This is a genomic window from Actinobaculum suis, assembly GCF_900618115.1.
Taxonomy (GTDB): Bacteria; Actinomycetota; Actinomycetes; order Actinomycetales; family Actinomycetaceae; genus Actinobaculum; species Actinobaculum suis.
Window position 1 is genome coordinate 230,686 of record NZ_UYIO01000001.1, and the last position, 115,343, is coordinate 346,028.

At 58.1% G+C, this 115,343-nt stretch carries 86 protein-coding genes, 3 tRNA genes, 4 pseudogenes and 1 riboswitch (2 of these 94 only partly in view); of the genes and pseudogenes, 69 read left to right on the forward strand and 24 right to left on the reverse strand.

Annotated features, from left to right (window positions below):
* The 3 genes from hemQ to H8274_RS00940 all read right to left on the reverse strand — a co-directional run.
* Positions 1 to 847, reverse strand: the 5' portion of a protein-coding gene (gene hemQ / locus H8274_RS00930) for a hydrogen peroxide-dependent heme synthase (RefSeq protein ID WP_185933588.1). It extends 89 nt beyond the left edge of the window; the window shows 847 of its 936 coding nt (coding positions 1–847); its start codon is at positions 845 to 847; its stop codon lies off the left edge, out of view.
* 163 nt (positions 848 to 1,010) lie between these two features.
* Positions 1,011 to 2,054, reverse strand: coding sequence for a ferrochelatase (gene hemH, locus H8274_RS00935; protein WP_185933589.1), 1,044 nt, complete (start codon positions 2,052 to 2,054; stop codon positions 1,011 to 1,013).
* Positions 2,047 to 3,459: a glutamyl-tRNA reductase gene (locus tag H8274_RS00940; protein WP_185933590.1), complete on the reverse strand. Its 1,413-nt coding sequence runs from the start codon at positions 3,457 to 3,459 to the stop codon at positions 2,047 to 2,049. Before H8274_RS00940 ends, hemH begins: the two co-directional genes overlap by 8 nt.
* A 64-nt stretch (positions 3,460 to 3,523) precedes the next feature.
* Here H8274_RS00940 and hemE point away from each other — a divergent pair, with 64 nt between their 5' ends.
* The 6 genes from hemE to hemL all read left to right on the forward strand — a co-directional run bounded on the left by hemE (position 3,524) and on the right by hemL (position 10,995).
* A complete protein-coding gene (gene hemE, locus H8274_RS00945; protein ID WP_420807966.1) occupies positions 3,524 to 4,543 on the forward strand; it encodes a uroporphyrinogen decarboxylase in 1,020 nt (339 codons plus the stop codon).
* A gap of 187 nt (positions 4,544 to 4,730) precedes the next feature.
* The gene (locus H8274_RS00950; RefSeq protein WP_185933592.1) at positions 4,731 to 6,314 is read left to right on the forward strand and encodes a protoporphyrinogen/coproporphyrinogen oxidase; all 1,584 of its coding nucleotides are present in this window, start codon (positions 4,731 to 4,733) and stop codon (positions 6,312 to 6,314) included.
* Positions 6,311 to 7,255, forward strand: a complete 945-nt coding sequence (hemC, locus tag H8274_RS00955) for a hydroxymethylbilane synthase (RefSeq protein WP_185933593.1) — start codon at positions 6,311 to 6,313, stop codon at positions 7,253 to 7,255. The genes H8274_RS00950 and hemC overlap by 4 nt, the downstream gene beginning before the upstream one ends.
* Positions 7,255 to 8,406 carry a uroporphyrinogen-III synthase gene (locus H8274_RS00960; protein WP_185933594.1) on the forward strand — a complete coding sequence of 384 codons (1,152 nt, stop codon included), beginning with the start codon at positions 7,255 to 7,257 and terminating at the stop codon, positions 8,404 to 8,406. Before hemC ends, H8274_RS00960 begins: the two co-directional genes overlap by 1 nt.
* Before the next feature lie 97 nt (positions 8,407 to 8,503).
* Positions 8,504 to 9,481: a porphobilinogen synthase gene (hemB, locus tag H8274_RS00965; RefSeq protein ID WP_276330068.1), complete on the forward strand. Its 978-nt coding sequence runs from the start codon at positions 8,504 to 8,506 to the stop codon at positions 9,479 to 9,481.
* 194 nt (positions 9,482 to 9,675) lie between these two features.
* On the forward strand, positions 9,676 to 10,995 hold the full coding sequence (gene hemL, locus H8274_RS00970; RefSeq protein WP_185933595.1) for a glutamate-1-semialdehyde 2,1-aminomutase: 1,320 nt from the start codon (positions 9,676 to 9,678) through the stop codon (positions 10,993 to 10,995).
* A gap of 341 nt (positions 10,996 to 11,336) precedes the next feature.
* Here the strand turns inward: hemL and H8274_RS00975 are convergent.
* A tRNA-Lys gene (locus tag H8274_RS00975) sits at positions 11,337 to 11,414 on the reverse strand.
* 369 nt (positions 11,415 to 11,783) lie between these two features.
* Here H8274_RS00975 and H8274_RS00980 point away from each other — a divergent pair.
* From H8274_RS00980 to pstB, 8 genes and pseudogenes are all read left to right on the forward strand, one after another.
* The gene (locus H8274_RS00980) at positions 11,784 to 12,413 is read left to right on the forward strand and encodes a hypothetical protein (protein WP_065415192.1); all 630 of its coding nucleotides are present in this window, start codon (positions 11,784 to 11,786) and stop codon (positions 12,411 to 12,413) included.
* A 597-nt stretch (positions 12,414 to 13,010) separates the two neighbouring features.
* A pseudogene (locus tag H8274_RS09660) lies at positions 13,011 to 13,409 on the forward strand (GNAT family N-acetyltransferase); the annotation flags it as partial.
* Between the two features lie 90 nt (positions 13,410 to 13,499).
* Positions 13,500 to 15,929 carry an RNA degradosome polyphosphate kinase gene (locus tag H8274_RS00990; RefSeq protein WP_420807974.1) on the forward strand — a complete coding sequence of 810 codons (2,430 nt, stop codon included), beginning with the start codon at positions 13,500 to 13,502 and terminating at the stop codon, positions 15,927 to 15,929.
* A gap of 198 nt (positions 15,930 to 16,127) precedes the next feature.
* The gene (locus H8274_RS00995) at positions 16,128 to 17,210 is read left to right on the forward strand and encodes a SixA phosphatase family protein (protein ID WP_185933596.1); all 1,083 of its coding nucleotides are present in this window, start codon (positions 16,128 to 16,130) and stop codon (positions 17,208 to 17,210) included.
* A 165-nt stretch (positions 17,211 to 17,375) separates the two neighbouring features.
* A complete protein-coding gene (gene pstS, locus H8274_RS01000) occupies positions 17,376 to 18,509 on the forward strand; it encodes a phosphate ABC transporter substrate-binding protein PstS (RefSeq protein WP_049620283.1) in 1,134 nt (377 codons plus the stop codon).
* Between the two features lie 44 nt (positions 18,510 to 18,553).
* Positions 18,554 to 19,666, forward strand: coding sequence for a phosphate ABC transporter permease subunit PstC (gene pstC, locus H8274_RS01005; RefSeq protein WP_082160161.1), 1,113 nt, complete (start codon positions 18,554 to 18,556; stop codon positions 19,664 to 19,666).
* Positions 19,667 to 19,676: 10 nt separating this feature from the next.
* The gene (gene pstA / locus H8274_RS01010; RefSeq protein ID WP_185933597.1) at positions 19,677 to 20,849 is read left to right on the forward strand and encodes a phosphate ABC transporter permease PstA; all 1,173 of its coding nucleotides are present in this window, start codon (positions 19,677 to 19,679) and stop codon (positions 20,847 to 20,849) included.
* 109 nt (positions 20,850 to 20,958) lie between these two features.
* Complete coding sequence (pstB, locus tag H8274_RS01015; RefSeq protein ID WP_049620284.1) at positions 20,959 to 21,738, forward strand: phosphate ABC transporter ATP-binding protein PstB; 780 nt, start codon at positions 20,959 to 20,961, stop codon at positions 21,736 to 21,738.
* Between the two features lie 457 nt (positions 21,739 to 22,195).
* Here pstB and H8274_RS01020 read toward each other — a convergent pair whose 3' ends face one another.
* The 3 genes from H8274_RS01020 to H8274_RS01030 all read right to left on the reverse strand — a co-directional run bounded on the left by H8274_RS01020 (position 22,196) and on the right by H8274_RS01030 (position 24,141).
* Complete coding sequence (locus H8274_RS01020; protein WP_185933598.1) at positions 22,196 to 23,212, reverse strand: inorganic phosphate transporter; 1,017 nt, start codon at positions 23,210 to 23,212, stop codon at positions 22,196 to 22,198.
* A gap of 2 nt (positions 23,213 to 23,214) precedes the next feature.
* Entirely contained in the window at positions 23,215 to 23,841 is a 627-nt protein-coding gene (locus tag H8274_RS01025; protein WP_049620286.1) for a DUF47 domain-containing protein, read from the reverse strand.
* A 105-nt stretch (positions 23,842 to 23,946) separates the two neighbouring features.
* Positions 23,947 to 24,141, reverse strand: coding sequence for a hypothetical protein (locus tag H8274_RS01030; RefSeq protein ID WP_185933599.1), 195 nt, complete (start codon positions 24,139 to 24,141; stop codon positions 23,947 to 23,949).
* A 1,096-nt stretch (positions 24,142 to 25,237) separates the two neighbouring features.
* Here H8274_RS01030 and H8274_RS01035 point away from each other — a divergent pair.
* The 6 genes from H8274_RS01035 to H8274_RS01060 all read left to right on the forward strand — a co-directional run bounded on the left by H8274_RS01035 (position 25,238) and on the right by H8274_RS01060 (position 32,174).
* The gene (locus tag H8274_RS01035) at positions 25,238 to 26,191 is read left to right on the forward strand and encodes a hypothetical protein (protein ID WP_185933600.1); all 954 of its coding nucleotides are present in this window, start codon (positions 25,238 to 25,240) and stop codon (positions 26,189 to 26,191) included.
* A gap of 9 nt (positions 26,192 to 26,200) precedes the next feature.
* Positions 26,201 to 26,842 carry a heme-binding beta-barrel domain-containing protein gene (locus H8274_RS01040; protein WP_082160163.1) on the forward strand — a complete coding sequence of 214 codons (642 nt, stop codon included), beginning with the start codon at positions 26,201 to 26,203 and terminating at the stop codon, positions 26,840 to 26,842.
* Complete coding sequence (locus H8274_RS01045) at positions 26,820 to 28,613, forward strand: hypothetical protein (protein WP_185933601.1); 1,794 nt, start codon at positions 26,820 to 26,822, stop codon at positions 28,611 to 28,613. Before H8274_RS01040 ends, H8274_RS01045 begins: the two co-directional genes overlap by 23 nt.
* 32 nt (positions 28,614 to 28,645) lie before the next feature.
* Positions 28,646 to 28,999 (forward strand): DUF2516 family protein, encoded by a 354-nt coding sequence (locus H8274_RS01050; protein ID WP_185933602.1) that lies wholly within the window; start codon positions 28,646 to 28,648, stop codon positions 28,997 to 28,999.
* Positions 29,000 to 29,461: a D-aminoacyl-tRNA deacylase gene (gene dtd / locus H8274_RS01055; RefSeq protein WP_049620290.1), complete on the forward strand. Its 462-nt coding sequence runs from the start codon at positions 29,000 to 29,002 to the stop codon at positions 29,459 to 29,461.
* A gap of 112 nt (positions 29,462 to 29,573) precedes the next feature.
* Positions 29,574 to 32,174: an ATP-dependent Clp protease ATP-binding subunit gene (locus tag H8274_RS01060; RefSeq protein WP_185933603.1), complete on the forward strand. Its 2,601-nt coding sequence runs from the start codon at positions 29,574 to 29,576 to the stop codon at positions 32,172 to 32,174.
* Between the two features lie 432 nt (positions 32,175 to 32,606).
* Here H8274_RS01060 and H8274_RS01065 read toward each other — a convergent pair whose 3' ends face one another.
* Positions 32,607 to 32,945: a carboxymuconolactone decarboxylase family protein gene (locus H8274_RS01065; RefSeq protein ID WP_221884750.1), complete on the reverse strand. Its 339-nt coding sequence runs from the start codon at positions 32,943 to 32,945 to the stop codon at positions 32,607 to 32,609.
* Between the two features lie 188 nt (positions 32,946 to 33,133).
* Here H8274_RS01065 and H8274_RS01070 point away from each other — a divergent pair, with 188 nt between their 5' ends.
* Complete coding sequence (locus H8274_RS01070; protein ID WP_185933604.1) at positions 33,134 to 34,747, forward strand: SulP family inorganic anion transporter; 1,614 nt, start codon at positions 33,134 to 33,136, stop codon at positions 34,745 to 34,747.
* On the opposite strand, the gene H8274_RS01075 is transcribed toward H8274_RS01070, so the two are convergent.
* From H8274_RS01075 to H8274_RS01085, 3 genes are all read right to left on the reverse strand, one after another.
* On the reverse strand, positions 34,713 to 35,369 hold the full coding sequence (locus H8274_RS01075) for a hypothetical protein (protein WP_185933605.1): 657 nt from the start codon (positions 35,367 to 35,369) through the stop codon (positions 34,713 to 34,715). The genes H8274_RS01070 and H8274_RS01075 overlap by 35 nt on opposite strands.
* Positions 35,350 to 36,210, reverse strand: a complete 861-nt coding sequence (locus tag H8274_RS01080) for a hypothetical protein (protein ID WP_185933606.1) — start codon at positions 36,208 to 36,210, stop codon at positions 35,350 to 35,352. Before H8274_RS01080 ends, H8274_RS01075 begins: the two co-directional genes overlap by 20 nt.
* 508 nt (positions 36,211 to 36,718) lie before the next feature.
* Entirely contained in the window at positions 36,719 to 37,624 is a 906-nt protein-coding gene (locus H8274_RS01085) for an ABC transporter ATP-binding protein (RefSeq protein WP_185933607.1), read from the reverse strand.
* 277 nt (positions 37,625 to 37,901) lie between these two features.
* Here H8274_RS01085 and H8274_RS01090 point away from each other — a divergent pair, with 277 nt between their 5' ends.
* Positions 37,902 to 38,324: a YccF domain-containing protein gene (locus H8274_RS01090; RefSeq protein ID WP_185933608.1), complete on the forward strand. Its 423-nt coding sequence runs from the start codon at positions 37,902 to 37,904 to the stop codon at positions 38,322 to 38,324.
* 200 nt (positions 38,325 to 38,524) lie between these two features.
* On the opposite strand, the gene H8274_RS01095 is transcribed toward H8274_RS01090, so the two are convergent.
* Entirely contained in the window at positions 38,525 to 39,367 is an 843-nt protein-coding gene (locus tag H8274_RS01095) for a DUF1684 domain-containing protein (protein ID WP_185933609.1), read from the reverse strand.
* A 121-nt stretch (positions 39,368 to 39,488) separates the two neighbouring features.
* On the opposite strand from H8274_RS01095, the gene H8274_RS01100 reads away from it, so the two are divergent.
* Positions 39,489 to 39,564, forward strand: a tRNA-Arg gene (locus tag H8274_RS01100).
* 233 nt (positions 39,565 to 39,797) lie between these two features.
* Here the strand turns inward: H8274_RS01100 and H8274_RS01105 are convergent.
* A complete protein-coding gene (locus H8274_RS01105) occupies positions 39,798 to 40,985 on the reverse strand; it encodes a YeiH family protein (protein WP_185933610.1) in 1,188 nt (395 codons plus the stop codon).
* Between the two features lie 1,110 nt (positions 40,986 to 42,095).
* Between H8274_RS01105 and H8274_RS01110 the strand changes: the two genes are divergently transcribed.
* The 8 genes from H8274_RS01110 to H8274_RS01145 all read left to right on the forward strand — a co-directional run bounded on the left by H8274_RS01110 (position 42,096) and on the right by H8274_RS01145 (position 59,645).
* A complete protein-coding gene (locus H8274_RS01110; RefSeq protein WP_049618844.1) occupies positions 42,096 to 44,498 on the forward strand; it encodes a carbon starvation CstA family protein in 2,403 nt (800 codons plus the stop codon).
* 140 nt (positions 44,499 to 44,638) lie between these two features.
* A complete protein-coding gene (locus H8274_RS01115; RefSeq protein ID WP_185933611.1) occupies positions 44,639 to 44,875 on the forward strand; it encodes a YbdD/YjiX family protein in 237 nt (78 codons plus the stop codon).
* Positions 44,876 to 45,318: 443 nt separating this feature from the next.
* On the forward strand, positions 45,319 to 46,518 hold the full coding sequence (locus H8274_RS01120; protein ID WP_185933612.1) for an ABC transporter substrate-binding protein: 1,200 nt from the start codon (positions 45,319 to 45,321) through the stop codon (positions 46,516 to 46,518).
* Positions 46,511 to 47,518, forward strand: a complete 1,008-nt coding sequence (locus H8274_RS01125; protein WP_065415206.1) for a FecCD family ABC transporter permease — start codon at positions 46,511 to 46,513, stop codon at positions 47,516 to 47,518. The genes H8274_RS01120 and H8274_RS01125 overlap by 8 nt, the downstream gene beginning before the upstream one ends.
* A gap of 193 nt (positions 47,519 to 47,711) precedes the next feature.
* Entirely contained in the window at positions 47,712 to 48,473 is a 762-nt protein-coding gene (locus H8274_RS01130; protein ID WP_065415208.1) for an ABC transporter ATP-binding protein, read from the forward strand.
* A 588-nt stretch (positions 48,474 to 49,061) separates the two neighbouring features.
* Complete coding sequence (locus tag H8274_RS10075; protein ID WP_185933613.1) at positions 49,062 to 56,234, forward strand: DUF5979 domain-containing protein; 7,173 nt, start codon at positions 49,062 to 49,064, stop codon at positions 56,232 to 56,234.
* 107 nt (positions 56,235 to 56,341) lie between these two features.
* The gene (locus tag H8274_RS01140; RefSeq protein ID WP_185933614.1) at positions 56,342 to 58,243 is read left to right on the forward strand and encodes a SpaH/EbpB family LPXTG-anchored major pilin; all 1,902 of its coding nucleotides are present in this window, start codon (positions 56,342 to 56,344) and stop codon (positions 58,241 to 58,243) included.
* A gap of 178 nt (positions 58,244 to 58,421) precedes the next feature.
* Positions 58,422 to 59,645 (forward strand): class C sortase, encoded by a 1,224-nt coding sequence (locus tag H8274_RS01145; RefSeq protein WP_185933615.1) that lies wholly within the window; start codon positions 58,422 to 58,424, stop codon positions 59,643 to 59,645.
* A 310-nt stretch (positions 59,646 to 59,955) separates the two neighbouring features.
* Here the strand turns inward: H8274_RS01145 and H8274_RS01150 are convergent, their stop codons facing one another.
* Positions 59,956 to 61,377 carry a hypothetical protein gene (locus H8274_RS01150; RefSeq protein WP_185933616.1) on the reverse strand — a complete coding sequence of 474 codons (1,422 nt, stop codon included), beginning with the start codon at positions 61,375 to 61,377 and terminating at the stop codon, positions 59,956 to 59,958.
* Positions 61,378 to 62,277: 900 nt separating this feature from the next.
* Positions 62,278 to 63,435, reverse strand: a pseudogene (locus tag H8274_RS01155) (IS3 family transposase).
* Between the two features lie 113 nt (positions 63,436 to 63,548).
* Here H8274_RS01155 and H8274_RS01160 point away from each other — a divergent pair.
* The 4 genes and pseudogenes from H8274_RS01160 to H8274_RS01175 all read left to right on the forward strand — a co-directional run bounded on the left by H8274_RS01160 (position 63,549) and on the right by H8274_RS01175 (position 68,234).
* The gene (locus H8274_RS01160; protein WP_185933617.1) at positions 63,549 to 64,577 is read left to right on the forward strand and encodes an amidase domain-containing protein; all 1,029 of its coding nucleotides are present in this window, start codon (positions 63,549 to 63,551) and stop codon (positions 64,575 to 64,577) included.
* Positions 64,578 to 64,794: 217 nt separating this feature from the next.
* Positions 64,795 to 65,990 (forward strand): IS3 family transposase gene (locus tag H8274_RS01165; RefSeq protein WP_185933549.1). Its coding sequence is split into 2 segments (ribosomal slippage): positions 64,795 to 65,077 and positions 65,077 to 65,990, totalling 1,197 coding nucleotides; the frame shifts between segments, so codons are not numbered across the junction.
* A 285-nt stretch (positions 65,991 to 66,275) separates the two neighbouring features.
* Complete coding sequence (locus tag H8274_RS01170) at positions 66,276 to 66,821, forward strand: hypothetical protein (protein ID WP_185933618.1); 546 nt, start codon at positions 66,276 to 66,278, stop codon at positions 66,819 to 66,821.
* 177 nt (positions 66,822 to 66,998) lie between these two features.
* Positions 66,999 to 68,234: pseudogene (locus H8274_RS01175) on the forward strand (IS3 family transposase).
* Positions 68,235 to 68,455: 221 nt separating this feature from the next.
* Here H8274_RS01175 and H8274_RS01180 read toward each other — a convergent pair.
* Entirely contained in the window at positions 68,456 to 68,869 is a 414-nt protein-coding gene (locus H8274_RS01180) for a hypothetical protein (RefSeq protein WP_049620045.1), read from the reverse strand.
* A 233-nt stretch (positions 68,870 to 69,102) separates the two neighbouring features.
* Here H8274_RS01180 and H8274_RS09670 point away from each other — a divergent pair, with 233 nt between their 5' ends.
* The 3 genes from H8274_RS09670 to H8274_RS01195 all read left to right on the forward strand — a co-directional run bounded on the left by H8274_RS09670 (position 69,103) and on the right by H8274_RS01195 (position 70,378).
* The gene (locus tag H8274_RS09670; protein WP_049620044.1) at positions 69,103 to 69,342 is read left to right on the forward strand and encodes a hypothetical protein; all 240 of its coding nucleotides are present in this window, start codon (positions 69,103 to 69,105) and stop codon (positions 69,340 to 69,342) included.
* A 353-nt stretch (positions 69,343 to 69,695) separates the two neighbouring features.
* Positions 69,696 to 70,181, forward strand: a complete 486-nt coding sequence (locus tag H8274_RS01190; RefSeq protein WP_082160133.1) for an Abi family protein — start codon at positions 69,696 to 69,698, stop codon at positions 70,179 to 70,181.
* The gene (locus H8274_RS01195) at positions 70,178 to 70,378 is read left to right on the forward strand and encodes a hypothetical protein (protein WP_049620043.1); all 201 of its coding nucleotides are present in this window, start codon (positions 70,178 to 70,180) and stop codon (positions 70,376 to 70,378) included. The genes H8274_RS01190 and H8274_RS01195 overlap by 4 nt, the downstream gene beginning before the upstream one ends.
* A gap of 187 nt (positions 70,379 to 70,565) precedes the next feature.
* Here the strand turns inward: H8274_RS01195 and H8274_RS01200 are convergent.
* Positions 70,566 to 70,639: transfer RNA gene (locus H8274_RS01200), tRNA-Gly, on the reverse strand.
* A gap of 308 nt (positions 70,640 to 70,947) precedes the next feature.
* Here H8274_RS01200 and dcd point away from each other — a divergent pair.
* From dcd to H8274_RS01270, 14 genes are all read left to right on the forward strand, one after another.
* Positions 70,948 to 71,547, forward strand: a complete 600-nt coding sequence (gene dcd / locus H8274_RS01205) for a dCTP deaminase (RefSeq protein WP_049620042.1) — start codon at positions 70,948 to 70,950, stop codon at positions 71,545 to 71,547.
* A gap of 367 nt (positions 71,548 to 71,914) precedes the next feature.
* Positions 71,915 to 75,163, forward strand: a complete 3,249-nt coding sequence (locus tag H8274_RS01210) for a Na+/H+ antiporter subunit A (RefSeq protein WP_185933619.1) — start codon at positions 71,915 to 71,917, stop codon at positions 75,161 to 75,163.
* Entirely contained in the window at positions 75,156 to 75,704 is a 549-nt protein-coding gene (locus tag H8274_RS01215) for a Na(+)/H(+) antiporter subunit C (RefSeq protein WP_065415078.1), read from the forward strand. Before H8274_RS01210 ends, H8274_RS01215 begins: the two co-directional genes overlap by 8 nt.
* Complete coding sequence (locus tag H8274_RS01220; protein WP_082160131.1) at positions 75,701 to 77,395, forward strand: Na+/H+ antiporter subunit D; 1,695 nt, start codon at positions 75,701 to 75,703, stop codon at positions 77,393 to 77,395. The genes H8274_RS01215 and H8274_RS01220 overlap by 4 nt, the downstream gene beginning before the upstream one ends.
* Complete coding sequence (locus tag H8274_RS01225) at positions 77,392 to 78,027, forward strand: Na+/H+ antiporter subunit E (protein ID WP_185933620.1); 636 nt, start codon at positions 77,392 to 77,394, stop codon at positions 78,025 to 78,027. The genes H8274_RS01220 and H8274_RS01225 overlap by 4 nt, the downstream gene beginning before the upstream one ends.
* On the forward strand, positions 78,024 to 78,644 hold the full coding sequence (locus tag H8274_RS01230; RefSeq protein ID WP_185933621.1) for a monovalent cation/H+ antiporter complex subunit F: 621 nt from the start codon (positions 78,024 to 78,026) through the stop codon (positions 78,642 to 78,644). Before H8274_RS01225 ends, H8274_RS01230 begins: the two co-directional genes overlap by 4 nt.
* Positions 78,641 to 79,018: a monovalent cation/H(+) antiporter subunit G gene (mnhG, locus tag H8274_RS01235; RefSeq protein ID WP_185933622.1), complete on the forward strand. Its 378-nt coding sequence runs from the start codon at positions 78,641 to 78,643 to the stop codon at positions 79,016 to 79,018. Before H8274_RS01230 ends, mnhG begins: the two co-directional genes overlap by 4 nt.
* 381 nt (positions 79,019 to 79,399) lie before the next feature.
* The gene (locus tag H8274_RS01240; protein ID WP_185933623.1) at positions 79,400 to 80,785 is read left to right on the forward strand and encodes a hypothetical protein; all 1,386 of its coding nucleotides are present in this window, start codon (positions 79,400 to 79,402) and stop codon (positions 80,783 to 80,785) included.
* A gap of 175 nt (positions 80,786 to 80,960) precedes the next feature.
* Positions 80,961 to 81,578: a hypothetical protein gene (locus H8274_RS01245; protein ID WP_185933624.1), complete on the forward strand. Its 618-nt coding sequence runs from the start codon at positions 80,961 to 80,963 to the stop codon at positions 81,576 to 81,578.
* A 325-nt stretch (positions 81,579 to 81,903) separates the two neighbouring features.
* A complete protein-coding gene (locus H8274_RS01250; RefSeq protein ID WP_074662486.1) occupies positions 81,904 to 82,158 on the forward strand; it encodes a DUF4235 domain-containing protein in 255 nt (84 codons plus the stop codon).
* A 48-nt stretch (positions 82,159 to 82,206) separates the two neighbouring features.
* Positions 82,207 to 82,313: riboswitch (TPP riboswitch) on the forward strand.
* A 348-nt stretch (positions 82,314 to 82,661) separates the two neighbouring features.
* Complete coding sequence (locus tag H8274_RS01255) at positions 82,662 to 83,834, forward strand: thiamine ABC transporter substrate-binding protein (protein WP_244924486.1); 1,173 nt, start codon at positions 82,662 to 82,664, stop codon at positions 83,832 to 83,834.
* Positions 83,831 to 85,978, forward strand: a complete 2,148-nt coding sequence (locus tag H8274_RS01260) for an ABC transporter permease (RefSeq protein WP_244924487.1) — start codon at positions 83,831 to 83,833, stop codon at positions 85,976 to 85,978. Before H8274_RS01255 ends, H8274_RS01260 begins: the two co-directional genes overlap by 4 nt.
* On the forward strand, positions 85,971 to 86,627 hold the full coding sequence (locus H8274_RS01265; protein ID WP_185933625.1) for an ABC transporter ATP-binding protein: 657 nt from the start codon (positions 85,971 to 85,973) through the stop codon (positions 86,625 to 86,627). The genes H8274_RS01260 and H8274_RS01265 overlap by 8 nt, the downstream gene beginning before the upstream one ends.
* Positions 86,628 to 86,632: 5 nt before the next feature.
* Positions 86,633 to 87,526, forward strand: coding sequence for a GNAT family N-acetyltransferase (locus H8274_RS01270; RefSeq protein WP_185933626.1), 894 nt, complete (start codon positions 86,633 to 86,635; stop codon positions 87,524 to 87,526).
* 107 nt (positions 87,527 to 87,633) lie between these two features.
* Here H8274_RS01270 and H8274_RS01275 read toward each other — a convergent pair.
* From H8274_RS01275 to H8274_RS01285, 3 genes and pseudogenes are all read right to left on the reverse strand, one after another.
* A pseudogene (locus H8274_RS01275) lies at positions 87,634 to 88,557 on the reverse strand (aldo/keto reductase).
* A gap of 9 nt (positions 88,558 to 88,566) precedes the next feature.
* Positions 88,567 to 89,889: a DUF4921 family protein gene (locus H8274_RS01280; RefSeq protein WP_185933627.1), complete on the reverse strand. Its 1,323-nt coding sequence runs from the start codon at positions 89,887 to 89,889 to the stop codon at positions 88,567 to 88,569.
* Positions 89,890 to 90,031: 142 nt separating this feature from the next.
* Positions 90,032 to 90,523, reverse strand: coding sequence for a general stress protein (locus H8274_RS01285; RefSeq protein WP_049620031.1), 492 nt, complete (start codon positions 90,521 to 90,523; stop codon positions 90,032 to 90,034).
* Positions 90,524 to 90,566: 43 nt separating this feature from the next.
* On the opposite strand from H8274_RS01285, the gene H8274_RS01290 reads away from it, so the two are divergent.
* Positions 90,567 to 91,877, forward strand: coding sequence for an MFS transporter (locus H8274_RS01290; RefSeq protein WP_185933628.1), 1,311 nt, complete (start codon positions 90,567 to 90,569; stop codon positions 91,875 to 91,877).
* Here H8274_RS01290 and H8274_RS01295 read toward each other — a convergent pair.
* Positions 91,874 to 92,809, reverse strand: a complete 936-nt coding sequence (locus tag H8274_RS01295; protein ID WP_074662505.1) for an ROK family glucokinase — start codon at positions 92,807 to 92,809, stop codon at positions 91,874 to 91,876. The genes H8274_RS01290 and H8274_RS01295 overlap by 4 nt on opposite strands.
* 217 nt (positions 92,810 to 93,026) lie before the next feature.
* Between H8274_RS01295 and H8274_RS01300 the strand changes: the two genes are divergently transcribed.
* The 8 genes from H8274_RS01300 (at position 93,027) to H8274_RS01330 (ending at position 103,182) form a co-directional block, all read left to right on the forward strand.
* On the forward strand, positions 93,027 to 93,563 hold the full coding sequence (locus H8274_RS01300) for a hypothetical protein (protein ID WP_141670134.1): 537 nt from the start codon (positions 93,027 to 93,029) through the stop codon (positions 93,561 to 93,563).
* Complete coding sequence (locus tag H8274_RS01305; protein ID WP_049620027.1) at positions 93,560 to 94,132, forward strand: DUF6036 family nucleotidyltransferase; 573 nt, start codon at positions 93,560 to 93,562, stop codon at positions 94,130 to 94,132. Before H8274_RS01300 ends, H8274_RS01305 begins: the two co-directional genes overlap by 4 nt.
* Before the next feature lie 288 nt (positions 94,133 to 94,420).
* Positions 94,421 to 96,292: a molecular chaperone DnaK gene (dnaK, locus tag H8274_RS01310; RefSeq protein ID WP_049620026.1), complete on the forward strand. Its 1,872-nt coding sequence runs from the start codon at positions 94,421 to 94,423 to the stop codon at positions 96,290 to 96,292.
* A complete protein-coding gene (locus H8274_RS01315) occupies positions 96,289 to 97,104 on the forward strand; it encodes a nucleotide exchange factor GrpE (RefSeq protein ID WP_231583146.1) in 816 nt (271 codons plus the stop codon). Before dnaK ends, H8274_RS01315 begins: the two co-directional genes overlap by 4 nt.
* A 143-nt stretch (positions 97,105 to 97,247) precedes the next feature.
* Positions 97,248 to 98,267, forward strand: coding sequence for a DnaJ C-terminal domain-containing protein (locus H8274_RS01320; protein WP_185933629.1), 1,020 nt, complete (start codon positions 97,248 to 97,250; stop codon positions 98,265 to 98,267).
* 297 nt (positions 98,268 to 98,564) lie between these two features.
* Positions 98,565 to 99,068, forward strand: coding sequence for a heat shock protein transcriptional repressor HspR (locus tag H8274_RS01325; protein WP_049620025.1), 504 nt, complete (start codon positions 98,565 to 98,567; stop codon positions 99,066 to 99,068).
* A gap of 82 nt (positions 99,069 to 99,150) precedes the next feature.
* Positions 99,151 to 99,396, forward strand: a complete 246-nt coding sequence (locus tag H8274_RS09955) for a hypothetical protein (protein ID WP_221884753.1) — start codon at positions 99,151 to 99,153, stop codon at positions 99,394 to 99,396.
* 189 nt (positions 99,397 to 99,585) lie between these two features.
* Entirely contained in the window at positions 99,586 to 103,182 is a 3,597-nt protein-coding gene (locus H8274_RS01330) for an ExeM/NucH family extracellular endonuclease (RefSeq protein ID WP_185933630.1), read from the forward strand.
* A gap of 132 nt (positions 103,183 to 103,314) precedes the next feature.
* On the opposite strand, the gene H8274_RS01335 is transcribed toward H8274_RS01330, so the two are convergent.
* Positions 103,315 to 103,524 (reverse strand): hypothetical protein, encoded by a 210-nt coding sequence (locus H8274_RS01335; protein ID WP_185933631.1) that lies wholly within the window; start codon positions 103,522 to 103,524, stop codon positions 103,315 to 103,317.
* A 92-nt stretch (positions 103,525 to 103,616) separates the two neighbouring features.
* The gene (locus H8274_RS01340) at positions 103,617 to 104,522 is read right to left on the reverse strand and encodes an HNH endonuclease family protein (RefSeq protein WP_185933632.1); all 906 of its coding nucleotides are present in this window, start codon (positions 104,520 to 104,522) and stop codon (positions 103,617 to 103,619) included.
* Positions 104,523 to 104,830: 308 nt separating this feature from the next.
* Here H8274_RS01340 and H8274_RS01345 point away from each other — a divergent pair, with 308 nt between their 5' ends.
* From H8274_RS01345 to gluQRS, 3 genes are all read left to right on the forward strand, one after another.
* Positions 104,831 to 106,150, forward strand: a complete 1,320-nt coding sequence (locus tag H8274_RS01345; protein WP_074662520.1) for a C1 family peptidase — start codon at positions 104,831 to 104,833, stop codon at positions 106,148 to 106,150.
* A 261-nt stretch (positions 106,151 to 106,411) separates the two neighbouring features.
* Positions 106,412 to 107,773 carry a C1 family peptidase gene (locus H8274_RS01350; RefSeq protein ID WP_244924600.1) on the forward strand — a complete coding sequence of 454 codons (1,362 nt, stop codon included), beginning with the start codon at positions 106,412 to 106,414 and terminating at the stop codon, positions 107,771 to 107,773.
* A 19-nt stretch (positions 107,774 to 107,792) separates the two neighbouring features.
* The gene (gene gluQRS / locus H8274_RS01355) at positions 107,793 to 108,782 is read left to right on the forward strand and encodes a tRNA glutamyl-Q(34) synthetase GluQRS (RefSeq protein ID WP_074662527.1); all 990 of its coding nucleotides are present in this window, start codon (positions 107,793 to 107,795) and stop codon (positions 108,780 to 108,782) included.
* Positions 108,783 to 108,966: 184 nt separating this feature from the next.
* On the opposite strand, the gene H8274_RS01360 is transcribed toward gluQRS, so the two are convergent.
* Positions 108,967 to 109,221: a hypothetical protein gene (locus H8274_RS01360; RefSeq protein ID WP_074662530.1), complete on the reverse strand. Its 255-nt coding sequence runs from the start codon at positions 109,219 to 109,221 to the stop codon at positions 108,967 to 108,969.
* A 1,004-nt stretch (positions 109,222 to 110,225) separates the two neighbouring features.
* Here H8274_RS01360 and H8274_RS01365 point away from each other — a divergent pair.
* The 5 genes from H8274_RS01365 to H8274_RS01385 form a co-directional block, all read left to right on the forward strand.
* A complete protein-coding gene (locus tag H8274_RS01365) occupies positions 110,226 to 111,422 on the forward strand; it encodes a hypothetical protein (protein WP_185933633.1) in 1,197 nt (398 codons plus the stop codon).
* Positions 111,412 to 112,164, forward strand: coding sequence for an ABC transporter ATP-binding protein (locus tag H8274_RS01370; protein ID WP_065415065.1), 753 nt, complete (start codon positions 111,412 to 111,414; stop codon positions 112,162 to 112,164). The genes H8274_RS01365 and H8274_RS01370 overlap by 11 nt, the downstream gene beginning before the upstream one ends.
* Positions 112,165 to 112,327: 163 nt before the next feature.
* Positions 112,328 to 112,825 (forward strand): hypothetical protein, encoded by a 498-nt coding sequence (locus H8274_RS01375; protein WP_221884754.1) that lies wholly within the window; start codon positions 112,328 to 112,330, stop codon positions 112,823 to 112,825.
* 296 nt (positions 112,826 to 113,121) lie between these two features.
* Positions 113,122 to 113,889, forward strand: coding sequence for an SDR family NAD(P)-dependent oxidoreductase (locus H8274_RS01380; protein ID WP_083330093.1), 768 nt, complete (start codon positions 113,122 to 113,124; stop codon positions 113,887 to 113,889).
* A gap of 545 nt (positions 113,890 to 114,434) precedes the next feature.
* Positions 114,435 to 115,343, forward strand: the 5' portion of a protein-coding gene (locus H8274_RS01385) for an ATP-binding protein (protein WP_185933634.1). Its footprint extends 531 nt past the window's final position; 909 of the gene's 1,440 nt are visible here — the first part of the coding sequence; the start codon lies at positions 114,435 to 114,437; its stop codon lies beyond the right edge, outside the window.

Here is a 115,343-nt window from a genome sequence, read left to right on the forward strand (position 1 = left end):
CGTAGCGGCGTGCTTCCGTGTACCGGAAAGCGCGCAGTAGGTCTACGAGCCGGGCAAGGTCATCGGCTTCCAAGGAGACGATCCATTCCCAATCGCCAAGGCCGAAGGCTGCGACCGTGGAGGTCACACAATCGGAAAATTCTTGGCCGGCGGCGCCGTGGTCGCGCATCATCAGCCCGCGCGAACGCGCGTCGATCAAGTACCAGTCCTTGCTGCGAATGAAGGGGTAGACCGTTATGAACTTCGGCGCTGCGTGGTCCATGAAACCAGGGTAGTGGGCCTTGTTGAATTCCATCATCCGGTGCAGGCCGGTAGCAACCCAAGCGGTTGTTACCGCGAGCTGCGAATTGAGCACTTCGTGGTAGGAAGCCTGGATTTCTTCCGGACTATCTGTCATTACCCACACGAGCAGGTCTGCATCGGCGCGGAACCCGCCCAAATCATAGAACCCGCGCACCCGGCCGCCGGCCTGCGCAATCCGTTCCTCCACTTCGCTGGCCACCGTTTCCGGATCGGCCTGCGTGGCATCAAAATCGCAGGTCAGGGCAAGCCACATGGTGTACAAGGTGACATCTGCACCCAGCGGCGCGGCTCCGTTTTCATGGCGCTGTACAGCCGTGGGATCAGCGTGATCACTCACGTGCGTATTCACACCGCTAGGGTGGCCGGCGCCTGGGTGGCTGGTTCCGGGGTGGCCGGCTCCTGGATGCCCGCCGCCCGGATGCCCGCCGGGATGCCCGGCTCCCGGATGCCCAGCTCCGGGGTGGCCGGTTCCTGGATGCCCGCCGCCCGGATGCCCGCCGGGATGCCCGGTGGGAGTGTGGTTTCCATGCGTTGCTTCAGCCATGATTTTCCTCTTTCGCTTCCTTGCTTAGTGTTATTGTGCTGAGACTTTTGGTTTGACCTATTACGTTTCCCTATCGCGATCTGTTTACCGCGATCTGTTCGCCGCGATCTGTTCGCCGCGATTTGTTCGCCGCGATTTGTTCGCCGCGATTTGTTCACCGCGATTAGGCGGTGGGTGCCTCGCGAGCCGAATCGGCAGAATCGGCACGGGCGGCGTCGTCGGCCTCCTCCCCGATAGCGGGCAACAATTCCCCGGTACCGGGCAAGCAATCATCGGGGCGATACCGCATATCACCCGGATTGGTGAGCAAATCAGCCAAACCGGATATGAAACCGGGTTGGTCACCTACCGTGGCGGCCCGCAAATACCGCACGCCGTGCTCCGCGGCCGCTTCCTTCGCTTCCGTATCGAGGTCGTAAACCACTTCCATGTGGTCGTAAATAAACCCGAAAGGTACCGCGATAACATCCCGGATGCCGCGGGCGGCAAGATCAGCAATATGGTCGCAAATATCAGGTTCGAGCCAGGGGGTGTGCGGGCTGCCAGAACGCGAGCAATACACCAAATCCCACTCCTGTACGCCTAGCTCTGCGGTGAGGCGGCGGGCCAGCTGCAGGTGCTGTTCGTTATAGGAATAGGGTTGGGCAGTGGCCGATGCTTCCTCCATTGCGGTGGGAATTGAATGCGTAACGAAAACTAGGCGGCCTTCCGGCAACTCGGCCAGCGCCTGCCGGGTGACGGCTAGCTGTGCCTGATAGAAAAACTCTTGATCCCAGAACGGCTTGATCTTCCGGATATGCATCCCCGGCGCGGAGATTTCTCCGAGCCAGCGGGCAGCATCTTCCCGGTATTGGCGGCACGAAGAATAGGAAGCGTAGGCCGAAGTGGCCAGCGCTAATACTTCGCGGATCCCTTGGGTGTACATTTCTTGCAAAACCGTATTGCCGAATGGTTTCCAGTTCCGGTTACCAATAAAAATCGGAGTGTGATCGCCGCGCGAAGCAAGTTCGGCACGCAAATCCGCCGCGAGCTTTTCATTCAGCTCATTGATGGGCGATTTTCCCCCAAACAGTTCGTAGTGTTTTCCCACCATCGCGAGCCGCGCATCGGGGATATTCCGCCCCTTCGTGGCATTGCGCAGAAAGGGGATCACATCCTCGGTTTTATCGGGTCCGCCATAACTGAGAATCATGTAGGCATCAGCCATTGAGTCCATCCGTTTCTCTAGGGGTATTGCTTGTGGGAGCTGTTGTGGGAGCTGGTGAAACCGTTTCCGATTTGCGCGGCGGCGGGAACCCAGCTCCAAAAACAAGTTCGGCGGCCCGGTGATATTCCGCGGCCCGGCCGGCGCGGGCGGCGCGATGTGCGGCTTGCATCGGTTGATGCAAGATACTGTTAGCCAACCGCCGCAGGTAGTAATTCGTATCCTCCGCGGAAAGCCAGGCAGTGCGCGGAATCTTTTGCAATTCCCTTTCCACCGTGCTCGCTACTTTTTCCCGCAAAGAGACGATCACCGGGTCAATATCGCGGCCGCGCATATCCGCCACATAATCTTCCAAACCGGTTTCTACCAGTTCCTTGGCACGCGTTAAAGCTTCGCGCTGCACGGCAGGCGTGTGCCGGGAAATAGTTTCCAGATCGATCAGGTAGGTACCTTTGACGTCCCGCACGGCCGGATCCACATCGCGGGAAATAGTTAGATCAATTAGATTGGCCTCGCCGCGGGCAGTCACGATCTGGGCGGCATCAGTGGGCCCGAAAACATGCCCGCCCCGGCCGCGGCAGAAAATAATTGCATCCGCGTCCGTAAAATCGCGCTTTTCTAAAGCCTGCAAACCGTGCTTAGTCGCGAAATCTGCCGCCCGGTTGGAAGCTGACCACACCGCAATATCCTGGCAGCCGCGCTCGCGCAAAGCCGCCACCGTAACCCGGGCATATGATCCGGTGCCGGCTACAATCACGCGCCGCCCGCGCCAGTTCTCTGCGCGCGTGCTGGCAGGAGCCGGTGTGGAGGCAGGAGCGGGTGTGCTGGCGGGAGCGGGTGTGGAGGCGGGGATGGTAGCTGCGGTGAGCTTTGCGAGCTGGTCGGGCTCGCCATGCTGGCGAAGAAGGGCGCGGTCCAGTAAATCTAGCGCGATGCTGACCACCGAGCGGCCGCTTCGGGCCAGTTCGGTACGGGTAGCCACTTGCCGAGAAGTGTGTAAAGCCCTTTGGAAGAGACGCTCGAGGTTAGCGGTGGCCGTGCCGTTTTCCCGCGCGGTGGAAAGCGCGCGGCGGATTTGACCCACGATTTCCCGTTCCCCTACCACCAAGGAATCAAGGCCGCTAGCTACTGCGAATAAATGTTGCGCGGCGGCGGTGCCGCGATAGAACTCTGCCGTGGAAGGCCACAAAGCCCGATACTGAGACGGGATGTCGCTAAGAAAATCGAGTGCGTCGCTATCCGCGTCGATGTAAATTTCGAAGCGGTTGCACGTGGAGACGGTGACGAAGCCGTGAACCCCAGCCAATCGTGAAAGTAGATCAGTAAAGGCGCTATGCAGTTCCGCCGTTCTCGCTACTTCGTCGAGGGGAGTCCTCCTGTGGTTCGCCGACGTTGCGAAAATTGGCATAGTTCCATTTTTGCACTAAATTTCATCTATAGGAAGTCAGATGGGCGCAAGGAAGCGAGAAGGTGTGAACAAAAGCGTTTTAACTGCCGCAAATGGCGAAAAACCGGGGAAGTATCCCGTGTGGTTTATGCGTCAAGCGGGGAGGTCCCTCCCTGAATATCGAAAAGCGCGGGAAGGGATCCCCATGATTGAGGCTTGCTTGACTCCAGATTTGGTGGCTGAGATCACGGCGCAGCCGGTGCGCCGGCACAAAGTGGACGCCGCCATATTTTTCTCAGACATTGTGGTGCCGCTGCGCTTGGCAGGCATTGCGGTGGAAATTGTGCCCGGGGTGGGGCCGGTGATTGCGGAACCGGTCCGCACCCGTAGCGACGTCGCTAAAATTGCAGACAGGTGTCTCGAAGATGAGGACTTGATTTCGCGCGGGCTGGCCGCCGCTGCGCGGGAAGTGGAGGTGCCCGTAATTGGGTTTGCGGGTGCGCCTTTCACGGTTGCCGCCTACCTGGTAGAAGGCAAGGGCACGCGCGATCACTTGGCTGCCCGTGCCATGATGTACGCCGATCCGCAGGCCTGGAATGCCTTGCTGAGCTGGGTGGCGCGCATTACTCGCCGCTTCTTGGAGGTGCAGATCGAGGCGGGCGCGCAGTTGGTACAGCTCTTCGATTCGTGGGCCGGTTCGCTTTCCCGCGCGGATTACGAGGCACGCGTGTTGCCGTATTCGCGGCGCGTGCTTGCCGACCTGCCGGTTCCGGCGATCCATTTTGGCACCGGGACGGGCGCCTTCTTGGATTTGATGGCCGAGCCGGCCGAGGTTATCGGCGTCGACTACCGCACCCCACTGGATGAGGCGGCGCGCCGCGCCCCGGGCAAACCGGTGCAGGGGAACATCAACCCGGCGATGCTTACGGCTCCGTGGGAGGTTTTGCGGGAGCATATCGACGCCGTTTTGCGGGCGGGGGCGGCGGCACCGGCCCATATTGTGAACTTGGGCCACGGGGTACCGCCCACCACGGATCCGGCGGTGCTCACGCGAGTGGTGGAATATGTGCATTCGCGTTCCCCGCAAGAAATGGCAGCGGGCTGAGCCGGTAAGAGCTAGAAAGCAACACCGCGCATGGGAGCAGTGCCACGCTGGGAAGCAGTACCACGCGGGGAAGCGATGCTGCGCAGCCAGCGGCACCGCACATTACGCAGGGAAGCGACACCGCAGAAAACAGTAGAAGAGCAGCAGAAGAAGAAAAACCAATCACCAGAATGATAGGGGCACATCGATGAAGACCGTAATTGTGGGCGGCGGCTTGGCCGGGCTCATACTGGCACGTGAACTAACGCACGCGGAAACAGCAGCCGCGCCAGAAACAGCAGCCTTGCCGGAAACAACAACCACGCTGGAAACTGCAGCCGCGCCGGAATCTACCAGCACGCCGGAATCTAGCGCCCAGCACGCCCAGCACGCCCACCACGCCCACCACGCCCGCGGTACCCATTCCGCCCACGAAGTGGAAGTTTTTGAAGCCGATGCCGAGCTGGGCGGGTTGATTCATGGTTTGGAATTGGCGGGCCGCACGGTTGAAGGCGGGGCGGAGAGTTTTGCGCAGCAGGACCACGCCCGGGCTTACATCGAATCTTTAGGTTTGCAGGTGCAAGAGCCGCGCGGTAGGTCGTGGATTGTTTCCGAGCACGCGGCTTTCCCAATGCCGGCAGGTTCGGTTATGGGGATTCCCGCGCATCCCGAATCGGAAGAGGTGCGCCAAGTTTTGCGCGATCCCGCCCGCGCCGCCGCCGACGCCACGCTTGGCCCGGAGGTAGGCCGCACGGCAAACAGCGTGGGCGAGCTGGTGGAAGCACGGATGGGTGCGGAGGTGGTGCACACGCTGGTCGCGCCGATTACCACCTCGATCTATTCTGCCGACCCGTACGAGCTGGCCATTCCCGCATATTTGCAGGAAGCTTTCGAACGGGAAGGCACGCTGGCCGGGGCGGTACGTTCCATTCCGTCCGGCGCGCGCACGGCAAGCATCGTCGGGGGCATGTACCGGTTGCCACTCGTTTTGGCCGCGCAAGCCCGCCAAGCCGGTGCCGTTATCCACACCGGGCGGAAAGTTACCGCGATCCGCGCGGTCGAAGGCGGTTACGAACTCGTTATCGAAACCAGTGCCGACGCCGCCGCGCCCGGTAGCGCCGCAGGTTCTGTAGCTGCCGCGCCAAGTAAGCCACACGTGGTGCATGCCGACCGGGTTATTTTGGCGGCAGGTTTGGATCCTTCCGCACATTTGCTAGCCATGATTTCGGATAATCCACTCCCGGAGGTACCGCGCGGTAATCCGATCACGCACGTTTCTTTAGCTTTGGATAATCCGGAATTGGATAATGGCCCGCGCGGTTCGGGTTTGCTCACGGCGCCCGGGTTTAGCCGGGTTAAGGGCATGACCCATTTGAGTTACAAGTGGCGGCTTCCCGCCCCGCACGTGGTGCGGCTGTCTTATAACCCGGAAGCACATATTACGGAGGCGAACGCTGCGGAAATAGCGACCGCAGATTTCACCCGGATCACCGGGATCGAAAACCCGCGCATCCTCGACTGGCATTTCGAAGCCTGGGGGCCTGCTCTCACCCCGCGCAGCCCGCAACTGGCACAGTGGCAAGATGCTTTGGTCTTCCCGCCCGGCGTTTACGGGGCCGGCAGCTGGCTGGCCGGAGCCGGTATCTCCTCGATCATCGAACACTCCCTGGGCCTGGCCCGCCAAATCACGGGCGTGGCACCGGCTCCGCACCCCGAAGCAACTTCGAACCCGGCCGTAGAAGAAACCGCCGAAGAAACCGCAGAACCGAATTCCACAAAGGACGCGCAGTGACGGTACTTCGCATTGGTGCTCGCACTTCGCAACTGGCCGTCACGCAAGCGGAAGCGGTGGGCCGGCAGATTTGCGCGGCTGGTTTATATGACGCTTTCGAACTGGTGGGGATCACTACGCGCGGGGATACGGACCGCCGCCAGCTTTCGCAAATCGGTGGCACCGGGCTGTTTACGAACGCGGTGCGCCAAGCGTTACTGGCCGGCGAATGCGATCTGGTGGTCCATTCGGCCAAGGATTTGCCGGCGGCGGATAGCCCCGATTTCGCCATGTTCTTTTCCGCGCGGGAAGCGCCGTGCGATGTGCTGTACGGCAAGTATCCGAGTATTGCGGAACTGCCGGCGGGAGCGCGGGTGGGAACCGGTTCTCCGCGCCGCATCGGCCAATTGTTGCGCTTGCGTCCTGATGTGGAAGCGGTGCCGATTCGCGGTAACGTGCCTACCCGGATCGCGCGGGCGGGGGCGGATCTCGACGCCGTGATCGTGGCTCGTGCTGGTCTGGCCCGCTTGGGGATAACTGGCGGGCACGATATTCCCGTGGCGGAAATGGTGCCGGCACCCACGCAGGGCATCCTCGCCCTGGAAACCTTGCCCGGTACGCGCGCGGCGGCCGCTGCCGCACAGGTGGAGAGTGCGGAAGGCCGGGCGGTAGCACTGGCTGAACGCAGTTTTATGGTGGGGATCGAAGCTGGTTGTTCGACGCCGGTTGGCGCTCTGGCTACCGTGGCCTCGGGCACGGATGAATTACATCTTTTCGCCCGTTGGACCAGCCCGGATGGCACTGCCAGCGCCGAAGACGAAGCAACCATCCGCCTCGAACTGGCCGCGCCGGCCGCCGCTCACGCAGATCCGCGCGAGCTTGGCTTCCGCTTGGCCGCCAAGCTATTGGAAGCACTCGGGCCAGCCGCGCAAAGCGTCGGCCGGGAAACCGAGGGCAAGTAATGGCGGCGACGAAGCGTGCTTCTAATTCCGGTGCCTTCCGAACTACCGGACCGGTGGTAATCACGCGCGTGCTTCCCCCGCACTGGCAAGTGCCAGCTAACTGGCTGGGGATTCCCGTAACGCGGCGGATCCCTGTGGATAGCGAAAAAGAGCGCGCTCGCGATTACCTGGCCCGTTATGCCGGTTATGCAGGTTATGGGAATTCTGCGAGTTATGGAAATCATGCGAGTTCTGCGAGTTGTGCCCGAAACGGCGGATATACCCGCGCAGGCATTTGCCAGCCGACCAGCCAGCCTGCCCGCGATCTTGCCGGCGAGTTCAGCAGTCAGTCCGCCGGTGCCTATGCCCTTGGCCGCCAATCCACAGCCTCGATATGGTTAGCGGTCACTTCGGGCTATGTGTTTGATGTTTTCCGGGCTTGGGAATTAGAAATCCCGCCGGAGTTGCAAATTGCTTGTATCGGTAAGGGCACGGCACACCATAGCCCCCGGCCGCCGGATTTCATTGGCCCCCAGCCAGCTACCGGCCGCGTTTTCGGGGAAGCTTTCCCGCTAGCCGCGCAGTACCAAACCCAGCAGTACCAAACCAGCCTGGGCCAAACCGGGCAAAAACCGGGTGTTCAGGGGTCAGGTTATAGAGGTCAAGATGTCCCGAAGCCCGCTGCCCAGGGGCCGGGTGCTCAAAACCCGGCTTCTCAAGTGCCAGAGGTCTCGCCGTCAAACATTCCCGGGCGTATCTATTTTCCATGTTCGAGCCTGGCTTCTACGGATTTCGCGGAAGCAGTTGCCGCCCGCGGTTACCAGGTAGAACGCCACGAGGTGTATCGCACGGAGCCGGATGTGGACGGCGTCGAAAAGGTATTGAGCCTACGCCCGGCCGCTATCGTTTTGACCGCGGGAAGTGCCGCTCGCGCGGTACTTGCGGCCATGCGAAAGGCATTGCCACCGGAAGGTAACGCGCCGCCGGAAAATAACAGGCCACCGGAAGATAACGCGCCACCGGAAAATATCGGGTTGCGGGAAGGTGCCCCGGCGCTCGTCGCCCTGGGGGAGCCGACCGCGCGCGCCTGCCGGCAAGCTGGGTACCGCGGGCCGGTGCGAGTAGCGCCCACCCCGGACCCGGCAGGAATCGCCCGGGCGCTACGTAACTAGCCGCCAAGTAACCAAGCAGCCAAGAAACCAAAAAAACCAAGAAACCAAGAAACCAAAAACCGAAGAAACAAAGAATCCAGGAAAGAAGGAACGGAAAGTGGAACTTATTGAGCGGCCGCGCCGGTTGCGGACCAATGCGGCAATGCGCGGAATGGTGCGGGAAACGCAGCTGGCCGCGGCGAACCTTGTGCTTCCCATGTTTGTGCGCGAGGGGATAAGCGCACCGGAGCCGATCGCTTCCATGCCCGGCGTCTACCAGCACACGTTGGAGTCTTTGCCCCGCGCGGCACGCCAGGCAGTGGATGCCGGAGTGGGCGGGATTATGTTGTTCGGAGTGCCGGCGCAGCGCGATGCGCGGGGGAGCGCGGCTACCGATCCGGAGGGGATCCTCAACCGCGGGTTGCGGGCTTTGCGTACCGAACTAGGTGACGACGCCGTTATTATTGCCGACCTTTGCCTGGACGAATTTACCGACCACGGCCATTGCGGGGTGCTCGATGCGCAGGGAAACGTGGACAATGACGCCACTTTGGAGATCTACCAGGAGATGGCGCTCGCGCAGGCCCGGGCCGGCGCGCACATGCTCGGCCTATCCGGGATGATGGACGGCCAGGTGGCGGCCGTGCGGGAAGTTTTGGATGGGGAAGGTTTCACCGCGGTTTCCATCCTTGCCTATTCGGCAAAATACGCCTCCGCTTTCTTCGGGCCGTTCCGCGAAGCAGTAGATTCTCAGTTGCGCGGAGATCGTGCTACTTATCAGCTCGATCCGGCTAACCGTACGGAAGGTTTGCGGGAAGCTTTGTTGGATGAGGCAGAAGGGGCCGACGTCGTAATGGTCAAGCCGGGTAGTTCTTACCTGGACGTGACGGCGGACGTAGCCGCAAATGTGACCGTTCCGGTGGCTGTTTACCAGGTTTCTGGCGAATACGCGATGGTGGAAGCGGCCGCTGAACGCGGCTGGGTAGACCGCAAGCGCATCATTATGGAAAGTGTGCTGAGCATTCGCCGCGCCGGAGCCACCATGATCTGCACCTATTGGGCCGCCGAAATTGCCGGCTGGCTCCGCGAAAACTAGCGGGCCGCTGGGGCCGGGCATGAACCGGGCGTGAAGTGGACTAGCGGGCCGCTGGCCGGCGCAAAACGGCCCGCGGCGAATAGCAGAGCGTAAAACGGCCCGCGGCGAAAACACCGCATTACAACCGCATTGCAAACGCAAACCAAACAGATACAAAAACACAGCATAGAACTGCAAAGGAAGTAGAAGGAAAGATGAGCCTTTTTGAACGTGCCCAGTCAGTGATCCCGGGCGGCGTGGATTCGCCGGTGCGGGCTTTCGGTTCGGTAGGGGGAGACCCGATTTTTGTGGACCGCGCCCAAGGCCCTTACCTGTACGGGCGGGCTAGCGATACCGCTACGGCGGCGGAAAAAGAATATGTTGACCTGGTTGGTTCGTGGGGGCCAATGCTTTTGGGCCATTCCCATCCGCAGGTGGTGCAGGCCGTGCAGGAAGCGGCGGCGCGGGGCCTTTCCTTCGGGGCGCCCACGGAAGCGGAGGTGCAACTCGCGGAATTGGTAGCGGCCCGCGTGGCCCCGGTAGAAAAGTTGCGTTTTGTTTCCACGGGTACGGAAGCCACCATGACGGCGATTCGTTTGGCGCGAGGTTTTACCGGCCGGGATCTCGTGGTCAAATTCGCTGGCTGCTATCACGGCCACGAAGACTGCATGTTAGTAGCCGCCGGTTCGGGCGTGGCCACCTTCGGGCTTTCTTCTTCCGCGGGTGTACCGGCCGGTACCGTGCAAGACACAGTGGTTTTGCCCTATAACGACCGGGAGGCCGTGACCGAACTTTTCACCACGCACGGGGAGAAAATCGCGGCCGTAATTACGGAAGGGGCACCGGCAAATATGGGTGTGGTTCCACCCGCGCCAGGTTTCAATGCGTTCCTTGCCGAAACTTGCCACCAGCATGGCGCGCTGCTCATTTTCGACGAAGTTCTCACCGGTTTCCGGGTCCACCCGGCCGGCATGTGGGGCTTACAGCGCGACGCTGGAGAAAATTTCACCCCAGACCTCTTCACCTTCGGCAAGGTGATCGGTGGCGGTATGCCCATCGCGGCCCTGGGCGGGCGGGCAGACGTTATGGACTATCTCGCGCCTACCGGCCCGGTATACCAGGCCGGCACGCTTTCTGGGAACCCGCTCGCCACCGCGGCCGGAATCGCCACCCTCCAGCTTGCCGACGCCGAGGTCTACGCGAAGGTGAACGCGGCTTCCGCACAAATCCAGGAGATCATTACTCAGGCTTTGCAGGAGGCCGGCGTGGCGCACACTATGCAACGCGTCGGCTCCCTGTTCTCGGTACTGTTCGCCCCCACCCCCGCGCACAACTATGCGGAAGTGGCAGCCCAAGAGCAGTTCCGTTTCGCGCCCTTCTTCCACGTCTTCTTGGAGGGCGGGGTGCACCTGCCGCCTTCCGTGTTTGAGGCTTACTTCGTTTCTGCCACGCACGACGCCGCCGCGATTGAACGGATCGCCCAGGCCGCTGCGCAAGCCGCCCGCGCCGCAGCTGCCGCTCGCCCGGAGGCGTAAATGCTCGGAGGCATAAAGGTCCAGGTCTAGCTTTATACAAAACCTGATTGTCTGCTTCGCAGATGGGCTGCCCCTCATAGCGGGTTTAGCTCCGAAAAGTGTTTCTAGGGAGCTTTCGCCTAGCTACAGGTTAGCGACACCTTTGCGTACGCTAAGTAACTCTGAAGCGCTAGACGTTTTTCGGTGTTACTCAGGTGTTACTCGCGGGCCGAAAAAGTTTTCCCCCGAAATTATTTTCGTTGTGATTTCGGGGGGGGGGCTTGTCCCCTTTTTGTTCCCTTTTTGCGTGGTAATAGTTTTCCCCCGAAATCACTTTTCGTTGTGATTCCGGGGGAAAGTAGTGGTAGGCCCCGTGGGATTCGAACCCACAACCCATGGATTAAAAGTCCAGTGCTCTAACCATTTGGAGCTAGAGGCCCGCCTAGTAGTTTAGCGCCTGTTTACCCAGATGTGGAAAATGTGAGAGGGAGAACGTTTCATACGGTCGCTTTCGGCCTTCCATACGTAAGCCCAGGTAGGTCGCGTCGTGCCGGAAAGTACCGCGCAGGGCTGTAAAGGTACGCGCGGTGCCGTAAAGCTACGCGCGCGGTGCCGGCGGCGGCGTCGGGAAACGGAAGGCGCCGCAGTGGAATACGAAGCGACCGGTACGGCAGTTCCAGGCGAGTGTGGGGTGCCGGCTGTGGCGAAAAGTGGCCGGTAGTACGCGCGGTGCCCCGCTTCCGGGTGAGATGAGAGACAATAGAGGAGGACCGGAAAAGTAGATATAACCACAGATCTAGGAGGAAACAATGGCTAAGTTCCGTAGGCCGGCACAAATTAAGCCGGAACAGCTCGAAGCGATCCAGGGCGATGGTGATGTTGCTTACAACTCTGAGCTTGCTCATACCTCTGCGCAGGCATTGCTATTCCCCAGAGACGCGGAAGAAGATCCGGAAGAAGCCGCGATTCGGGGGCGGGTATTGGAACTCGTCCGCGCGGAAGGCGTGGACGTGATTGCCGAATCCTGGGTGCGTTCACCGGAAGACTCTTTGCCGGGGGCATTGTGGCGCGGCTTCCTATTGCGCGAATGGATTCGCCGCTATCCGCAAGAAGTGGAACGCCGGTGGGATTTGGCGGCCGCGGAACTGGAATCCCAGGGTGCGGACGGCAAACAAAAGCTCGATATGACGCCGCGGCCGAGCGAAGTAAAAGATGCTTGGGATAGCGTGCTTGGAGGCGAGTTCACTGGCGAGTTGGAGGAAGTGCTCGCCAAGTCGGCCCGGTTGACCAACACTTTGGGAGAAGTTGATCCGCACTGGATCAGCAATGACGAACATCCGCTGGCCACACCTGTTACCCGCCGCGATACGGCGCTTATTCAAACCAGCCTGGAGTTCCGTGAGGCTGGCCAGCAGGCCGCGCGCGGGCTCTTGCACTAAAACTTTGCACTCAAACTGAAAACTATGAAAAATTAGAACGAGGAAGCACTTATGGAAGTTGTATCCGGTCCGCTAACCGCACAATCTGCGGAAACCCTGCAACGCATCGCTCACGCCGCAGAAGCGGCAGACGGCACGGCGCCCTTCGATGAACAGACCCTGCTAGACGTGGCCGCCGGGGCCAGTTCTTCCAAAGTGTGGCAGGTAGGGGAACCGGCGGTGGGTATCGCCCATCGCGGCCGCAATAACACCGTGGAATTGGCGGTATTACCGCAAGCTCGCGGCACCGGCGTGGGGACGGCCCTGTTGCGGGCCGCCGCCCGGGATGGGGAAACAGATTTTTGGGCGCACGGCGATTTGCCGGCCGCCCAGTACCTGGCCGAAAAAGAAGGCCTGCTTCCCGGCCGCGAGCTGCTGGTGTTGGAACGTAGCGTGGGAGAAGAAAATCCGGCGCCCGAACCCGGCGAGATCCCCGGCGTCGTTATTTCCACTTTCGATCCAGACGTTGATTTTGCGGACTTGGTACAACTCAACGCCACCGCTTTTGCTACCCACCCCGAACAGGGGGCTTTGCAGGCCGCGGATTTCCGGGCGCGCATGCGCGAACCGTGGTTCTCCCCGGAATTGTTGCTCGTGGCTAAAACCGAGGGCACCATGATCGGTTTCCTCTGGCTCAAACCACAGGAAGTGGCGACGCCGCAAAGGGTTGCCACGTCGCAAGAAGTGGCGACGCCGCAAGGGGCTGGCACCGGCGCTGGCCCCGAGGGCGAAACCGTAACCAGCGCCAATAGCAGCATCGAAACCGGAACCGCGCGGGATAGCTCTCTGGAGATTTATGTGCTCGGCGTGGATCCGGAATATGCGGGCCGCGGTTTGGGTACCGAGCTCACGCACCGGGCGCTACTAGTGGCACAAAACCGCGGTTTTGAAAAAGTCATCTTGTATGTGGATGGGGAAAACGAGGCGGCCGTCCGCGTGTACGAAAAGGCCGGCTTCCACCAGGCACAGCGGCATGTGCTGTATCACGTGCCGCTAACGGCATCTTTGAGTGCCGCACGCGGCGCCAGCCCCGCCACGGCAGCAGATGTGGCCAAAATGGCGGAAGTTAGGGCGCCGGAAACAGCAGAGCCGGAAGCATCGGTGCCAGATAGCGTCTCGTCAGAAGGTGCAGCTCAGCAAACCGCGTCGGAAACCGCGTCGGAAACCGCGCCGGAAAATACCGCGGAAACCGTTGCGGAAGCAGTAGCGGCCGCAGCCGCGCAGGCGGCCGCGGCGCAGCCGGAAGATAGTTTCCATGTGGCGGCCCGGCTCGGTTCACCGGTTTCCACCAAATCGCTCACGCAAATGGCGAAAGAAGCGCGCGCGGAAGCCAAGCGCGCGGCCAAAGCCCCGGAAGAATCCAAACTTCCGCAGGGCCGGTTTGCGGACCGTGAACTTTCCTGGTTGGCCTTCAATGAGCGCGTGCTCGAACAGAGCGAGGATCAAAGCTTGCCGCTTTTGGAACGCGCCTGGTTCCTCTCCATTTTCTCTTCCAACTTGGACGAATTCTTCATGGTGCGAGTGGCCGGCCTGAAGCGCCGCATTCGCTCCGGCATCGCCGTCACCGCCGCTTCCGGGCTTACCCCGCGGCAAGTGATGAACGGGATCGAAGAACGCACGCACGAACTCACAGCCCGGCATGCCCGCGTCTTTCTAGACGACGTCGCCCCCAAACTTGCCGACCAAGGCATTCGTATCACGCGGTGGCACGAGCTCGGAAAAACCGAAAAGAAACAGTTCTCGCGGTTCTTCAAATCCAATATTTTCCCGGTGCTCACCCCACTCGCCGTCGACCCTTCCCACCCGTTCCCGTACATTTCCGGGCTTTCGCTCAACCTGGCGGTACGCGTGGAAGACGGTTCCGGCGCCACTATGTTCGCGCGCGTGAAAGTACCCGATATTCTCCCGCGGTTCATTGCGTTAGACCCGCAAGGTAACGTTTACCGCGCCGAAACGATCCCCGCAGAACCGGAAGAAGAACTCCGTTTCTTGCCGCTCGAGGAACTCATCGGGGAACATTTAGGCGAACTTTTCCCGGGTATGCAGGTGAAGGATTACTCTACTTTCCGGGTCACCCGTAACGAAGATCTAGAGGTAGAGGAAGACGACGCCGAAAACCTGCTTACCGCACTCGAAAAAGAGCTCATGAAACGCCGTTTTGGGCCCGTAGTGCGCCTGGAGGTAGACGAAAATATGGCACCGGAAGTACTCCAGTTCCTCATGTCCGAAATGGATATTGGGGAAAGTGATGTTTACCGGTTGCCCGCCCCGCTCGATCTGACCAGCTTGGATTTGTTTCACAGCTTGGATCGGCCAGCCCTCAAATACCCGAAATACGTACCGGTCACGCCAGTGGGGCTCACCGATGCGGAATCGGCGCAATCGGCGAATCTTTTCAAAAAGATCCGGCAAGGGGAAGTGCTCGTCCAACACCCCTACGAATCATTTTCCACCTCGGTGCAAGCCTTCATCGCGCAAGCCGCCGCCGATCCGAAAGTGCTCGCCATCAAACAAACCCTGTACCGTACTTCGGGGGATTCTCCGATCATTGATTCGCTTATTCAAGCGGCACAGGCCGGCAAACAGGTTTTGGCGATCGTAGAAATCAAGGCTCGGTTTGATGAAGAACGCAATATTGGGTGGGCGCGCAAACTCGAACGTGCCGGCGTCCACGTGGTCTACGGGATGGTGGGCCTGAAAACCCATTGCAAACTGTGCCTCGTGGTACGCCAAGAAGGAGCCGTATTGCGCAGGTACTGCCACGTGGGAACCGGGAACTATAACCCGAAAACTGCGCGTGGCTACGAAGATCTGGGGCTTTTCACTTGCGACCGCAACGTGGGCCAAGATCTCACCCGCCTCTTCAATCAGCTCTCCGGCTATGCCCCCGCCGCCACTTTCCACAGACTGCTCGTGGCTCCCACCGGGATCCGCGCCGGCCTGGTGGAAAGAATCGAAAAGGAAATTGCGAACAAAAACGCTGGCAAACCCGCCTGGATCAAAATCAAATGCAATTCGATCATCGATGAAACCATGATCGACGCCCTCTACCGAGCCTCCCAAGCCGGCGTACCGGTATGGATCCAAGTGCGCGGCATTTGCGGGGTGCGGGCCGGCATTCCCGGCCTTTCCGAAAACATTCGGGTCCGTTCCATCCTGGGCCGGTACCTGGAACACTCGCGTATCTATGCGTTCTGCAACGACGGCGATACGGACGTATGGATCGGTTCGGCCGACCTCATGCACCGCAACCTGGACCGCCGCGTAGAAGCTCTCATAAAAATCGTGGTGCCCGAACAAATCGAACGGGTCGTTGAACTTATCGACGTGGCCATGGCCGATTCCACCAGTTCCTGGCGGCTCGGCCCAGACGGGTGGGTGCGGCACAACCGCACCGCAAAAGGCCGGCCGCTCGTAGATATCCAAGATCTCCTCATGCGGCAGGCCCGCTCCAAAGTAGCGGGGTCGCAAAACTAAGTGGCAGGGTTGCGGGACTGCCGGGAGCTAACAGGCCGGTTGCGGGACCACCGGAACTACCGAAACCCAGCGGTTGGTTGCGGAGCCGGTAGCCGGCGCGGTGCAAAACTAGAGGCCGGCTACCGGAACCGCTAGTTGGTTTTTGAAAGCAAACGTAGCGAACAGTAGGTTTTCGAAGCAGCGTAGCGAAAGGCAATGATGAGCAAAGAGAAGCGGGCCGGCGGGTGCGTTATATGGCGCCTGCGCCCGAACAAGGCAGACGCTAGTGACGCTATGAAACCGCGCGATACCGGTAGCGCCGGGAAAGTGCGGGCGGACGACGTCGAAATACTCCTCGTTGACCTGGGCAAACCGTGGGGGTGGATGCTCCCGGTAGCGGTGCGCGGCAAACGCGAAGGCGCTCGCGACGCCGCGGTGCGTGCCGCCGCCGAATTTGCCGGTTTCGACGCCGCCCTCGCCCAGCCGCTGCAAAGCTCCTACCTGAAGGGGCCGGGCGGAAAACCGGGAATGCGGATCTCGTTCTGGCTGGCACAAGAACTGCAACCCGGCCATCCGGCCCTGGCTTTACGCAAAGGCCAAAAACGCTACCGCAAACACAGCAAAGCTCGCCCGCATCGCTGGGTGGGGCTGGCGGAAGCCGCAGAAATTCTCGGTGCCGGCCCGCACACTAAACCACTCGCCAAATTGGCCGCCAAGGTAGCCAAAATCCAAAAACACGGGGAGTTGAACACGCGCGCCGTGCTTTTTGTGCGCCACGCGCGGGCCCGGAAACGATCCGTGTGGAAAGGTCCGGAAGATACGCGCCCGCTCACCCCGCAAGGGGCGGAAAGAGCCGCAGAGATCGCCTATGACCTGTCAAACTATGGGATTACCTGGTTGGTTTCTTCCCCGTGGAAACGGTGTGTGGATACGCTCTATCCGTATGCGCGGTGGACGGGGTTGAAGATCGAAACCGCGCCGGAACTTACCGAAGCTGCCTATGCCAAAGATCCCAAACGGGCCGCGCAAACCATTCACGATTTCCTTGTCTCTTCGCAATCCCCCGCCGCCGTTTCTTTGCACCGGCCCACGCTGCCGGGCGTACTGGAAGAAGCTGGCCTGCATGCGCGGGGGAGCGTCAAAAAGCGCATCCCCAAAAAAGATCCCTACCTGAAAACCGGAGAAATTCTGGCCTTACACATGATGGGTTCCACCGCGGTAGCAGCAGAAAAATTCCGGCCGATCTCCCTGGAATACCGCACGGCCGCGGACTTGCGGCCCGCTGCCGCGCTCAAACGGTAGCGCGGGCGCAGGAACCCGCCGCGGAAACTGAAAACTACCTGTGATCGACCAGACAGGCTAGTTAACCTCCCGTTTACCTTAAATGTCTGGAGCCGTTACCCGAGCTTTTTAGCCTGAACGCAGTGAGCGCGAAACGGGCGCTCCCTGGCATACAAGGACACAACTGTGAAGATTAAGAAGTTTACGGCACTTGCTGCCGCCTCTGCCCTCGCTTTTACCCTGACCGCTTGCGGAGGGGACGCAAATAGCGGAAATAAGACCACGGAATCGGCCACCACGGAGGCCGCTACCAATAATGCTGGCAGCTCCGATTCGGGCATTTCCGGAACCATTAACGGTTCGGGTGCTTCCTCGCAGGTAAATGCCCAGCAGGCCTGGCGGGATGCTTTCGTGCAGAAGAACAGCGGCGCTACCGTCAACTACGAACCGACGGGTTCCGGTACCGGGCGCGAACAGTTCCTCACCGGAAAGGTGGCCTATGCCGGCACCGATTCCATTTTTGATGAAGAAGAGCTCGCCAAGGTGGGCCAGGGTAGCCAGTGCGCCAGCGATGTGCTGATCGAACTGCCGGTTTACATTTCCCCGATCGCCGTGGCTTACAATCTGCCCGGCGTAGATAACCTGAACCTCACTGGGGAAACCGTTGCCAAGATTTTCAAGGGCGAGATCAAGAAGTGGAATGACGCGGCTATTGCCGAAACGAACCAGGGTGTAAACCTGCCCGATCTCGATATCATTCCCGTCAACCGTTCCGACGATTCCGGTACTTCCAAGAACTTCCAGGGCTACCTGCAGGAAGCCGCTCCCGATGTGTGGACGGACAAGCCTTCTGACACCTGGCCCATCACCGGTACCCAGTCCGCGCAGCAAACGTCCGGCGTCGTCAACCTGGTGAAGACCACCGAAGGTGCCATCACGTACGCCGACTATTCGCAGATCGGTGATCTCAAGGCTGCCAAGCTGCAGGTCGGCTCTGATTTCGTAGGCCCCACTCCGGAAGCTGCCGCCGCGATTGTGGACGGTTCCCCGGCAACTGAAGACGCTACCGATACGCGCCTGACCGTGGACCTCAAGCGTGACGGTTCCATCGAAGATGCCTACCCGGCCGTTATGATTTCCTACCTGGTGGCATGCCAGGATTACAAGGACGCATCGGTGGGCTCCTTGGTGAAGGAATTCTTCACTTACGTGGTTTCTGCGGAAGGGCAGGAACGTGCCGCCTCCGCGAAGGGTGGTAACGCTCCGATTTCGGACGCACTGCGTAAGGAAGCCGAAGCCGCAATCGCCAAGATCAAGTAACACGTGCGAAACTAGGCGAAACAACGAGCGAGTAGCGCAAGTTGATGGCAAAAGTTGATAAAACTACCGGGGAGGTTCCGGCGGCATCGCCTGTAGCCTCCCCGCAGGCCGAAAATACAGCAGTGGAAACGCCGAAAACCTCCGCGCTTACTTTTGGCTCTCGGCGCGCGCGTGGCCGCGCTGATGCTTCCTTCAAAGGACTGGCTTACGGAGCCGGCGTCCTGATTATTTTGATCCTGGGTGCCGTTTTCGTATTCCTCCTCGCCCAGTCTTACCCGGCTTACCTGGCCTCTGCCGAAGAAATTACAGACGCCGCTTCCTTCACGAAGGGCCTGAATTTCTGGCAGTATGCCGGCGCCTCCCTGTTCGGAACGATCCTCGCATCCGTTATCGCCCTGGCGATCGCGGTGCCACTTTCCATCGGGATCGCGCTGTTCATTTCCCACTATGCTTCCCGGCGTTTTGCGGCCGGGCTCGGATACGTGATCGACCTGTTGGCGGCGATCCCTTCCGTAGTTTTCGGGCTGTGGGGTATGCAAACGCTAGAGCCAGCCTTGCGGCCAATTTTCAAGTGGATCGACGGCGCACTTGGGCCAATCCTGCAATGGTGGGTGGACTATGTGCCGCTTATGGGAGAAGAAAACGGGCTCGCCCAGTTTGACTGGTGGCCCTTGCAACCCGACCTCGTACACTTCGTACCTCCGGCCCGTAACGTACTCATGGGCGGGCTGGTACTCGCAATCATGGTGATCCCGATTATCACCTCGCTGTGCCGGGAAGTTTTCTTGCAAACGCCCACGCTGCTCGAAGAAGCTGCTTTGGGCCTCGGCGCTACCCGCTGGGAAATGATCAAGATGACGGTACTGCCCATGGGTCGTTCCGGAATTACTTCCGCATCGATGCTCGGTTTGGGCCGCGCACTAGGAGAAACCATGGCTTTGCTCATGGTGCTCTCCCCGGGGCTCAACGTGAACTTCAACCTCATGGCACCCGGGCAACATTCCACGATCGCTTCCCAGATTGCCTTGAACTTCCCGGAAGCCGGCCCCGGCCTGCCCAGCCAGGTACTAGTGGGTATCGGTTTCATCCTGTTTATTTTGACCTTCGTGGTCAACTGGGCCGCGCGGCGCATCGTTGCCGCCAGCGCCGTGAAATAAGGAGGCAGGCATGGCAACAAACATTAACGAAAAAATCTCCGCACCGGGCAACGGCAGCGGCAATGGCACCGGCAATGGCAATGGCAATGGCACCGGCAACGGCAATGGCGGCACCGGCGCCGAAACTGCGGTAAAAGAACGCGTGCAGGTGGATCTCACCGCGGGAGGCAACAAGAAACTTCCCAAGGGTTTCACCTTCGGCGCGCTCATCGTGTGCTGGTTGCTCACCTACGGCCTGTTCCGTTTCGGCTTCAAAGCTGAATCGGCGGTCGGGGCCCTAGTAGTGGGCTACCTGATCTTCCTCGTGGTGATGCGGTTTGTTTCCCACAGCGTGGAAGGCCGGCGGGCAGGCAAAGACCGCATGGCCGGAATTATTATTACTTCCGCTTTCGTGATCGCGGTGGTACCGCTGATCTCGCTGCTGTGGGCGGTAGTACAAAATGCGGTCCCGGTACTCAACTATTCCTTCCTCAACAATTCGATGGTGGGAATGTCTGAAGCTGGTTCGCGGCCCGGGCTCGGCCACGCCATCGTAGGTACTTTGACGATTACCGGTACCACGGCGATTATTGCAATCCCGCTCGGCATTATGACCGCTATTTACCTGGTGGAATACTACCGGGGTGGCTGGTTCGGAAAGATCGTTACCTTCCTGGTAGACATCATGACCGGTATTCCTTCGATCGTGGCCGGCTTGTTCGCCGCCGCTTTCGTGGGCATGGTGGCGCCCTGGACGGGCCACCGCAACGGTCTGATGGGTGCGATTGCGCTCGTGGTTCTAATGACGCCGATCGTGGTACGAAATACCGAGGAAATGTTGCGGATTGTGCCCGATGAACTGCGGGAAGCTTCCTATGCTTTGGGTGTCACGAAATCTCGGACCATTATCAAAGTGGTTTTGCGTACCGCTTTGCCGGGCATTGTTTCGGGGTGCGTGATCGCCCTGGCCCGCGTGATCGGTGAATCCGCGCCGCTTATGATTACCGCTTCCTCGCCCGATGGGTTCAACTATTCGCTCATCAACGGCCCGGTAATGACCTTGCCCGTATTCGTCTATTCGATGTTCCAACGCGGCATGATGGATTACGCCTGGGGTGGCGCCTTCGTGCTGGTAATCATCGTCTTGATCCTCAACCTCATTGCGCGCTTTATCGCCAAGGTATTCGCGCCGAAGACCCGCTAGCTTGCCGGCACGTAGCCGCAGCCAAAACTTTTTAGCTCGGTGGTGCGTAGCCGGAGCTAAGACTCTCTAGTTAGCCGGCACGTAGCCGCAGCTCTGAAAGGACAGAGAAGTGACTGAAGGAATCGTCGTACGCGACGAAAACATCTACTACGGCAAGTTCCTAGCCGTAGAGGGCGTGAACGTACATATCCGCCCGAACTCGATTACCGCCCTGATTGGCCCTTCCGGGTGTGGAAAATCCACTTTCTTGCGTTCCCTCAACCGGATGCACGAAGTACAGCCGGGGGCCTACGTAACCGGATCAGTAGAAATCGACGGGCAAGATATTTATGCCCCGGGTGTGGATCCGGTAACCGTGCGCGGGCACGTGGGCATGGTGTTCCAGCGGCCCAACCCGTTCCCCACCATGTCGATTCGCGATAACGTTTTGGCGGGCTACCGGCTCAATAACCAGAAGGTGAACAAGGCCGACGCCGAAGAAATCGTTGAAACTTCCCTGCGTGGCGCCAACTTGTGGGAGGAAGTAAAAGACCGGCTGGACCGGCCGGGCGCTTCCCTTTCCGGTGGCCAGCAGCAGCGTCTATGCATTGCCCGGGCAATCGCGGTAAAACCGCAAGTGCTCCTCATGGACGAACCGTGCTCCGCCCTGGACCCGATCTCCACCCTGGCAATCGAAGACCTGATGACGGACCTGAAAGACGACTTCACGATCGTGATCGTCACGCACAATATGCAGCAGGCCGCCCGCGTTTCCGAAATGACCGGTTTCTTCAATATTGAAGGCACCGGCAAGCCCGGGCACCTCGTGGAATTTGACTCGACGGAGAAAATCTTCTCCAACCCCGCAAATTCCGAAACCGAAGATTACGTCTCCGGCCGCTTCGGGTAAGCAAGTCTCCGGCCGCTTCGGATAGGCAGCGGGCGGAGGCCGGCCTGGCCGCTCCAGCTCGCGGACAGGCGCCCACCAGTGGCCACCGGTGCGGTTTATTACCGGCACCGGTTGGTTAGTACTGGTTGTGCGGCGCCGGTTTGGTTTGGTTGGGATACAAGCACCGTTGCTTTACTCAACCAGCGCGGTTCCGTTTGCCGCGTGGAAGCGGGCTTGCCCACCCGCTCCAGCGAGACCCGTGAAAACTGTGGTTCGTGTCCCCCACAGTTTTCACGGGTCTCTTGGTCATAAAAGCCGGTTTTACGACGCCGGCGGTGGACAGCCGGCGGCCAACCGAAAGCGCGGCCGCCGCCAGCGTGCGCGAACACAGCAGCAGGCTCGCCGGTTAGCGCAGTAGCCTGGATAGCGCAGTCGTGCAGCCGCGCACCTGTGCAGTCGTGCAGCCGCGCAGTCGTGCTTAAATAAGTACGAGGCGTAGCAAGAAGGTAGCCAAAGCGCCGAAAGCCGCGGCGCAGGGCAAGGTGAATATCCAGGCCAGGGCAATATTGCCGGCCGTACCCCAACGCACCGCCGCCTTGGATTTGGTGGCACCCACGCCCATAATCGCGCAGGTAATGGTTTGCGTCGTCGAAATTGGTGCGGCCCACAAAAACGCCGTCGTATAGAGCACCCCGGCAGCCACCGTTTCCGCCACGAAACCGTGCGGCGGATCTAGGTCAATCAGTTTCGAGCCGAGCGTGCGCATAATCCGGAAACCTCCGGTGGCGGTGCCAGCCGAAATCGCGCCGGCAGCCAAAAGTTTCACCCACAGGGGGATCACCGCGACGTCGTCGTGAAAACCACCCGCGACCAGCGCCAACACCATCACACCCATAGTTTTCTGGGCGTCCTGCAAACCGTGCCCCAAAGCTACCGCGGCAGCGGAAATTGTTTGCGCATACCGGAAACCATCCATCGTGCGCCGATAAGAAGCGGCACGCCAGTCAAGCAAAGCGAGGAGCAGTTTCATTGCCACGTAGGCGAGGGTGAAACCAACGATCGGCGAAATCACCATGGGGAGCACGACTTTATCCACAATCGCGGCCCAGTGGACGGTAACCGCGGTGACCAGCCCGGCGCCCGCCAGCCCGCCAATAAGGGCGTGCGAACTTGAGGAAGGTAGGCCGAACCACCAGGTAATCAGGTTCCAGACGACGGCGCCTATCAGCGCTCCGAGCACCAGTACCAAACCGTCGAGGGCCGGGGCGTCGGTAATATTCACGATCCCGGACCCGATGGTTTCCGCAACTTTCGTGCCGAGTAGGGCCCCCACAAAATTCATACAGGCCGCCATGGCCAAGGCCACCGGCGGGGTGAGAGCACGCGTGGCAACAGAAGTAGCGATCGCATTCGCGGCGTCGTGGAAACCGTTAGTGAAATCAAAAATGACGCTAAAGGCAATCACCACGAATACGAGGAACAGTAATTCGGACACGCTTATGACTCCTTGAGCGCGATCTGCTCAACCACATTCGCCAAGTTTTCGAAGGAATCCAAAGCGTTTTCCAAAGCGGTGGCGATCATGTGGAGCCGCATCACTTCCAAAGCGTCAGTGCTGCCGTTGAAAAGCTTGACGATAGTGTTGCCGTAGAGCCGGTCGCCCTGATTTTCGAGCTGATTCATGTGGATCCAATAGTCGCGCGTTTCGGGCGAAGTGGGCGAGAAATGCGAAAGGATCCGCGCCGATTCTGAAGCGCACTGCTGTAGCAACCCCACCACTTCCAAACATTCATCGGGCAAATGGGAAGGCGAAAGCATAACAATCCCGGAACCGGCTTCATCGATTAGGTCTACACAATCATCGATCGTGGAACTTAAATCGTAAAGATCAGTGCGATCGAAGGGGAGAACAAAAGACTTATTGACGAAAGTCAGCAGCGTATGCGAGGCATCATCGGCCTGGTTTTCTATTTTGTGGAGCGCTTGGGCGCGCTCGGCCTGTTGTGAAACATCGAGGCTAACGATCTGCTGAAGCTCGTTCGCCGCACTTTCCAAGTGCTGCGCCTGATCTTTAATTAGCGTCAACACCTGGTGAGACTTTGAGAACCTACTAAAAAACTTCAAGTTAACGCTCCGTTTCGACGTGAAGAACAGTCGGCGAACTTTCCGAAAACAGCTTAGATGAGTAAAACGAAAATGAAGGTGACTTTCGATGCTCGGTGTGGTGTTTTACTCGCTAAGCCGCGGGGTGGGCGCAACGGTAGCGGCCAAAGACGTGGTAGGACGCGGAAGATACTGGGCAAGCTCCAACCACAAATAGGCAAAAAGTGAGTGCCGTAACATAAAAATGTGGGCAAGTGTGAGGGAAGGTTTGGCCGGGCGCGTGTGGTTGGGGCGCAGGGCCAGGGTGCGTGGCCGGGACACACAAGGGCAAGGCAAAAATTGCATGGCCAAAAAAGGAAAGTAAATGCGCGGCAAAAAAGGAAAGTAAAGGCATCGGACCAGAGAGCGCCTGACGGCGCGAATGCCGCTCGAAGCGGCTGTAGTTGGAGCCCGGGGCTTTCGTGGTCCGATGCCGTACCAATACTCTAACAGGAACTACGGCAGAGTAAAAATACTGCGCGCGCCGGCCTTGAGCTGGGGAAGCCTAAGTATTACGCGGGTTTGGAGCATCTGCTTTGGAACGTCGGCTTTGGAGTTCCGGGTTTGGAGCACCGGCCTTGGGGCGCCGGCTTTGGAACGTCGGCTTTGGAGTTCCGGGTTTGGAGCACCGGCCTTGGGGCGCCGGCTTTGGAACGTCGGGTTTGGGCTAATGGACAATAATCGTTGTTTATGGTGGGGGTTTCGTTGATTTTATGGGGAAAAGTCGGTGTTATTAAGGTTTTGGAGCGCGAGCTTTAGAACGTCGGTGTTAGAGCGCACGGCATTTAAGTCTCCGAGTTGCGGTTAGGAGGCCCGTGGCGAGCTTACGGTTTACGGTCTGTGGGGTACGACGCCGTACGCAACCTGGCTTCCAGTGGCATGGCAGCGAAATATTTTTGCGGATGCTATTTCTCCTCCGCGAGGCTATTTGAAAGTCCTGCTAGGGGAGAGCGATATTTGACAGAATGGCGGTATGGACAGGCAGGAGCAGGAAAACCATCCCACCGGCGCCAGCGGCAGCCACGCTTCCGGCAGAAGGGCTTCGGGTAGAAGAGCCGCCGGTAGACGTGCGGCCGGTAGGCGCGCTTCGGGCCGGCGGGCATCGGGCCGGCGGGCATCTGGCCTACGGGCAGAAACTCCGCACAGCCACCACGCCGAGCCGCAGGAGCAGGACCTGCCTGCAACGCGGCCGTACCGCGCAGAGGGGCGATCGATCTGGTCAGAAGAGCGATCGTATCGATCTGAGTTGCGCCCGGCTGATTCGCATTTGCCCGAACCACGTTCGTCTGAACCGCCTTTGCCCGAGTCGCGCCCGTCGGAACCGCGCTCTTCTGAGTCGCGCTCGTCGGAAACTCCGCAGGTCAGCAAGTCGATTCCGGTGCGAGTCACGCTGCTAGCCGATTTCGTGGCACTCCTGGTCTGTGTTGCTTTCACCGCGGTATTTATTTTGACTTCCGGTTTTCCGATCAGTTTCCCACCCACGGGAACAGCGGCCTGGGTAACGGCCGGCCTCGCCTTCCTATCCGGGGCGCTCGCCGTTTACGCAATCACGGCTCGCGCGAAAATCCCCAATCCGCATCTAGCGCGCGGCCTGGCCTGGGCGATGCTCGCCATAGCCACTATTGCCGGTGCCTTGGGCAAAATTTCGGCCATGCCAGTACTGGCCGGAATAGGTGTGGTTATTGTGTTCCTCGCCCAGATGGCACGCCCGGTACCGGCCGGTACTTTGGTTTCCCAACTCGCGGTGAGTTACCTGGCGATTGCGGTGGCTATTAGCGCTGGCTTATGGCCGGCAAGCCTGCACCTGGTAGGCGGGGAAATGGCCGGCACGATTATGGCGGAATCCCTGCTGTGCATGGCGGTCGTCCGCATCATTTTGGGGCGCATCGCTTCCTGGTGGCCATATCTGCTCGTAGCCTTTGCGGGCGGGCTCGGTGCCGGCTGGGCCTATAGCACCATCACCGGCGCCACCGCGTGGGCCACGCTCACCGCCGGCCCGGTCTGGCTCGCCATCGTCCCGGCCCTGCTCTACCCGCTCTCCGATTACTACTCCGGGGTGCTAGCCGAAAAGCTCAGCCTCGCCTCGCCGCAAACCACGGCCGAAGAAAAAACGGCCGGGGAAGACGGCGTCGGCGCCCCCGCTGTGGAAAACTCGGAAACCACAAAAACTGTGCGTGCGCGTGAGACCGTGCGTGCGCGTGAAAACGAAGCTTCCGAAAACAACGCTACCGGCCGCGCACCCATTGGTTGGCTCACCCAAGCTGGAGTGGAATTAGCCGTGGTCAGCGTGTGTGGATGGCTCGCTTTCGGCATAGCGGCAATTATCGCTTAGTCTAGAACCATGGTGTTCACAATCCCCACAAATCTTGCTCCGGAAACGTACCCGATGGCCTGGCTGGTTGACGACTGGCGCGGCGCAGGCATCCTCGCCTATGAGGGCGTGGAAGCGGCGGCGTTCCTGCACGAACTGCGGATCGATAACGATAATGGCGGCCCATATTTGCGGGTAGTTTCCGATATTTGGTTGGCGCAGGAACCGGTTGCGGCTATTGACCAGGAACGGCCTGGCGGCGTGCAATACCGGATGCTCACGAAAGGGCAGCTGTGGTCTTCGCTCGTCGGTTACCTGCGGGTTTCGCCCGAACATGCAGAGGGGAAGAACGGCCAATACATTTTGGAAGGGACGGTTGCGCAACCGACCGGGCACGCGATGACTTTGGCGGGCGCGATCCAAGGGCCGCGGTTCCAATTCGTGGCCGATGCTATTGCTGCCACGCCGACGGCGCAGCGCTACGAAGCGGGGCGGATCACCGGTGGATATGTAGAGTCCGAACTTTTCTTCGCCTATGAAATGGCCGCTTTCGGCCAGGAATTACGCGACTATATGTCTGCCCGCTTGCAAAGAGTGGGCGATATCCCCGGGTTTACGGCAAAAACTGGGGAAGCGGTAGAAACCGAAGATGGTAACGGGACCGAAAAATAACCGGGCAGATACGGGAGCAGGCCCGCACGCGGCAGCAGTGCCAAGCCCTTTGCTGGCACGCGCGGGCGCCGTGGAAGCTACCGCAGACCCGCGCGGGAAGGGCGCCGCGTTTGGCGTGCCCTCGCATTTTGGCAATCCCTACCGCGAACAGCGCATGCTTCTTGCCGGCCGCGCCTTTACTGACTTAGGCCACGTACCCGTGCAAGCGCTCGCGGATACGCCGCTCTCTGCAGTGCCAGCGGAAGCGCCGGCGTTTTCGGCGCCCGATCATTTTTGGCGAGACGTACTCAAGCTCAACAGTGCGGGGCAGATTGTTGGCGGGTATGCGCTCGCGGTGGCTGGCGGTCAAGTTTTTCGTATTGAAACAGCACAAATGCGCCGGCTGGGCCAGGGCAGCAAGAAAGTTCGAGCAGCTGAACACCTGCCGGATGTTGAGCCGGCTTTACCAGCCGCGCAAAAACCGGATGCCAAACAGCGGAAAGCCAGCGTGGAATTGCCAGCGCCCGGGAAGGAAACATTAGCCACCGTGGACGGCTCGGCTACCGCGGAAGGTACGGGCAGCGCAAGTTTTTCGCGCCTGCGTTTGCTTGGCGCGTCTAGCACAGGCCCGGCCTGCGAAGCGCTCATGCAGGTGGCGGCCCGGAGCTCGCAGGGCGAACCTTTGCTCTGGCGCGACCCGTGGGAAGGTGCCGAATATGCAGAACGCATTGGCAGTGAACCGAATGAAGCTTGGCAAGCCGTGTATGCGCTGGTTCCCGGTAGAGAGCCGCAGCTAAGCCAGATTTTCGCTAAATTAGCTGCGGCCGGGGTGGAAGCAGCCGGGCTTACTGCCTGGGAATCGCAACTTGCCGCCACTTTCCGGCCCGCTAGCTATGCCGCCGCGGCAGTAGGCGCCCGGCCCGCCGAAGTGGGTTACGCGCCGCTCAATCCGCCCGCTGCTTCGCCAACTGATTCGCCCGCTGCTTCTCCGGCAGCTTCGCGAGAAGATCCGCCTACAGCTTCGCTTGCTGCTGCAGCCGCGTTTACCGCTTCAGCTTCGCCCACGCCACCAGCATCGGTGCGCGTTCCCGCCTTGCTCTATCTGGAAGGCCCCGACCTGGCCGATCTGCCCACTCCCGGAGATGTTTTGCTCATTTCCGAAGCATCCGGCGTCGGCCCCGAAAGTTCGCCGGAAACCCACCTCGAAACTTCGCCGGAAACCTACCCGGAAACTGCTCCGAAAAATAATCCGGAAACTGGCCCCGCATCTCGCGCGGAACCCGGCCCAGAATCTTGCCCGGGGCCTCACCCGGAACCTCACCCGGAACCCGGCCCGGAAACAGGTACCGCGCCTCGCACAGCAGTGCGGGCGTGCGGGGAAGTAGTGTTGGCGGCGCGCGATTATGAGGAGGGGCCGCTCGCCCTTGCTTTGCTGGACCGCGCCTCGCTTGCCGCCACGCGCACGACGCCGGTGCTGGTTGCGCCTCGCGCTACCGAAACCAACGCCATCGAAGCCAGTGCCATCGAAACCAGTGCCACCGAAACCGCGGAATTGGAGGAAACCACTTCCGTCACCAAAACCGCGGAATTAGTACCGCCTGCTGAAATGACACAAACCGCGGAATTGGTGCCGGGCGGCGAAGAAACACAAACCGCGGAATTAGCCGCACTGGCGGGGCAGGCACAGTTTTCGGCCTGGGCGGAACCGGTGGTCTGGGCACGCCCTCTGCCCTGGTTGCTAAGCTGGCAGGGCAGGAAAACGGGCGCGGAAGATTCGAGCTCGCGCAAGTAAACCCGGCGACGGTAAACGGTAAAGGGAGTCACGTGACAGGCACGGTAGCGACCATAATCATGATCCACCACATCTACGGTTTGACGGTGGGCGTTTTACTCACCGCTTTCGTGGTCTGGGCACTCCTTTCGTGCTTGCGGCAAAGCTCCCACAAATTCACCTTTGCCCGCAAAACCAAAGAATTTTGGACGCCGGTTTTAGTGCTCGCGCTCCTGGTAGTGGTCATCCAGTATTTGGTGGGATGGCGGTTACCGATGGGCGGGCTATTCACCTGCGTTTCCCTGTACGCGGCCCTTTATTATTTGGGGCCGGAAAGGCAAAGAATGGGTATCGGCCGCGCCGGCGAAGATTGGGGCCGGCGCGATTCTTGGCGAGGAGGATGGTAAATGCGTGCGGTGATCCAGCGCGTCAAACGTGCTTCGGTAACGGTAGATAACGAGGTCGTGGGGGAGATCGGGCCCGGATTGTGCGTCCTGGTTGGGGTTACCCAAGACGACGACGCCGCCCGCGCCGCCACGGTGGCAAGAAAAATTGCGCAGCTCAAGCTGTTGCGAGCCGCAGATGGCACAGATGATGAAAAACACCGACTTTCGGCCCAGGAAGCAGAAGCGCCGGTGCTCGTCGTCTCCCAGTTCACGCTGTACGCGGATGTGCGTAAAGGCCGCAAACCTTCGTGGTCGCGGGCCGCGCGCGGTGATATTGCCGAACCGCTATATGAAGAAGTGGTGCGAGAATTACGCGAAACCTACGGTCTGCAGGTAGCCACTGGCACTTTCGGAGCGGAAATGGATGTGGAACTCGTAAATGACGGACCGCTCACTATCTTGGTGGAGATTCCTGCCGCGTAAACCGCGCAAGCTCGGCGATATGATAATGAATAAAACGCCGCTGGCGAACAGGGGAGGGGAAGTTCCGCGCAGGTCGTTACCCTCTTAGATAGTTTCAAACCAAGGGAGTGTTATGTTCGAAAGGTTCACGGACCGCGCCCGGCGGGTCATCGTGCTCGCGCAGGAAGAGGCGCGTAACCTCAAGCACAACTACCTGGGGACCGAACACATCCTGCTGGGCCTGATCCGCGAAGGTGAAGGTGTAGCGGCGAAGGCGCTCGAGGCTCTGGGGGTCACGCTAGAAGGTGTGCGTTCGGAGGTAGTGGAGATTATCGGGGAAGGCCAGGAGCAACCCTCCGGGCATATTCCCTTTACTCCGCGCGCCAAAAAGGTCATCGAGTACGCGATGCGTGAGGGCCTGCAGCTAGGCCACTCCTACATCGGTACCGAACACCTTTTGCTCGGCCTTACCCGCGAACCAGATGGGGTAGCCGCCCAGGTATTGCAGAAGATGGGCGCCGATATGCCTACCGTGCGCAACCAGGTCAACCAGCTGATTTCCGGTTTCCAAGGGAAGGAAGCGGTAGGCGTGGGCGGCGGGCGCCGCGAAGGCCACCGAGCTGGATCCACGATTCTTGACCAGTACGGCCGCAATCTCACGCAAGCGGCACGCGATCACAAGCTAGATCCGGTAATTGGCCGGCACACGGAAACCGAGCGGGTTATGCAAGTGCTTTCCCGCCGGACCAAAAACAATCCGGTGCTAATCGGGGAACCCGGCGTTGGTAAAACCGCCGTGGTAGAAGGTTTGGCACAACTCATCGCCGCCGATAATGTGCCGGAAACGCTGAAGGAAAAGCAACTTTATTCTCTCGATATGGGTTCTTTGGTAGCCGGTTCGCGCTACCGGGGTGATTTCGAAGAAAGAATGAAGAAAATCCTCAAGGAGATCAACACTCGCGGGGACATCATTCTTTTCATCGACGAAATCCACACCCTGGTAGGTGCCGGTGCGGCGGAAGGTGCCCTAGATGCGGCGTCGTTACTCAAACCGATGCTGGCGCGCGGAGAAATCCAGGTGATTGGTGCTACCACCCTGGACGAATACCGTAAGTACATTGAAAAGGATGCCGCTCTGGAACGGCGTTTCCAGCCGATTCAGGTGGAACAGCCCACGGTGGAACAGACCGTGGAAATCCTCAAGGGTTTGCGCGACCGTTACGAATCCTTCCACCGGATAACTATTACCGACGACGCTTTGGAAGCCGCCGCATCCCTATCGGATCGCTATATTAACGACCGCTTCCTGCCCGATAAGGCGATTGACCTGATCGATGAGGCCGGGGCCCGCTTGGCGATCCGGAAGATGACGGCACCGCCAGAACTGCGTGAACTGGACGAAAAGATTGCCGGCACGCGCCGCGAAAAGGAAGCCGCGATTGACGGCCAAGATTTCGAACGGGCGGCGAGCCTGCGCGATCAAGAACAGAGCCTTACCGCCCAGCGCGAAGAGCAAGAAAACGCGTGGAAGAGCGGAGATATGGACGTGGTGTCCGTGGTGGATGAGGATCTCATCACCGAGGTGCTCTCTATGTCTACCGGGATTCCGGTGTTCAAGCTTTCCGAAGCCGAATCGGAGAAGCTGCTGCGCATGGAAGACGAATTGCACAAGCGTGTTATTGGCCAAAACGAGGCCGTAACTGCTATTTCGCAGGCAATTCGGCGCCAGCGGGCGGGCTTGAAGGATCCGAACCGGCCGGGTGGTTCCTTCATCTTTGCCGGCCCTACCGGCGTGGGGAAGACGGAACTGGCCAAGGCGCTTGCCGAATTCCTCTTCGGGGACGAATCGGCACTCATCACTTTGGACATGTCTGAATATTCGGAGAAGCACACGGTCTCGCGGCTGTTTGGTGCCCCTCCGGGATATGTGGGTTATGAGGAAGGTGGCCAGCTGACGGAAGCGGTGCGCCGCAAGCCCTTCTCCGTGGTGCTGTTCGACGAAATCGAAAAGGCCCACCCGGATCTGTTCAACTCTTTGCTCCAGATTTTGGAAGAAGGCCGCTTGACGGATTCGCAGGGCCGCGTGGTCGATTTCAAGAATACGATCATCATTATGACCACGAACTTGGGAACGAAGGATATTGCCAAGGGCGTGCAGACGGGCTTCCAGTTCGATCAAGACGTCACCAGTTCCTATGAGCGGATGAAGACCAAGGTGGCGGAAGAGCTGAAGGAACACTTCCGCCCCGAGTTCCTCAACCGCGTGGATGATGTGATCGTGTTCCCGCAGCTCAACCGGGAAGAGATCTTGCAGATCGTGGATCTGATGATCGCGAAGCTAGATGGGCGTTTGCGCGAACAAAGCCTTTCGCTGGCGCTCACCCAGGACGCGAAGGAACTTTTGGCAGACCGCGGCTACGATCCGGTGCTGGGCGCACGCCCCTTGCGGCGGGCCATTCAGCGCGATATTGAAGACGTGCTCTCCGAAAAGCTCCTCTACGGCGAGTTCAAGGACAACCAGGTGATCGTGGTGGGTGTGAACAAGGAAGACATTCCGATGAGCTTCACCTTCACCGGCCAGGATCCGGATGCTCCGCTGCCGGAAGGCGCACAAACTTTCGGTGAACCGGAAGAAATGGAATCCTTGGCACCGGCCCAAAATACGAGCCATCTGATTCCGCCGGCCGGCCGGCCCTCCGGGCCCGCCTCCGGCGGCCTGCAAGCCGCGAACTAAAACTCAGGCGAGGGCCCCGGCTACCGGCCTAACCGGTTGGCCGGGAGGCCCGAGCCGTGAACTAGAACGCGCATCGCCTACGAGCCGCGAACTGAAACTCGCGGCCGTAGGCTAGGCGCAGGGCTAATGGCTAGACGCAGGGCCAATAGGCTAAGCGCAGGCCCATAGGCTAGATTTAAATATGAGTGCGGGGAACGAACTAAGAGGAAGGCAGTTCGTTCCCCGCACTCTTGCGTTTAAGGCAAGCCCCGCGTGCAGCGCGAGCTTGCGCGGTAAATAATCAATCAGCGGTAAATTTTCGGGGGTTTAGTCACCCGGCGTTTTGTTACCCGGCAGCTTAGGTACCAAAGTTTAGGTGCCAAGTGGTGGGTTACTCGACGGTCCAGTTACCTGGCAGTTAGTTACTCGAAGGTTTAGTTGCCTGACGGTGAGTTACTCAGCGGTGAGTTCGTCGAAAGCAGCGAGTGCCTTGGCGCCGTATACCGTGCCCGGGCCGCCGTTCATGAGCAGGCACACCTTGATCATCGCAACGAGCTCTTCGCGGGTTCCGCCTGCCTTAGCCAAAGCGTCCACGTGCGCGATAATGCAGCCTTCGCACTTCGTGCTGATCGCAATAGCCAAAGCGATGAGTTCCTTCGTCTTGACGTCGAGCGCATCTTCCTTCATGTTCAAGTCATGCATATGCATGAAGGCTTTAAGATCTACCGGGGCGGCCTTGAACAGTTCCGCAGTTTCCTTCTTATTGGCCTTCGCCTTTTCCTTGTAGCTCACGGTTTATCCTCTCTGATAGTAGTTCGAGCCGTCTCCTCAAATATACGCGAGAAGACGCGCGGAAAATCCCGCCCAGAGAAGAAAAACCGAGCAATAAAATCAATACCCAGCAACGCTATTGAAGCACATTTGAAAAATGCCGAACTAAATGCTATGATGGGTACAGTTTTTAGTCTTGAAGGAGTTCTTTGAAGCTTCGTAAGCATCTGCTTTCACTGCTGCCCAACATTACTGATATTCGCGAAATTCGCCAGCACTGGAAAACCGATATTCTTGCCGGAATCACCACCGGAATTGTGGCCCTCCCGCTCGCCTTAGCCTTTGGGGTGGCCTCGGGAGTAGGCGCGGCCGCCGGCCTAATTACGGCGATTGTGGCCGGAATCGTAGGCGCCATTTTTGGTGGTTCCCGGTTCCAAGTTTCGGGCCCCACCGGAGCCATGGTCGTTATTTTGGCTCCGCTGGTTGCCGCCTATGGAATCGGCGTCGTACCTTTGCTCTCGCTAATGGCCGGGGTACTGCTCATTGTGGGCGCGGTTTTGGGCTTGGGCCAGGTGGTCTCGCTGATTCCTTGGCCGGTGATTGAGGGCTTCACGCTCGGGATCGCCTTCATCTTGATTTTCCAGCAAATTCCGAATGCTTTGGGCGTGGAAGTACAAGCCGGAGGCAATACGCTGCTGGCCGGGTTCGCCGCAATACGCGAAGCTTCGTATCCGCAGGCGTTCCTGCCGTTGGCGGTGGCGCTAATAACCGCGCTGCTCATTTACTTCCTGGACAAGATTTCGCCGCAGTTCCCCGGTTCGCTGGTAGCACTGGCAATTGTGACCGCGGTGGCGGTGGTGGCGAAACTGCCAGTGCCCACGATCGGGGAAATACCGAACTCTTTGCCCGCTCCGCATCTACCTCCAATCTCAGCCGAGGTAGTAACGGCGCTCCTCCCGGGCGCGATTTCAGTGGCCTTGCTAGCCGGAATTGAATCCCTGCTTTCGGCGCGCGTAGCGGCCGGCATGGTGCCGGGCGGAACCTACAACCCAGACCGAGAGCTTTTGGGTCAGGGGGCCGCGAACTGCGCCGTCGGCCTCTTTGGCGGTATGCCCGCAACCGGAGCAATCGTTCGCACCGCAGTGAACGTGCGAGCCGGGGGCCGTTCCCGGCTTTCCCCGGTAATACACTCCCTGGTGCTTGTGGGAGTGGTGTATGGCGCCGCCCAGATCGTAAGCGTGATCCCGCTTTCCGCTTTGGCAGGCGTACTGTTTGTGACGGCCGGGAGGATGATCCCGGTACATTCGATCCGCCAAATTTCGCGTTCCACCCGTACCGACATTCTGGTTTTCGTGCTCACCGCGCTAATCACAGTGGTATTTGACCTCATTTGGGCGATCCTCATCGGCGTTACCATCGCAACTATCTCGATCATGCGCGGTTTAGCGCGGCAATCCGGGGTGCGCAAGGAATACCCCACTAAGAATCCGCGGATTCGTACTTTGCGGATCGATGGCGCCATGTTCTTTGGCGTGGCAGATCGCATAGAGGAAGAAATTACCCGGCTAGACGACGTATGGGTGGTAATCTTGCGGCTCTCCCACGTGGGAGTAATGGATGCAACGGGCGCGAAAACGCTGGCGGATATCGTCACCACTTTGCGGGAAGCTGATAATCACGTGCTCGTGGTGGGGTTACGTACCGCCCACGAAGAGCTCACCGAATCCATGGGGCTTACAGCCGCGGCCGGCGGAAAGGAAAACTTCTTCGATAATATCGACGACGCCGTTACCGCCGCTGAGAAATTCTGCTCCGCAAAGTGACTTTTCGATACAGCAACCCCGCCAGTAAAAGCACTGCCCCCACAAGAGTGTAAATTTGCCACGAATCAACCTGTGACATCACCACATTCCAGACGGAAGTTTCTTCCGGCGGGAAAAAGAAGCCACTACCTAAGGCAATAAGAGACGGAATCACCCAGGTATACTTCTTTCCGCCTATGGCGGCAGAGATGATTGCCAGCCCCCACCAGAATGCAAATAGGCGAGGCAAAGCTAGCGGATTCGGCTCGTGCATATATGCCCCTAATCCCAGGCCAATTCCCAAAACCGTGAGGAGAGAAATCGCAGCGTGGGTATCGGTTACCCGCCGCCGCGGAAGCGGATGGTATGCCGCTTCGAAGCCGGGAAATACGGTAGTGACGGCAACCACGGGGATACCCACAGTTAGCAACCGAGCCAAGGGGGTAACTCCACCTGCCACCCAGGAGTGAACGGTCACGCGTTCGCCAAGCAGGATAATCGCGAGGCAGATGGTGGGAATGACTATCAGGGCCGCAGGTATACCGTGGGCACGGATATACGCGTGCGTCAAGGCCCGCGGCAAGGTACCAGGTCGATTATTCGCGAAATGCGAGTAAGTTTGATTAGGCTCCGGATCTGTCATAGATTTCTCCCGCCCAAGCTTGCTGCTCTGCCAATGGTAGTTTTATGACTTGCTTGACCTCGTTGCGTAAGGCCGGAGGCGCATAAACTATCGATTCGATACCGCTATCGTCCAAGATTCCCGGTGATGCTTGGTGGAGTAGCCATAGGGTGAAAAGAGTGGTGTTATCGAACATTTCTGCGCTCAAATCAGCGTTCGCGGCTTCGGTGTTGCTCACTTCCGCGTTGCCGGTAGCGACGCCATCGTGTTCCGCCGGAGTATCAGGCACAAAGAGGTGATTGGAAAGTGCCAGAACGTACGCCGTCGGGAGGGTAACTTGATCCGTGCCCATGCGTACCGAAAGGTTGAGACTGTAGGAAGCGTCCGCCGTACCGTCAAGCGCAAAGTCCTGAAAACTTGCGGGCAGAGGGACTGTAGGAGGAAGGGCATCAAGTACTCGTTCTTGGATGGCCACCAGTTCGGGTAGTAACCGGCCGTGTTCTTTCCAAACGCATATCTGCGGAGGTGTGCGGCTGGCGCCAGCCTCCGATTCTGGGGTCGTGGGCGGGGAAGGGGAAGTGCAAACCACGAGACTAGCGGCCGGGCGCCGCAGTTCTACTTGTGGCAACAATGCCGCCGTAACAATTACTATTCCCGCAAGCGAGAACGCGACGAAAGCTTGACCATAACCGCGAGTTATCGAGCTTAAAATATTGGGGTGTTGGGCGCGGGCGGAAGGCCCAGCGATGAGAAGCGCGCAAAGGCAAGCCACACCCGCGAATAATGCCAGCGCCCCAGTTTTGACATAAGGCACAAGTTCATACGGTTCCTCGAAGGCAAATTGGGTCGCGAAAACACCCATACCGAGGGTCAAACAAAAAGAGACAATTGCGCACACAGCTAGAGATAATTCAGAACGGCCAAGTAATTGCGCCACGCATACGCCGCAAACGGCTACCGCTAGGTAGCAAACGCTGGGACTCCAGGAAAAAACTCCCCGCGCGAAAAACGTATTTGAGGGCGAGGAAATATGAGCGAATAAGGCGATAAGAAGGAGTGTTCCCGCGCTGGCAAGTATGGAAAGTACCGCGGGGAGAAGAAGACGAAGATTTTCTACGAAAACGGTTCGGCGGCGCAACGGCACCCACGAAAACAGACGCGTTTGCGTCTCGTACTTTACTTCGACCCCCTGGAGCGCGGCAACAAGCGGCGAAAACAGGAGGAATGGGAAAAGTGCCCCGGACGAAACCGCCGTACTTGATATATTCCAGCGGTTTCGCATAAGTATCGCAATGAGCACGACGATGAATAACAATACGGGCGTTGCGTAAACCAGAAGGTGACGGCGGTACCACAAGGGAGAACGAGTCTTAGGAGGTTTCATGAGGAGCCTCGCTTTCTCGGGGTGTGCTACCTACCGATTCCGCAAGGCTGGTTCCGGGAATTGCCGAAGCCGCAGGGGTGGGAGAGTGATCTTGACTTGCTGACTGGGCAGTTCCCACTCCAGTTATTGTTTCCGCAGGGTGGGAATGCCGAACAAGATGTAGGAAGCCGCTTTCCGCAAGGGATGTGCCGGCCGAGCGGTGAGCGGTGGCCAAGGCCTCCAGCTGTGCTACGTTGCCGTCGAAGATAATACTGCCCGCATCAAGTACGAGTACCCGGTCTGCTACGCGTACTACGTCTTCGAGTAGATGCGTAGAAAGTATGGTGAGCGGCGCGAGATGTTGGGAAATGAGGGTGCGGATAGCAACGCGCTGCTCGGGGTCCAGGCCGGCAGTCGGCTCATCTAGTATCAACACCTGGGGAGTGCCGATAATGGCACTGGCCAGGCCGCATCTGCGTACCTGCCCGCCGGAAAGACTGCCCATCCGATGGTGGTGAATATTCGCTATATCTAGCGAATCGAGCACTTCGCCAATCTGGGCGGATATTTTCCGCAAAGGCACTCCGCGCATCCAGGCGATGTAGGTAATGAATTCCACCACGGTTAGTTTTGGATTGAAAGTAACTTCTTGGGGGAGGAAGCCTATATCTGCGAGCTTGCCCGCGCGGATTTGCGCGGAGAGTTGCTGGCCATTAATCGTCACTTGACCGCTAAATGCTGGCAGGATACCCACGAGGGTTTTGAGGAGTGTAGTTTTTCCGGCCCCATTTACTCCGAGGAGTGCGACTACGCCGTCGCGAAGGGAAAAAGAGAGATCGGTGAAAATCGGCGGGGATTTTCCGTACCGCTGGGCGAGTGCAGATGCTTGCAGTTCCATATTGTTCTCAGTCACCTCTATGAAGGTGTGGCCCGTCGGTGAACGAAGGGCCACACCTCCTCCTTTATGTTGAAACGATCAATAGCTACCCAACCTGACGCACGTTGCCGGAGGCAATCCCCCAGGTGCAAGCGTTTCGAGAGACCTGCGAGACTCTGGAACCCTTCTTTAGGTAAACTCGCGTGAGTTGTATTCATCATATCGGCGTGTGGGATGGTTCACAAGGGGTGTGGGTGGGGTGGGGGACCAGATTCTGGAATAGGGATGCCGCGTTGTGGAGTAGGGTGAAAACATGCGTCCGATACTGAACATTATTTGGCTTTTCTGTGGAGGTATTTGGCTGGCCCTTGCTTACGCCTTGGCCGGCATTTTTTCCTGCGTTTTTATTATTACGATCCCAGCGGGAGTGGCATGCTTCCGCATTGCCGGATATGTGCTGTGGCCGTTCGGGCGCACCGTGGTAGAAAAGCCGGGCGCGGGAGCTGGCTCTTGCCTGATGAACGTGGTGTGGTTCTGCGTGGCCGGCCTGTGGTTAACACTCGTACACTTCGTTACCGCCTTGGCACAGGCAGTCACCATTATTGGCATTCCCCTCGCGGTAGCGAATATTAAGCTCATCCCGGTTACTTGCTTCCCCTTCGGCAAGTATGTGATCAGCACGCGGGCTGCCGGCCCGCACTATCCCTCCCCATATCCGCACGGCTATTACCGCTAGGGCATGCCTTTACCGCTAGTGCGTGACTGTACCGCTAGGGCATGCCTATACCGCTAGTGCACGGCTATAACCGTTGATGCATAGCTACTGCCGTTACCCGCCTACCGGCCAGTAGCAGTGCTAGCAGTAGCAGTGCTAGCAGGCCGAAACGATTATTTGCTACCGAATTTTTACCATTGTTGCGAACGCAGGCCGCGCAGTTAGCGCGCCGCTTTTTCACCGGCGCGAATCGCCACTTGCAGATGATTGCCATCCGGTGGGGCTGGGCAGGTAGCAAAATCACTGAAGGCCATCGGGAAGTTCAAAGCGCGGTTGAAATCAATCTTCACCTCGCCAGTGCGCGTGGTCGCAAATTGTGCCGCTGAATCCTTCTTCGGCAGGCCCGGCCCGGGGAAGGAAACAAAACGCCAAGCATCAGTTTCCTGGCCGGAAGTAGCATCCGAAAACACGGCCGTGAGCACGCCATCAGGGTCGCCTTGTACCGCCAGGCGGTGAGCGGCGGCGTCGTACCGGAAAGTGACTTCCCCTACCAGGTGTGCGGTGCCACGCAAACCCTCCCGCGCGGTACTAATTTCTACTTCGCGCGGGGCGGGGAAAGCGGTGAAGCGCGCGGTAACTACGGCGTTCGGGTCGTAGGCGAATACCGGGACGCCCGCAAAACCAGTGCGGGTGGGAGCGTGCGGATCGCGGATGCGGACCATGTAACGCCCGCCGCGCATCCCCACTTCGGCGATGCGGTCTTGCCAGTGGAGAGTGAGGTCGGAATCATCTTCGGCGGTCACGATGCTTGCCTCTGCCACCACGACGCCGCCGCGGCGCACCCCTTCTGCGGGATCGAACTGGGCGAGCACGTGACCATCAACTTCGTGGAAAGTCCCGGGAAAACCTCTGACCGTGCGCGGGTGGGAGTTTAGCCACGTAAAGGAAATTAGGGAGAGCCAGCCGTGCGGGGCCGCCAGTTCCTGTTTGCGGCGCTGATGCCAGGCCTGCCACTTAGTAATTGCCTCTGTATCCTGCGGAATGTGTGAACCAGTATTCTCCATGCTCACATTGTAGTTGTGACATGCCGCCCAATCATCTCTTCCGATTTGGGGGAAAGTGGAATCCGGGTTATACTCGTATGCGTCCAAAAAATGAGAACTACTCAGTTCTGTTCTTGGTGCTGCGCCCGTAGCTCAGTGGATAGAGCGTCTGACTACGGATCAGAAGGCCGGGGGTTCGAATCCCTTCGGGCGCGCCAAACTCCTCCTCGGATGATTTTTCCCGGTGGGGAGTTTTTCTTTTTCCGTCGGGGAGATATTTATTTACCGGGAGGAACGAGTATTCACCGGGAAACGGGTATTTACCGGGAACCGGGAACGGCTCGTTTGTGTGCTAACCGTGAGCCGGAGCGAGGGTACTCAGGAGCGGCGAAGGTAAGGAACGCCGGCGGTAACAAGGAGCGACGGCGGTAAACCGTAACTCAGCTACGCGCTATGCCAGCAGGCTTACTCCCAAAGTGGCGAGGCCGATAATAAAAGCAGTGGCAAGCGCGGCCAACACAACCGGGCGTAGCCCCACTTTGATAATGCTCCGGAAATGCACTCCCATTCCCAGTGCGAACATCGCGGCAGACATCAAAACTGTTTGCACCGGCTTGATTACGTCCAGCACCGCCATTGGAATCAGACCGGTGCTCCGCACTGCCACGCAGATAATAAAGCCGAGCACGAAGGCCGGAATTAGCGGCGGCAAAGCGGCCCGCGTACCCGCATCGGCGGCGCCCGGCGTATTTGCGTTTTCGCTCGCCTCGGCGCTTTGCTCGGTTCTCGCACCCGCTTGGCTGCTATTGTTGCCGCCGGGCAGGCTCGTGTTACCGCCGGGCTGGCTTGCAGCCGCTGCACGGGCTTGCCGCTTATTTTGCCGCTGTTCCTGGCGCACCAGCCACCGGCGCCAACCAGAAAGGCCGATCATCACCGGGGCGAGCATGAGCACGCGGGCAAGTTTCACGGTAACGGCCACGCTCAAGGTTTGCGCGCCAATAATGCCGCCGGCCGCCACCACTTGTGCCACTTCGTGGGTGGAAAGGCCAATTAGCATGCCACTCGCGGTTTCATCAAAGCCCAAAGCGTGCACCAACAACGGCATGAGCGGAATCATGAGGGTGCCAAAAAGCACCACTAGGGCCAGAGCGGTAGCAGTATCGTCCTCATCGGCGTCGGACACCGCCATAGCGCCGGCCACCGCAGCCGCCCCGCAAATCGAAAAACCGGAAGCAATCAGCAACACCAGCGGCACGGCAAGCCGCAAGGCGCGCCCCACTAGCACCGTGAACAGGAAAGTGCCGGCCACGCACAAGACGGCAAGCAAGAAAGCACCGCCGCCAATCGCCGCAATATCGGAAAAAGCGAGCTGCAGACCCAAAAGCACAATGCCGAGCCGCAATACCTGCTTGCCCGCGATCGCAATCCCGGGTTGCAGGCGCGGCCCGGGGCGGCGAATATTGCACCAAATAATGCCCGCGAGGATCGCCACGAGCATCCCCGAAAGCGTGGGCACCAGATGATTGATCCAAGTGGCCACCACACCAACCAGCAAACTCAAAACCAGGCCGGGTAACGCCGCAGAATAGCGCGTCAAGGCGGGGTTTGTGCTCTCGGGGGTGTGGCTGCTTTCGCGCAAGTCTCGCCTTCCTATTGTTGGGTGTGCATTTGCATTTCTGGGTGGGTACGACGCCGCCTGCCGGTGCCAAGCCCTGCCGGTGCCTAAGCGCTGCCGGTGCCTAAGCGCTGCCGGTGCCAAGCCCTGCCGGTGCCTAAGCGCTGCCGGTGCCAAGCCCTGCCGGTGCCTAAGCGCTGCCGGTGCCTAAGCGCTGCCGGTGCCTAAGCGCTGCCGGTCCCAAACCCTGCGGTGCCTAAGTTCCTTGCTACGGCAGGGGCGTTCCTAACTACATTAGCGGATTCGGCGAGTGGGCCGAGGTGCTCGTGCCGGCAGGGCTGCTATCTGTGCTGGCGGGGCTGTTATCTGTGCCGGTAGGGCTGTTATCTGTGCCGGCAGGGCCGCTACCTGCGGTAATAATCACGCGCCTACTTGAAATCTTGTGTAGCTTGTTTATCGCGCGTTGTCTAGTGTATTTTTGGGCCGTACTGAAAGTGTGCGCGGTCACCTGCTCGTTTAGGTGCTGGGTGCACTTCCGGTACCATCGCGCCGTCGTCGTACCTGTAACCTGGCGAACTCTGGATACCGCGAAGGTAACTCGTGGTTTCCGGTAGCGGGCCGCAGGTACCGGCAGGCTCTCGCGGGTCATGGGAGCCTGCCCGGCGGTTCGGTAATTTACCTTCGACTTGTGTTTGCTCACCACTTATCGTTACTCTGTGGCTAAGTAAGGGGAGGCGAACCTGAGCGCGTGGCGGGGTGCGGTGCTACGCGGTGCAGGAAAGATGCGCGGTAAGGTGCCGTGCGGGGTGCTGGGCGATCGCGCTCCGGCAACCGTGCTCCGGCAACCGCGCAGCTCACAGCCACGTGTAGCCGTACGCGGCCGCAGCCGTACGCAGCCGGAGCCGTAACCGTACCGCGCGCCGCGCGCAATAAAACAAAATAATGCAAATCAACCGCACCGGTGCAAGCACGGCAAGGTTTAGGTCTAAGCAAAGCTTTCGGCCCAAACGGAGGTCCCGGCCGAAACAGAGGCTTCGGCCTGAGCCGAAACAGTTGCGCCGGCGCGGTCACGGCACGGAACGAGAACGAAAGTCTCGTATTCTGGCCAGTCGATCAGTGCTGATCGGAGGATATATGTCATCCACTACGGTTCCGCAATATACCGCGGAAGAAGAAAAGCTCATCATACGTAATAAAGAGGGCGTTCCCGTGGGGATCAAACCCCACAACAAGTGGACGCCCGCCAAAATCATCCTTTGGGTGATTATTGCTCTGCTCGGCGGAATTGGGTGGACCATGCTCGCGATTGTGCGCGGGGAAGAGGTCAATACGATTTGGTTCGTTATCACCTCGGTCTGCACTTACGCCATTGGCTACCGTTACTACGCGCTCTATATTCAACGCAAAATCATGCGGCCCAATGACGCAAACGCCACCCCGGCAGAACGCGTGAACAATGGCCGCGATTTCGACCCCACCCACCGCGTGGTGCTATACGGCCACCACTTTGCGGCCATCGCGGGAGCCGGGCCGCTGGTAGGCCCCGTACTCGCCGCACAGATGGGCTACCTGCCCGGCACATTGTGGATCATTTTCGGGGTGCTGGTAGCCGGCGCAGTACAAGACATGCTGGTACTCTTCTTCTCCATGCGCCGCGGCGGCCATTCGCTCGGCAAAATGGCCCAAACCGAAATCGGAAAGATCGGCGGGGCCGTCGCTACCGTCATGATCCTGGTAATGCTCATGATCGTGCTGGCCGTGCTTGCTATGATCTGCGTGAATGCGCTCGCGGAATCTTCCTGGGGCGTTTTCTCGGTAGGGATGACGATTCCGATCGCAATTGTGATGGGTCTGTTCTTGCGGTACGTAGCGCCGGGGCGGGTAACGGAAGTGTCGATAGCCGGTGCGGTGGCGCTCGTAGTTGCGATCATCGCGGGGCGTTACGTTTCTCTATCCCCGCTGGGCGAATTCTTCAAGCTTTCGCCTACCACTCTCGTGGTAATCATGGTGATTTACGGGTTCTTCGCCGCGATTTTGCCGGTGTGGTTGCTCCTCACCCCGCGCGATTACCTCTCTACGTTTATGAAGGTGGGCACGATCGTGTTGCTCGCGGTGGGGATCATCGTGGTGCGCCCGGTGGTACAGATGCCGGCCGTTACCGAATTTGCGAGCAATACGGAAGGCCCGGTATTTGCCGGTACACTCTTCCCCTTCCTGTTTATTACGATCGCCTGCGGAGCGCTTTCGGGTATGCATGCCACGGTTTCTTCCGGTACTTCCCCGAAGATGATCCAGAAGGAATCCCAAGTGCGGCTGATCGGCTACGGCGGTATGCTCATGGAATCCTTCGTGGCGATTATGGCGCTTGCCGCCGCGGTATCGCTCAACCAGGGCATCTACTTCAGCATGAATACTTCCGCGGGCACGGTAGATAAACTCGCCGGGGAAACCGTGCTCACGCAAACCACCGACCGGGAAGATATTACCGCGGCCGCCGTCAAAAACCTCAACGTTTCCAACACTAAGGGTGAACCTATTGATATCGAATGGGAAACCTGGGATGCCGAAGGCAATGAGGTCACCTTGACCGACGGCGCGGCGCTCAAGGCCGTGGCTTCCGATATGGGTGAAGCTCACGTGGTTTCCCGTACCGGTGGGGCGCCCACCCTCGCCGTCTCCATGGCGCATATCCTGCACAAAATTGGGGGCGGGAAAGCAATGATGGGCTTCTGGTACCACTTTGCCATCATGTTTGAGGCCTTGTTTATTCTTTCCGCGGTCGACGCCGTTACCCGCGTGGCACGTTTCCAGGTTTCCGAAGCGCTGGGCGCGGTGTTCCCCAAGTTCAAAGACCCCGACTGGAAGGTAGGGGCGTGGATCGCCACCGCTCTCGTGGTGGGAGCCTGGGGGTCCTTGCTCCTCATGGGGGTCACGGATCCGCGCGGCGGGATCCAAACTTTGTATCCGCTATTCGGTATAGCCAACCAGTTGATAGCCGCGATCGCTCTAACTATTTGTACGGTTGTGGTGGTGAACAAGGGGTACGTGAAACACCTGTGGATCCCGTTGGTGCCATTGGTGTTCGACGTCGCCGTAACCTTTACCGCTTCCTTCCAGAAGATTTTCTCCACCGATCCGGCGGTGGGCTACTTCCAACAGTGGCGCAATGCGCGCGAAACGCTGAGTGGACTCACGGACCCGGCACGCATTGCCGATACCGAAGCGGTTATTCGCAATACCTTCATCCAGGGAAGCATGTCTGTTTTGTTCGTGGTCACCGTAACCTGGATTATCGTGTGTGCGGCCATGCGGATTATTTCTTCGATCCGCCAGCAGCGCTTCGTGAGCTCGGAAGAACCTTTCCAAGAATCGAACTTCTTTGCTCCCACCCACTTGGTAGCCACCAAGCTGGAAAAGAAACTGGCCGCCGAATACGCCGTGGTAGGCGATCCGGATCTGATTCCGGGCGTGAAACACGGCGGCACCGGGCATAGCCACGCCGCGGCGGCGGAAACCCCCGCGAAAGAAAAAGCCTAGCGCCTGGTATGTAGGCCAGTTCGGCATATAGATCAAGCGGTGTATGTGCCAAGCTGGCAACAATGCACCCGGTGCGGAGCTTTAGTAACCGCGCCAGCTCAGTAAAGCGACAATGGAGTGAGGAAGGCGAGGTAGGGATAATGGCGGAGCAAAGTGCAGATAAGGCTGGGTACCTCAAAGACGCGTGGCGCCGGCTCCGTGCCCAGTTGGCTTATGCCGGCCAGCTCTGGCGGGCCTTTACCGGGGAAGCAGCCTATGACCGCTACTTGGAAAGGCACCAGCGCCACCACCCAGGCTGCCCGCCCCTGACGGCCAAAGAGTTTTGGCGGCAACGGGCCGAATGGAACGAGCACAATGTGCAACACGGCTGCTGCTGAAAGTTGGTGCTGGCTCCGGCGAATCTTGCTAGCTCTCCAGAGTGAGCGGCGCCGGTTCTCCAGAGTGAGAGGTACCGGTTCTCCAGAGTGAGCGGCACCGGCAGTATTGGCAGCACTAGCCCAAGCGGGGCTGGGAGGTGAAGACTCGCCTCCCAGCCCCGCTTGTTGTTTATCTCTGTTACCTGCGAGGAGCAGGCGGCCCGGCGCGACCAAGTGGCCCGCCACCGCGCCGGCCCACGCGAACCGATTTTCTAACCAGAGTTGAGGATTTTGACAACAGGGAGGAAAAGTGGAACACTTGTTAAATCCTGTCAATCAATTGACTGATTGAGTCTAAGTGCGTTGAGCGGCTTCAGTGAAGCTGGCTGCGCCTAGGTAATCAGCGCCGCGCGGCGGCATTCCAGCGCGGCGGCATACTAATAGAAATAGAAAGGACGAGCTTTATGCGCGCATTAGCCAAAAAGTTTCTCACGGCCTGCGTAGCAGGGGCACTGTTGCTCGTATCTTCCGGGTGTGGAGGAAGTAGTTCTTCTTCGGCACCCACGGGGAAGGCAGGAGAGACGGCGTCGGCACCTGCAAACGGGCAAACGGGAGAGCAAGGTGGCCCGATTGAGATTACGGACATTACCGGAAATAAAGTAAAGCTGGAAAAACCGCTGGAGAAAGCGCTAATTCAGTATTCCGGATCGGGTGGGCCGATTTTGACCATGGCCGCGCTTGACCGTGATAATTACACCTCGAAGATCGCCGCGATGGATGACGGTTTGGAAAAGAACCGGAAAGACCTGTGGGATCTGCTAGTGGCTGCCAACCCGGAACTGCAAGATATTCCGAAGATTGGCGATGTTGGCAAGGATGAGATTTCCGCCGAAGAGCTGCTTACTATGGGCGTGGACGGCATTATTGTGCCCGTGCGGCTGAAAGCCAAGATGGATCCGCTGGCGCAAAAGGCCGGCCTGCCGGTGCTATATATTGATTACCACGGCCAGAAACTAGATACTCACCTCGAATCTACGGAAATTATTGCCAAGGCTACCGGGCTCACTAAGAATCTGGACGCCGTCAACGGTTTTTACCAGGATGTGGTGGGCGGAATTGAAAGCCGCGCCGCCGGCCTGGACCGCAGTATTTCCACCTATCTGGAAATCGGTTTCGGTGGGCCCGAAGAGTACGGCAATACCTACGGTTCGGAAATGATGTGGGGTGCCATCCTGGAAGCCGTGGGCGCGAAGAATATTGCCACCGATTTCTTGAAACCCGATGAAGCTACTCCTATCACGCCTGAACAGGTGCTGGTAAGCAATCCAGATCGCATTATTATTGCCGGCTCCACCTGGGAGGACCAGCCGACGTCGGTGAAAATTGGCTTCTCGGTGAGCAAGGAAGAAGCCATTGCCTCCCTGGCTCCCTACCAGGACAGGGAAGGTTGGGATAAGTTGACGGCCATCCAAAATGGGGAGCTGTACGCGATCGGTCACCCGCTCACGCGGGATATGCTCGATTTCTACTCCTACGCGGTACTGGCTAAACTCTTCCACCCGCAAGAATTTGCGGACCTGGATCCAGACGCGCTGATGCAAGAATACTTCGAACGCTTCATGCCGATCAATTTCCAGGGAACCTGGTTCGTTAAATATGAGTAAGCGTATTGCACGCACGAAAGGAGCGTCGCGGTTTGCGTGGGTAGTGGCCGCGGCGCTCCTAGTGCTGGTTTGCGCGGCGGTGGATCTTTTGGTGGGCCCGGCCGATATCAAACTTTCCAACCTCGCCGTTATTTTCGACCCCACTTCCCTCGAACATATCGCGTTCTTCCGCATGCGTATGCCGCAAACTCTTATGGCAATAGGTGTGGGCCTGAGCCTGGGGTTAGCTGGCGCGGTAATGCAGACGATCCTCAATAATCCCCTCGCCAGCCCCTTCACCCTCGGCGTTTCCTCCGCGGCTAGTTTCGGGGCAGCCGTGGTATTTGTGCTCGCCTTACCGATCGCTTACGTGACCGGCGGCGCGCTTGTCATGGCACTACTGGCGGTGTTAGTCATTTTCGGCGTGGGTAATTATTTGCGGATGAGTAATTCCGCGCTCGTGCTAGCTGGCATTGCCCTGAATTTCTTTTTCGACGCTTTGCTTTCGCTCATCCAATACCGCGCTTCCGAAGATACTCTCTCCTACATCGTATTTTGGACCATGGGTAGCCTCAGCCGCGGTTCCTACGGTCAGGCCTGGGCGCTTCTAGCGGTGTGCGGCGTTGCCTTCCTCATTATCCTGAAAAACTCGTGGAACCTTACTGCCCTGAAATTTGGGGAGGAACGGGCGCAAGCCTTAGGGGTGCCGGTGGCGCGCGTGAAAATCCTCTGCCTGATACTGGTTTCGATCGTCACTGCGGTAGCGGTGAGTTTCTGCGGAAAAATCGGTTTCATCGGACTCGCCGCCCCGCACCTGGCGCGCCGTTTCGTTTCCGAAGACCAACGTTTTTACGTAACCGCTTCCGCGCTTATGGGGGCGATTATCCTCCTGGTTTCCTCCATTCTTTCGAAGCTGGTGGTACCCGGTGTGGTGGTTCCGATCGGCATTATTAGTTCCCTGATCGGTATTCCCTTCCTCGTGTATGCGCTGCTTAGCCAACGACGCCGGAGGCTGGCCTAATGCCAACAGGCAGGGCATTTACACGGGCGATGCAGCGGCCAAGGGCTGCGAATATGCAGGGGAGTGGTGGCGGCTGGGGTCGCGAACCTGGGGTGGTGGCTATGGGCTGTAATTATGCGGGTGCAATAGCGATGGCCGGGGGCTGTAAATATGCGGGTGGAATGGCGGCTGGGGGCTGCGAAAGGCAAGAGAAATGATTCGGGTAAAGGATTTTTCGTTTAGTTACGGCACGGTACCGGTTTTAGCGGGCGTGAACTTGCAGGCACAGCCGGGGCAGATCACCGCGCTCATGGGTGTGAACGGGGCGGGGAAGACCACGCTGATACGGGCAATTCACAACCCTCGCTGGCGGCCGCGCGGGGCTACTGCCGCCGGCGAGATCAGTACCGAAGGCGTGGTTTCTTATCTCAATCAGCACGCAGAAGGAAATCTTCCTTTTACCGTTTTTGAAACGGTGCTCATCGGGAAAGTGGCGGAACTAGGCCTGCGCACCACTCCGGAAGACGAAGCAGACGTATATCGCGTTTTAGATCTTTTGGGCTTGCGCGAAATTGCCACGCGCCCCCTCAATGAATTATCGGGCGGGCAAAGGCAAAAGGTTTTTATCGCCCAGGCATTGGCAAAACAGCCGAATATATTGCTGTTAGACGAGCCGACTTCCGCCTTGGACATTGAAAACCAGTACCGGATTATGCACCAGATCAAAGAGCTCACGATTAGCCACGAGTTGGCTACTCTGGTGAGTCTGCACCAAATCGACCTTATCGAAAGGTTTGCGGACCACGTAGTGGTACTGAGCGAAGGCAAAGTGTATGCCCAAGGAACCCCGGCGCAGGTATTTACCGCAGAAATGTTTGCCGAGGTATATCACGTGCAAGCCACGCTGGTAGAACAAGACAACCGGATCCTATTCGGATTCGATATTCCGCACGGCGTTCCAGAAAGCTCCCGCTAGCGGTACTTGATGATATAGCCGGGATGCCCATTGGCGGCACAGGCTGCTAGTAATAGCTCCAGTAACGCTTGACGGCTAGGCATCCGGGCGTTTCCCTGTGTGGGACTTCATTACCAAAGCTCCCCAAATGCGTGCCGCAGCACATAAAAATCTTGAAGTGTTGTTTAAATGTACCTGAGTGCGTTCGCCGGGAGTGAACGCGAAAATATACCACATTGTAAATTGAAATTTCCGGTTTTGTAAACATGCAGCTCATGTGGCTAGTTAACGCCTAGCCGTGCGCTGCAAGTTTAGTGCACAAATATTGAAAGATAGAGGGAAAGTGAGCGACAATCCGGAAGTTTCGACTATCGTCTTGAAGGTACGAACTAAAGGGAAAACTTAGGTCCTGGGACTTTCTTCCTGCTCCACGGCGCTGGTTTGCAGCGCGCAAGGAAGGAAGTTTTGGAAACTGGTGAAACTTCCCGCAGATTGTAAGTAAGTGATGTGGGCACGCCGGAGGGTACGTCTGCATTACGTGAAGTTGGCATTGCGTACCTCGTCCGAACTTGGTTCGGCACACAAACGCATCCGCTGGGGAGGCGGCTTATGTACTTGGGGTCCAGAAAGAAGAATGCACCGATCGCCGTAACGGCGTGGCTGTGCGTCCTCGTCCTCGTAATGTCCATGTTTGGCGCTGCGCCTGCGGCATGGGCACAGCCGCAAGGTACCGGCGGTAGCAAGCCAGGATCTGTTACCGCGCAAAACACCCCGGCGGAAGGCAACGGCGGATCGTACGTGGTGGGCTCCGAGCAAGATCCGTGGCCGAACCTGCAAGGAGATAATCCTTTCTCCGGAATTTCTGAAGCCGGCTGTGAGCAGGCCAAGATCGCGGTCATGTTCGACTTTGCTGGTACCTACACCTGGGAAACCATGGGCGGGGTTTTCAATGACGAGTCTTTTTATGGTACTTGGGGTTACCACATTCCCAATAAGGAAATTCGCGATTCCTTGTGGGGATCCGATAAATACGATGTAAACAAAAGCGAGCGGGAAAATATTAATAATTGGGGGACCTGGTACAACGGTAAGCCGTATGTTCGGCGCATGGACCAGGCCCAGCAACTTGAGGATGCTATCTCCAAGCTAAAAGGAAGCCCCACCGAGGTGGGGATTTATACCTTCTCGCAGTTTGATACCCGTGGTGGTAATGGCCAAGAGCTCGCCGATGGAACGATCGTTGGTGGGCATGCCACTGGAAATACTCCTGATCTGCCAGCAACTTCACTCGCAACTAAAGATGGCTACGAACGAGTTGTTGAGAAGATCCGTTCTTTAGACGCTACTAACCCGATGTGGCCAGGGCAGCGGCGTGAAATGGAGTCAACCTCGGATTGGATGTGGGCTTTCAAGAAGATGGCCCAGCACGTTGAAGAATACGGGTACACCGATGTCTTCCTGATTTCTGTAGGGAGAAGTAAACAACCGGCAGGGCGGGTTAATCCGTATGCGCAGCGCATTATTGACGCGGGCGCAAAAATTCATGTCCTGGAAATGGGGCCGGCCGCGCAACATCGTGGGGACGTGTTTGCGAACCTCTCATATAAAGATCCCAACGATCCCTATGGGCAAGCGTGCGCGGTGACCACTTCGAAAGGTGAACCGGCAGCGGTTTGGGATTATCAGGACAACCCAAGGTATGGTCGCATTGGTGGTTGCGAAGAAAAACGCATCAGCTACACCGAGATTAAACACCCGGACGGCGGCTATGACATTGGTGGGTACTACGACCAGCGGATTTCGCGGCAGGAACAAAACGACGTCCGTGATGGCAAATTCTCCGATGAGATTAACAAGGTCTTCTACCGCAAACAGTGCATGACGCTTACCAGCCAGGTTATGGATGGAGAAAAGCGGTACATGGGGCCGCGCGCTGGCGCAGGAATCACCGCTACTTACAAAAATAAGTGGACGGGGCGGGCCGAAACTCACGCTCTAACCACAAATGAGCATGGAGCCGCGCAATTGGACCCGGGTGATAACGTAACCCTGCTCGGCGTCACGCAAACCGATCCGCATGATCCGCAGCGGGATTATGCCTCCACGCCGTACACTCAAGATCAACCTCTGCGATGTATTGGGTATGCCGTTGGTAAGCAACCAGAGCCGTTGCACCCCTCTGCCTTGCAACGCGCGCCTATGCCCGATGGGCAATACGGCCTCAATGTAGAGCAGGGTCGGGCGCCGATAACTATAGGAACGCAAGATACCTCGGGGGCTTCGGGGCGTGACTATTCGTACGTAGTATGCGGCTTCTACGGCCGACCTATGCAAGACGTGACCTATACCAAGGTGAGTAATGTTGATCCCTCGCCGATGGGGTATGACACGATTGGCTCCACCTTCGAATTGGGCTACACCTGTGAGGACCCTCTAGATGTTGGAGATCCCGCGAATGCGGGCACGCTGGATGCAGCGCGCATATACCGAGAACCCGGTGATACTCAGGGTGCGGGAGAAGTGCCCAATCCCTATTCAGTGACGGTAGATAAGCAGCTCCAGACGCAGTCAGTGTTAGCGGAGAACGTGAAGCTTACCCGGATGCCGCTCGGTGCCACCTGTAAGGTGCAGGAGAAAGTTACCCTGCCGCCAAAGTACACGGATCGGAATGATCCGCTGTATTCCTCGATGGAAGCAGACCGGATCTTCAATTCGAATACGCAGTACACCGGTTACGGCGCGAAGATTACCTCTACGGAGGGGAAGAACGATCCGGCTACGGGTACGCCAATTCCAAACCCGAGTGAATACAATTCGGAGGCGGTGCTTACCGTAGCGCCGGCACAGGGCAATGCTTCGAATATCAACTCGCGCACTACATTCACCATGAATAAGGCGAAGATTAAGCTGCGCATGCGGGTTGAAAGCGAAGGCGGCACGCCGCCGGCCGAGGTATTGGGCAGCATTGAGAAGATCCCGGTGCAACTCACGTGCCGGTACATGTCTGACCCCGCGAATCCGCCGGAAACCCTAAAGGGAGTGCCTTTCTTCCCCGGCATGGTGATCTCGGACGTGGTGGGTGTTCCCGTCCACGCGGTAGATTCGGGTGATCCTGCGGCAGGCTATATCGACTTTGTGCAGTCTGAGCAGAAGGCGGCTGCGGATCCCGCGCTGGGGCTGGAAGCAACAGCGCTCGACCGGCTAGCTACCTTCCCGGTAGGTACCCACTGCGTGATTTCCACAGATATTCCGGAAAACGCCGTGGGCTATGACCCGGTGGAAGACGGTCCTACTTTGGCGGAGCAGCTCGCCGGTACCGGCTGGACGCAGGCTAAGCAACAGATCAACTCTGATATGTGTGCAGGTGATTACCAGAAGTACCAGAAGGGCGGAGAATACTACGGAAACATGTTCCGGGCGGACGGAACGCCGATTCCGGTAGGCGAACGCGATAATACGCCACTCCCGCATTGCTTGGATAACTACACGTATCTGCACTCTGGTGACCAGCAATGGGTAGAAAACCCCACTGCTTCCGGCGTCGAAATGCGCCTCGAACTAGTGGAAACCATCAAACGCCAGGAAAATACCGTGAATATTACGAACCTGGCAGGTGGTGACGCCGCTGGGGAGATTATGCGCCTTCCCACCCCGATGACGGGCACACTCAAGTGCACACCGCAAGGAGGAGCGGCGGGTGAGGAACTCTATGAGCGCACCTTCGAAATAAAACCGGGTACGCAGGACCATGCTCTGCCCGTATCCTTCACGGACGTGCCGGGCGATTCCACTTGCGAAGTGAGTCTGAACCCGTCTGCAGAGCTTGACGCGAACCCGAACTTGGAAGCCGTGCAATATCCAGCTGCCAAGCAATTTGAAGTCAAAGCAAATGATGTTGATATGACGCTGGAGACCGTGGCGAATTACAAGCGGGCGCCGCTTATAGTCACCCACCGATCAGTGGCCGGCGCCGGCCTGACCACTCCGGAAGGAGAAAGCAAGGTAGATGCGCAGGTCAAGCAGATCACGGCGAAGTGTAAGCGGCCCGATGGTAGCGAAGTCGATCCGATTAGCGTCGAGGTAACGAATGATCGCACCGGTAATCCGGTGGAGAAGGTGCTCACGGAAGCTGACGGGCGCGGTCTACCTTATGGCACGGTGTGTTCCTTCAGTACCGAATACCCGAATCTGCCGTCGGACGTAATCGGCAAGGCCGTTTACGATAACGGTTCTGCGGGAACGCCCAGTGGCCCTAAGAATAGGGTTACCGTGGGCGATGGGGCAAAAATGAATATCACCTCTACCTTCGACAAGGTCGAGGCAAACATTATGGCCCGCGTTGCCAATGAGGCGGATAACTTCAATCCCGCAGACTCTCCGCTTTTGCCTTATATAGATGATGCTGCCAAGTTGCGTTTCGAATGCCCCGGGCAAGAGCCGGTAGATATCTATGTCTACGATGCAGAACCGATTGATGTGCTGCCGGTAGATACGGATTGCACGGTTACCCTGCTCGATCCCCAGGCTGGAGGAGACGAAAGCGCCGGCGTCGTACCCTACACGGTTAGCACCGAAGTGGAGTTCTATGTGCAGAACCCGGGAGAAGCGAAACCCGCTTCGCAACCGGTAGCACTAGCACCGGGAGAAAGCTATACCTTCCGCTCGCCAGCGCAGGGAAGTCAAGGTTTCCTTTCCTTCCGCAACACGTTCTCCATTCTGAAGAAGGACGTCAACCTAAACGTGAGCGTGAACGCCACGGTGCCTACTGAAAAGCAAGGCACCACCACGGCCACCATTTGGGAGGCCGACGGCGCGGGCATGGAAGCGAGATGGGTACAAGCCCTCGAAGCTACCCCGGCCAGTGAGGCGCTCTGGCTCAGCTACCGTTGCTACTACAGTGAAACTCCGGGAGAGGCGCTTTCTCCCGAAAGGCTGTATAACCCGAATAATCCGCTGCAGATCGCGGTAGAAGGTTCCCAGCGGCTCGGGGAGAATCTGAATGCCACCGTGCCGGTCACGATCAAGGATGTGCCGCGCGGCGCTACTTGCGAATTCCGCATTGCCCAAGGCGCACCTGACATGGCATTTACGCCGATCAATGCGGAGAACCCGGTAGCTGCGGCTGCCTGGGAGCTATTCGATGCGGCCAAACTGGATACCACAAACTCGCCTGGTTTCTACCACGGCGCCGATGTGAATCACAGTGCCGGCAATGCGAGCCCAGGTGTCTACACCATCAACAACTATGGCAAATCGGCCTTCTTGGCGGTGACTGGGGATGCCGCGCAACCATCGGAGATGAACTATAAGCTCACCTACGATATGTTGCCCGCCCAGTTCAACGTGAAGATGAAGGTGAAGGGCGACGGCGTGGCGCAGGTACTGCCCACCAAACTCCTAGACACCAAGTTCCGGTGCACGCTTAACGGCGTCCCGGTAACTTCGGGCCGTACCTATGAGGCAAATCCGGCAGGCGTGTGGAATGACCCGCAGCAGACTCCGGAGAAACTGCTCGATACCGAACCGGTGGATCCGAACGGGTGGAGCACACTCAAGGCTTCCCGGTTTGCGGTCGGGGCGATTCCGAACCAGATCGCGGGTATTCCCGCGGGTGCGGGATGCGAAGCTTTCCAGACGGAAGCTAGCGCCCGGATTGACGATACAAGCTGGGTACCCACTTGGGAGGCGGGTACCGGCCCGATGTCTCGCGGCGTGGAATCCCGCGCGCAGTACACGGAGCTGGCCGAACCCAGTGGGGCCACGAGTGAAGCTAAGGGCGGCTACCTGAAGGGGCAGGACGGCCCGGTAATTAAGTTCAAGTTGCCGACCAAGGTTACGGCTCCGGCCGGGAATGTTCTTTGCGACGCATCCGCGGATGGACAAGGCAGCGGTGAAACCTGCGCCTCCGTATACGGAGACAAAGTGGGCCCGGTACCTCCGGTAGCGGAACGCTTCTACGGCACCATCACGCCGTGGAGTGAGTACACCTTCAATAAGACGCAGCTTGTTATCCGGAAGAGCTTCTCCGGCGACGGAAAAGAACTGGCTGAAAACAATGATTACCGGGTGCATTTGACCTGCTACCAGGATCCCGACAAGGTTATGGTGGGCGATGATGAGTTGCCCACGAACCAAGAGCAGTTCGAAAAGACGCTGGAGCTGAAGAAGAGCGGCAACCACACGGCTGTGTTCGAGTTGTTGGTCCCGGTTCATTACACGTGTACGGTGAGCGAATTTGCGGCTCCCACGTATGATGCCAAGGCGGAGACGACGTTCTCCTCGCCAAGCAAGATCAACGCTACGGAAACTCTGCCCGTAACCCCGCAAGATCCGGGCGTGGGGCAGGTGGCGCGGGCCGCCTTCGTGACCAACCCGGCCCTGGGTGGACGGGATGAGAACAGGGCACAACGCGTTACCGTGATCGATTCGAACAGCAAATACGAGCGTCTACGTGCCGCTTTGGCTGTGCTTATCGAACGTGACGATAAGAGCACCGACGGTGACTACGTGAACGTGGGGCCCGGCGTGGGCGTGGAGTCGTACGACGTCGAATATGACTGTGTAGACCCGTATCTGAAGGATGGCGACGGCCAACCGCGGCGCTACTCCGGCACCGTGCAGGCAGGAAACGGGCAGGGGCCCGTGGAAATCAAGCCCGCACCGAATCCGGAATACGACCGGTTTGATTCGAACAGCCCGCAATACCTGGATCTGCCGGCCGCGGCGAAGTGTACGATCACGCAGCAGTTCCAGCGGGCGGAAGGGCAAGCACCCGGGGAGGAACCGAAGAATCCGCTCGATGCTTATGTCTATTCCCCTGATTCGGGACGCCGTAATGTGCAACTCGATTCGCAGATCACGATTTCGAAGCTCGTCGATACTGAGCCGTACCTGATAACTGAGAAGGTACTTGGCACACAAGATGGACGGAACTTGGATAACGTGAATGCCCGCCCGCTTACCGAAAAGGAGCTCAAGCTCTCGCCAGGTGAGACTACCGCGGTGACCTTTGAGAACCGTTACCAGTTGCGGACTGCTAACTATTCCTTCGGCACGGTTTTGGAAGGTCTAGAAGGTCTGGCAGAAATCGACGGGCACCAAGTAGACGTTACGTCGTTACCCTTCAATTTCGATGTTTCCTGCGAGTACCCGAATATGCCGCAGAATTCTACGTTCGCGGCAAGTGGGGCGCCGCTCAATGAGCGCTTCGCGACGCACCAAAACCCGGCGCCGGAAAACCCGGACGCTAGGGCCGTTCCGGCTGACCAAGCGACAAATATGTGGACGAAACTGGTTCCGGAAGGAACGGCGTGCACGGTGAAGCCGGACTTTGGTGAGGATGCGATTGCGCAAATGCCAAAGGATATTGCCATGAAACTGGCTGGTGCTGGTTTCCGGTGGGATCCCACGGTGGTAACCAAGCCTGCGGCGTTGCGTGATGGAGCAGGAGATATCGTCCTGAATCCGGATCTTCGTGGCGTGGAACGCCAGCCGTTTACCGCCGCGGAAGCGCTCACTTTGAATGCGGATACACCGGAGCAAGTTATTGCGTACAAGCTTGCTTACACAGATGCTTCGGAACTGCCTATGACGGGCGTTCCGGGATGGCGCTTGTGCTTCCTGGCTCTCATGCTGGGGTTGGTGGCAGCCGCCCTGGTATTGACGTACCGGAGCACAGCAGAGCCCTTGTGTGCCACGCGCACAAGAGCCAACACAAACTCGAGATCAACTTTTGGTAGCGATATCCGCAGCCAAAACCGGAATGAAAGGAAGCGTGAATAACCCGTTTGTTTTCAGATCGATGGGCGGATAACGCACTAAATAGTCGGTCCGCGCCGCGCGATGGCGAATATATAAGTTCCAAAAATCCACGGAAGAGGATGTTATTTATGAAGAAGACGATCAAGAGAGCGCTTGTGGCCCTCACGGCCAGCGCGGCGCTTCTGGTATCGCCGCTAGCAGCGTATGCTGCGCCTCCTGCGGTTGATCCCAGCCCGGATGCCCCCTGGTCAGAAACCGGTAAGGCATACACGGGAAGCATTGAAGTACACAAGTACATGGCGGCTTCGGGCTCCCTGGAAAATGTAACCAACGACGGCACCAAGCAGAATGCTGAAGCTCTGGCCGGCCTGACACCGGTTCAAAATGTGGAGTACACGGTAGAAAAGCTTGACAGCATTACCTACACGGTGGTGAAGGAAGGCACTCCGGCAGAAGAAAAGCGGGAAACCTTCAACGTTGATGTAACGAACTTTGACACCTGGACCAAGATCTCGGGCCTGGTGAAGAAATTCAACGCGAACCCGAGTGCAGAAACTATCCAGCTCGATGCGAGTAACGTAGACGTTCCGGAAGGTTACACTCTTAAGGACGAACTGGCCACGCTCAAGTTCGTGGACGCAACGCCGGCGTCAGTCACGACGAACGAAAGCGGTAGTGCCAAGTTCGATAACCTGGCCCTCGGTCTGTACCGAGTGACCGAAGGTGATCCCGTAAACGCGCAAACCGCCTCCGGTAAGCTGGATGGCCTTACAGCTGCGGCTCCCTTCTACATGACGGTGCCGATTGCTCTCGCGAATGATTCCGATCCGGTAAACAACACCCAGTTCCTCTACGCGACTCACGTGTACCCGAAGAACCAGGTGGATACCGTCACCAAGAACATCTCCAGTGCTGCTAAGAGCTACCTGCCTGGCGATAAAATCAGCTACGACGTAACCGCAACCATTAATGCGTATACGGCCAATAATCTCCACGGATACGCGATCTACGATAAGCCCGCTCCGCATGGGTTTGCGGAGGTAGAAGAGGCGCTTGCTACGGGATCGCTTGACACGCAAGACGAGTCCCTAAAGGCCACCGTGGGCACGGTAGTGCTCCTGAAGGGCGATGGAAACGTTAGCGAGACCTTGAGCCTTGGTACGGATTACACGGTTGAACTCAAAGAGGAAATCGTCTTCGACCCAATGGTGAAGCCTGGTTCGAGCTCCGGGAAGAAGATGCCACGGATTCAGGTGAACTTCACCGAAGCTGGTTTGGAAAAGATCGCAGCTGCCAAGCGTGCGGATCAGGGTGCGCAGGTGCGTGTAACCTACACGTTCACAATTTCAGAGTACGTTGGCAGCGGTGACGCGATTGTAAATAATGGTGGTTTCGTACTTGGCCGCCCGGCCGGTGTGGACCCCTCGACTCCTCCGACCGAGAAGCCAACCGACCCGAGTAAGGACCCGGTGCTGCACCTCAAGGACTTCACCTTGACCAAGGTTGATGCCGGAGATACCACCAAGAAGTTGGAAGGCGCCGAGTTCTACGTGTTCAGCACGAAGGAAGCAGCGGATCTGTGCGCCAAGGATACAGCGCAGTGTGCGAATTCTGAATCCCTCCACAAGACGATTGCCGCGCCCGCGGGAGCCTCTGACGGTATGGAGAAACCAGAAGCAGGCGGTGGTGCCGGACCTATCATGGTGACCGGTGCGGATGGAACTGCTAAGTCCAGCAAGCCTATCTCGGATGGAACCTACTACTTCGTAGAAATTAAGGCTCCAACGGGTTACGTGAAGACGCCTAACACGATCGCCATCAACTTGACGCACGTAGATGGTGAACCGGGCTATGCTGCAACGATCACGAACGTTCCGCAGCAGGACGGCGCAAGCTGGTTCGGCTTGCCCGCAACGGGTAGCACCGGCGTCGTGATCCTTGCGATCATCGGTGCCGTGCTGATCCTCGGTGGTGCAGCGCTCTTCAGCTACACCGCGAAGCGCCGCAAGGAACAGCAGCACAGCGCCTAAATTCGGCTAATCACCGAAACCTGGTTCCGCAGAACTCCTGTGGTTCATCGGAAACAGGTTAGAGGCAAATAAATAACCGCTAACCGGCGGGTTGGTTGCCCCACACCGCTAGAGGGCTGAAAGCCAGCTAGCAACTTGTGGGCACCTGCCCGCCGGTCAGGCTTATCTGAGGCGGAAGATGGCAAAACACGATAGCTTTTCAGGAAAACACGGCCCTAATTCCCCACAACAACCCCCAGCAGATACTTTTTCTGCATGGTGGGAAGAAATAACCCAAACTGAAACTTCCGCAGGCCTCGATCAAAGCGCCGGGACAGGCAGCGGCGCAGGTGGCGGGGGCGAAGCCCCGGGTGGCGCTGGCGAAAACTTGGGCGGTGGTGCAGGCGACGGCGCAGGCAACGACGCAGGGAACAATGCGGCGGATGGCGGCACGGGTAACGGCGCAGACGGTGGAAAGACCGCCGGCGGGCGGTGGGATAGATTCTTGGCTTCGAATTGGCCCCTCGCAATCGGTATTCTTATCGTTTTGCTCGGGGTGAGCATCATTGCGTATCCGGTGATTTCTACCGCTTGGAACAACAATTTGGACCGGCGCAAAGCGGAATTGTATGAGGATTACGTTAACTCCGTCCCGCAAGCCGAACTTGATTCGCAGATCGCGCGCGCCAAGGAATACAACAAATCTATCGACGGTAAACCGGTTCTCGAGCCCTTGCTTTCGATGGTGCGCGATTCCCCTGAATACCAGAATTACCTCACCTTATTGCCGGGTACCACGCATGCCATGGCCACCCTGCAAATCCCTAAAATCAACCTGAATTTGCCGATTTTGCACGGTACGGACGCGAGCACTCTCAACTTTTCCCTCGGCCATCTTTACGGTAGCGACCTGCCCGTGGGCGGTACTAACCGACATGCGGTATTTACGGGACATACCGGGCTCGTGTACGCCACCATGTTTGATCGGCTTACCGAACTTGAAAAGGGCGACGAATTCTTCCTCAACGTGCTCGGCGAAGAACTTGGCTACCGCGTGATCGCCATCGAAACCGTAGAACCCGATGACCCCTCCCACTTGGTTCGCGTGGAAGATAAAGACCTCGTCACTCTGCTTACCTGCACGCCATACGGCATCAACTCACACCGATTGCTAGTTACCGGTGAACGCATTATTCCCACTCCGGAGCATGTTCGCGTTAGTGGCATGGCTTGGGCATGGTGGATGATCCTGCTAATCATTGGGGCCATAATCGGGCTGTTGATAGCCGGGCGGCTTATCTGGTGGTTTGTTAAGAGCCGCAAACGCGCGAAAGAGGAAGAAGAGACGGGCGCGGTAGAGAACGAGGGTGCACCGGGGCAGGAGGGACTGCCGGGCCTTTCCGAGTTAGCTGACAATACCTAGCCAAGTTAGAGGTAGCCCGCGTTTGGTAGCGCAGGCTATCCGCATTTGGTAGCGCAGTTTGGCCGCGTTTGGTAGTGCAGTTAGCCCGCGTTCGGTAGCGTAGCGGTATGGAGTACTTGCCGCGCACGCTGCCGGCGTCGCAATTTTTGTGGCGTTCGCTTTTCCTCGTACTTGGGTTGGCAGGTTCCATTCGAGTGTGGCAGCTCTCCCGCGCGAAGAAGCGTGGAAATCCCGCCCACTCGCAGACAAAAAGTTGGGGTCCGAACCGGAAACCCGATCCGAACCCCTACCTGTAAGCAGTGGAATCTATTTAGAAGACGCCGCTGTGCTTTTCACCGAAATCGTTGGTGGTGATGTCCGCGGAGTTGAATTCAACTCCGTTTTCGAAGTTGGCATCACCCGGGTGCCCACCAGTTTGGGTGACCGTGATGGTGTTAGTCATTCGGTGGCCGCGGATAAGGCCATCGCCGAAGTGCAGGTTGGCAACCAGCACTTCCTCACCCGGTTCAATCGGATTGGACAGAGTGATCTCGAAAGTGCGGACGGAACGTTCCTTATCGAAGCCGAGATCGCGGGTATATGCACCGTTGAACCAGCCCGGCGTCATGAACCGGTCAACGCCGTAAAGATAGTCACCGGGTTGTGCGGTGGTCTTCACCTCGAGCCGGAAAGTGGTGTAAGGGAAGTCCGGTTCGTAGCGTTTGGTGCCGGTGTTCTTGAGGCGAAGCGCAACGGCGCCGGAGAAACCGGTCGCTTTAGCAGTGGTAAGACGAGGTGTGAGCTCGTACTCGCGCGGTGCAGAAACTTCGGAAGGATCCTTGGCTTCCGCGGCCTTTGCTTCCTCTTCGGCAAGCTTGTTCTCAGCTTCCGGGCCAGAAACGATTTCCTCGGTTTCGACGGGCTCCACCACCGTGCTCTCGTCTACAGCAGAGTCATCGCCAACCACGTCACCGGCGTCGACGGTGGGGTTCTCTTCGACGGTAGGTTCGGTCTTGTTGTCAAGCTTCTCATTGATAACGTGGTCAACCTTGTTGTTGGCAACCGCATCATGGGATCCAGCTGCGGTGGAGTAAGTCTTGACCCTGATTTCCTTCTTTATGGGAGCCAGGGAAGACCACGGTGTGGGGGTAGACCAAGTGCCGTTCGGCTTGCAGTATTGCTGCGTGCCGTCCATGGAAATAGTGCGGAAACCGTAGGTGGCCTCACCGGTCTGGCCGGGGCTAATCGTGTAAGGCCCAATTTGCTGTCCCTGGTTCCAGCTAAGGCTGTAGGAAGCGGAGGCGCCAAGAGACTCAGAGATAGACATGGTGATGCCGGTAGAGACAGACTCGCCGTCCTTGTTGTAGCTGCCGCCGAGGTTGACGGAGGTAGAGGACGTGCGGTTACCGTTCACGCTAAGGGAGATAGATTGGTTCAAGGACAAAGACTGCGATAGCGGAATGTCTTTGTCTGTCTGGTTGGTGGCGGAGATAGTGCCTGCAGGCGTGAAATTATCCTTCACCTCGTACACAACCGTGCGGTAGTCTTCCCACGGATTGCATACAGGGTGTGGATTAAGAATATTGGCTTTGATGTGATCGGAACCGTGGTATGTGTGAACAATTGGGAGTTCCGGGTTGATTTTCGGGGTTTCGGCGTAATCGTCGCGTATGGTGGCTGCACCAGCCGTGGCGGGCATAGCGGCCACCAATGTTGCAGCTAGGAAAGAAGCTGCAAGCTTGGCTAGTTTCATATATTTCTCCTGACAAGAATGCTTGCTTCGAAACAAGAGTTGCTGTTTCGGAAGGGGATGTAAAATTTGGCGCCTGCGAGAAAATCTACGGCGCGGGAAGTTGCCTACTGGCAGTAAGGCCAACCTAACCCAAAGAAGGTGGCCGTTCAATGAATTTTGCGGCGCAAATTTCTTGAAAGTATAGGAATAAAAGCACTATCAGAGCTGCGTTTAAGGAATTAGTAAACGCGTGGAGCTGTTTGCGCAACTCCAGGACTTTAGTGCCAATCCGGCAGGTGGGTGGCGCTAATTAATACACCTGCATGATTTGGTAATTAAAGAGCTTTGGCGTGCGTAAAATCACAGACGGCGAACGGTGGGCGAGAAAGTAAAAGGAGGCTCCTTTTTTCGTAGTGAATGCCGGGCAGTTTGTTTTTCGTAGTGAGTGTCGGGAGGGTTACCGCAGTTGCGCCTTTGGCAGTCATGCGAAGTGGGTGTAAATGGCAGCAGTAATGCCAACTCTCTAAAGGTGAGAGAGGTAGTTGCTCTATGTGTACGGGGACGGCAGAAACGGACGCGCTTTGCCCGTGAGATTGTCGCCTACCCAGGCAAGCATCATGGGTCTAGACCGAGTAATTAGGTGCGGCGCAGGTTCAGCCAGCGAGAGCGTGCACGACAGGAGGGGCGTGTTTGTCACGTAACGTCAGGTTGCGTGTTGCAAAGGAGGGGCTCTTAGTGACTCCCTAAGTGGTAGTGTTGGGTACGTCACTATGTGTGGTGAAGTGGAGGTCCGGCACTAATTGCTGCCGCACTGGCTGTTGCAGCGGTGTCCTGCACTCTTTAATCTTGGGGAGGTCCAATGCGTCTGAAGAATGTGTTTACGCTTGGTTTTCTCGTCACTATCGTGGGCCGGGCTAGTTTTTAGGACCGGTCGGTTTGAGTGCATTGCTGGGTTTGGTGCCATTGGTTGGCGTATTCAGTCGGTGGGATAAATCCTAGGCTCGAATGAGGATGATGCGTATTGTAACGCTCTGACCACAGTCGCAGGCAGTGCGACGCGTGGGCAGGGTCGTCGAACATCTCGTCTTCTAGCAGCTCGTCACGTAGCCGGTTGTGGAAGGACTCCACAAACCCGTTATGCCAGGGCATTCCCGGTGGGATGAACGCTTCGATAGTGTCTTGCTTGGCTGCCCATTGAGTCAGCTCATGGCTGATGAACTCCGGGCCGTTATCCATACGCAACACCCGAGGTCTACCACCACGCACAGCGGCTAAATTCTCCAGCAGGTCAATCACCGCAGTAGCGGTAATTGACCGAGCGACCTCGAAACCAACATGCTCACGGGTGAACTCGTCGATCACGTTGCAGATCTTGAAGGTTTTGCCCTGGTAGTCACTATCAAACTGGAAGTCCAGCGCCCACACTTGCCCCGGACACGCCGCTGGCTGCGTGCGGGGTGTTGGCACGGGCAAGCAGCGTCGCTTAGCAGCTTTGCGAGGAAAGACCCGCAGACCCTCCTGGCGCCACAGGCGGCGCACCACATCACGGCCACAGGTAAAGCCGGCCTGTCGGGCTTTCACCCAAGCGCGGCGATAGCCCCAGCGTCGGTACTCACCAGCGAAGGTGACCAGCCAACTGCGCAGAGCGGCGTACTTATCCGCGCTTGGCTCCTGGTGGCGTTTGCGGGCGTTGTAGTACGCCGCTCTGGATACCCCCGACGACCCGGCAGGCAAAGCGCACCGAATAACCCACTGATAGAGCGTAATCGATGGCTTCATACCTGCGTGCCGGGGTCAGAATTTTCCCTCCGCAAGCTCCTTCAGCAGCGCCTTTTCCAACTCGGCTTCCCCGAGTAAGCGCTTGAGCTTGGTGTTTTCTTCCTGCAGCTCTTTAAAGCGGCGGGCTTCGCTGCGGGACATGTTGCCGTACTGCCTGACCCAGCGATGGTAGGTTGCCTCGCTAACGCCAAGTTCACGGCAGACTTCGGCCACAGTACTACCCGAGGCCTTCAAGGCCCGGGCTTTCTCGAGCTTGGCCACAATCTGCTCAGGGGTGTGCTTCGAGAATTTCTTCATGATTACCAGTCTTCCTGCCCAACAGGGGCTGTCACGGAAGACACGCTCAAATCACATGGTCTATTTAATCCAGCCCAGGCCAGTGATGTATTGAAACGCTAAATATTAGGATAGTCATGAATAAGCCATTGAATACCGCTATTTTCACCGTTTTTACCCTAGTCGCTATTGGGTTGCACTCACCGCCACCCTCTGTTGTCGATACCATCTCCCCTGATGATTCACTAGCTTTAGTTGCCGAGTACGGTAATGCCCATTCGTCAAGAGCGATTTACAGTGTCGGCGGCGTAATTTCAGTCGACGGGCCGATGCTATACGACGATGCCGATGCGGCCACATCGCAGTGGGTGGCAGCCGCGCCCTCGGAGGCTCAGATCTTTGTTTCAAATTGCGGCCTGCACACGCCAATCACCAGCGCAAATTACGACGACTGGTGGGAGTGTGCGATGGAATACGCCGAGGATGTCCCTGCGGCACTGTGGCATCTGTCGCGGCTCAAGAACACATTCCTTCAGGAAGAGTTTGAAGAGGTAATTGAGTCCTGGAGCCAAGACCCCTCCAATACCACCGTTGCCGATCTGGGCGGATATCTTCCCTTAACGGATAACAACTCCGAATTGCTCGCAAATTTGGATGAAAGCCAGAGCCTGGGCGGCCCCACTAATGAGCTAATATACAAGCACAACTATTTGAATGCACGCAACTACGCAATACAGTGGGCATGGTCCCCTAATCCTTCGTACACAGATTTCAGTCGACGCGGTGGAGACTGCGCAAACTTTGTATCCCAAATTATGCGTGCCGGAGGGCGGCCTGACAACAATTCCTGGTCGCCTTATCGTCCAGCTTGGATCCGCGCTAATTCTCTAGCGTCACATCTTGGTCTCGCGCCAGGGCGAGGGCGCTACACAGACTTCGCAGGATTTAAGGCGCATGCCTACACAAACGCGGTTATTTTTGCGGATTTCGATGGTGATAACCATTATGACCATTCGGGTTTCCTCGTCGAAGCCAGCGGCGAAAACCGACTAGTGGCTCAGCACACTAAGAATTATCTTGGGTGGATGATTCCAGACCATAGGCAACCTGGTGTTGCGAAGGGATGGCAACGATCGAGCGCATGGGGAGTCGTTATTGGATGGTAGTAGGAAGTAGATTTCTACTATTTGGCTAGCGACTTCGCAGATTCCACATTCCGCTGGTTTCCGCACTTTTCGCTACACCATCTTTCAGACATTGCCCACTGACCAGACAGCGGGTGACGGCAATATAGTCAGTGGGCAATGTCTTCATGGACCTGACCCCCTGTTGGTGGACATAGGCTAGCCCCGGCGTTCAGCCGGAGAAAGGTAGTCTTCTACCATGTCCCGTAAAACATATTCCGCGCAGTTCAAGAAAGACGCGGTAGCCGCGTACGAGTCCAGCGAGGCTTCAATGGCGCAGGTTGCTTCTGATCTGGGAATTAATCGTAATTCGCTGCAAAACTGGGTAAACCAGTTTGGCACCGGGGTGCGGGCCAGGCGGCGCAAAGAAGCAGAGGCGGCGCGGGTCTTATCTGAAGCAGAGAGAATCCGACAACTCGAAAAGGAAAACGCGCTTTTGAAAGAAGAACGCGATATTTTGCGCAAGGCGGCGCAGTATTTCGCGAAGGAGATGGGCTTGTGATCCGCTTCAAGTTCATCGAGGACCACCGTACTGAGTTCTCAGTCAAGCGGATGTGTACCGTACTGAAAGTAAGGCGTTCTTCCTATTACAAGTGGGCCGCAAATGCGGCCCGGCGCGAGCAACAGGTATACGCTGACGGGCTGCTAGGGGAGCGAATTCGGATCGCTTTCGAGGCGGAAGGTGGCTTGTATGGTGCTAAACGTATAGCCGCGTTGCTTACTGCGCAGACCCCGGACCAGCCGGTAAATCACAAACGCGTAGCACGGGTGATGAAAGCTCTCGGGTTGGCAGGTTTTACGAAAAAACGTCGTGTTCGCACTACTGTCAGTGATCCACATAAGCGGGTCTTTGATGATCTTCTCGAGCGTGATTTCACCGCGGCCAGGCCTAACGACAAGCTTGTCGGGGACATTACATATCTTCCCCTTGCCGGGCAAAAGAATATGTATCTGGCTACTGTGATTGACTGTTTCTCCCGGAAACTGGTCGGTTTTGCGATTGCAGATCACATGCGTGTTGAACTCGCCCGAGAGGCATTACTGATGGCCGCAGACCAGCGAGGATCCTTGCGTGGAACGATTTTCCATTCTGATCACGGCAGTGTATACACCTCCTCTGTATTTCAAGAAACATGCCGCCAGTTGGGAGTACAACAATCCATGGGAGCTGTAGGCAGTAGTGCCGATAACGCGCTGGCAGAGTCATTTAATGCAACGCTCAAACGAGAAGTTCTCAAAAATGCGAAGGTTTTCCCCAACATGCTCTCCTGCCGCCGGCAGGTCTTTGCGTGGTGTACTCGGTATAACACGAAACGATTGCACACCTGGTGCAATTACCAGGCCCCAGACACCTTCGAAAAACACGCGTCAGCTACACTTGACCTTGCAGCATAAACACCACCCCCATGTCCACTTTCCGGGGGTCGGGCCCCATCCCCCTGTTTTAAACCATAGCGAAGGGGTAGTTTTAGACCCTCGGCAGAAGAGATCCTGCAAAAGGGCGGTCTTTGATTCAAGTGAAGGTCCGCCAGACGCGCGCCTATCGGCACTCGGTTTTTGCAATCTCATCGTTCCCCGGGACTTCCTGCCGATCAATTGCCCCTTATAATCCACATTCACATACGCTGGAGATATGGCCGCAGCTCATTTCTCAGCGATGCTCTATTTGAGGAGCTCATCATGCAAACAAAATCCAAAATCGGGCTCGCGGTAGCGGGCGTCGTAGCCGTGGTGATTGTCTGCGCGGTCTTCTTTTTCCTGAAGTATGGGAACGGAGCCGATAGCGCATACAACACTGTAGTTACCTACGGCGATAAACATTCCACGAGTGCAACCTACCAAATCGGCGATGGTATCGAAGTTGACGGCTTGCCGATGTACGACGACGCCGCCGCGGCCTCCGAAAACTGGGAGAAAGCGGCTTCGGACGAGGTAAAAACGCTTACCGGTGACTGCCAGGTTTCCCTGCCCGTCACCGCCGATAACTTCAATGATTGGTGGAAATGCGCGATGGACCATGAGGCCGAAGTGCCGGCCACTCTCTGGCACTTCTCGCGCCTGCAAAACACCTTCCACGCCTCCGAGGTTGAGGCAAGCCTGGCAAAGGTAAAAGCCAATCCAAGCTCCGAGAACCTCGCAGAGCTGGCCGGCCTCTTGCCGGGAACCGAGAAAAATACCAAGGCTTTCGCTTCCGCTAAAGCTGAAGCGTCCACGGCCAAAAACTAGTTTTTCTCCGGCCTTCCCGGCCCTCGCTTCCCAGCTTGGTGCCGCTCACCGCGCCCGTGTTCATACGCGGGCGCGGTAGTTTTTCCGGGCCAGCTGGAGGCCTACGGATTCGAAAATAGCGCGGGCATGAAGTGCCCCAGGTCTTGTTCCGTTTGAGTAGATGGGAAAATTTGGAACATGCCGAGGAAATTTGACCAGGATGCGAAGGACCGCGTTGTCCGTCTCGTAGAAGACCGCATTATGGCGGAGAATATATCCATGCAGGAAGCGTGCAAGATTGTGGCACCCAAACTGGGCGTCTCATGGCACACAGCTCGCCAATGGACGCAGGCAGCTCGCCGCGAAGGACGAGTTCCCGAGCGTCTGCCTGAAGACCTGGCTGCTGAAAATGCCAGGCTACGCCGCGAAGTTCAGGAGCTACGTGACATAAACGAATTGCTGAAGGCCGCATCGGCTTTTTTCGCGTCAGAACTCGACCCCAAACGTCGGAAATGATCCGATTCATCGATAAACAGCGGGATCGTTTCACAGCCCGAGTTCATCTGCCAGACGTTAAGGAATCATCGTGAGGGAGGATTTATCACCTCGCGCGGGTACCGCCAACACAAAGCACGTGGCGTGAGCGCTCGCCGCCTTCGCGATGCTGCCCTCGTGGAACGTCTTCGCGAGGTTCACGCTGGCAATTACGGCGTTTACGGCGTGCGGAAAATGTGGCACGCGCTTCGACGTGAAGGTATTGATATTGGTCGCGAACAGACTGCCCGGTTGATGCGCCTGGCTGGCCTGTCCGGAAAGGGAAAAGGTGGTGCACCCATCACCACCCGTAAGCCTACGGGCCCGGATGCGCGACCTGACCTCGTTAACCGTGAATTCAAGGCCTGTGGACCCAACCGTCTATGGGTCGCTGACATTACGTACGTCCGCACGCGAGGCGGCTTCGCGTACACGGCGTTCGTGACTGACGTGTACTCCCGTCGGATCGTCGGGTGGGCGTTGTCCGATTCGATGCGTACCGAGGCGTTGCCGCTGCAGGCGCTGAATCAAGCCATTGTGTGTGCCAAGGACACAGCGGGCCTTGTTCACCATGCACATCACGGATCGCAATACGTCAGCATTGTCTACAACGAGCGTCTAGCCGAGCACGGAATCACGGCCTCTACTGGGACGGTCGGTGATTCCTACGACAATGCCTTAGCCGAAAACGTCAACGGTTCCTACAAAAATGAAATCATTCATACCCGCACTTGGAACGATGTGGTCGACGTAGAAATCGCGACCTTCGAGTGGGTCACGTGGTGGAACGAATCAAGGCTTCACCAAAGTCTCGGCTACCGTACGCCGGCAGAAGTAGAAGAAGAGTTTTGGACTAGCAACCCAAATCACGAGAGAATGGAAATCAAGGCAAATGCCTAGGAACAAAACCCGGGGCACTTCACGGCCGGTGCGTAGGGCGCGTGTGACTTCGAGTTTGAGGGAGCCTTTGGCTTGCACGTAGATGGCTTGGTAGATCGTTTCGTGGCAGGCATGCATAGCCTTATTATCCGGGAAAGTGCGCGTGAGCCAAGCAGATATTTGTTCCGGGCTCCAGGGTTTAGCGAGTTTGTTTTTCACGGCTCTAAAAAGGGCTGGGTTGGCTAGGATTTTGGGTTGTTTGGGACGGCGTCGTCGTTCTTTCGTGGGTGGCGGCGATAGAAGTAGTCCGAAAGAAAGATGATGAAGAGGCCGATGAAGACACCATTAAAGAACATCGACCATCCCCATTCGGTGATGGGGAGCACGAGCTCTTTCGCCGCGAACAACAACCCCAGAGGAACGCTCATCACGGCATCAAGTGCAAAGCCACACGCACCCGTCACCGTTGTGGCAAGGGGACGCACACCCAGGTAAGCCGCCACGTAGATCACGCAGGCCACAGCAAGAAACCAGAGCGATAAGCCCGAGTGTCCGCTGACTGCCTCCACCCCAAGGCCGGTGGCGAACCCACCACCAATGAGTAGCGCAAGCGTCAACGCGCGCGATGCCAGATCAGGGTACGAGCTCAATCGCATGTCTGCCTCCTATACTGCAACCAATTCTACGTAGCTCATAGACGAAGGGAATCGGACCTATGGATGATTCGCGCCCTGCGTGACGGTTGGGGTGGGTCCGGTCCCGGATCGTATCGACGTCGGGGCGCGCCGCTCGCGTCAGTGCCTGCCCTACGGGTCGGAGGAGAAACATCGGGTCGCGCCATTGTTCTGGATCTCTGAAGACAACCTGCCGGTACGGGTCGTGCGTGATCATGTCCCTATGGTTTTTGGCGGCGGCAGGGTTTTTGGAAACCGTGGAGGGTGATGTCGTCCACTACGTCCATATCGAAGCTCGCATCGAGCAACTCGGTGAATGCTTCGACATTCATGAGATTGCGTTCGACAGCCTTATTTGGTGGGCAGATCGATATGGCGTGATTAGTGCTCCCCGCGCAGGCGGGGATGAGCCCCGGCGCGCTATCCGCGCTCAGCTCACCCCGCTAGGTGTCTGATTTCTCAGTCCAACTAATGGGGAGCAGTTCAACACGTGGAGGGACATGAGGAAGCTGGAAAATTGGAGTATTGGAGCACTCTGACGCTTGATGGCTGCGTGCTTCTTGGCTCCCGTAGCAGTTACGTACTAATCTGGTCCTACCAGTACCGGCTCGCCACGTCTTCGGATGTGGTCAGAGCCGGTCATCATGTGCCGAGGGTGTCCTATCGGAACAGAGAGGCCAGGCCTCTGGCGCAATCGTGACCTAGTGCGTGCTCGGCATCAGTGTGCTATCATGGATGTCAACACGACCGGTTCCGCTGCCCATCTCGGGAGTCCAGGGCCGGTCTCTTTCTATCTTCACGAGGCCGCATGGGGACAAAGCCGTTCAAGAGCTATGAAGAACAGGTCAGCATCCTCCAGTCACGAGGATTAGGCATCGACGATCCGGCTCATGCTGCCGAAGTTCTGCGCACACATAACTATTATCGGTTATCGGGTTACTGGCACTCGATGCATCAAGTAGATCCCCAAACACGTACGGCACTCGATGTTTTCAAGGACGGCGCCACCCTCGATCTTGTCCTCGCGCTCTACGACTTCGATGCTCGATTGCGTCACGCGGTTTTTGCGAACCTTGCTCCCATAGAGCTAGCGATCCGTTCATTGCTGGGCTACCACCTCGGGGCACTTGACCCCCTGATTCATCTCGATGCATCGAAGCTCAATGCCACCGCGAGCAATCCTTCAAAGCGCACTAAGGGCGCTACTGACAGCATGTTGCTACCGACCAAGACGAGTACACCAAACAGATCAAACGCATCGAGGCCGACAATAACCACGCCACCAACCGATTGACGAACCTGGAGACGCAGATCAACGAGCGCCAAGTCAAACACAAGGCCTTGCTCACGGCATACGACCAACTCTCAAGCGCACCGATTAGCGCGTTCCAGCCAACCCAGTGGACAGCCTTGATCGACCACGCCATCGTCAGGGGAGAGGCCATTGAGTTCTTCTTCCGCGACGGGCGCAGGATCACCATCGACCTGTAGAACTGTTCCGCATAGCTGAGCCCGCCTCATATGAGGCGGGCATTTTCATGCCCGTAACTAGCCGTCGCTCAACCCGCCAACGCTCTGACTAGGGAAAACACGAACTCGCCGACGCTTGCCGAGATCTAGGCCCCTTAGGGCATACTCGCTAAACGCAACCCCGGCCTTATCAAATGCGACGTCATAGTGGAGCGGGTGACGGGAATCGAACCCGCCTCTGCAGCTTGGGAAGCTGCCGTTCTACCGATGAACTACACCCGCAAGCAGTAAAACTGCAACGAGCAACGAGCTAAAACCGCTGCCCAGCTCGAATAGCCACTAAAGCCATCGAAACTTACTGCCGCAGCTAAAAGCTCGCGCTGGGATAAGAGTGTACCGGTTCGCCGCCCAATGAGCAAAATGTAGTTGCGCACGCCCTACGCCCACGTTCCGCGCGCCGTCGTCTTGCGCAATCCAGTGCCCACGTCCAGCGCGCCCAACCCGCATCCCGCGCACCCAGCCCGCACACGCCGCGCCCGCACCTCGAAACGTGCGGCCACAAACGGCCTAAATGTGCCAGAATCGAAGGCGTGCTACTGTCTGACGTTGATATTTACGAGTACGTGAAGGCGGGCGAGATTACTTTGGATCCTTGGGATCCGAAGATGGTGCAGCCCTCGTCCATCGATATTCACTTGGACCGTTTTATCCGGCTTTTCGATAACCACCGCTATCCGGTGATCGACCCTGCCGAACCGCAGGAAGAGCTCACGCGGCTGGTGGAAGTGCCGGCCGATGGCGATTTCGTGCTCCACCCCGGAGAGTTTGTGCTCGGCTCTACTTACGAACAAGTAACGCTCGGCCCCGGCGTCGCCTCCCGTTTGGAAGGTAAGTCCTCCCTGGGCCGGCTCGGGCTGCTCACTCACTCCACCGCCGGGTTCATCGACCCCGGTTTTTCCGGGCACGTGACCCTCGAACTGTCTAACACCGCCACGATGCCAATCCGCCTCTACCCGGGCATGAAGGTCGGCCAACTCTGCTTCTTCCAGCTATCGTCTCCAGCCCGCCGCCCGTACGGCGCCGGTGCGGAAGGTTCGCGGTACCAAGGTCAGCGCGGCCCCACCGCCTCGCGTTCGTACCTTAATTTCCACCGGATCGACGTCGGCAACCACCCGCTCGACCCCGCCTAACGTAACGCGGTAGTGACGTAGCGCGGTACTAGCGTAGCGCGGTACTAACGTAGCGCGGTAGTAACGTAACGCGGCGCTCCCGGGTGCCGGCGTCCCGCACGTGCACCTAACGTTGTCCTAGAAACATTCGCCGCGGCGGCGACTTCCGCGGCGTCCCGTACGTGCACCTAACGTTACGCTCCGGCCTAATTGCCAGCTAATTACCAGACCCTTTTCTTCTCACACACTATGGCTTTCAAAGCGCTCTGCACATAAAATGGTACGGTAATTTGCTCCGCTACCACCTGGGAGCACCGCACACCGAAAACACTAAAACCGCACGCAAAGCGCATATAAAACCGCACACCATGTACGCACTGGGAGGGCCATGCCAGTTCTACTTCCGCTATTTTTCTTAGGTGCCCTGTGCGCGCCGCTGATCATGAGCCGCGGGAGGGGAGGCTTTGCGGCGCTCTCACTTATTCCGAGTGCTGCGTTCATTTGGCTTCTCACGCTCATTCCCCGTACTGCCCGCGGCGATTTTTATACCGTAGACATCCCGTGGATCCCACAAATCGGGCTCAACTTAGACATTCGGATCGACGTCCTTTCCCTCGTGCTCGCGCTCATTGCTTCCGGAGTGGGCGGGGTCGTGCTGTTCTACTCGGCACGCTATTTCAGCCGGGAAGCTTCCTATCTGGGGCGGTTCGGTGCGATTTTCCTCGCCTTCGCGGGCGCTATGCTCGGCCTGGTAACCACGGATAACACGCTGGCCCTATACGTGTATTGGGAACTCACCACCATTTGTTCCTTCCTGCTTATCGGCCACTATTCCGACCGTGCTTCTTCGCGCCGCGCCGCCGTGCAGGCCCTCGTGGTCACTACTTTTGGCGGGCTCGCCATGCTTGCGGGCATTGCGATTTTAGGGGAGGCCGAAGGTGGATCTTATTCCGCGGCGGCCCTAATTGAAGCCGCGCAAACTGGCCGCCTCGCCCCGCAACAGCCGGGCCTCATTACCGCGGCCATTGTGCTCCTACTGTTGGGCGCGCTTTCCAAATCGGCGCTCATACCTTTCCACTTCTGGCTGCCCGCGGCCATGGCCGCACCCACCCCGGTTTCGGCGTATTTGCACGCCGCTTCCATGGTGAAAGCCGGCGTCTACCTGGTGGCACGCTTCGCCCCCGGGTTTGCGAGTAACCCGGTGTGGCATTGGTTGGTCACGATAACCGGCGTCGTTACCTTGCTCCTGGGCGGCTACCGGGCCCTCAAACAAACCGACATCAAACTGGTAATCGCTTTCGGCACGGTTTCCCAGCTGGGGCTCATAATGCTTTTCGTGGGTTACGGCGAACCAACGATGCTACTTGCCGGGATGATGCTTCTGCTCGGCCACTCGCTATTCAAATCCGCACTATTTCTTTCCGTGGGGGTTGTGGACGTATGCACCGGCACGCGTGACCTGCGCGAACTTTCCGGCGTGGGTAAGCAAATGCCGAAGGTGGCGATTTGTGCGGCGCTGGCAGATATGTCCATGATGGGCCTGCCACCCTTTGCCGCTTTCGTGGCCAAAGAAGCCGCGCTCACCCACCTGTGGGGCGGCACGCTGGCAGATACGCTCGTGCTCCTCGGTATCGCCGCCGGTTCGGCCCTCACCGTGGCCTATGGTCTGCGTTTTTGGTGGGGTGCGTTTATGAGCAAACCGGGCGTAGCGCCGACGCCGGTGCGGCCCGCTTCCTACGTCATGGTGATACCCGTTGCGGTGCTTTCCCTGCTCGGGCTGGTAGCCGGCTTGGCCACCGAGCCGCTCAATAAATTCCTTTCCGTACATATCGACCAGTACGTGCCGGCCGGTTCGTACGGCGAACTACATTTGTGGAGCGGTATTACCGGGCCGTTTGTGCTGACTCTCGCCATTATTGCCGCCGGGATTGCGATCTTTGCGGTGCGGGAACAGTGGACGGCGTGGGGCCGCGCGCACCGCTTCCCGCTTTCCATGGAAAGCATTTACCACCGGATTATTTCCTCGCTGGAACGCGGCTCGACGATCGTCACCTCCCGCACCCAAACCGGTTCCCTGCCCGGCTATGTACAAACGATTTTCTGGACCCTCGTGATCGGCCTGCTGGTAGCGATCGCGGTGGGAACGCCGATTTTGCCGGAAGGCGTGCGGGCGTGGGATGGTTCAGTGCAAGCCCTGGTAGCAATCGTGGGTTGCGGGGGCGCCATTTTGGCGGCCCGGGCCCGCCACCGCCTGAAAGCCGTGATCCTCATGGGCGTGGCCGGGTACGCGGTGGCCCTCACCTACGAACTGTACGGTGCCCCGGATTTGGCACTCACCCAGGTGCTTTCCGAAACCCTTACCCTCGTGGTATTCGTGTTGGTTTTGCGCCGCATGCCGATCTATTTTTCTTCCCGACGCCGCCACCGGTTCCAGGTGCGCCGCATCGCTTTGTCAGTATTAGTAGGCGTGCTCTTTGCCGGCCTGGCCATGCTCATGGCCGGCGCGCGCATACACGCCCCGGTTTCGCAGAATTTCGCGGCGGAAGGTTTCAGCTTCGGCTACGGCAAAAACATCGTGAATGTGACGCTGGTGGATATTCGCGCGTGGGATACCATGGGCGAAATTTCCGTGATCGTGGCAGCCGCCGTCGGCATTGCTTCCCTCCTCTTTATTAGGGACCGCGCCGGCGGTACCGATCGGCTTCGCAACGTACTGGGCCTTTACAACGAAAACCGGAAGCAACAGCAAGAAGAAATGGCCCGCGATCCGCAAAGCTACCTGATGCACGCGCTGCGCCGGGACGAAAACGAACGGAAAGAGGGGAGGGGCCGGCGCTGGTTGGCTTCAGACCGGCGCCCGGGCGTCACCAGCCGGCCGATCATGTTACAGATCGGCACCCGCGTGGTATTCCATTCGATCATTATTGTTTCCCTATTCTTCCTGTTCTCCGGGCATAATCTGCCCGGCGGAGGATTTGCGGGCGGACTGCTGGCCGGTATTGCCCTGGTATTGCGCTACCTGGCCGGCGGCAGATTCGAACTCGGCGTGAGCTTGCCGGTACTGCCCGCGCATTTGACGGGCTTTGGCCTGGCACTTGCCACCCTGGCCTGCCTGGCCCCGATCGTGCTGGGTGGCACGCCTTTGCAAACCGCGCGCGTAGACCTAAACATCCCGATCTTCGGGGACGTGCATTTCACTACCGCACTAGTTTTCGATACCGGGGTTTACCTGGTGGTGCTCGGGCTCGTGCACGAAATCTTGCGTTCCTTGGGCGCCGAAATTGACCGGCACGGCGAACGCGAAGCCGGGCTCTTGCCAACCGAACCGCGGCTAGTACCGGCCGCCGATTCCCGGCGAGACCTGCGCGAAGAAATGCAATCACACGAAGAAGCGCGGCAGCGCGCCGAAACCATGGGCACCTACTCGCCGCTCCCATTCCGCGCGAAAGGTAGCGGCGCGAACGGTAGCGCTGGCGGCACGCCCGCGAAGGCGACCGCTACGGCAACCGCGAACGGTAGCGCGCCCGCAGCGGTGGCGCCTAACCGCGGAGCGAACAGCGCGTCTGCCGCTCCAACCGCGAAAGGTAGCGCGCCCACCGAACCCACCCCCAGCGAAACAGGAGGAAACCGTGACTAGTTCACTTACTCTCGTCATTATGTGCGGCGTGCTGGTCGCGGTTGGTGTCTACCTGCTTATGGAGCGTTCGCTCACCCGCGTGGTACTCGGCATTTCCTGCCTGGGCAACGGGGTGAATATTATGTTCCTCATCGCGGGTGGGCGGGCCGGTAACCCGCCTTTCGTGGAGCAAAGCCAACCAGATTCGTGGTCGGATCCGCTGGTGATGGCCATGATGCTCACCTCGATCGTGATTACCTTGGCCACCACGGGCTTCCTGGCCGCCATGGCCTACCGCACTTGGCAGTTGCGGGATAACGACGAAGTGCGTGACGACGTAGAAGATCGCGCCATCGCCCTGCGCTCCGAAATCAGCGGGCACGTAGACGAAAGGTCCGAGGCTGGTACCGATCTGGAACAAACTTCCGAAGAGTTCCGGGATGAAACCGAAGGTTCGGAAAGTTTCTTCAAACCCGCCGGCCGCGTGGTGCGCCGGTGGGTGCGCCGGCAAGGCGTTATTTCTAATCCGGATGCAACCCGCGGCACGGAAGGGCGGCGATGAACGTAGCATTACTTCTCCCTTTGCCGATCGTCCTACCGCTATTTGCGGCGGGCGTGCTCCTCGTTTTGGGGCGCCGGCGCAATGCCCAAGCCTGGACGTCCGTAGCCATAATGAGCATTGTCTTGGTCACCTCGATTATTTTGCTCATTGGCTCAGCAGATGGTCCGGTGGTGCTCGACGTCGGCAACTGGGCCGCCCCGGTAGGTATCTCTCTGGTAGCAGACCGGCTTTCGACGATCATGCTCGCCACCTCGGTAGCCGTCACCCTCCTGGTACTTATCTACTCGATTTTCCAGGGCGTGGCAGACGGCGAACGCGGCGCCCCCACCGCCGTCTACTACCCGGCCTTCATGATCCTTTCCGCCGGTGTTTCCGACGCCTTCCTTACCGGTGACCTTTTCAATATGTACGTGGGCTTCGAAATGTTGCTCACCGCTTCCTTCGTGCTCCTCACCATGGGCGGCACTTCGGAACGGATGCGTTCCGGTTCGGTGTACGTGATCGTCTCCCTCGTTTCCTCCATGATTTTCCTGGCCGGCTTGGGAATGACGTACGCGGCCGTAGGTACCGTAAACATGGCGGACCTCGCCATAAAACTGCCCGAAATCGATCCCGGGATACGCCTAATTTTGCAAGTCATGTTCCTGGTAGCTTTCGGCCTGAAAGCCGCGATCTTCCCGCTTTCCGCCTGGCTGCCGGATTCGTATCCCACTGCTTCCGGGCCGGTGACCGCCGTATTTGCGGGCCTGCTCACCAAAGTGGGGGTGTACGCGATTATTCGCACCCAGTTCCTGCTCTTCCCCGGCGGAAAACTCGATACCGTGCTCGGCGTTTTCGCGATCGTCACCATGGTGGTGGGGATCCTCGGCGCCATCGCCCAAGAAAACGCTAAACGCCTCCTCTCCTTCACCCTGGTTTCCCACATCGGTTACCTCATTTGGGGAGTTTCGATTGGTAACGCCGCCGGGCTTTCCTCCACGATCTTTTACGCCATCCACCACATCGTGGTGCAAACAGCACTGTTCTTGGTGGTCGGTTTGATCGGCTGGGTAGCAGGCACGACGTCGTTGGTGAAACTCGGTTCGATCATGAAGGCAGCTCCGGTGGTAGCGGTTCTCTACTTCCTGCCCGCCATATCCCTGGGCGGAATCCCACCATTCTCCGGATTCCTCGGCAAAATCGGGCTTATTGAAGCCTCCGCGGAACGGGCCACCGGGCTCGACTACGCACTAATCGCCGCCGGGCTGATCACCTCGCTCCTTACCTTGTATGCGGTGATCCGGGTGTGGAATATGGCCTTCTGGCAAGAAGCACCGGAAGAACTGCCCGACCGCGCCTACCCGGGCGGTATGGTGGCTACCGCTTCCGGGCTGGTAGCGCTAATGCTCACAATTACCGTTTGCGCGGCCCCGATTCGCAGTTTTACCGACGGCGCCGCCACCGAACTACTGCAACGCACCCCGTATATTTCGGCCGTCTTACCAGACTATAAACGAGGTTCGGGCATCTCCCCGGAAGTGGCCGAAAAAGATCCCGTGCCCACACCCGAACCGGGCGCCACCCCCTCGGTGAAATTCCCCTTCGGGGATGAACCCACCCAAAGTGGCCCCACCGGTAAACCCAGCAAAACGCCGCGCAGCACGCCCAGCCCGGCGCCGACTACCGCGTCCAACGGAGGTGAAACGCGATGAGTAGAGCAAATGAAGCGATCCGTATCGCCACCCGCAGCGGCGGGAGATTCCCCAAGGCCTCGCTCGGCCTTTTGGTATGGCTAACCATGGTGTGGGTCCTACTGTGGGGCGAGGTGAGCGCCGGCAACGTAGTGGCCGGTTTCGCGCTCGCGCTTTTGGTAACCGAAATATCCCCATTCCCCGCCACCGATTACGACGCCCGTTTCCGCCCGCGCGCTTTGATACGCCTCTTCGCCATCTTTTTCAAAGACCTCGTGGTGGCCTCCACCCAAATGGCCTGGTTCATTTTCAAGCGGAAAGAACCGCGCGGCGCCGTGATCCGCGTACGCCTACGTTCCCAATCCGATCTCTACCTGTTCCTCACCTCCTGCATGTCCACCCTGGTGCCCGGCTCCCTGGTGATTGATACCGATGCCGATACGGGCACCCTGTACGTGCACGTGTTCGACGTCGAACTTGCGGGAGGCGTTTCCGCCGCGCACAAATCTGTACTCGACCTCGAAGAACGAGTGTTGCGCGCGCTAGCTTCCGGCCGGGAACTCGTGGCCGCGGGCTTCGTGCCTGGTGCCTCCCCGAAGGCCGGGCGCCTTCCCACGCCCTTCGCCCCTGATTCTTCCGAGGAGGCCGCATGAATGCACTGACGATCGTAATCGGGATCTGCGCGGTGATGCTGTTCATTTCCGCGCTTTTGGTACTGGTACGGATCCAAAAAGGCCCCACCGCGCTCGACCGCGTAAACTCGCTAGACGTCATGGCTTCCATCATGATGAGCGCCATTGCCCTGCTGGCCAGCCTCACGCGGCGGACGGATCTGTTGGCGGTGTTTATCGTCGTCGCCGTGGTGGGCTTCCTCGGATCCGTAACCGTAGCGCGCTTCACCCGGCCCCTCGACCCGGTAGATCCGCGCGAGCTTCGCAAAGAACAGGCCGCGCAAGCCGCAGAAACCGGCACCGACAACCCGGAAGCCGAAGATGCCGCCCCGGCCCACAACCCAGATATTGACGACGCCGCCACGGACTACGTGCCGGTAAGCGCCGAAAGTGGGAGCGGGGAAGCTGCGAGCAAACCGGGAACCCAAGGAACGCACGGAACACGAGGCGCGCGGGGAGCGCGTGACAGCCAAGGAGCGCGAGGAAGCGAAGGTGCCCCAGGAACGCCGGGAGCGCGAGGAAGCGAAGGGGCCCCAGGAACGCCGGGAGCGCGAGGAAGTGAAGGCTCCCAAGGAACGCACGGAGAGGACTCAAAATGACCTGGAATATTGTGTGGGATGTGGTCGGCGCGCTCTTTTTGATCGCGGGCTGTTCCCTAACTTTGGTGGCCTCTATCGGTATGTTTCGTTATGACGAAATGATGGCCCGGCTCCATATTTCTACTAAGCCGCAGGTGCTATCGCTAATTTTGTGCCTGATTGGTGCTATTTTCTTCGTGCGAGATGTTTCTGTAACGTGGACGCTGATCTTGGTGATCATGTTCCAACTCATGACCTCGCCGATCTCCGCCCACATGCTCTCGCGTACCGGATATCGCACCGGGCGGGTAGACACCGAAAATATGACGATCGACGAACTGCGTGAAGACATGCGTTTCCGCCACGAATACGAAACTGAGACGGACGGGAAATAAAAAACGATGCTGCTTCCCGGTTGGGAAAATGTATTTCTAAGTGGCCGGCCGAATAAGCCGGCCACTTTTCGTGTCACGAAGTGGGGAACGGCACCTAAGAGATAATGCGTAGTGCGTCACGGTGTATGTGAGCGTACCGCGAAATTGTATGTTATAAATCGTGCTAATAAAGCGTACCTCGAACAATTTCCGAGATTAAATAGTAATGGCATTCTACGAGGTGGCTGGAGAAGTTTTGGAAAAGCTACAGCACCCCCCCCGAGGACTTAAGGCCCGACCTTTTCCCGCTGATCCGCCATTTCGCGCACCATAGCCCAGGCTTGAGGATAGTTGCTAAGCTCTATTTGCATTGGACTTACCCGTCTCAATCAAGGAGGGAACATGTCGAAGAACGTGAAGGGTAAGATCGCCACGCTTGCAGGGGGGGGGCTCAGCGCTATTGCCGCTGTAGCACTCGCTTTTGGAGCTAACGCTCCGGCTGCGTTTGCAGCGCCTGGCGATCAGATTAATGAAAACGCCGCCATGCCGACCGTTGTGGTCAATGCTCCGAATATGGACATCAAGGTGCCGAACATTGAAAATGCGGAGATTGTCTACACCGTCATGACTGATACTGGCGCGAAATTCACCATCACGGATGGTGATCCGAGTGGTTATTCGCTGGGCGAAGCCACCAGTGTTGCAGTCAAGGCCGTTATTCAGGGTGAAGAGTACTTCTACCTGGCTCCGACCAACGGAGCACCGGTGAAGGAAGCTACCTGGACGCTCGAAGTTGACCGTTCTCAGTTGGATAAGGCGAACGCCGAAGCTGCTCAGCAGGAGCAGGCCAACCAGGAAGCGGCCAACCAGGAAACAGAAAAGAAGCAGGAAGCGGAAAAGAAGCAGGAAGCTAAGAAGCCTGTAACTGTTGGCCTTAACGAGGCTATGCCTACCGTCACCACGGACGGTGTAAACCGCGATATTCGGGTTCCTTCCATCGAAGGTGTCGAAATTGAATACACGGTTAAGCCCTTTACCGGTAAAGCCTTCACGATCAAGAGCGGTGACAAGGACGGTTACTCCGTTGGTGAGGGTGATGTTGTAGTCAAGGGTGTTATTACCAATGACGCCAACTTCGGTTACACCCCCACCAATGGCGCTCCGATCAAGGAGCACACCTGGACTCTCGCTGCTCCGAAGCTGATTCCGGTTGATGGCGATGTTGTTGTTTGGTTCACCGACAAGCCGGGCGTGGAAAATGACACCTTCCGGGTTGCCAAGGTTGACCACGTCAACTACTGGTTCAAGGCTCCGGGTGCTGAAGGCTGGACCAAGGTAAATCCGGATTGGCACGGTCAGGAACTTGCTGTTGGCGCTTGCGGCGGCGAATTCCTGGTAAAGGCCAAGGCTGATCCTGGTTACAAGCTTGCTTCCGTGGAAGAAGAACCGGTATGGGGTCACTTCTTCGCGTGCGATGCGGACCAGTCTGAACAGACCGAAGGTACGACCGAAGAGGGCACCACTGAAGAGGGCACCGCTCCGTCTGCTGAGGAAACTCAAGCCCCGGCTGACGAAGTGAAGGATCCGGCTAAGGATGCCGTAAAGGATCCGGCTAAGGACGATAAGAAGGTTGAGAAGAAGGCTGATCCCAAGGTTTCCAAGCCGAAGGCTGACGCCAAGAAGAAGCTGGTGAAGACCGGTGCGGATATCGCTGGTTTCGCCGGTGCGGCCGCGTTGCTCTCTGCGATTGGTGTGAGCGCCTTCGCTTACTCCCGCCGCAAGAAGTAATGCCTAATATCTTCTAAATTAGTGCGAGAATGCCGGCCCTGATCTTAGGATCGGGGCCGGCTTTTTTGACAGAAGGAAATGCACTTTGTGTTTTATAAATGGGTCCTTTAGCTCCAGTATTACTGCTTCCCGTTCTGACCGGGGAAGAATTATTGGCAGCAAGAGTTTCATGCGCATGGGCACACTCATAGCAGGCTTGTTTGTCACGCTTATCTTGGTGGCGGCAAGTTTTCTGCCGCACAGCGCGCAGGCCGATCCCAATCCGGGGCCATCCCAACCGGCCGCTACAACTGATTCCTTCCCGCTTTCCCTTGGACTTGTGGACTCCTGCGGAAAAGATGAGGATCAAGTTGTACTCCCGGAAGTTTCCGGGATCCACTATGAACAAAACGGGCAAGTAGTTTCAGGCACGGTTACTATCACTCCGGATAATCCGATCAACGTTATTCTCACCGCAGGAGATGAAACGCGGATCGTACGCACCCTTACCTGGGAAAATTTGGAACTTACAGACGAAGTTTGCGATACCGCGGCCCCTAATTCTGGTGAGGAAAAAATATCTGCGCCCGGCACCGTCATTGGTAGTAAGGATGGTGCTGATGTGGGCGGCGCAGGCGTTCCGGTGTGGCAATTTATTTTGGGTGCAGTAGGCATTATTGCCCTCATCGCCTCCTTGCTGGCCTTGCGGGCGGTAAATCGGAGGAATGAGCGCGAGGGGCGCAAGCTACGCATTCGTGCCCGGCACGTTGGTCCGGGACGCCCGACCAGCCCGGACCGGCCAGCTACCAAATAGCACCAGCTCAGCCCGAACACTCACCAAGTAAAAGCAGTAGCGATATGTACAAGTTGAGCTGTTGAGCTTTAACGGGTTGGTAACGAAAACTACCGGCAGATAAAAGCAAATAGAAACTCATGGAAGCTGCCTGCCTGATGGAAGCTGCCTGCCAGGTAGAAACTATCCGGCAGAGTGCACCTGCCAGCTGGGAAAGAACTTCCAGGCTGACAGGTGAACTGTGGCCGGGAACGCGGTAGTTTTAAGCCTGAACGGTGTGCGCCGCGCGGGGCTGATGTGGCCCGCCGTCACATGCGCATACAGGTACGTGAGGGTAGGAGTAAACGTGGATATCGGATGGAAAGTTGTGAGCGCCGGAGTGGGCCTTGTGGCCGGAGCTGTAGCAAACCGCGTAGTGGACGTGGCCTGGAAGGCCACGTTCGGCAAGGAATCGCCCAAGTCTGACGATATTGAAGTGCCGATCGTCGAAGCGGTTGCTTTCGCCGTGGTCTCCGCGGGCGTTGCTACCTTGGTTTCGCAACTATGCCAGCGCAAGGCTGCCCAGTGGTACGGCCCGGTACTGGATCGCGCCCAAGCCTAAATAGCCAGCTCTTGCGCCTCTCATCAGGCGGGCTACAATAGAGAAACATCGAAACGACAGGGGAGCGCCACGGTAGGCGCTGAGAGTGCGAAAGAACGCAGACCCTCGAACCTGATCCGGGTCATGCCGGCGAAGGGAGTCGAGATTTCTCTCCCCCGCATTTGTTGCGTGCCTTAGCTACGTCTTGGTCGCGTGTTTTGGTTGCGTCTAAAGCGGCACCTTAGCTGCGTCTAGTCGCCTCTGAGCTGTGCTTAGCCGCGCTCTGGCCGCGCTCTGGCCGCGTCTAAGTTGCGTCTTAGGTGCGTCCTGGCGGCGTCTAAGTAAAACGCGGGCGCATCTTCAGGCGGCAAGCAAATGTGGGGCCCTCCAACCTTTTCCGGAAAGGACGGAGGAAAATGGTACGTCGCGTACATAAACCAAGTAAACCAACCAGTGCCCTAACAACGAGCACTTTAACAACCGGTACCTTTACAGCCAGCGCCTTAACCAAAATTGCTGGACTGTTGAGCGTTATCACGCTCGCTCTGGCCGGATGCAGTGGGAACACAAATACGGCCGGCACTACAAATGGCCAAAACCCCACCACTTCCGAAAATGCTCCCGTGCCTGGCACGAATGAAAACAAAAATGGAGGCAAGGCCGGCGTCGTCACGGTGATGACGCACGATTCTTTCAATGTACCGCCAGAACTGATCTCTAAATTTGAAGAAGAGAGCGGGTCCCGCGTGGTGCTCACAGCGCCTGGCGATGCTGGTACCGTGGTCAACCAGCTTGTGCTCGCGGAGGGCAAGCCGGTTGCCGACGCCGTGTACGGCATCGATACGTTCACTGCCTACCAGGCGCTCGACGCCAACGTGCTCGAACCCTATACGCCCGCGGCATTAGCTACCATCGCGAATACCTCCGGCACTGCGAATAGCGCTGCCACTGCGGGTACAGCCGGCACCGCGAATACCGCCGCCACTACGCCGGATCAAGATAGTGCCGCGCCTACCGGCCAGCACCCGGCGCAACTGGATGGCAAACTCACCCCTATCGACCATGGGGAAGTATGCGTGAACTATGACAAAAAGTGGTTTGCCGATAATAATCTGGCAGTGCCAGAAACTTTTGCGGATCTAGCTGAGCCGCAGTACGCAAAACTGCTGGTTACCACCAACCCGGCGGCTTCTTCGCCAGGCTTGGCTTTCTTGGCCGCCACCGCCGAATATACCGGCCAGGATCGGGAAGCCTTGCGCGCATACTGGCAGCAGTTGTTCGCGGGCGGCACCCTGGTAGAGGAAAGTTGGGCGGATTCTTATAACGCCGATTTTTCGGCTAAGGGGAGTGGGGAATATCCGCTCGTAGTTTCCTATTCGAGCTCGCCGGCGGCCGAAGATGGGGCTACCGGCAATTTGCCACAAACCTGCATCCGGCAAACCGAATATGCCGGAGTACTGCGCGGAGCCAAAAATCCTACCGGTGCGCAGGCCTTTATTGATTTCCTTTTGAGCCCGGACGTACAAGCGGCGATCGCCCCGAATATGTACATGTACCCGGTGGCCGATGTGCCACTACCGGAAGCGTGGGAGAAGTATGCCCCGCGAGTAACTAACCCGATCGAAACCGACCCGAAAACCTTCGGGCAAAACCGCGCCGAACTAATCCGCGACTGGCGGGAGGTGGCCGGGCGGTGAGTACCGGCACGAGCACAGACCAGGCCGGTGCAAGTGCCTACCGCGATACCGAAAATACTTGCCACGCCGCAACCACCTGGCGTAGCGGCCGGGGTGGCGGATGGCGTGGCGGCCGGGGTGGTGGCTGGCGTGGCGGCCGGGGTGGTGGCTGGCGTAGTGGCCGGCCGCGCTGGGCACGCCCCTGCGTATTCGGGATTTCGTTGCTCCCCTGCGTTTTCCTTCTGGCTTTCTTCGCCTGGCCGGTACTGGCCATGCTCGGCAAAGGGATCGGCGCCCACGCGGCCGCGGCGAGCGTTCTTAGCAACCCGCGTACTTGGAAAATCTTTGGCCAAACCTTGTGGATGGCCGCCGCGGGCACCATCGGTTCCCTATTTTTCGGCATTCCTGGCGCGTACGTGCTGTACCGGTTACGCCTTCCCGGCCGCCGTTTCTGGCGGGCGCTTAGCATGATCCCCTTCGTGCTGCCCACGGTCGTGGTCGGCGTGGCCTTCCGCGCCCTCCTCGGCCCGGCCGGCCCCTACGGCTTCCTCCACCTAGACAAAACTACCTGGGCAGTGGTAGCCGCCATGGTGTTCTTCAATTTTGGGGTGGTAGTACGCACCGTCGGTTCCCTGTGGGAAACTTTGCCTCCTCATAACGACGCCGCACGTACGCTCGGTGCCAGCCCGGCCCGCGCCTTTTTCACCGTCACTTTGCCAGAACTGGCTCCGGCCATTGCCGCGGCCGGCGCCATGGTGTTCCTCTTTTGTTCCACCGCCTACGGCTTGGTGCGGACTTTAGGAACACCCGGCTATGGCACTTTGGAAACCGAGATTTATACGCAGACCAACACTTTTCTCGATCTGGAATCCGCGGCCATCTATTCGGCCCTGCAACTAGTGGTGGTGCTAGTGGCCGTGGCCGTAGCGAACTATTTCCGCAACCGTACCCCCTTGGCTTTGCGGCGCCGGCCGCTGCGCCGGCCGGGCCGGGCCGATGTACCAGCGCTGGCCATTACCGGATTTGCGTTGGTATTCCTCCTCGCCGTGCCCATCGCTAACTTGGTGTTGGCGTCTTTGCGGCGTGGCCCGGCCTGGAGTTTAGCTAATTACACGGATTTGGCGCGGGCCGCGGCGGGCGGGATTAGCGTGCTTGAAGCGCTGTGGAATTCGGTGCGGGCGGCGCTCGGGGCGGCGGCGATGGCCTTAATCATCGGTGCCATTCTTGCTTTTGTGCTCTCCCGTGGGGTGGCAAACAACCCGCCGCCGGCGCGGCGCGGGCAACGCGGGCAGCACAGGCAGAACAGCCCGCAAGTGCGGCGCGGGCGGATCGGGCAGTGGTGGTGGCAGGCGCTGGAAGGCCTGTCTTTGATGCCGCTCGGGATTTCTGCGGTGACCTTGGGTTTTGGCACTTTCTTGACCTTGCGTTTGGCGGTGGAAAATACCCAGATTTTGGTTCCCGCAGTACAAGCGGTAGTAGCTTTGCCGTTGGTCACGCGGGCCATGCTCCCGGTGTTACGGGCAATTAATCCGCGCCTGCGGGAAGCTGCGGCTTGCCTTGGTGCCGGCCCGGTCCGCAGTTTTTTGACGGTAGACGCACGGATGGCGCTCCCAGCTCTCGGCGTTGCCGCCGGCTTTGGCCTCGCGGTAGCACTAGGCGAATTTGGGGCCAGCTCATTTTTGGCCACCGGCACCAACCAAACCTTGCCGGTATTGATCGAACGTCTAATTAATCGGCCCGGGCCCGGCAACTACGGAATGGCCATGGCCGCTTCCGTAATCCTGGGCGGGCTATGCGGCGGGCTCATGCTCCTTTGCGAAAGCCTCAGCACTCGCCGGCCCGCTGGCGCGGAGAACAGAAGGCGAGTAGTGGCGCCCGCTACCGCACGCGCTGGTGCCCAGTCGGTGAATGCCCAACCGGCCAGCGCGCGGCTCGGCAGTGCCCAGCCGGCGAGTGTGCGGCTCGGCAGTGCCCAGCCGGCGAGTGTGCGGCTCGGCAGTGCCCAGCTGGCGAGTGCCCAGCCGGCCAGTGCCCAGCTGGCGAGTGCCCAGCCGGCGAGTGTCAAGCCGGTGAATGCCCAGCCGGCGAGTGCCCAGTCAGCCGGCGCGCGGTGTGCCGGCACAAACACTAACCACCTGCGGGAAGGAGAAAGCCAAGATGCTTGAGTTACAGGATTTTTCGGTACGCTATCCGGATGGTTTTGTGGCTGTTCGCGGCGTGGAACTCACCGTAAAAACGGGGGAAACCGTGGCCTTACTAGGAGCTTCCGGTTCGGGTAAATCTTCGCTGCTACGCGGAATTGCTGGTTTGGAAGAAACCACGGGGAGCGCGCGGATCAACGGCGTCGATATTACTCGTACACCAACCCATAAGCGCGGCGTGGGCATGGTGTTCCAAGACGGCCAGCTTTTCCCCACCCGGAATGTGGACCGCAATATCGCGTACGGGATTGAAAAACATTTGCCGGCCGCCCAAGTGCGGGAAGAAGTAGCTCGCTGGTTGGCCATTATTGGCCTCGAAGGTTACGAGAGGCGGCCTATTACCACGCTTTCTGGGGGCCAAGCACAACGGGTAGCGCTGGCGCGAGCTTTGGCCCCGGCCCCGCGCGTCGTCCTTTTAGACGAACCTCTATCCGCACTGGATTCGCAACTGCGCGGGGAACTCGCGGTTTTTATCCGGCAACGTTTGGCCGCCACGGGCACCACGGCGGTGTACGTAACACATAATGAAGAGGAAGCGGAAACAGTCGCGGGCCGCGTCCTGCAAATGCGTGACGGCGAGCTATGGGCCCAAAGCCCCGACAGAGTAGACTAGCGGGTATGGTCCGAGAAATAACTCCGGCGGAGGTGGCGGAATGGGCTGAGCGCGCCCTCGCACACGCCACGAATATTCGGCAACGCGCCGGGCTTTTAGACGCTGTTTCAGGGCCGGCTTTCGCCACTGAACTACGGGATGAGTTTCGCGTCGGCTTACCGCGCGACGATAGGACTTTCGTCAATGCGGATCTTTCCCAATGGATTTGGATTTCCTCGCAAAAACGTTTAACGGTGCGCGATGCCCGGGTGGAGGCCGCTGAACCGTGGCTACCAGCTTTGCGGGAAGCTACCGGCGGGAAAGAATTCACGATTTCCACTTTCGCGGGTTGCACGGATGCCGATCCAATACTTGCCGCCTGCCCGCACCGGCTCCGTTCGATCGAAATGGCCGCCGCTTTACCTTCCATTGCCGTGGTTCCCGCTGGCACGCCAGACGTCACGCTACGGACGATGACCAGCCGGGAACTGCGCGATTTCCTCGAAATAACTTCTGATGAGCTGGCCGAACAACAATTGGGTACACATCCGGATAAAACCTATCCGGAACTTAAAAAACGAGCTTTGCTGCGAGCACACCACCAACTTTCCGACGGCGTTTCCACTCCCGGCCACGAACTGTTTGCGATCGTGGTGAACGGCCGGGATGTTGGGGGTATGTGGGCACAACAGGACGGGCCGCGCGTGCGAGTGTGGAGCCTAGTGGTGTACCAGGACTACCGCGGGCGTAGCTATTCACGTGCCGCCCTGGCCCAAATTGCTATTGCTATGAGCTTCCGGGGCGTGCGATTTATGTCAGTCCCACTGGTTTCCACAAATACGCACGCCCGGAGCATCTTCGAACTCGGCGGATTTAAACTCGCCCGCAAAAACTTCTGCGCCCGCGCCGTGGAAGCGTAAAAGATCGGCGTAGAGGCGCGTTGAAACGCCTCGCGCCCGCGCGCGCTGGTCCACCCCGCGTGCACTCCGCGCCCGCGCGCGCTGGCCCACCCGCGTCTAGCTATCTTCTATGCAAAGTGCGCGGAGGCCTGGGTGAGCCGGTCCAACTGGGCTTCGCTAAGTTCCAGCTTCGGCGCCGCCATTAGCGCATCGAGCTGGGAAACCTTGGAAACGGAGGCGATCGGCGCCGTCACGCCTCGGGCAAGCTGCCAGGCGAGCCCCACCGTGGTGGGAGCAGCCCCTACCTCTTCCGCAACCGCCACAAGCTCATCCACCACGTGGAAAGCTTCGGCGGAAACGTAACCGGAAGTCATATCTTGCCGCTTCACCCCGTCCAAATCTTCCGCCTTCCGGTATTTACCGGTCAGCATCCCGGAAGCTAAAGCGAAATAAGAGAAAGTAGCAGCATTGTATTCGCGTGCCAGCGGCAGGAAACTCTGCTCAAATTCGGCGCGATGCAAAAGGCTGTACTGCACCTGCAAGGCAACCGGTTTCGTATCGGCCAGCTCGAACCATTCCCGCATCCGTTCCGGCGTGAAATTCGAAAGCCCAATCGCGCGGATCTTCCCGGCTTCCACGAGCTTCTCGAAAGTTTCCACTTGCTCGGCTACGGGCACTTCCGGATCGTCGTAGTGCAAATAGTACAGGTCAATATAATCCGCGCCTAAGCGCGTCAAAGATTCTTCGACGGCGGCCTGCACATTCGCGCGGGCCAGGCCTTAACGGCTCGGCTTACCTGCCACCTTGGTGGCCAGCACGATCTGTTCCCGCTTGCCCGATTTCTTGAACCAATCGCCAATAATCTTTTCGGAGGCGCCGCCTTCGCCGTCGTACCACGAAGGATAGCTATCGGCAGTGTCCAAAAAGTTCCCGCCGCGCTCCACATAAGCATCCAAAATATCGAAGGCAACCGGCTCGGTAGCCGTCCAGCCAAAGGGGTTAGTACCTAAATTGAGTGGGAAGATTTCCTTCCCCGCAATAGTGAGTTCCATATGTGAATATTACGCTACATACCCGCGGGCGTATCGCAAAGAATTGACTTCGCAGGTGCATTCGGTGGCGATGGAGATACCGGGCGCGAGTTTACCTTCCGCGCGCAGTTCGAGCAGCACCGGCACCACCCGATCCCGTAGCGACCACGGGTCGATTGTATTCACGTAAATCTTGGTTCCGCCTTCGAAGCCGGCCAGGGTGGAAACGCGCCATTTGATGAGCACGCGCCAAGGGGCTGGCACGTCCATATCAATCGATTTGGCATACCACTCCTCGTTTGTGGGTACGTCTGGGCCGGTGGCGGCGTGCATGGCGTGCACGAGGTCGGAAACATCGCGGAATTCGGCCTCGCTCAGATCAAACGGTTGCTGAGCTTCGGAACGGGACCACACTTCCAAGGTGGGGTAGCGGTGGCCGAAACCGGCATAGGCCACGGCATGCTCATTTTCAGCGATCACCAGGTTTTGGTAGCCCGCATAGTCTGGCCCGTATTCGTTGAAGATATTCGGGTTCTCGCGGATGCGCGGCACTTCGTACTGTTGGTTGACGGAACGCGAATCTATAGAGACTAGCTGTTTGTGCAGGTGGTCGAAGGAAGCTCCGGCCGGTTTTAGCCAGTTTTGGAACACTTGCACGTATTTCACGTAGCGGTTTTGTGCATACAACTGGGCCATCGCATCCGCCGTAATCTTCATGTAGGCATAGTGCTGTTCGGGCGTCATAGTGCCGGAACTGAAACGTTGGCTACGGTCGGTAGCGCCGGGCAGGTAGTGATCATGTGCCACGATCAGATCGTGCCCGCCCCCAAAGAAGGGTTCTGCCAGGTCTAGTTTTTCCCGCTCGGAAAGCTCGTTCCAGGTTTCTTCCGGCATTTTCGAAGCCAGTGCCTTTTGCCTTTGTACGGAAAGTACGTGCGCCCGGCCCGCCGGATCAGCCACATAGCGCTCCATGTGCTCACGCGCCGCAGAAGGCATGGTGTACCCGTAGTTTTCCGTCCAATACGAATAGGGCACGATTTCGAACAGGTTGGGAATGCGGCGGAATTCCCACGGATCTGCTAGCACGTCTACCGGCACATTGCGGGTGATATTGCCCTGCGCATCAATCCGCGATTTTTCGGGCGGAGTTTCCAGCACACGGTCCGCGCAAAAAGCGCAATATTTGCCGGGCTCGCCGCTAAGCGGCCCCGACTCTACGGCGTCGAGCCGTAAAGGCCGGTCGGCACGCCCCGGAACCGTCCACACTTGGGTTCCCGAAAAAGGATTGCGTTGTTTGATAGTGCCATCAGGCAGTTTAGAAATAGGAGCGGCGATATCAAAGTGTTGCACCATGCGTATGCATCCATTCTCAGGTACCGCCACGCGCGGTAGCGGTACTGTTAGTTTCCTCAGTTTAGGGGTGAGTATTTTTCCTTCCCGATTCTAGAACGTAGTAATCCCCGTCCGTGCTAGAACGTAGTAATCCCCGCCGGTTCTAGAACGTAGTAATTCCCGCCTGGGCGAGCGTCATATAGGCCTGGTGTACGAAAGCGGAGCGGATCTGAATCTCGTAGCTATTGGCGCGGGTAGTGCGCACGGAAGCAAAATCGCGCCGCCCACCTTGCAGTTTCTGCGCCACCGCGTTCACAATACCGCCTAAAATCGCGCCCACACCGGCGCCCATGAGCAGTGCCTGCCCAGCTACTTGCGGCATAAACAGCACCCAGAATAGGCCGATGAACGCGCCCCACAGTGCGCCACTTAAAGCACCCATACCGCCCGCGCGCAAAGTGGTCATCCGCCCGGTTACCTGTTCCACGGACTCTAGATTTACGCCCACGATCCGCGCATTCTGAATAGGGAAGCCCGCATCCGAGAGCGTGTCGATAATATGTTCAGCTTCCGCGTAGCTGGAAACCTCCGTGATAGACCGGTAATCATGATCAGCGCCGGGATCGTACCGCCGCCCGCCAACATTTTGACTCATGTTTAAAACTGTAGGCGATCAGGTGATCTGTAAGGTAGGAGCTGTGAAACTTCCGCGTCAAATTTGGGTCTTAGTCTGCACAGCTTTCCTTATTGCCGTCGGTTACGGCGTGGTGGCACCGGTTTTGCCAAATTATGCGCAAAGTTTCGGGGTCTCCATATTCGCCGCCAATGCGGTAGTTTCAGTATTTGCTTTCTTCCGCTTGCTCGGTGCCCCACTTTCCGGGAAGGTCAGTTCTACGGTGGGGGAGCGCAAGGCCTACATGACGGGGATTTCTATCGTCGCTGTTTCCTCACTGGCCTGCGCATTTGCCCCAAATTACGCGACCTTGTTGATATTGCGCGGCTTGGGCGGCTTGGGCTCGGTAATGTTCACGGTAGCGGCATTGGCCTTGATTATCCGGTACGCGCCAGCCGGTGGCCGCGGGCGCGCCTCCGCCGCCTATTCCGGGGCCTTCCTGATCGGTGGCATCGTGGGCCCGGCGCTCGGCGCTTTACTGGCACCGCTAGGAATGCGGGCGCCGTTCATTTTGTATGCGGTAGCGCTATTCATCGCCTCCTTTGTGGTGGGGTATGCCACGCGGCACGGCGCGGTAACGGGTGGTGCGCCGGCTGGTGCGGAGGATACAGGTGATGCTGGTTCTGCGAGCAGCGTTGCCGATGCCGGTGTTGCCAGTGCCGAAAGTTCTGGTGCCGGTGGTTCTGGGGCCGATGTTGCCGGTGCCGACGCCGCTGACCGCCCGCGTTTAACCTTGCGCGCGGCCATGAAATACCGGCTTTTCTGGCATTGTTGTTACACGCAGTTCGTGCAAGCCTGGACCAATTTGGGGGTCCGTAATTCTTTGGTGCCGTTGTTCGCGGCGTCGTTCGCTACCGGGCCGGCGTGGTTGAGCGGCGCAGTTTTGGCGGCTTTCGCGGCGGGTAATGGGGTGGCTTTACTGTTTTCGGGCCGGCTCTCGGATCGTTTTGGCCGCGCGCCCGGCATGGTGTTTGGTTTGCTATGCGCGGGTACGTTCACCCTGGGGATGGGGTGGATGAGCTGGCCTTTGCTGTTGGCCACAGCCGTTTGTGCAGGTTTTGGTTCCGGCTTTATTCAGCCCAATGCGCAAGGGGCGATTGCGGATATGGTGGGGGACCGCGAAGCATCGAATGTGCTGGCCGCTTTCCAGGCGGCTGGGGACGTGGGCCAAATCTTGGGCCCGCTAGTGGCCGGGGCCATCACCGACTCTTTCGGCTACGGCCCGGCCTTCCTAATTTCTGGCCTGTTCACCCTTTCTGCCGCACCGCTCTGGCTGCGCCGGTGGCGGCGCGATAAACGCGAACGCGGCGCAGAAAATACGCGCGGGCAAAGCTAAGCTGCTTGGCGGGCCAGATCGGCGGCGCCGATAATTCCGGCGTCGTTGCCTAAAGTGGCCAGGCGAATCGGGGTGGGCGGGCGGTGATCGGAGGCGCTCAGATATTGCGGGAGCTGTTCGAGCACCGGGTCAAGCAACAAGGAACCGGCTTCGGAAACGCCGCCCGCTAGCACCACGACCTGCGGATCGAGCAAAGAAATCAGGTTGCTTACGCCTATCGCCGTGTAGCGCGCGACGGTCCGGAAAATATCGAGCGCCATGGGATCGCCGGCTTGGGCCGCGGCCGTTACTGCCAGTCCGGTGGCCTTGCCGTTGCCGTGCGCGAGGATCGTTGCTCCGCTTTCCGGGTCTGCGGCGGTGCGTTCCACGGCATACCGCGTGAGGGCCGTACCGGAAGCGAAAGCTTCCCAGCAGCCCGGTTTGCCGCACCCGCAAATCGGGCCTTCTGTGGCCAGCCGCATATGCCCAATTTCTCCGCCAAAACCGGAGTTGCCGCGTACCAGTTTTCCGTTGGCAATAATTCCGCCTCCCACACCGGTACCAATAGTGACGGCGACGGCGGAAGACGCGCCGGCTGCGGCTCCGAACTTGTATTCACCCCAGGCGGCGGCGTTTGCATCGTTTTCCACGATCACATCCACGCCGGCAATAGCTGCCACTTCCTGGCCGAGCGGTTCATTTACCCAGGAAAGATTGGGAGCAAAAATAACTGTGGAACGATCGGCAGATACATAGCCAGCTGCGCCAATACCTACATGTTGAGCACCGCTATCGGCAAAATCCAGGATGCTGGCCGCTACCGCCTGGGCGATTGCTTCCCGGTCTCCCGCCGGAGTTTCCCGCCGCACGCGTTCAATAATTCTTCCGGACTCATCCACGAGCCCGGCGGCAATCTTCGTGCCGCCAACATCCACACCGATGCTCAAACTCATGTTCACAATCTTACTGCACGAAGCCGGGCGAACTCTACGCAGGCGCGTGCTGGCCCGGGTGTGTGTATTTCCGGGTGTGTGGATTTGTTGCGGGAAAGGGTTTGTGGCGGGGCACGAAGTCGAGTTCTGTGGAAACACACCTACATGAAGCAGACTGTGGAAAGAGAGGAAAGCGTACGAACAAGCCGGTACGATGTATACAGAGGAGGTGGCGCGTATGGCGCAATCGTGGGTCCTTTCCGTAGAAGAAATGCTCGAACGTAATCAAGCGGAAGCAAAAGAGGCTTCTGCGCAAGAATTACTTGTGCCCTCGGCAGCGCGCGTCACCGAGCAACCGGCAGGGCAAGATTTTTCGGCATATGGGGCTGCCGCAGCAGCGCAGGAGATTCTCAACCGTGATGGTTGCTTGAATGACGTCTGGCGTTTCTGTGTATTACAAACCATTGACTACTACAACATGGCTGTTAAATTCCAGTGGGATGTGGCGGAAGTTTTCCGAGAGCAACCGGAAACTGACGTTGCTCCTGCCAAAGCCGCGCTAGCGTCATTAGCTGAGTTCCTTTCCGCGCGAGATGGTTGGAAAGCTCCCGGCTGGGCAAAGCAGGAAAAAGCGCTCGATGTGCCGTGGTTTCCGATGGAACGGCCTGAATACACTCTAAGCGCGCACGCTTATGAGGAAGCTCGAGTGGAATCGCCACAGGAATTCGTGCATCGCAATATTTTCATTACTCTGCGGGATCTCAATCGGGTATGACTACACCAGATTTTACGCGCGAAGATTTCGCTGGCCTGTTTTCCGAACTTGCAGAGGTCCTAAAAAGTGCCGGGCATAGGGCTCAGATTTTCGTGGTTGGTGGTGCGGCTATGGCGCTCGCGTATGACGAGGAAAGAACGACTCGCGACGTCGATGCACTGTTTACAAATACCGGGGCAACGCGACAAGCGGCGCTCGTGGTAGCTCGTCGGCATGGTTTGCCAAATGACTGGCTAAATGATGCGGCAAAAGGCTTTTTGCTCGGTAACGATCCAGCTCCAAAAACCATATTCGAGTTCGAAAACCTAATTGTGCAGGTCGCGTCTGCAGAGTATCTACTCTCAATGAAGCTAATGTCCGGTCGCCCAGGTCGAGATTACAGAGATGCAGCGCTGCTTTTTAACGTGGCTGGGTACACAACGGTTGAAGAGGCCGTGAATCTGCTGGAAAGAACGCAACCTGCATCACTCCTGCTGCCAAGACATCGATACATTTGTCTCGAAGTGGCACAACTTGCGTTGGAGTTGCGAGGAGAAACGTCTGCAGACGGCGATGGTCTCCAAGGCTAGTAAGACCTACATGTGGTCATGAAACGTAGCGCTGAGCGTGCGCGACCTGTGCAAGGCACCGAGAAAAATCCGACTTGCTACTGAAAAGACGCCGGCCCGCCAGCCGGCAAATTTCGCTATGCGGTGAAGTACGTAAAAACTCGCGGGAATAAAACTCCGCACCCTAAAGTTGAGTTAGGTGGACTCAAGAAAAGGGGAGTCGGCTGGACATAACTTCGGTCGATGATCCAAACTTGGGAATGAACTGATATTGACCCCGAGAGCGCTACGGCGCGAAGGTGAGGAAAAATGGCACGAGCAGTAGGAATCGATCTGGGTACCACCAATTCTGTGGTAGCCGTACTGGAAGGTGGCGAACCGACGGTTATCGCCAATGCGGAAGGTTCGCGTACCACCCCGTCCGTCGTCGGCTTTTCGAAGAACGGCGATGTACTGGTTGGGGAAGTGGCGAAGCGCCAGGCGGTAACGAATGTGGACCGCACGGTTTCTTCCGTCAAGCGGCACATGGGTGAGGACTGGAAAGTCACGATCGACGGCAAGGATTACAACCCGCAGCAGATTTCGGCCTTCGTTTTGCAGAAGCTGAAGAAGGACGCCGAAGCCTACTTGGGTGAGGAAGTAACGGACGCGGTGATTACGGTTCCGGCTTACTTCAATGATTCCCAACGCCAGGCCACGAAGGATGCCGGCACGATTGCTGGTTTGAACGTGACGCGTATCGTTAACGAGCCGACGGCGGCCGCACTCGCCTACGGTTTGGAAAAGGGCAAGGAAGATGAAACCATCCTGGTCTTCGATCTGGGTGGCGGTACCTTCGATGTGTCCTTGCTGGAAGTTGGCAAGGATGAAGACGATTTCTCCTTTATCCAGGTGAAGGCCACGAGCGGTGATAACAAGCTGGGTGGCGACGATTGGGATAACCGGATCGTGGACTGGTTGGTCCAGCAGGTCAAGGCCAGCTCCGGCGTGGAAGTTTCGGGCGACAAGATTGCCATGCAGCGCCTACGCGAAGCGGCTGAAAAGGCCAAGATTGAGCTTTCGGCGGCAACCAGCACGCAGATTACCCTCCCGTACCTTTCGATGACGGAAGCCGGCCCGGTGAATGTTGATGAAACTCTTACCCGCGCCAAGTTCGAAGAAATGACGAAGGATCTGCTTGAGCGCACCAAGGCTCCGTTCAATCGCGTGATTTCCGATGCGGGCATTTCCGTGGGCGATATTGACCATGTGGTGCTCGTGGGTGGTTCTACTCGTATGCCGGCCGTAACGGAAGTGGTCAAGGAACTCACCGGTGGTAAGGAACCGAATAAGGGTGTGAACCCGGATGAAGTGGTGTCCGTAGGGGCGGCTTTGCAGGCCGGCGTGATTACCGGTGACCGCAAGGACGTGCTCCTCATCGACGTCACCCCGCTTTCCCTTGGAATTGAAACCAAGGGCGGCGTGATGACCAAGCTGATCGAGCGTAACACCGCTATTCCGACCAAGCATTCGGAAGTCTTCTCTACCGCGGAAGATAACCAGCCTTCGGTTTCCATTCAGGTGTTCCAGGGTGAACGTGAGTTCACGCGGGATAACAAGCCGCTCGGCACCTTTGATCTGACGGGTATTGCCCCGGCCCCGCGCGGAGTTCCGCAAATCGAAGTGACCTTCGATATCGACGCCAACGGCATCGTGCATGTTTCGGCGCGCGATAAGGGTACCGGTAAGGAACAGTCGATGACGATCTCGGGTGGTTCGCGCCTTTCGGATGAAGAAATTGATCGCATGGTCAAGGACGCCGAAGCACACGCCGAAGACGATCGGAAGGCAAAGGAAGAGGCCGATACCCGGAACGAAGCCGAACAGGCCGTCTACTCCATCCAAAACCTCATCAAGGATAACAAGGATAAGCTTTCCGATGCCACGGTAACGGAAGTGCAGGCAGCGGCCGATAAGGTAACCGAAGCGCTCAAGGGTACAGATGTTGAGGCCGTGCGTAGTGCTCTTACCGAACTGAATGAGAAGGCGCAGAAGATCGGCCAGGAAATCTACCAGGCCCAGCAAGCCGAACAGGCCCAGCAGGGTGATAGCAGCTCCACTGCCGGAAGCACGAAGACTTCCGGGGGCGACGACGACGTAGTAGACGCCGAAGTTGTGGATGACGAGGGAGGCAATAAGTGACACAAGAGAATCTGAATCAACACGACGAGGGCCCGGAAGAGGTGCCCGCCGGCGCGGATTCGGGTACTCATGTGGCTGATACCTCCGCTAATTCGGCTCCTGCGCCCCAAGCTGGCGGCGCCGAGGCGGCGGCCGCATCCACAGAAAGCGGCGCGCCGGCCGAAGCTGGCAATACTGCTGAGGCTGGTGCCGCTGGCACGTCCGGTACCGCCGGCGCGGACGGCGTAGCTGGTACAGCTGGTGCAGCTGGCGCGAGCACCGCGAATGCAGGTTCTGACGCGGATGCAGGTTCTGCCACGGATGCCGGTTCTGGCGCGGAGGATGATTCCGCGGCGGAAGAGGGCTTGGCGGATGATCCTTTGCAGGGTGCGATGGATACCATCGCTCAACTGGAGGATCAGCTCAAGCGCGCGCAGGCTTCCCTGTATAACACGGAGGCGGAGTACAACAACTACGTGAAGCGGTCAAAGGCCGAATTCCAACGCCACCGCGAAAACGGCGTGCAAAAGGTACTCGAAGCGCTTTTGCCCGTGCTTGATGACGTGCAATTAGCTCGTGACCACAATGATCTGGACGGCGGGGCTACCAGCCTCATTGCCGAAAAACTGGAACAAACCCTGTTCACGAATTTCGACGTGAGCCGGTACGGGGCAGTTGGCGATCCCTTCGATCCGGAACTGCACGAGGCCCTCATGCATGAGACCTCGGCCGAAGTAGAAACCGAACAGATCAAAACTCTCATCCAGCCCGGCTACAAGATTGGCGAACGGGTAATCCGCCCGGCCCGCGTCGGCGTCGTCTCTCCCGAATAGTGCGGCGCCGGGGCTGTACCGGCACGAGAGAGAGTAGTGGTAATCGAAACGAGAACAGAAGGGAAAGGGGGCGAGCTGGCAGGTGCTGGTTCGCCCCCGCAGAGGAAAATAAACACGCATAGTAAGCGAGGGAGGTGAGAGGCGTGGCGGCAAGTCAAGACTGGTTAGAGAAGGATTTTTACGCGGAACTAGGTGTTAGCAAAGACGCGTCTCAAGACGATATTAAGAAGGCCTACCGCAAGCTTTCCCGCAAATGGCATCCGGATCGGAATGCCGGTTCGAAGGAAGCGGAAGAAAAATTCAAGAAGATCGGCGAAGCCTACCAGGTTCTCTCTAATCCCGAAGAACGCAAACAATACGATGCCATTCGCGCCCTCGGGGGCGGTGGTGCACGGTTCCGGGCTGGCGGGAGCGGTTCGGCGGGGGATGCCGGAAGCTTCGAAGATCTCTTCTCCGCCATGTTTGGTACACCTGGGGCTGGCGGGAGCGGAAATACGCACAGCTGGACTTATCGTTCTGGCGACGGCGGCTTCTCCGACCCATTCTCCGGGCTTTTCGGGGGCAGTACCGGCGGTTTTGGGGGCTTTGGTTCCCAGCGGCGGGCCACTCGCGGCCAAGATTTCCAAGCGGAGATTTCTTTGCCTTTGCGGCAAGCCGTTGCGGGCGCTACCGTGAAAATAAATACCCGCCAGGGTAAATCGGTGACCGCGCGCGTACCGGCCGGAGTGAGCGATGGGCAGACCATTCGCATCCCCGGGAAGGGCGGGCCGGGCACTAATGGCGGGCCGAACGGGGATATCCTCGTGAAGATTCACGTGGAACCCCACCCGGTGTACGAAGTTGACGGCGATGACGTTTACGTCAACTTGCCGGTCTCCTTCTCCGAAGCTGCCCTGGGGGCAACGGTTACCGTGCCCACGCTCGAAGGTAAGCAGGTACGGGTGAAAATCCCGGCCGGTTCTTCTACCGACAAAGTGTTGCGGGTGCGCGGCAAAGGGCTGAAGAAGAAAAACGGTATCGGCAACGGCAATATGTACGTGCGGATAAAGGTCGTGGTACCGAAGAAGATGTCTGCCGAAGCGGCGCGTGCCGTCGAAGATTTCGCGCAGGCCACCGCAGGTGCCGATCCCCGTGCCGATTTCGCGCAGCTCGCCAAAATGTAATATTGGCGCGAAACTTCGGGAAACAATTCTGGTGGGGTAGCGTGCGTGGCGTGCTACCCCACCAGTCACCAATATGTGGAATATGCGGAATATATGGAATATGTGGAGCGGAATAATATCCGCCCCCGAAAAGTTTATAGGTATAGGGCTTAGCGGGGCTTAGCGGGCCTTAGAGCTTAGCGGGGCTTCGCGGAGCTTGGCAAGATTTTTATACGTACAGGACTTAGTTTTACACGTACAGGACTTAGTAAAAATAGTGCAGAAATAGTACTGCAAGCATAGCGTGGGAGGGGAGAAATGGCGGGGCGCGATTCAGCACTTTTGACGGTCTCGGTTGCCGCAGAACTGGCCGGCATGCACGCGCAAACACTGCGGCAATACGACCGCCTGGGAATAGTAGTGGCACGGCGTACCAAAGGTGGAGGCCGGCGCTATTCACTAGCAGACGTAGAAAAACTGCAGGAAGTACAGCGGATGTCACAAGAAGAGGGCATCAACCTGGCCGGTATTTCCCAGATTTTAGAACTTAGAGAAGAGATCCGGAAGCTCGAAGAAAAACTGACGCGGGCTCACAACCGGGCCGCGCGCCTGCAAGCAGAACTTGATGCCCGTAAGGCGCGCGAACGGCGGGTTTTTGCTACCGGCTCGGATGGTTCCACCATCCAGGCTCCTTCGCCCGAACAGCTGCGCGCTTACCTGCGAGCCATGGCTACCGAAGCACAGCTACGCACGCTCGCCCAAATCGAAGCGGCCGGGCCCAACCAATCCACCAAGGCCCTCGTACCTTATGTAATGCAGTAAGGGCTTGCGAGGCTATAAAGCTCGTTATGCCGTAAAGGCTTGCGGTGTTATAAAGCTTGCGGTGCCATAAGAGCTGCAAAACTTGCAGATCGCCGAACCGCTCCCGGTCTCGCCTTTCACGACTAAAACTCACCTCGGCGCTATCCAAAATAAGCGCGGCGTATCCAGCCGCGTGCACATAGCAGTAAAAAATGGCCCGTGCCCGCCAATACTGGGCACGGGCCTAAAATGCCGGCCCGCAAGTTTGCGTTCATTTTCTGTTTGGGAAATCTTTATTCGTCTATGTTGCTATCTGCTACGGGGTGCGAAACTATCGCAAGGCAATTAATTTGAAGGACCGGGTTAACGGGTTTTGCGGGGCGCGAGAGGAGTAGTGTGAGGAGCGCAATGCCCGGTTCGAAGAACTCTGTGCAGTTGGAAAGATGCTGCGCAGTTTCGAAGCACGATGCCAGCTTTCGTAGGGATTGCGGGTGTTGCGGTCTTCCCCCAGAGTTGTGAGAAGTGAAAGGCACAAGTAGTGAAGAAAATAGCAACTGCGGTAGCCGCGTGGATCGCCGCTGCCGCCGTCGCGGTTTCACCACTCGTTTCTACGCCTCCCGCCATCGCCTCACTCGATGGCCAAGGGCTAGTAATTAACGAGGTGTATACCCGAGGTGGTTCCCAAGGGTCCGCCTATAACAAGAAATACGTAGAGCTTTATAATCCCACCGCATCTGAGGTTGACCTCACCGGTCTTTCTCTCGGTTACACCACTGCTAAGGGCCGGCCGCAAGAATCGCTGGCTTTGGCCGGGAAGATTCCGGCCGGTGGTTTTTATGTGATAACTGCCGGCGCTAATAATCCGGGTGCGGGGGAAGCTGTGCCGGAAGACGCAACGGCGTCGTTCAATTTGGCGGCAGGTGGCGGCACGGTAGTGCTGGCCCCCAGCGATACCATCGCGCAAGTTCCCACGCAGGGAGATGTGGCGGGTAACGCGCAGGTGGTCGACGCCGTTGGTTGGGGCACCGGTGTGGTTTACGAAAAGGCGCCCGCCGCGGCGTTGAGCAGGGCACAACGCGATGCCAGCTCTTATTCGCGCACAAACGGAAAAGACACCGACGATAACTCCGCCGACATCAGCGCCTTACCGGCCACTCCCGGAAAGGCAAATCAGGCTAACGGCGAAGACGCAGCTCCTGGAGAAGCGCCCGGTGCTGATCAAGGCACCGATGCAGGTACCGGGGAAGCACCTGGTGCTGGGCAACCCGGCACCGGCGAAGGCTCGGGTGAGGGCACGGGCGAGGCACCTGGCACCGAACCGGCCCCCGCGCCCGGTGGCGAGGAAACCACCGCACCAGAAACACCTACGATTGCGCCAATTCGGGATATCCAGGGCCCGGGTGATACCTCGCCGCTAGTAGACCAGGTGGTTACCACGCAGGGAATGGTCACCGCGGCTTACCCGGAAGGTGGGTTCAACGGCGTCTACATTCAAACTCCGAATGTAGAACACGATGGTGAGCGATCGGACGGGATTTTCTTGCACGGCAAGGGAATCGCGCAGGGCGTGGCCACCGGCGATATGGTCGAAGTAACCGGTACGGTTGCGGAATACTACGGGCTCACCGAAATCAAGGTGCAAAACTATAAGAAGATTGCGGCTCCGGAAGGAGCACAAGTTAAGGAAACTGTGATTCCGTGCGGCTCCGTTGCGGAACAGATGGAACCGTATGAGGGCATGTTGGTCAGCGTGAGCGGCCCGCTTACCGTTACGGATAACTATTCCACGAACCGGTATGGCGAGATCACTTTGGCTTGCGGGGAAGAACCGTTGTGGCAGCCTTCGGAGAAATATAATCCTTCCACGCACCCGGTAGAAATCGCGGAATTGGCAGCCGCGAATGAAAAGAACCAGATCCGTTTGGACGATGGGCGCTCGCAAGCTTTCCTCGGCCGCAATTCTGATCCAAATGTGCCGCTCCCGTATGTTTCGACTACCGATCCGGTGCGGGTGGGTGCGCCTGCAGAAATGCAAGGCCCCACGATTTTGGATTACCGCAATAGTGCATGGAAGTTGCAGCCGCGTTTCCCGGTCACTTTGAAAGATGGTACGGATCGTAGCCAAGAAGTAGTGAAGTTTGAGAATACGCGGACGGCTACGCCCGCAGAGGTGGGCGGCGATGTTTCTATTGCTGCTTTCAATGTGCTCAACTACTTCACTTCGTTAGGTGAAGACCAACAAGGTTGCCGCGGTTACACGGATCGGGAAGGTAAAACCACTGGCAGCGCGAACCGGTGCAAGGTGCGGGGCGCTTTTTCGAAAGCCGCTTTCGAACGCCAGGAAACTAAGATTGTGCAGGCAATTTCCGCGCTCGATGCGAGCGTGGTGGGTTTGCAAGAAATTGAGAACACTGCGCGGGTGACGGGTGATAATTCCCGCCGAGATGAAGCTTTGGCCCATTTGGTGGGAGCACTGAATGAATATGCGGGCAAGGATGTGTGGGCGTATGTGAAATCGCCGGCTCAGCTCCCGCAGGGAGAAGACGTAATCCGTTTGGCCTTTATCTATCAGAAGGCGAAGGTGACGCCGATTGGTGATTCGCAGATTCTCGATGACGATATTTATCGGGGTACTGCCCGCCAGCCGCTAGCCCAAAAGTGGCAAGCTTTGGATGAGGCAGGTAACCCGGCTGGCAAACAGTTTGTGGCGATCACGAACCACTTCAAGTCCAAGGGTTCTTTGGCCGCCGGCCACAAGGATGATACGGACGAATATCAGGGCAATAATAATAAGCTCCGCACCGCGCAGGCGCAGGCTTTGTACCGGTGGGTGGAGAGCGAGTTCGCGGATACCCCGGTATTCTTGCTGGGCGATTTCAATTCCTATTCGCAAGAAGACCCGATCCGGGTATTCACCGATTCCGGGTATTCGGATATCGGTATCGACAAGGCGCCAGGCCACTTCACGTATCAGTTCTCGGGCAGGGTCGGTTCGCTGGACCACGTGCTCGCTAACCCGGAAGGGGCGAAGCTCGTGGAGGGAGCAACGGCCTGGAATATTAACGCTCCGGAATCGATTGCGCTCGAGTATTCGCGCTACAACTACAACGTCAAGGACCTGTGGGATCCGCTAACCCCGTACCGGGCTTCTGATCACGATCCCTTCAAGTTCGGGATCAAGGTGTTCGACGCCGCTCCCGAGCCGCAGCCGACGACGCCGGCCCCCAAGCCGACGACGCCGGTGGCGCCGGAGCCTACTGCGCCGGTAACGCCGGCACCGACTGCACCGGTAACGCCTGAGCCTAAGGAAACAACGCCGGAACCGCAGCCGACTACTCCCGAGCCGCAGCCGACCACCCCCACCCCGGAACCGACTGCGCCGGTAACGCCGGAACCTACGGCTCCGGTAGAACCGAAGCCAACCACTCCGGCACCGGCTCCGTTACCATCGCAGGATCCCTCCGGTTTCCTGTATGTGAATACTTGGGGTAAGCCGGCAGCCGATTACACCTTCAATTACGGGAACCCGGCCGATGAGGTCTTTTTCGGCGATTGGGATGGTGACGGTATAGATACGCCGATGGTGCGCCGGGGTAATTCGTTCCTAGGTACGAATGCGCGTAACGGGATTGCCCAGTTCGAATTTGCTTACGGTGTGCCCGGGGACCGCGTAATTGTGGGAGATTGGGATGGAGACGGCAAGGATGGCCTCGCCGTCGTGCGGGGTAACCAAGTGTTGTACCGCAACTCCCTGACTTCCGGAGTGGCGGAAGGCCAGGTCAATTATGGCAATGCGGAAGATACCCTCCTGGCTGGCGATTTCGACGGCGATGGCCGCAGCGAATTGGCAGCTATCCGCGGGAGTCGGATTTTCGTGCAGGGCCAGCTGAGCGATACGCGGGGCCGTATCGAATTTGCGTACGGTACACCGGGCGATACTTACCTGGTAGGTGATTTCGACGGCGACGGCGCGGCCGGCATCGCGGTGAAGCGCGGCAATACCTTCTATCTGCGCAATACTTTGCGCACAGGGGTTGCGGAAGGCGAATACTCCTACGGTAACAGTGGCGATATTGCCTATTTGGGCGATTGGGACGGCAACGGTACAGACACCCCGGCGGTAGACCGGCGCTAGCTGAAGTTCGAGCTAAGGCTGGCGGCCTGCTCGGAGGTAGCTAAATACCAGTTGCCATGGCACATACAACCGAGGCGGGGAGATATTGCTCTTGGGCAATATCTCCCCGCCTGGCTACATCTCCCCGGCTGGCTACGCAGTATTAGCGGCCTCTTGGTTCTGACGCCTTCTAGAAGCACGATTGCGGATGATTAATTCTCCACACCAGTAGAGGTTAATTCCGCCTAAGAGACTGGTGAACAGCATGGCGGTGTCAAAATATGGGACTCCTGGCCGGGCCACCTTCAGGGAAACATAGCCCAAGACGATAGCGAAGGCGGTCAGTTCATGTAGCAAGTACATGTCGCCTCCTTTGACCTAACGCCTGATTGTGAATCTATCTTATACCCGCGCTGTGGATGCTGATGATGTTTATTCGCCCGCAGAAGCGCGGTTTAGGTGCGGGGAAGGTCCTGGCCGGGGCAGGTCTCTAGTACCTCGACCATGGCCGCGCGTTCTTCTGCAGTTACCGCAATCTCGTATTTTTGTTTCACAGCTACTTGCCGGGAGACGTATTCACAATGGAAAGCGGTGTTTGGCGGTAGCCAGGAAGCGGCATCCGAGTGGCCTTTCGATTCGTTTTCATGCCCCGAAACCGCGAGCAGATTTAGCGGATCGGTGGCCAAGGCGAAGCGTTTCGCGGGAACCCACTGGGCCGCACCCTTCTCCCAGGCGTCGTACAGTGCCACCACGTGATCGATTTGCACCGAGTTTGGATTCTTTTCTCGGTTGAAATGAATCTTTTTGCCCGAATACGGGTCGTTGAGCGTTCCGGTTCCCACCACGCATTGCGGTGGCATATTCTTCCCTTTCCAATATTTCGGGTTCTGCAACTGCTGGCCCAAAATCTCGTTGCGTTCATTGCAACCGTCACCGTCCGTATCCGGCCAGCCGTGCCCCAAACCAAATTCGGCGCGGTCATAGTCTTTACCCTGCGTATCCGTGTTAGCTGCCGTGGCGGCGGGCAGATTGCGCGCCGCGGTGAGTGCGTCCCCGCCGGCTACTGGTTGGGAAATAAAATCGGTGGGCTGTTGCGCTTCTTGCCCGGCCTTGCCCCAGGAAAACGAATCCACAACGAGCGCGCCGAACACGAATAGCACGATCAAAAGCATGATAAAGCGATTCGTTTTCCGCATGCGTTCCTGTTTACGCCGGCTCGGAGCCCGCCGTTTCCCGGTTTTTGGTCCCCCTTCGCCAGGCCGGGAAGAATTGCCGACGCCGTTCAGCGTGCGTTGCAGTTTCTCCCTGCGGGCGCGGTTCTGGTGAGAGTCATGGTGGCTGGGTCGGAAAGATTGTGCCATTGCCCCAGGATAGCGCGCTGCGGCGTCGGCGCCACTAAACACCGCCTACCGCACAGTGCTTGCCGCGCGCTACCGGCGGTGGAATCCGCGCTACTCGCCGCGCGCTTCCCGCTACCGCACCTCCTTTCGAAGCCCTAAAGTTGCGGTGCAGAAAACCTGCCGCCGCGGGTGGCAGAGGTCTAGACTTGGTGTTTATTGGCATGAGCGAGGCGGCTGGTTTCCGGCGGAAATCGCGGCCGCACGGCTAGGCGCACGAACATGCGCTCAGCGGATGCGAATAGCGGATGCGAACAGTGGAAAGGGAGAGAATGGCGCAGGCCCTCAACTCGGAAAAGATTGCCGAATACGCAGAAAAGTTCGCGGCAGACGCGCGGGCACGGATCGTTCAGAACGCGGTCACCCAAACGCCGATCGCAAAGGTAGCGGAGGATCGTGAGGTCATTAACTCGATCGATCCTTCGATGTCCGTCAAGGTAGATAAGTGGCCGGTTACGAATCAGAAGAAATCGGGGCGGTGCTGGCTGTTTTCCGGGCTGAATTCTTTTAAGGACGCAGTGTATGCCGAAACCGGGCTGAAGAATTTTGAGTTCTCCCAGAACTACCAACATTTTTATGACAAGCTCGAAAAGGCCAACTATTTCCTCAATTCCATGATTGAGCTGGCCGATTCCACTTCGGAACGCGATGATCGCACGGTTCACTTCCTGCTTTCGGATCCGATTGGTGATGGTGGCCAGTGGAATATGTTCGTGGCTTTGGTGGAAAAGTACGGCGTGGTTCCCAAGTATGCGATGCCGGAAACCGAATCTTCCTCCAATACCGGCGCGATGAATCGCACCCTGGAAATGTTGCTGCGGCGCGCGGCGCGCGATATTCGTAACGCGCCGGCGGGGGAGCGCGAAGAAATCCGGGCCACCACGATGGAACAGGTCTACCGGGTGCTTGCTATTCATTTGGGCACCCCGCCGCAGAAGTTCCTTTGGCAGTGGGAAGATAAAGACGGCGAGTTCCACCGCGAAGGCGAGTTCACGCCCCAAGAATTTGCGCGTAAGTACGCGCCGAATCTGGGCGAATACGTGTGCGTGGTAAATGATCCGCGCAATGCATACGGCAAGCTCTACACGGTAGACCGGCTCGGCAATGTGGTGGGCGCCAAGCCCGTCACCTACCTGAATGTGCCGATTGCAGTGATCCGCCAGGCGGTTATTGCCGAACTGCAAGATGGCCGCCCGGTATGGATGGGCTGCGATACCACCAAGCAGGCAGACCGCGACCGCGGTATTTGGGACGGTCAGCTCTACGACTACGAAGGCACCTACGGGATCGACCTGGAGATGTCGAAGGCGGATGAGCTTCGCTTCGGCGAATCTATGATGACCCACGCCATGGTCTTCACCGGGGTGGATCTGGTGGATGGCCAGCCGCGCCGCTGGCGGATCGAAAACTCGTGGGGCGAAGGAATGGGCGATAAAGGTTTCTGGACCATGAATGATTCCTGGTTCGACCAGCACGTATTCGAAATCGCGGTGCCAGCTTCCCGCCTGCCCGAAGAATACTTGCCCGTACTGGAAACCGAACCTGCCGTACTTCCCGCTTGGGATCCGATGGGTTCGCTCGCCCGCGGCTAAGACCCACCGCATCGGTACCCGCGCGGTTAGCGGATGAATCGGTACCCGCGGGGTAAGCGGGTGAATCAGTACCTGCGCGGTAAGCAGGTAAATAGGTACTCACGCGGTAAGCGGGTGAATCAGTACCCGCGCGGTAAGCGGGTAAATCGGTACTCGCGCGGTTAGCGGGCGGGTACTTGGAAGAAAACACACGAACTGCGGGCCGGGGCGAACGCGATGTAGCGCCCGGCCCGCAGCTAGTAATAAGGAGAGTGGTTGGCTGTGACAGCCGCCGATATTTCTACCACGCAGTTAGCCCAGTGGGCACAAGATTTTACGGACGACGCCGCCGCCCGGCTGGCGCAAAATGCCGTCACTCAAAATCCGGTTTCTCGCCTGGCCCAAGATCCGGGGCGGGCCGCCGCGCTGGAAGGCGCCACTTTCTCCCTCAAAGTCGATAAGTGGGAAGTTTCGAACCAGAAGCAGTCTGGCCGGTGCTGGATGTTTGCCGGCTATAACGCGGCGGGCCGGCCGGGCGTGCTCCGGGCTACCGGTTTGGAAAACTTCGAGTTTTCCTTCGCCTACTTGCAGTTCTTCGACCAGCTCGAAAAAGCCAATGTGTTCTTGGTGCACATGGAAGAACTGGCAGACGTTCCTTTTCCAGGCGAGTTCTTGACGCCGAGCGAATCGGTGCAAACCGAACGCGATGCGCGCACGGTGGCCACCATGCTGGAATCTCCGGTGGGCGATGGCGGCTGGTGGACGTCTTTCACGAACCTGGTGAAAAAGTATGGGGCCGTGCCCAAGTACGCCATGCCGGAAATCGAATCGAGTTCGAACACGAAGGAAATGCACGCGGCGCTCGTGCGGCGCTTGCGGCGCGCCGCCTGGGAAATGCATACTTCCCCGGCCACTGAGCGGCCGCAACTACGCACCCAAGCCCTGGCCGATGTGTACCGGATTTTGCGGATCCACCTGGGCACCCCGCCCGAAAAGTTCATGTGGCAATGGGAAGATAAAGACGGCAAGTTCCACCGGGAAGGGGAACTCACCCCACAAGAATTCGCGGCCCGCACGCTTCCCGATCTGGACGATTATCTGTGCTTGCTCGCCGATCCGCGCCTTACCGTTGGTGAGTCCTATGTGATTGACCGGAGCGAATCTATGCTCGGCAAACCGCAAGTTTTCTGCGTGGTCCCCATGGAAGTGCTACAGAGTGCTACCGTGGCCACGCTCCGCGAAGGCGAACCCGTGTGGATGGCCTGCGATGTGGGGCAAGATATGGACCGCAAAAAGGGTATTGGCGATCCGCAACTGTTCGCACGCGGTGAGTTGTACGGCGTGGACATGAGCCTAGAACGGCACGCCGGAATCTGCACCAAGGAATACCTGCCCACCCACGCCATGGCATTCACCGGTGTGGACCTGGTAGACGAGGTGCCGCAACGGTGGCGGATCGAAAACTCTTGGGGTGAAGAAAACGGCGCGAAAGGCTACTTCACGGTTTCCGACGCGTGGTTCACCGAACACACCTACCTGGTAGTGGTCAAGGAAAACGCGATCCCGGCAAAATGGCGGGAACGCGTGCTCGCCGCGGCCCAGGCCACCCCGCACGTCCTACCCATTTGGGACGTGCTCAGCTAACCAGAGAAACGCTACGCTCATGCCCAAGACCCCAACAAAGCCGGCTAGCTCCGAAACTGATCCGTGCGGTCGCTATGCGCCCAGCCCCACGGGTGAACTACATTTGGGAAATTTGCGGACGGCTTTGTTGGCTTGGGCGCTCGCGGCCCGGCACGGGCGGCATTTTGTGCTCCGCATGGAAGATCTCGATAGGGAACGCAGCCGGCCGGCGTACGCGCAAGCCGAGCTGGCAGACCTGGCGGCTATCGGGATCACGTGGGATGAGCCGGTGCAGTACCAATCGTGCCGCGGCGCTTTGTATGAGCGCGAGTTTGCGCGTTTGCAGGCGGCCGGTTTGCTCTATGAGTGTTACTGCACGCGCCGAGATTTAGCGGAAGCGGCGAGCGCACCAAACGGAACGCCCGGTATTTATCCGGGTACGTGCCGCGCTTTGGGCCCGAAGCAGCGGGCAGCTGGCCGCGCAAAACTGGCGGGAATGCGGCGCGGCCCGGCTTTGCGCCTGCGTGCGCAAGTGCGCGAGTTAACGGTGCGCGACGCCGTGGCCGGTACCTTTACGGGGCCGGTAGATGATTTTGTGATCCGGCGCGGAGATGGAGTTTTTTCCTACAATTTCGTTTCCGTGGTAGATGATTGTGCAGCGGGAGTGCGGGAAGTTGTGCGCGGGGCAGACCTGTTGGCTTCCACTCCCCGCCAGGTCCATTTGCAGCAGCTTTTGGGTTACCCAAGGCCAGATTATTACCACGTGCCCATGGTGTTTAATTCGGCGGGCCGGCGCTTAGCTAAGCGCGACGGCGCCGTTACGCTTAGCCGCTTACGCGCCTATGGTTGGGACGGGCCGAGTGTGGTCAAACTCCTCGCGAAGTCTTTGGGCATTGTGCTTGGCAGTGGGGGTACGGCGCGCGAATTGGCCTGCGAGTTCGCGCAGAAGCTAACCTTGGACGCACTTCGTTGCGATCCATGGTACGTAGACGTGGAGAAGCTCGAAGCTGGCCCGGCGCTTGCCAGCTAGGACCAGCCAGAACTAGTCATAAGCAGTTAGGACCGGCCAGAAGCAGCTAGGGCCGGCCAGAACTAGCTAGAAGCACTAGGTGCTACCGGCATTGTATGCGGCGGCTTTAGCGCGATCGCGCGCGGCGGCTTTGCCGCGGTCGCGTGCGGTGGCTTAGTACGTGGGACTTTTAGTAACCCGCGGCTCAAAACATGAAATAGATGAACAGGGCGATGATTACGATGATTGCAATACCGCCAAAAACCCATCGCAGCGCGCGGCGCTGTTTTTTCGGAAGGTAATCCTCGCCGGGCACGTAGCCGCCAAAATCGTAGCCGCCATGTTGATCGGCGCGATCACCAAAAAGCATGGATGGTGGGTTGTTATCGGCGGTTGTGGAGTGGGCATCCTCGCTCGAACCGCGCCGCGAGGAGTCCGTACGTCGTCCCCAGAAAGCCATCGTTCTTTCCCCTCCACCGCGAATCGATTGCGCCAATCACGTGGCATCACGCGAAAGGTGCCTAGCAGGACCGCTAATTGCACTTAGTCTAGTGTGATCTGCCCCCAGATATGCAGGCCGTGTCACTTTTTGGAAGGGAATGTTGGGCTTGTTGGGCTTGCCCGCAAGTTGTTGATATTTTTCTAGGTGGCTTCCAAGAATACTTTATGCCCACCAACAAAACGTAATTAACACAAAGCGGTGTTGGACGTATAGATTATTTCATGTCGCGAAGAATAGCGTTTGGCAACAGTTGCGGTGCCTATGGTGGTGGTTTTTCTCCTGCAAAATGAGTTACCTTCAATCGGGAGAGTCGCTTGCTCTTCCTGCCCTTTGGTTGGTGGGTGCCACCATAGGGTGGATGGCATTATTCGCTGAGGTGTGGGCAGCCCTGCTAATCCGGCAGAGAGCTTTAGCCCGCCGCCTGCCCGTTCACGCGTAACGTCATATCGGCACCAAATCGTTAACTAAGTACTTAAGTGTGTTGAAAGCTAATCCGTCATGGCTAATTAAAGAAGTGGTCGAAATGAATGTGAGGAAACTTCCTTAAAAGTGTTGACGGGGTCCGCGCTCCAATATAAAATGATTCCATTCACGCAAAATGTGTGGTGTTCAGAACGCTACGGTTTGAAGGTCGGTGAAGCAATGAGAACGAAAAAACGTGGGCTAGCGGTTGCCGTTTCAGCTCTTCTTCTTTCTAGCGGGCTTGGCATTAATGGTCTGTTGCATGCCGCGATCTGAACCGTCTTGACTGATCGACGGACGTACAAAATGGTGGGGCGTGGCTCAGGCGGCTCCTTGAGCTACGCCCCACCCTTCTCTTTCTGTTGTTGAAAGTGAGGGCTGAATTGGCACGAGTATTGCTTGCAGAGCTGAGAACTTCGCGTAGCCGGTGGTGGTCACTGTTGCTTGCAGGTGTTTATCTTTTGGTTGCCTTGTTACTGTCGGAACGCGACGGTTGGAAGGTGTGGCTTAATGAAGCATCTATTTCCGCGGTTGCGGGGATCGTGTTCACCGGCATTCTAATTCCCATAATTGCGGCTATTGAGCAACAGATTTGGCGCAAGAGTACGCTTTCGGAACTCGGCGGAGTGACGCCTGGTAAGAAGTTGCTCGCCACAGCTGTGCGCCTGGGCGTTAATATGTTTTATTTGGCCTTGGTGCCGCTCGTAATTTCAACCGTGGTAATCCGCATTATGGCCGGGATAGCGGGCGCAGAAAATGGTATTTTCACACCGGTCTACGCGGCGCTGTGCGTCGTCTTTGCCTGCGCATTAATCTGCATAGGGAGCGCAATTGGCGATATGCTCCCCTCGCGCATTGCCGCGATAGTGGCGGCCGCAGTTGTAGGATTTGTGCTTTCTACGTATCTTTCCCCCGCACCGGCAGCTAATGATCCGTGGACGAAGGTGTCCTTGGCCGGCTATGGAGCAACCATAGGAACCCTATTGGGCGGCATTGTTTTGTTGCTACTCGGAGCCTTGATCAGGGGTGAATCAAGAGGAAATGTTCGTGTCACTACGGCGCAGTTGGCGCGTGGCAGTGGAGTTTCGATCCTTGCCATTGCCTGTGTTGCTTTGTTCTTTAACGGGCCGGTACGGGTTAACGGTGCCTTGCGAGATCCGCAGCCAGGAGTATGCGCGGAAAAGGGTGGGGCACGGGCCTGTGTATGGCCGGGCGATGAGGTGCGTCTGCCCTTCCTGCTCAATGTCGCGCAGAAGCTTGCTCGTATTTACGAAGCCCTAGGTGAACCGCGGGAAACTCTTACCGTCGTCGAAAAACAAATAATTGGCGGGGATTACACCGTAAGCCCAATGACCGGCGGCGATGGTGGCTTGTGGCTTGCTGCAGATTCGGTTGCCTTCGAAATGCTGGCTGACCGGATGGGGCAGGCGCAAACGGTGTGCCCCACAGTAGAAAAATCCCAGGAAGAATTAAGTGCCGAATGGGATATGAACTGGAAACTAAACGAAGTGTTCACGCAATATCTTTTCGGTGGCGAAAGGCCTCCGGAGGTCGAAGTTGAAGATGCGGCAATTGATGCCTCTTTGGGGGAGATTCGGGCGAAAACGCGTTCCTGGAGTGAAGCGCAACAAGCGGACTGGATCGTTTCCAATATCAAGGCGATAGATAACTGCGAAAGGCTGAAAGATGCAGATTAAAATTGAAGGCCTGGCTCAGGGATATGGAAGTAAAACCGTTTTCAGTGGAGTATCGATGGATGTCGGTCCCGGAATTACTGCTCTGATTGGCGAAAACGGTGCTGGAAAAACTACTTTCCTGCGTACTTTGATTACCCAACTTCGGCCGAAAGCCGGGCGGATTCTTTATGACGACGCCGTACCTGGTACTGCGCGTGCCCGGCGCAATTTGCGGGAGCGAATCGGCTACTTACCACAAGAATATGAGGCTGACAGCCGGTTTACGGTAGAAGATATTCTGCATTACACAGCCTGGATGAAAGGCGCGAGTTCCCGCGCCGATTTTGACGCGATACTAAAGCTCGTAGATCTAAGCGAATCTCGAACCACTAAATACGGCAAACTTTCCGGCGGCATGAAGAGGCGAGCAGCGATCGCGAGCGCGGTGGTAACTGATCCGGATTTGGTTGTTCTTGACGAGCCGACTGTTGGCCTGGATCCAGCACAAAGGATTCGTTTCCGGGCTTTGCTTGACAAAATTCGGGATAAGACCGTAATCGTTAGTACGCACCTTATTGAAGACGTGGTGGCTTCCGCGGATCGCGTGGTGGTGCTTTCTAACCATGGGGTTGCGTTTCAGGGTACGCCCGATGAGCTTGCGGCACGCAGTGTGGTGGCGGCTGCGCCGGGCGCGCCGCAGTTGGGCAAGCTTGAACAAATCGAACAGAGCTTCTTGCAACTTATTGGGGAAAGTAATGTGTGAGCGGCCAGGAGACTCTACACAAAATTGTAGAAACAATAGGGAAGTGGGCCAGGTGCGGGGAGCTTGGCTGGCGATAAAAGCGCGAAACGGGCAGGTGCTTATCCCCGTGCTTTTCGTAGCGAGTCTTGCGCTTGGCCATATGAGCAAAGCTACTTACAATTTCATGGCACGTGGCGGTTTGCAGGTGCCTTTGTTCAATGCTGCTACCGTGGTTTTCGGTATTTTGGTGGGCTTGCTCGTGGTGGCTGGCACGCCCCAAATGGAGGCCTTAGCCAGGTATCGCCCGGCGGTAGTGGCGTGTGTGCTGGTGGTTATAGGCGAGATTTGCGGGTGTTTGGCTCTGGGTATTGGGCTGTGGGTGGCGCAAGGGAGTTTTTCTCCGGAAAACATTTTGCACCTGTGCCGGTTGGCATTGTTTTATGGTGCTTTGGGGATTTTCTCTAGCGTTTTTTGGGGCAGGTCGCTCGGGTGGTTGTTGCCGGTGGTTTCGGTCCCGCTATGTTTCTTCCTTGGGGTGGACGGAAACGGGATCCCTTATCCCTGGAATCCGGTATCCGCTCCGATTACGGACTGGCCGGCCACTGTGCTAGTGGCTACCTTGCTGGTCGTTTCGCATGGGTACCTGGTTTATAAACCGTGGACGGTGCGTGGGGGAAACTAGTGGCGAGAAGTGCTTTGGGGTAAAGTCGCGCCGGCCTACCTCTTCTCTTAGCGCTAAAGTGAATCGGCTTGCCGTCGCCCTGCTTTCCATTACTAGAAACCGTGCCTTGTATAAGACAATTCGTAACTAGCTGATACTCTGTTCACTTCGAGCCGAGCTGGGGACTTAAGGCCTAAAGAGGGTTATGCTGGTTCGGTGCCTAAAGCACGATGTGGCCAAGGGAGCTTTGCCCTTAAAACAAGGGAGCTTCACCCTTAATAACAGGGGTGTATGTTTCCGCAACTAAGGAGATGGAAATGGCGTATATCACTCTTACTGATCGGTCGGTTATCGTTACCGGTGCCGGATCTGGTGTGGGCCGCGCGATTGCACGTGCGGTGGCCGCGCAGGGTGCGTATGTAGTCGTCGGGGATATCAATGCGGAAACCGCGCAGGAAACCGTGGATATGATCGCGCAGGAAGGCGGCCAGGCAAGCGCCGTCGTCGGCGATATTTCGGCATCGGAAAACGCGGCGCAGCTGGTAGCAGAAGCCGTGGCGCACGGGCCATTGCGCGGCGTGGTGAGCAACGCGGGCGTTATGGACAACAACGCGGGTGTTGGTGAATACGAAGAAAAGCGTTTCGATCTGATCTTCGCAATCAACGTGCGCGGCCCCTTCCAGCTTCTGAAGGCGGCGATGCCCGAACTGAAGAAGAATGGTGGCTCGATCGTAAACATCGCCTCAGCCGCGGCCATTCGCGGTGCGGCAGCCGGCGTTATCTACACGGCGTCCAAGCACGCCATTGTGGGCCTGACGAAGAACACTGCCTACCGCTACGCGAAAGAAGGGGTGCGCTGCAACGCCATTCTCCCCGGCGGGGTAAATACCAACATTGGCAAAGAAATGGCCAAGCTCAACCTGGACCCGCAGTCGATGGAAGTCTTCGCTGGGCTACAGCAAGCGTCCGTGCGCATTGCCGAACCGGAAGAGATCGCGCATACCGCCGTATACCTGCTGGCCGATGAAACCAGGAACATCAACGGCGCGCTCATCAACCACGACGCCGGCTGGTGCGCTGGATAAAAGACGCGCCTTCTAGGGTGGAGGGCGCTCCCGGAGGGCTGCGTGTTGCCTACGGGCGGTGTTGGTTACTTCCCTAGTGGTGAGGGGCAAGCCCAGTCTTGCCCCTCTTCTTTTTAACTTCCTCTTAACTTCCCCATCTTCCCCACGGGTGTGTTGAGTTGTGGTTGAGTTGGGGAGGCTGGTTTGCGTGATGGAGTGGCTGAAGTGGCGGATTGGTGCGGTTTGCGGGCGATTTTGGAGCTTCCCCTTAACTTCCCCATCTTCCCCACCGGTGTGTTGAGTTGTGGTTGAGTTGGGGAGGCTGGTTTGCGTGATGGTGTGGTTTAAGTGGCGGGTTGGTGCGGTTTGTGGTCGGTTTTGAGGCTTCCTCTTAACTTCCCCATCTTCCCCATCTTCCCCATGGGGGTGTTATGTTGTGGTTGAGTTGGGGAGGTTGGTTTGCGTGATGGGGTGGCTGAAGTGGCGGATTGGTGCGGTTTGTGGTCGGTTTTGGAGCTTCCCCTTAACTTCCCCATCTTCCCCACGGGTGTGTTATGTTGGGGAAGATGGGGGACGAGATTCTGGGAAGGCCTCTGGAAGATGTGGTCAAGGAGATTCGCGATATTGCTACTGACACCCAACGTATTGAGGTGAAGAGCTCGGTAGGTAAGGATATTTTGCCTACCCTCAGTGCCTTTTCGAATTCTGGGGGAGGCATCCTCATTATCGGCTTGAGCGAACGGGAGGGATTCACGGTCGCAAAGGGTTTCGATGCGTCTGCCGCGCAGAACGCGTTGGTCTCCCGCTGTAATCAAATGACTCCGCGAGTGCACCCTGAGATACGGATCGAGCCATTTGAAGGGTCATCTGTAATCGTAGCGAGTGTCCCTGAGATCTCCGCGCATGAAAAACCATGCTACGTAACGGAAAGAGGAAGATACGGGGGATCTTTCCGGAGGTCTGGTGAAGGCGACCAAAAACTGTTGCAATATGAAGTTGACCGGCTATTGGAAGAACAACGCCCTCCGCGCTGGGACGAAGATCCCGTCGAAGAAGCTGAATTGGCAGATCTTGACAGCCATGTCCTCAATGCGTTTCTAGAGTCACAGCGGGCTATTCGGCCACGAACCTTTGCGGATGGGCAGGAAACTGCACTGACCCGACTGAAAGTTTTAAAGGACGGCAAACCCACGCTGGCGGCCTTGCTGGCAATGGGAGAGTATCCGCAAGAATTTTTCCCGCGCCTCACCGCAACTTTTGCGCTCTTTCCGGGTACTTCAAAAGGGGATATTGGGACCGGCTCCCGGATGCTAGATTCCAAGTCTTTTGCTGGCCCGACACATGAGATCGTGGAGAATGTGGTGAGTGCGGTACGCGTGAATATGCGTGAGGGTGGGTTTATTGGGGAAGTCTACCGTGAGGAACTCCCGGATTATCCGCTCGTCGCCGTACGCGAAGCCATCGTTAATGCTCTC

What these genes read in the sequence shown, in the direction of transcription:
- hemH (WP_185933589.1), bottom strand. Translation starts at nt 2,054, where the DNA reads ATGGCTGATGCCTACATGATTCTCAGTTATGGCGGACCCGATAAAACC.
- H8274_RS00940 (WP_185933590.1), bottom strand. Translation starts at nt 3,459, where the DNA reads ATGCCAATTTTCGCAACGTCGGCGAACCACAGGAGGACTCCCCTCGAC.
- H8274_RS00950 (WP_185933592.1), top strand. Translation starts at nt 4,731, where the DNA reads ATGAAGACCGTAATTGTGGGCGGCGGCTTGGCCGGGCTCATACTGGCA.
- H8274_RS00960 (WP_185933594.1), top strand. Translation starts at nt 7,255, where the DNA reads ATGGCGGCGACGAAGCGTGCTTCTAATTCCGGTGCCTTCCGAACTACC.
- hemL (WP_185933595.1), top strand. Translation starts at nt 9,676, where the DNA reads ATGAGCCTTTTTGAACGTGCCCAGTCAGTGATCCCGGGCGGCGTGGAT.
- H8274_RS00980 (WP_065415192.1), top strand. Translation starts at nt 11,784, where the DNA reads ATGGCTAAGTTCCGTAGGCCGGCACAAATTAAGCCGGAACAGCTCGAA.
- H8274_RS00995 (WP_185933596.1), top strand. Translation starts at nt 16,128, where the DNA reads ATGAGCAAAGAGAAGCGGGCCGGCGGGTGCGTTATATGGCGCCTGCGC.
- pstC (WP_082160161.1), top strand. Translation starts at nt 18,554, where the DNA reads ATGGCAAAAGTTGATAAAACTACCGGGGAGGTTCCGGCGGCATCGCCT.
- pstA (WP_185933597.1), top strand. Translation starts at nt 19,677, where the DNA reads ATGGCAACAAACATTAACGAAAAAATCTCCGCACCGGGCAACGGCAGC.
- H8274_RS01040 (WP_082160163.1), top strand. Translation starts at nt 26,201, where the DNA reads ATGGTGTTCACAATCCCCACAAATCTTGCTCCGGAAACGTACCCGATG.
- H8274_RS01045 (WP_185933601.1), top strand. Translation starts at nt 26,820, where the DNA reads ATGGTAACGGGACCGAAAAATAACCGGGCAGATACGGGAGCAGGCCCG.
- dtd (WP_049620290.1), top strand. Translation starts at nt 29,000, where the DNA reads ATGCGTGCGGTGATCCAGCGCGTCAAACGTGCTTCGGTAACGGTAGAT.
- H8274_RS01060 (WP_185933603.1), top strand. Translation starts at nt 29,574, where the DNA reads ATGTTCGAAAGGTTCACGGACCGCGCCCGGCGGGTCATCGTGCTCGCG.
- H8274_RS01075 (WP_185933605.1), bottom strand. Translation starts at nt 35,369, where the DNA reads ATGACAGATCCGGAGCCTAATCAAACTTACTCGCATTTCGCGAATAAT.
- H8274_RS01080 (WP_185933606.1), bottom strand. Translation starts at nt 36,210, where the DNA reads ATGGGTGTTTTCGCGACCCAATTTGCCTTCGAGGAACCGTATGAACTT.
- H8274_RS01090 (WP_185933608.1), top strand. Translation starts at nt 37,902, where the DNA reads ATGCGTCCGATACTGAACATTATTTGGCTTTTCTGTGGAGGTATTTGG.
- H8274_RS01095 (WP_185933609.1), bottom strand. Translation starts at nt 39,367, where the DNA reads ATGGAGAATACTGGTTCACACATTCCGCAGGATACAGAGGCAATTACT.
- H8274_RS01110 (WP_049618844.1), top strand. Translation starts at nt 42,096, where the DNA reads ATGTCATCCACTACGGTTCCGCAATATACCGCGGAAGAAGAAAAGCTC.
- H8274_RS01115 (WP_185933611.1), top strand. Translation starts at nt 44,639, where the DNA reads ATGGCGGAGCAAAGTGCAGATAAGGCTGGGTACCTCAAAGACGCGTGG.
- H8274_RS01120 (WP_185933612.1), top strand. Translation starts at nt 45,319, where the DNA reads ATGCGCGCATTAGCCAAAAAGTTTCTCACGGCCTGCGTAGCAGGGGCA.
- H8274_RS01125 (WP_065415206.1), top strand. Translation starts at nt 46,511, where the DNA reads ATGAGTAAGCGTATTGCACGCACGAAAGGAGCGTCGCGGTTTGCGTGG.
- H8274_RS01130 (WP_065415208.1), top strand. Translation starts at nt 47,712, where the DNA reads ATGATTCGGGTAAAGGATTTTTCGTTTAGTTACGGCACGGTACCGGTT.
- H8274_RS10075 (WP_185933613.1), top strand. Translation starts at nt 49,062, where the DNA reads ATGTACTTGGGGTCCAGAAAGAAGAATGCACCGATCGCCGTAACGGCG.
- H8274_RS01140 (WP_185933614.1), top strand. Translation starts at nt 56,342, where the DNA reads ATGAAGAAGACGATCAAGAGAGCGCTTGTGGCCCTCACGGCCAGCGCG.
- H8274_RS01145 (WP_185933615.1), top strand. Translation starts at nt 58,422, where the DNA reads ATGGCAAAACACGATAGCTTTTCAGGAAAACACGGCCCTAATTCCCCA.
- H8274_RS01150 (WP_185933616.1), bottom strand. Translation starts at nt 61,377, where the DNA reads ATGAAACTAGCCAAGCTTGCAGCTTCTTTCCTAGCTGCAACATTGGTG.
- H8274_RS01160 (WP_185933617.1), top strand. Translation starts at nt 63,549, where the DNA reads ATGAATAAGCCATTGAATACCGCTATTTTCACCGTTTTTACCCTAGTC.
- H8274_RS01170 (WP_185933618.1), top strand. Translation starts at nt 66,276, where the DNA reads ATGCAAACAAAATCCAAAATCGGGCTCGCGGTAGCGGGCGTCGTAGCC.
- H8274_RS01180 (WP_049620045.1), bottom strand. Translation starts at nt 68,869, where the DNA reads ATGCGATTGAGCTCGTACCCTGATCTGGCATCGCGCGCGTTGACGCTT.
- H8274_RS09670 (WP_049620044.1), top strand. Translation starts at nt 69,103, where the DNA reads ATGTCCCTATGGTTTTTGGCGGCGGCAGGGTTTTTGGAAACCGTGGAG.
- H8274_RS01190 (WP_082160133.1), top strand. Translation starts at nt 69,696, where the DNA reads ATGGGGACAAAGCCGTTCAAGAGCTATGAAGAACAGGTCAGCATCCTC.
- H8274_RS01210 (WP_185933619.1), top strand. Translation starts at nt 71,915, where the DNA reads ATGCCAGTTCTACTTCCGCTATTTTTCTTAGGTGCCCTGTGCGCGCCG.
- H8274_RS01220 (WP_082160131.1), top strand. Translation starts at nt 75,701, where the DNA reads ATGAACGTAGCATTACTTCTCCCTTTGCCGATCGTCCTACCGCTATTT.
- H8274_RS01225 (WP_185933620.1), top strand. Translation starts at nt 77,392, where the DNA reads ATGAGTAGAGCAAATGAAGCGATCCGTATCGCCACCCGCAGCGGCGGG.
- H8274_RS01230 (WP_185933621.1), top strand. Translation starts at nt 78,024, where the DNA reads ATGAATGCACTGACGATCGTAATCGGGATCTGCGCGGTGATGCTGTTC.
- mnhG (WP_185933622.1), top strand. Translation starts at nt 78,641, where the DNA reads ATGACCTGGAATATTGTGTGGGATGTGGTCGGCGCGCTCTTTTTGATC.
- H8274_RS01240 (WP_185933623.1), top strand. Translation starts at nt 79,400, where the DNA reads ATGTCGAAGAACGTGAAGGGTAAGATCGCCACGCTTGCAGGGGGGGGG.
- H8274_RS01245 (WP_185933624.1), top strand. Translation starts at nt 80,961, where the DNA reads ATGGGCACACTCATAGCAGGCTTGTTTGTCACGCTTATCTTGGTGGCG.
- H8274_RS01265 (WP_185933625.1), top strand. Translation starts at nt 85,971, where the DNA reads ATGCTTGAGTTACAGGATTTTTCGGTACGCTATCCGGATGGTTTTGTG.
- H8274_RS01270 (WP_185933626.1), top strand. Translation starts at nt 86,633, where the DNA reads ATGGTCCGAGAAATAACTCCGGCGGAGGTGGCGGAATGGGCTGAGCGC.
- H8274_RS01280 (WP_185933627.1), bottom strand. Translation starts at nt 89,889, where the DNA reads ATGGTGCAACACTTTGATATCGCCGCTCCTATTTCTAAACTGCCTGAT.
- H8274_RS01285 (WP_049620031.1), bottom strand. Translation starts at nt 90,523, where the DNA reads ATGAGTCAAAATGTTGGCGGGCGGCGGTACGATCCCGGCGCTGATCAT.
- H8274_RS01295 (WP_074662505.1), bottom strand. Translation starts at nt 92,809, where the DNA reads ATGAGTTTGAGCATCGGTGTGGATGTTGGCGGCACGAAGATTGCCGCC.
- H8274_RS01300 (WP_141670134.1), top strand. Translation starts at nt 93,027, where the DNA reads ATGGCGCAATCGTGGGTCCTTTCCGTAGAAGAAATGCTCGAACGTAAT.
- H8274_RS01305 (WP_049620027.1), top strand. Translation starts at nt 93,560, where the DNA reads ATGACTACACCAGATTTTACGCGCGAAGATTTCGCTGGCCTGTTTTCC.
- dnaK (WP_049620026.1), top strand. Translation starts at nt 94,421, where the DNA reads ATGGCACGAGCAGTAGGAATCGATCTGGGTACCACCAATTCTGTGGTA.
- H8274_RS01325 (WP_049620025.1), top strand. Translation starts at nt 98,565, where the DNA reads ATGGCGGGGCGCGATTCAGCACTTTTGACGGTCTCGGTTGCCGCAGAA.
- H8274_RS01335 (WP_185933631.1), bottom strand. Translation starts at nt 103,524, where the DNA reads ATGTACTTGCTACATGAACTGACCGCCTTCGCTATCGTCTTGGGCTAT.
- H8274_RS01340 (WP_185933632.1), bottom strand. Translation starts at nt 104,522, where the DNA reads ATGGCACAATCTTTCCGACCCAGCCACCATGACTCTCACCAGAACCGC.
- H8274_RS01345 (WP_074662520.1), top strand. Translation starts at nt 104,831, where the DNA reads ATGGCGCAGGCCCTCAACTCGGAAAAGATTGCCGAATACGCAGAAAAG.
- gluQRS (WP_074662527.1), top strand. Translation starts at nt 107,793, where the DNA reads ATGCCCAAGACCCCAACAAAGCCGGCTAGCTCCGAAACTGATCCGTGC.
- H8274_RS01360 (WP_074662530.1), bottom strand. Translation starts at nt 109,221, where the DNA reads ATGGCTTTCTGGGGACGACGTACGGACTCCTCGCGGCGCGGTTCGAGC.
- H8274_RS01370 (WP_065415065.1), top strand. Translation starts at nt 111,412, where the DNA reads ATGCAGATTAAAATTGAAGGCCTGGCTCAGGGATATGGAAGTAAAACC.
- H8274_RS01375 (WP_221884754.1), top strand. Translation starts at nt 112,328, where the DNA reads ATGGCACGTGGCGGTTTGCAGGTGCCTTTGTTCAATGCTGCTACCGTG.
- H8274_RS01380 (WP_083330093.1), top strand. Translation starts at nt 113,122, where the DNA reads ATGGCGTATATCACTCTTACTGATCGGTCGGTTATCGTTACCGGTGCC.